The organism is Rhodoferax ferrireducens, assembly GCF_049302455.1.
In the GTDB taxonomy this organism is placed as follows: Bacteria; Pseudomonadota; Gammaproteobacteria; order Burkholderiales; family Burkholderiaceae_C; genus Rhodoferax; species Rhodoferax ferrireducens_B.
This window is the reverse complement of the sequence record NZ_JBAQMD010000037.1, coordinates 1-83,814: the sequence shown is the minus strand read 5'-3', so window position 1 is coordinate 83,814 and position 83,814 is coordinate 1. Positions and strand designations below refer to the sequence as shown.

Genomic DNA, 83,814 nt, shown 5'->3' with positions numbered 1-83,814 from the left:
AGCGGCCAAGGCACTTGCTCTGAAATCTGGCGATGACACGCAGTGGATATGGCGCACGAATGAATCGATGCCGGAATTGCCAGCCCGAGCGCGTCCATAACGCACAGGTGGATTCGCCGGCGTCGGGTGGCGCTGTGCCGTAGGTAGTACATCAGCCGATGGCGAAACATCGCTTCTTTCGCGCTGCTTGTTTCTGGTGCGTTTCCTGTGCATCCGTGAACATCATGCTGCTTCGGTTGCCAATGCAACCCCAACCAACCCGACCGCACTTTATGTATCACCAACAGCTAAGCGAGATATGTTTCGAAGAGACCTACACCGTGCCAATCGATCAGACGGCACGTTCACTGTTCACCCGTTTACCGCATGGGAAACACTATGCCGAGACGCTCATCGAGTGTCTGGCCACCGGGTACCTGATCGCGGTTGTCGAGTCAATTTGCATCCGGGAGATGCAGCTGCAGATCGATCCTTCGGCGGAGGTGGTTGTCGGTCGAACCATTCACCTTGAGCATTGTGGCCCGATACCGCCCGGCGCAACGATTCGTCTGCAGGGCTGGGTAGAACGGCTGGGCCAGCGTAGCGCCACGTTTTGCATCAGGGCTTACGACGACCATGAACTCGTTTGCGATGGCAAGGTGACGTTGGTGGCGGCAGACCGTGCATCGATGGAGTCAAAAATTGCGACCAAGGTAAACGATCTTCTGAAGATTGACGTCGTTTCATAGAGGCAGAACAGCCCGGGAGCAGGTGTCTACTTACGAATCGATGAATTGGGCGCTGCTTGCGCCCCACCACGTCAGACAAGCCGGTTGACACAGCCGTTTTGCACGAGAGCATGAATCAGCGAATTCTTTCGCGATTCATGAAGGAGTGCATCCATGTCGAATGCAGTGGTCAAGGTCAATGGCAGCCAGGCTACGCTGCCCACCGTGCTCGGGCAAGGCCTGGCACGGATTCCTACCGGCGGAAAAATCCGCGCCGGTATTAAAGTTCTGACGGCAAAGGCGGCCGCACACCCCGATGCCCGCGCTATTTACGAGCGGGGCATGGCGGAGGGCGAATCGTTTATCCAAATTGAACAGGCGCTTGCCGCAGCACTGCCCCAGCTGAAAGCCCCGCTCATCCCCAAGAACGTGTCCTGGTTCACGGTTCGTGGCCAGGACTTTTCTAACCCAGAGATCGCCCGCCAGATTCTGGAGGCTCACAGCGAAGACCGAGGTGATGGCATCAAACGCCTCTACCGTTTTCCGGTGGTATTTCCCTCCGACTTTTGGCAGGTGGTAATGCCCCACGAACTGGCGGCCTGGGGTGCGGCAGAGAAGCGCTACTGGTCTGAATACTCGCCGGATGGCCGTGTGCGCTACTGCAAGCAGCACGCGTCCGTGCCGTTTGATGACACTGGCAAGCGGGTGATTCGTCTGTTTGGCGGGCGCAAGACGATGTTGCGTGAGCAGAACGGTGGTTTGTGTGACCCGGAATCCTGTAGTGAATACCAACTTCGCCAGTGCAACCTGACCGGGCGTTTCCTCTTTTTCATCCCGGGCATCCGCTCGATCAGCGCCTTCGAGTTGCATACGAACAGCTTTTACGCCATGAACATGGCGATCCAGAAGTTCGAGACCATCAGCTTCCTGCGCGGAGGGCGTATCTCGGGTTTTCTGGATAGCCAGCGCACGCCGTTTTATTTGACCAAGAAGCTGATGGAGGTGGCGCGTATCGACGAACAGGGCAGAGCGGTGCGGGTGCCGCAATGGATCATTGATCTGGAAGCCCCCGTCGATGTGACGGCGTTGATACGCCACAACGAGGATGAAGGTGCTGTCATCGTGCAGGCTCGGCAGGCGGTTCAGGTGCTGGAAGGTGCCAAGGGTCTGGAAGACGGCGCTGCAGTTGCCAATCAGATGTCCCCAGCAACAGAGCCAGCCGATAGCCAACCCGATGACAAGGTAGATTGGAAAGATATCGCCGTGAAAGGGCCGACGTTCGAACAGGTCAGTGATCGGGCCAAGTCGTATGGCATCGATCGGACCCAGTACGAAGCCTACGCTAACCAGCGCTGGGGCCCTGGCTGGCGCTTGAATGCTTTCGGTCGCCAACGCGCTTATGACGAGCTGGAGCGTTATCGGAACGACCCGAAGGGCTATCTCGACAAGATCGACTGCGCGATACGGGGGCGGGCGTGAGCGGGCAGGAGTCCGTCAAGACCGCGTTTGGCTCCGAGCACGCCCTTGATGATTTGGAAATCAAGGGGAAGCTGTTGAAGCCTTCACATATTTACCAGACACCCGTTCAGGAGTTCGCCATGATCCGTATTGCCCAGTTTTCTGATCTTCACTACAGCGCCAAGAATCTGGTCGAGGCTGACCGGTGCTTTCGCCATGCAGTGGACCGCGCCATCGCTTTGAAGGTCGACGCTGCCGTCGTGTCCGGCGACTCGACGGACCATGCGCTGGACCTGCATTCACCCGCAGTGGAGCGCTTGGCGCGCAACATCCGGCGTCTGGCTGACCATTGCCCGGTGCTGATGCTGCAGGGCACGTTCTCGCATGAACCGCCAGGCGCCCTGTCTATGTTCCGGCTGTTGGGTGGACGCTACCCGGTGCACGTCGCCGACCGGATCGGTCAGGTGGGGCTCACGGCTGACGGGCGTTGGGTGGCGTCGGAAGACTGGCAGTTCATAGTCCTGCCTATTGGGTTGCGGGCCTTGTTTTCTTGCGTGCCAACGGTGAACAAGGCGGCTGTGGCGGCCACCGTGGGTGCCAGCTCAGCGGCAGAAGCTGTGGGGGAGCATCTTGCCCTGCTGCTTCGTGGGTTCGCAGCCAGCAACCAGGCGGCACGTGCACAGGGCCTGCCCACCATCGGGGTGTCGCACGGTACGGTGTTTGGTTGCATTTCAGAGCATGGCGTGCCCATGGCAGGCTTTGACCACGAATTCACAACCGGCGCGCTGTTTGCCGCAGAGGCTCAAGCCTTCATGCTGGGCCACATTCACCGGCATCAGGCCTGGGAGAACAAGACTGCGGCGTTTGAGGGCAGGGCGGGACATCAGTGCATCGCCTATCCCGGCTCCATCGGGCGCTTTCATTACGGCGAGGAGGGTGAGAAGGGCTTCCTGGTATGGGACATCGGCGCGGGCGAGGTGCGCTTCACGCTGGAGCCCACGCCGGCGCGCCGTACCCTTGACATCGTGTTTGAAGGCAAGCCCGATCTGGCCGGGCTGCGTGAAGCAGTCGAGCGGGAAGACATTGCCGGGGCCTTCGTTCGGGTGCGCTGGACCGTGGCCGACGAGGATCGGCACGAAGTGGACCGCACGGCGATGCAGGCACTGTTGGCGGGCGCAGCGGAAGTCAAGCTCGAAGGACGCATCGTGCCGGTGGTGCGCACACGGGCGGCGGGAATCTCCCAACTTGCCAGCCTCGCGGACAAGGTGCGGGTTTGGGCCACATCTACTGAAGCGAAGCCCCAGCCGCTGCTCGATTGCCTTCAGGTGCTGGCAAGTCAGACGCCAGAAGCGATTGCCGAGCGAATCCTGTGCTGGACTGCGGTGCCCGCAGCGGAAGTCATGACGGAGTTGTCATTGACCGAAGACGCAGAAGCGGAGTCCGCACTGTTGTTCTGACGGGGCCACCCAAGGCGCGAATGGACTTGAACAAAGCCCATCGTGCGCGAGACTGGTTCCATCCTCTATATGGAGCACGATCATGCAAGTACTTTCACTGACCCTCAAGGGGTTTCGGGGCATCCACGATGTTTTGGGGCGTGATGAACTGAGCCTGGACTTCGAACGGTTGGCCGATGGCGCCGAGCTGGTCGCCATCGCTTGCGCCAATGGGCGGGGCAAGACCACCGTTATGGACAATATGCATCCCTTATGTTGATTTTGGTGTGTCAACACAGGACATCTGTCACCTGTGGGCCGACTCAGAATTGCACCGACACATGCTGCGCATGCGAACCGTAACTTCCCTCCTCAGTGTCTTGGTTGCCCGCTCAAGCCGCCTTGAGGTACATGTCGATGTGCATGGAGGTGAAGGGGCACACCACGCCGCCACTTTCGGTACGTTCTACCAGGCCTAGTTCAGCCAGCGTCAGCACGTCCTCATGCACGCGCTTCACATCGCGCCCCACTGCACGGGCCAGTTCCCGCACCGATAGTTCACCCTTACCCTGACAAGCCCGGACAATCTCCCAGCGCTTCTCAGAAAGCTGACCGAAGAAGTGACCAGGGCTCTCAAAGTTTAAGACTTCGCCTTGATAGGTATCGGCCTTGGCTAACTGCCCCGACGCGCGCAAAGCAGCTTGCCAGTCCGATTGCATGGTGATGGTGAGGTAACGATTCATCATGGTGCTCTCCGGGCGGCGACTGCCGCAATAAAGTCTTCAACCAACTGATCTACACCGACAAAGGCGTACGGAAACTCCTGTCCGTCGAGATGACAGTGGTCACCTTTGCCACGCTCATTGTCAAAGCCAACAACGCGCACGCCATTCAGGGCATACACCGCCCGGTATTTGTAGCCATGCTCTGTGGGCGGCACCGGCGCAGGAACCTTCCAGACCACCAGTTCAATCACCCCGCCTTCGGGTGTGATGTTCTTGAACTTGGTAATCAATCGCGCTTGCATGTTGGCAATTATGCCAACAACAGGGCCGATGGTCAATACTTCGAGGGATGCAAGGGAGCCAGTTGGCCCAGGGGTAGGGCGTGCAAGTCTTTATTGGTCAATTTATCGGCCGGCCGACGCCTTGTGCAGCTCCGTTCAATGACGAGCGCCCACTTTCCGTCAATACCTCTGGCTGTTGAGGGCCCCTTGCAGATTTTTGCCGAGGTCACGCCTCGACCCGGCGCAGTCCGAGGCCCCCGATTCCGCCATCATTGGACTTGATAAAACCGCTGCCCATGAGATTCTGATCGGACCTTCACTTTTAAGGCCAACCATGCAACCTCTCTCACTCACCCTCAAGGGCTTTCGCGGCATCCGCGATGGCCTGGGTCTCGATGAACTCACGCTGGACTTTGAACGCTTGGCTGACGGCGCCGAATTGATCGCCATCGCCGGTGCAAACGGAAGCGGAAAAACCACGATCATGGACAACCTCTCGCCGTTTGCCACGCTGCCGAGCCGCGCAGCGATGGCGGGGTCGGGTGGTTTCTCCTACTACGACCATGTTTATCTACCCGAAAACGAGAAAGACCTGACCTGGGCGCACGAAGGCCGCAGCTACCGTTCGCAGGTGGTCATTCGGCTCAACGGCCGACGCAAGACCGAAGCCTTCCTGCACGTGCTCGACGACAGCGGACGCTGGCAGCCAATGCGCCTCGACGACGGCACGGTGTCCGATGGCAAGGTGGAGACCTATACGCGCTGCGTAGAAAACGTCTGCGGTAGCGCCGAGACGTTCTTCACTTCCGTGTTCTCGGCCCAAGGCAAGCGGCAGCTCAACACTTACCGGAACGCCGAAATCAAGACCTTGCTCGCCGACCTGCTCGGACAGGAGGAAATCCGTGCCCTGGGACAGAAAGCGTCGGAGACGGCTCGGCTGCTCAAGGCCGGTCTCATGGCAATCCGACAGGAAATGGCCGGATTGGACGTGGAGGGTGAGCAGCTGAGCGCCGAACAGTATCGGCTCGGCAGCGCGGCTGACCGGGTCACCCAGGGGCTGGCGGTGCGCCTGGAGGCGCAGCACGTGCTCGATACCGCCCAAGCAAGACATGCGCAGTTGATGGCCGGGCGCGAGCAATCGCGGGCCACCGAGGCGCGTCGCGTTCAACTGGTGGCCGAGCGCCAATCCGTGGCCGACGTTGGCTCGCAGACCGAAAGCGCGCTCAAGGCGCAGGACAAGGGAGAGGGCCTGCGTCTCGAACGGCTGGATCAGCGCATTGCCGACCGCGTGCAGCAAGAGCGTACCCGGCGTCAGTCTCTGGCGCAATCGCGGCGGCGATGTCTGGAAATACTCGCCGGGGCCGACGCGGTGCGGCGTGCGGGCAAGCGCCTGCCGTTGGCCGAGCGGGTGCTGTCCCTGCGCAGCGTGCGCACCGGTGCGTGCCGCCTGCAAGCGCAACGGCTGACACAGAGCCAGGGGACTGAGCGCCTGATCCAACAGAAGGTGTCCAGCATCGAGCGGGATGCGGGCCAGGCCGTACTCAAGGCCGACGAGCTTGTCCATCGGTTCGGACTGACCGGGGAGGTGCCTTGTGCTGGAACCGATTTGCAGGGCCGGTGCCGGTTGCTCGGCGATGCGCACGAGGCGCAGGCTCTGGTTCCCAGCGCCCGGGCCCAGATCGTCCACCTGACCCAGGAGAAGGCGCAGGCGCAACGCGACCTGGCCGCTGTCCGCCGACAGAGCGAGGCGCTGATGGGGGCACCACGGGCATTGGCATGGGCCGAGCACCTCGAAGCCATTGCGCGAGACCGCGTTACCCGTCTGTCCGTGCTGGTCGCGAAGGCCGGAGAGTGTGCACAGGCGCAGATGACGTTGGCCGATATTGCACAGGAACTGGCTGCGCTGGGGCACAGCGACGTAGCAGCCAACGGCGCCGAGACATCTGAGGAACGGACCGAACGCCAGCAGATTGCTGCGTCGCGGCGAGCGATTGCGGAACAGTCGGAGCGGCAAGTTCGGCAATCGAGTGCGGCGCTGGCTCGCCTGGATGACGCCCTTGCGGCGCTGCCGACAGCGTATGACGAGCAACGGCTGGTCCAGGCCGCGAAATCATTGTCGGATGCCCGCGCTGAGGTGGCTTCAACCGAACAGTCACACCTGGCGGCCGTGCGGGACGCGCAGAATCTGGAAGCACTGTTGCAGCAGTCGGTCGCACTGGCCACCCGGCGAGAAAAGGTCGATGCGCGCAGGGCCCATGTTGAAAGCGAACTGGGCAACTGGAACCTCTTCGCGCGCTGCATGAGCAACGACGGCTTGATCGCGCTGGCGATCGATGACGCCGGCCCAGCGCTGTCGGTACTGGCCAACGACCTGCTGCTGGCGTGCTATGGGCCGCGCTTTACGGTGTCCATCCACACCCTGCTGGAAACTGCCAAGGGCGAACAGAAGGAAGGCTTCGACATTGTGGTACACGATGGAGAGACCGACGACAGCAAGAGCGTGGGCCTGATGAGCGGCGGCGAACGCACGTTCGTGGAGGTCTGCCTGACTCGCGCGATCGCACTGTACCTGGCGCAGAACACGGGGCGGCGGTATACGACGCTGTTCTCGGACGAGGCGGATGGCGCGCTCGATCCAGAGCGCAAGCGCATGTTCATGGCGATGAAACGCGAGGTATTGCGCCTGGGTGGCTACGAACGCGAGTTCTTTGTCTCGCAGACGCCGCAACTGACGGCGATGGCGGATGCTGTGATCGATCTGGATACGTTGAAAGTCGGGGCCCGGGAGTCAGGATGTGTCGCCGCTGCAGTCTGAACCATTCCGGGCCTACGCGGGTCAACCGATACCCGCGCGTGTTGTGCTTCCCGTCTGTGTCGCCATCGGAGCGGTCTGTGCTGAATCGAGATCACCTGCGGTTTGATGTTGCGATGCACTTGGGCGATCTCGCGTTCACGTCGCTTCAGCTGCATCCGGCTTTCCTGCCAAGCGCGAAGTAGTGGTCGACCAGCGCAGTCAGGATTTGACAGGCTCCCAAGTCGTCGATCAGCGCATCTGATACCGGGCGACACCGGTCTCATCCAGCTCGGCTTTTGCCTCGCCTCGATGCAGTAGATAGTTCAAACAGGCCAGGCTCTCGCCCGTGGCCAGGTTCAACAGGCTGCCGTCGGTCTCGCCGATACTGCGCCCAAACAGGGCGGCAAACACATCGATCGCGCGCCTGGGTTCTTTCAGGGTGTGGCGCAAACGGTCCAGTGTGCGCTCCTGCGATGCTGCCAGGTAGTGCAGCCGGGCGTGCAGGCCGCGAAAACAGTCGTTGTGAGATGGCAAGACAAGCACATCGTCGGGCACCTCGCGTTTGATCTTGGCCAATGACTCCAGCCACGCACGCATGGGGTTGGCGTCCGGTTCGGTGGGGTGGACGGATACATTGGAGGAGATGCGGGGCAACACCTGGTCACCCGAGATCAATAATTTCAGATCGACGCAGTACAGGCAGGCGTGCTCGGGCGAATGACCGGTGCCAACGATAACGCGCCAGGTGTTGGCGCCGATCCTGATCTCTTCGCCATCCTGGATGCGCCGATAGCTGTTAGGCAAGGCATGGATATATTTGCCAAAGTTACCAAAGCGGGCCTGGTAGTTTTCTATGGCACTGCTGCTCCAGCCAGCACTGTGGTAGAACGTGACACCATCCTCGGGCGCCTCGCGGCCCGTGTCGGCAGTTAACACGCGGCAGTTCAGGTATTCCAGCTGGGTCATCCACAGACGGCAGTTGAATTTTCGCGTCAGCCAGCCTGCCATTCCGATATGGTCTGGATGCATGTGGGTGCCAAAAACTCGCGTCAAAGGGCGCTGTTCGTTTGCATTGGCAAATAAATCGCGCCATGCCGCCACGGTTTCGTCGGTACGCATGCCGGTGTCAACCACGGCCCAGCCATCGTCGTCTTCGAGCCCCCAGACATTGATGTGATTGAGCGCCATGGGCAGTGGCATGCGCATCCAGACCACGCCGGGCGCGATCGCGATCACTTTGCCAGCTTCAGGCGGCGATGCGAATGGATAAATGAGTGTCGGCTTCTCAAGCCTGTCGCGTTGAAGCGAGATGTCAGTCATAGGCGGCGACTTTCGCAAGAATCTATCAGAAGGGCAATAGTACCTGTGTTGGTACGTCAGTGTCCTTGCATCCATTGCGAAGGGGGCAGTGGTGGTTCAGCGAGTGCGCTCCCGCAGGAGAGAAGCGGTCCAATGCCTTGGGTGACTCGGCATAACGAGTGTTTGACGCGGACAGTGGCCTGTATCTGGTCCTAAACTCTGGGCGGCGCTATGCCACGCTATTCTCTGATGAGTCCGATGGACCATTGGATTCTGAGCGCAAACGCATGTTCATGGCGATGAAACGGGAAGTCTTGCGTCTGGGCGGCTATTAACGGGAGTTTTTTGTTTCACAGACGCCAGAGCTGACGGCCATGGCCGATGTGGTGATTGACCTGGATGCGCAGATCAAGTCAGCGCATGCGGCGCAATGCCTGACCGTTTGATGCGACATCCCAACTTCAGGCTTGGTTTCACTTTTGGCAAAATACGCACAAAGAATTTATCAGCACATCGCGATGACAAGGGAGCCTGTTTGACACCTGAACGATTTCACACCCATTCCATGGGGCCGGATGAAGCGGCCCTGCGCGCTGCATTCCTCCACTGCAGCGCGCTGATGCAACAGCGCAATAGCGCGAACATGGGTTTGGCCGTCCACAACAAAAGCAATCTGGACGGCGTTGTGCGCACCGTCTTTGGCGACAGCGTGGTCAAGGTGCTGGACCGGGACAATAAACTGGACCTGAAAGGGATCACGATCCACCTGCTGACCGAGAAAATCCAACTCCGCAAGCTGGAAGGTCCGGTCGTGGCTGCCTTCGTTGACCCCCACAAGCTGGACAAGATCGTGTCCAGCGCAGGGGTTACCGACATTGTTTTTGTGCCATGGGCGGCGGAAGAGCTTCCGATCTATTTGGCAGAGCATCCTTTGTCGCAGGAGATTTTTCGCACGCCACCACTCGACGAACCGGTACCCACCATGGTGTGACTCGATGACGAGTGGCTTGTCGGGCATTGCTCTGTTATTGCGCTACTGAAAAATCCGCGGCTCTATCGTTTCTCCCCGCATGAACGCAATGTAGGCGCAGGCCTTGCCCATGTCCTTGAACCGGGCAATCACTTCATTGAGATGAAGGACGGCCCAGGGGAGTTCAGATACGTTTGATGGCTGCAAACTGAGCTCTGGCTCCCGGTAGGCAGGGTGACGGTACAGCGTCCGCCCCGACTTCCAGTCGATGATATGCAGCACGCATGCCGTGAGGACGGCACCGCCGCCCGACTCGCCTTCTTCTACCAGCAGAGGGACTTTGAGACTACCGCCTGAGCGGCCAATCTTGCCGACCACGTCATATTCATTCAACCACGGTTCTCCAGTGAGGGTGTTGCCCAACACGAGCCGCACTTTATCGCCTGTCCGACGCCGAGATTCAAGGACGGCAGCAGCTTTGGGATCCGTTCCCGGGTCAAAGTAGGTCTGACGGGTCAGGGCTGAGCGGGACCACGCCGAAACCGCATCCTCGTACTTCTTGTACCCGGCGAGCGCCGCGTAATCGTTCGGGGTGAAGAACAAGTCGGCTCGGTTCAGGCGCTGCGCAATCTGATTCGCATGATCGCGGGCATTGTCGAAACCAAAGCAGCTGTAGCCATAGTCGGTGGCGATCACGTACAGTTTCTGCTCGGTGTTGAGGGTAACCTGCTGGGTCGAACGTTCCTTTCCCAGCAGGATGTTGTCAGTTTGCATATCTTGCTCCAAAAGAAACAGGGCGTCGGCCTTACAGCGCGACGCCCTGAGTGACTTGAGACCACCTTGTGGTGGCCGATAAGATTCATCCGGCCAGCAGCACCTCGGGTGGCTGGTTAATGTGGTGTCGGACCATGCGGTTGCCGACATGGAACAACTGGTCCAGGTACACGGCTTCCAACAAGCTGTCGGGTACCTCGATGCCCAGTTCAATCAGCTTGTCCGACACCGTGTTGATGTCGGTCCAGTCGCGTTGGGGTTCATGGAGACTGCTGTAGAGGACACATTCCTCCGCTGCTGCGCGAGCGTCTTCATGACACAGCACCTGCAGGAAAAGATCGTTCAGCGGTCGGTCATAGCCGGCGATCACCACGACTTCGTCGCCTTGGTAGCGCGTGCGGACAGAATGCTGACTCACAACGCCTCTCCTGGGATGCCGAAGACCGGAAGCCCATCAATGACGGCCGAATCGGCATCGAACTTCAGCCAGACGATACCGGCCCGTTCCGCCACTTCAAAGACGGCCGCCAAGTCGGCTTCCGTCGGGATGTCGTAGCGCGGCGAACCGACATAGACAAAGCCGCCATGTGCGGTGGGGTAGGCGTTGACCGAGAGGTCGTTGCCCATCAACTTTAGGCGTGTGGCTGGCGTCAGGTGCGTACTCGACAGTGCCGCCAGGGGCTCGGCCTGCTGGCGCAAGCTGGTGACAGTGGATTCATCCATGGGGGACTCCTTGGGGTTGGGGTGATGGGCTCGCTGCACGGCGGGCACGGGACGAACGGCTGAAGTCCATGCCGCAGGCGCGGCAGCGAAACCAGCGCAATGGGCCGAGTTGGCCCAGCAAGGCCCCGAAGTCCAAACAGACGGGGCAATGGGGTGGTGTAGATGCAGGCATCGTTTCTCCTTCATGACATTGAAGGACTCACTAACCCCGCGAGGCTGGTGAGCCCCTCGGGGTAAGAATTCCTTGACGGACACTCAGGTCAAGGCGTCAGATCAGACCGCGTTCGGAAAAACTGAGTACCGTGCCGCCCGCCACAATCATGTGATCGACCACGCGCACGTCCACCAGGCTCAGCGCCTGCTTCAGCGTCTGTGTTAGGAACTCATCTGCGCGACTGGGCTCCGCATGGCCGCTGGGATGATTGTGCGCAACGACCACGGCAGCGGCGTTGCGGGAAATCGCACCCTTGACCAATTCCCTCGGATAAACGCTGGTCTGAGTCAAAGTGCCTCGGAACAGTTCGACGGCCTCGATCAACTGGAGTTGGGCGGTCAGGTACAGCACCAGAAACACTTCGTGCTCCAGGTTCGCACAGTGCAGGCATAACCAATCCCGCAGCACCTGTGGCGTACCCATGACCGGACCAGTGCACATCTGCGCTTGCAGGTCACGTAAGAGCAATTCGCGGGCCACACCGAGTTTGCGGCTGACTACAGAATCGTTGGCAGCTACCCCTTGGTAGGCTGATTCACTATCACCCACATGGGGTGTGGTTGCAATGTAATCCCTGACCGTTGGCGCGAGCAACTCGCGAACCAGGTCGGCACGGGACAGAAAGGATGGATTCAAGGCGTTCTCCTCTATGGTTAAACAGAAAAGCGGAAACGCCGATCCCGAAGGGAACAAGGTTCCCGCTCGGGATGCGCATGCCAGGGCATGCGCGGTTGGTAAGGCAGGTGTCGACTGCGACGCCGGCAAAGACCGGATGAGCACCCCACGATGGAGTGCACAGAGATCACCTGCAGAGTCTGGCGCAGTGATGGGCGGGGTTCAAGGATGGCCGCCACTACACCACCGGTAAATGTCACCAAAGCCGGAGAGATTTGGGTGGTGTGTTCCGGGGGGCGACTGACTGTCATCGGATGCGTTGCATGGGCGCGACGGGTTGTTCCAGATGGGGCGCAACTCGCAGTGGCGTGACACTGACCTGTGACTGTGGTCGCGGTGGAAATATCTTTATAGCCCACCCCGTAAAACCAGAGACATGCGCGTCAGATTCGGCCAAGATACCCGAAAAACCCATTGAATGGGGTATGACCATGATTCGACTCAACGACCAGATTCGCCTGACCCGCAAGGAAATTGAAGTGTTTACCAAGATCACCGATATCGAACCGGTGGACATTCGCACCTTGGGCGACCTGGAGGCCTATGTCGCACGGTGCAAAGCGCATTACTGGGGTGTTTCGGAGCAAACGGAGTTTGTCCACTGGCTGATTGACCGGGAATACCGGCAGTGCCGCCAGGTCGCATAGCGATGGTGGCTGGGTGGTGTTGCCAGTCCGCGCTCATCGCAATTCAGTATCAAAGATGAGCCTGCCCCACCCCGAAGGGCAAGGCAGGTTCCACGGGGCGTAGCAGGGATACGCCGGGTACGGGACACTTTCAGGCGGCCTTGAGCATCAGGCCGAACAGCTGTTCAATGCGCGAAGCATCGCCCAGTTGCATTGCCTGGCAGACTTTTTTGACGATCGGATCCACCGAAACGTCAACGACATCAGCCGCTTCAACGGTTGCCAGCGCGGCACCCGTTGGCGTCAGCACTTTGAGGGCACCTCTGCCGTTGGTCCAACTGGCTTCGATCGCATGTCCGCGATGGGCATCCAGGCGATCAAGAACCAACTGGACGCCAGCGTCGAAGGCCTCCAGCGTCACGACGTCTTCCAGATCACCGCACGCACGGCTATAGAAATGGACCTTGTACGCCACAGGCGCCAGCGCCTGAATGTCATCAAGACGCAAGTCTGGCATCAGAAAGACAGGCGTCTCAGTCGCACTCACAGGTGCCACCGTCTGGTCTTGTGCAAGGCGGTCCAGTTTCAGCAACAGGGCGTCAGCGTGGTTACGGTCTTGCAGCACGAGCAGGGTGCGCATGGCGAGGATCTCCTGCGTCATGAGTCGCAATTCCTGGACGATGGCGCGTTCAGCGCGTGCCTCGATGGCACGCAGGGTATCAGCAATGGATGTCATGGATGAATTCCTTTCAAAAGGGATGCCGCCAAGCCCCAAGGCAAGTCGACGGGATGGGCTGACGTGCAGCCCACAGGTGTTGACAAATCAGGCCGCCTTGCGGGCAGCCGGGGAAGGGGCCGAATCACTGGCCTGCGCGGTCGCAGCAGCAGGTTCTGCCGGCTCGCCCGTTCTCTGTTGACGGAAGTCCGCCTGCGCCGTGGCAAAGGTGGGCTCTTGGGTCAACTGCCTGGCTTTGGCCATGGCAGGCTCTTTGCCGACATCTCTGCCGGTCTCGGGCAGGCACTCGACGACGATGTCGCCGCTCTGGCGCAGACTTCGACGCCATGCGTTCGGCCATTGGACGAACAGCTGCGTGAACAGCCCACCGCAAAACCAGCGTACGAACATCCCAATCCGTTTGTTGCGCGCCTGTCGGACCTTGTGCGTGCGCAAGGATTCCTTGCAGCACAGGTACAAAGCCAGATGGGAGCGCTTCATGTCGGGATCGGAATCCAGTTGGGCCAGCACTTCGGTAGCGAGGGCAAGGTCGTTGCCAACACGCTTGTAAAAACTGACCCAGGCTCTTTCTTCCTCGTGCTCGATGCTGGGGCGCTTCGTGCGAGGATGGGGTTTCTCAAGGGACATGGTGTTTCTCCAGATGAAAGAGGGAACACCTTTTCCCCGGCGGGGAGACGGTGGACTCCCCGAGGGCTTGCGAAGATACATGCCACTGATAAGCTCAGTGACAAACAGGAAAGGCCCACACCATGTTTCGTGCAGGCAGCGCGGTAAGGTTCACGCCCAACGAAGTCGAGGACTACCGATCACTCGGTATCGACTTCGCAGGGACGCGAACACAGGACGACATCGAACAGGCGCTGGGCCGGTGGGCCCAGACGCTGTCCGACGAACGTCCTGATCTGCTGGACAAGATCGTCCTGGAGATGGCGAAGGCCAAGGGCGTGCGACTGCCCGCATCGCTGGACCTAGTGGTCAGCGACTTGCCTTCTGCCGGTTCTCCCGGGCAATCCTGATCCAACGGTCGGCGATTTGGTCCAGGTAGACCAGATCGTCGGGCTCAATCTCCCCAGCCTTCCTCAGCCGAGCGATCACTTCCTTGACCAGTTGTGGGTCATCCTTGGCGAGTTGAATCGCCATGGCGGCTACGCGCTTGCGGTAAAGACTGGCCAGCATGGTCAGACTGCCGAAGCACAGGCTTCTACAACCGATGCGTTCTGTTCGGAAACAGACCGGTACGGTTTCAACAATGCGGCCACCACTGGCTTGCGAACCGCGAGCATCCGGGCAAGGCCGGATCCTCCCAGTAGCACGCCAATGGGGCGCGTTTCTCTTTTCACAGGGACTGCGAACATGGTGCTCTCCTTCAGGGTCAGAAGGGGAACACCCATCCCCGGCGGGGAACTTGGAGTTCCCCGTTCGGGAATGCTCGGGCCATAGATGGCCGAGCAGCTTGGTGGCGACACCTTTCGGTATGCCATGAAAACGAAAACCCCCGGTTCTTTCGAACGGGAGCCTTCTATCGATGCCGAACTGCAATGACATGCAAGATGTCACCGCGCACGGCATTGCATGCCGTCAAGCCCGAGGGTTTAACGGCAAGCACAGTGGTCAGCCTGGGGCTGAACGGATCACGAAGCCATGCGCATAAAGCGTATGGCCTGACCAGGCGAAAGCCCGGACTCTTTCAAAGGCAGGTAACGACTGCGACGCCAGTCATACTGGACTTCAGGAGGACAGGAATCCTCTGATGAAGGCTGTGCAGGCTCGATGCCCACGGATAGCCCTAGCAGTGTGGCTCGGGAGGTGGCGAGTGATCAAGGATGTGCCGCAACAGGCAGGGCGATACCACCCCGAAGCGCCCGCAACATCGGGTGTTTTTGGGTGGTGCATGACAAGCTCGGCAGATCAATTGATGAGCCGCTTTTTGCGACAGCATCGTTTTCGGGGAGTTCGATCAGGTTCTGTTGTCTCTGTGGAAAACATGGACCCCGACTCAAGATGGTCACGCGCAAATGGGTGGATAACTCCCAGACGGTCTGTTCACCCAATGTGGATGGGCCGCGGCAACCAGATTGCGGTACACGCAAAAGAAAAGGCCCCGCGGGCCTTTCGTATTGGGCGACAGAGCCGCGTATCCAAATTACTTCTTCGCAGCCGGTTTTGCCTTCTTGGCCGGGGCAGCCGCTTTAGCAGCGGGCTTTGCCTTGGGCGCCACAGGTGCTGCAACAGCAGGCGCAACCTTCAGTGCAGTGCGCTGATCACGCAGGGTGTTGATTTCAGCTGCGATCTTGTTTTTACGCTCGGTCAGCTTGGCGATGTTTGCCGTCAGTTTGGCAATGGCCTTGGCTGTCTTGGACACAGGGGCCTTCGCAGCGGGTTTTGGCGCCTTCGCGGGAGCCGTTACCTTCTTTGTTGTCGTCGCAGCCTTGGGAGCCACTTTCTTCGCAGTTGCCATTTGTATTCCTATTTTGTTATCTGGCGAATCTATTTTTGCCAGGCAAGTATTGTCCTCAATATTTTGATGCTCTGGAATTTACGGGTCGTCTATGGAGACTGACATGGATTCAATCCAGCTGGTAGATAGTCTTTGCATTGGCCGACAGGAAGATTCAACTGTTCAAGCTCAGGCGGTTCGTGGCGACGGGTCTGCTTTCGCAAACGCATGAGGATCCGGGCTGGTTGACGCGGCAATTCCGGGAAATGAACATCCGCGATGTGGACGACGGGTGATAGGCTAGACCTTGACAAGGGATGCCTTTTAAGATATCTTAAAGATATCCAAAACAAGGAGATTCCATAATGAACACCCGTGCCGCTGCCGACCAGATCGCCTTCCGCTACCGTACCGTCGACAGCGCCACGGGCGTGACGCGCGAAACCGCAAAACGGGTGGCGGAACGCCTGGGCGTTGATGAGACTCAGGCTATCCACATTGCACTGCACACAATGGCCGTCAAGCTGCTGCCGCAGTATGAGGCGGATGAGGGGCCGCTGACTGCCGCCCAAGTTCGTCAAATCAAGAAGCGTGTCCCGCAGGGCAAAAAGCGTTCGGTACGCTCCAGCCTGTTTGAGGCCGAGTTGGCATGATGCCTCAGTGGTGGGGCGAACCTACTGCTGGCGAAATTGTTTGGTGCCACTTTCCCGACGATGTCAACCCGCGCCCGAAGCCACGGCCAGCGCTGATTCTGGCGGTATTTGATGACGATGCGCCGCAGTTTCACGTTCGAGTTGCCTACGGTACCAGCCAACGCACGACTACCCTGCACCGAGGCGAATTCGCCATCCTGCGTGACCGCAATCTGGCGGCTTATGAGGCAGCGGGTCTCAGCTTTGACACCAAGTTCGATTTAAAGCAAGCGCTCGATCTGCCGTACACGACAGAGTGGTTCTCGGTGCCGCCTGCGGCACCACATGGCCAGACGCCCAAGCTTGGCACCTTGCATCCTTCGCTGGTGCGCGCTGTGCAAGCCGCATTTCAGGCGGCCAACGGGTGAGTCAGGGGGGCTGACGGTCGGCATTGGTTGATCGCTGTCGAAAGTTTTGCAGCTCGTTCTCTGGGCATGCCCAATTTACGGGCAGGCCAGTCGTACCATTGCCAGACGCGGGTTGTCGGCTTGCCGGGACCTGCTTGTCCACAGCCTCTGTGGATAAACAAGCACAAAAAAAGACCCCCATCGCTTTTCAGCCATGGGGGTCAACTTGATCAAGCTGCCTGTCGCACCTCTTCGGCATCAACCTTCGCGCTGCCCGCTTCATCCTTGTCCAGATCAAGCTGCTTGAGCAGCTCTCGCTGACGGGCGAGCAGATTCACCAGACGGCCTTCGTGTTCAAAGGTCCGAGCCAGCTCCAGCCGGATGTCTTCCAGCCGCTTGCGCCGCACCTCCAATTGCACAACTGCATCGGTGTGGTGCTTGACCACCGATTCCAGCGCCGCCATCAGTGCGGCCACGAGGGCGGGCCCTGTTTGGTACGGTTCGGCGTTGTACAGGCAATGGCCTGACAGGTACAGGTTGGGCACTTCCTCGCCGCGTGCCGCAAGGATGCCCAGGTCAAATCCGCCAAACCGGCCGACCACCCGTTCAATCATCCGGGTGCCGGTACGAACCTCTTCTTTCGCTGTTTTTACCAAGCCCCGCAGGACTTCCCCTACGGCATCCGGTCCGGTGACGGGGCGACCCGCCAGTTCGAGGCCAATACCCTGCATGGTTTGCGGCTCAACCCGCTCCACGTCCTGGGCATACAGCGCAATCTTTTTCTCCAGCGCTTCGATCATCATCGGCAACCGGCCCACTTCGCTTTCGTTGGCATAGCGCTGATTGCGCCATACCGAGAAGAGCGTCGAGAGTTTGGCCACTTCCGCATCTACCCCAGCTTTTTCGATGACAAGTGGATTGCCGGACGCCAGGGCTTTCACCTCGGCATACGACAGCGTCGCCAGTTCCACGTCCTCCAGTGAGCGGATACCCTTGTCGCCCTTCATCACCTGGGCAATAAAGCGCGCCTTGGTCTCCAGCGTCTGCCACAGGTAGGCATCGAAGCTTTGTTCCGTCACGTACCTGAATATCTCCACCTCCTCACACTCGTTGCCCTGACGCAGGATGCGCCCCTCTCTTTGCTCGACGTCACAGGGACGCCAGGGCGCATCGAGGTGGTGCAGGGCGCACAGCCGGGTCTGCACGTTGGTGCCGACTCCCATCTTCGCCGTCGATCCGAGCAGCACCCGGACTCGTCCGTCGCGCACCGCCTTGAACAGCGTGGCCTTCTGGATGTCGGTGTCGGCATCGTGCACGAAGGCGATGTCCTTGTCAGGCAGACCTGCTTCGATCAGCCTTTGCCGCAAATCGTCATAGACGCTGAACCCTTTGTCCCCCTTGGGCGATGACAGATCGCAAAACACCATCTGGGCACCGCGGAAGTCCGTACTCCTGCGCCAGATGTCCATCACCTCACCTACGCAGGCGGCCACCTTGCCCTTGGTATCAAACTTGGCCAGCGGTGCCACCAGCCGGAAATCTAGCGCAGCCTTGCGGCCGTCCGTGGTGATTGCCAGCATGTTGTCATCCTGCGGTTTCACGTGTCCGCTGCGGATGGCCTCCGCCCGCAGCACCAGCGTTTCCACAAAGGCCTTGAGTGCCTGGCTGGCCGGGCAGGCCACGATGCGTGCTTTGCCCCCGCGTAATGGCGGGACTGGCAAGTTCAGCATTTCCGCCGTGCGGATGTCGGCCACTTCACCAAACACCGCCATCAACTCGGGCACATTGATGAACCGTGCAAACCGCGTGTGCATGCGGTATCCACTGCCATCCGGTGCAATCTCCAGCGCCGTGACGCTCTCGCCGAACGTGGCGGCCCAGGCATCGAACTGCTGCAAGCCCAGTTCCTCCAGGCGATTGGGCTGCAGGTAGCGCATCATGGTATGGATCTCCGCCATGGTGTTGGCCACCGGTGTCGCCGTTGCGAACACCACTCCGCGCTGCACATGCCCATGGATTTGCATGGTGTAACGGGTCTTCAGGAACAGATCGAATGCCCGTTCCGAGCTGGTCAGGGGCAAACCCGCGACCCGCGTCATCTTGGTGAACCGGTACAGGTTCTTATGTAAATGCGCCTCGTCCACGAACAGGCAGTCAATGCCCAGCAGTTCCCAGGTGAGCAGGTCATCCTTCTTCTGGTCCGCCAGCAGCCGTTCCAGCCTGGCTGCCCAGTTCTTCTTCATTGCCTCCAGTTGCTTGACGATCCGGTTGGACTTGTCATTGCTCTTTTCTGCGCGTACCGCCATTTCTAACTCATGAATGATCTCCTTGATAAACGTTTCGGTGAATTGCGGCGACATCTTGATGCGCTCAAAGCTTGAGTGCGTGATGACCACTGCGTCCCAATTGCCTGTGGCGATGCGCGACACCAGCTCGCGCCGACGGTCGCCCTCCAGGTCTTCCTTGCTGGCCATCAAGACCGAGGCATTCGGGTAGAGCCGAACGAATTCTGCCGTGTATTGCTGCAACATGTGGTTCGGGACCACATGGCAAGGCTTGGTGACGAAACCCAGCCGACGCAGCTCCATGCTGGCGATCACGCACACCGCCGTCTTGCCGGCGCCGACCACATGGAACAGTCCGGTGTTGCCGGACTGCACGATGCGCCAGACGGAATCCAACTGGTGCGGGTGCAGCACGAAGCATCGGGAGAACCCCGGCAGCTTCAGGTGGGAGCCATCGAACTGCCGTGGCCGGGTGGCGTTGAACAGGTCGTTGTAAATCCGGCACAGCTTTTCTCGCCGCACCGTGTCCTCAAAGGCCCAGCCCGCAAAGCGGTCTTTGATCAGGCCCAGTTTCTCGCGTGCGGCCAGCGTTTCATCAGAGTTGACGACATACCTGTCCGTCTCGGGGTCCGGGTCGCGTACCGTGGGCACCTGCACGTTCAGTGCGCATTGCACCAGTTCGATGCCGTTCATGCGCGAGGTGCCAAACTCCTGCGTCACCTTCACATTCTGGCGCGCTGTCCAGTCGTTGTAGCGTACCGACCAGGCTCCGGCCTCGGCCGAATAGCTGACCTGGCAGTCCTTGAGCTCCAGAACTTCCTGGACGAAAGCCTCGACGTCCATGGCGGGAATCCAGACCGCGCCCAGGCGGGGTTCGATGGACGCTGGCGGCAGGTCTTCGGGTTGCACCTGTTCCAGCGCGTCGATATTGCGCCGGTAGGCGCTGCCCGACATCACAGCCTGCTTGAGCTTGGCCTTCACGTTGCCCGACAGGTAGTCGTCGGCGGTTTTCCAATCGCTATCCGCTGGGTCAAGAAAGACCTGTCCGGCCTCGGCCAGCGCCTGCAGCACAGCATCTTCGGGCGCGGCCAGCAATCCGGCCATGTAGGCGGGATCAACCCGGCCACGCCATTGGATGGACGCCGCCAGCGCCTCGGTCGGTTCCCCCGCCGTGGTTGGCTCCACTACCCGTGTCAACGTACGCCGTGTGAACAGCGCCGCTTTCTTGGCGGTGTCCGACTCTTCGTCGTAGTGCTCCAGCGACAGCAGCAGCGGGTAGTCCGGGTCGCGCCGGAACGCCAGCGCATTGGCCCGGGTGCTCAGGCAACCGTATTTCGTGATGAAGCGGTCGTAAGTGCCGTTGAGCAAAGCCCGCAGATGACCCAGTCGCCCGTCCTTACTTTCGGACAACTGGGCATCCAGCAGCGAACGAGCGTAGTCCCGGATCGCGCACATGCCGGTGATCCGGCCTCGCTGTGTGGCGTTGAGTCGCTCATGGACGTCCGTCATCTCACTGCCTTCGACCCGATGTACCCGCCCTTGGTGGAGGCGGTAACTGCCGGGGCGGGCACCGGATTCAGCCGGCACGACGACCCGTAGCGCCACCGGTTTTCTAATCTGTGGCGCGTAGACATCAGAAGGGAGCAGGGCGATGCGTTCCGGCAAGGTGGTTTCCAAGTCACCGTCGAACACCGCGACCGGCACTTCGTCGTAGCCGTTGCTCTCCTGTCGGATTCGGCCGATGCAGAATTCCGGGTGCTTGGCATACCAGGCATTGATCTGCAGGTATCTCTGGTAGCACTGCGGGTCGCGCAGTGCCTCGGGTACTACATTGAGGTCCAGCCAGGTGTCGTCGACTGTCTCGGCCCGCTGCCGCTTACGCAGGAACAGAATGTCGGTCTGCACTTCCGTGGACGCAATGCCTGCGAAGGCACCCCGTGGGAGCCGGATTGCACCGAGCAACTGGGCTTGCGAACCCAGGTAGCGGCGCACGCTGTCATCTTGTGCATCCAGCGTGTAACTGGTGGTGATCAGGCACACCAGTCCGCCGGGCCGAACCAGATCCAGCGCCCTGCCAAAGAAGTAGTTGTGGATGCTGAAACGGGCGTAGGGCCGGTTGCTCACGTCGGCGACTTGGTATTTGCCGAACGGTACATTGCCGATCACCAGGTCAAACCAGTTGTCAGCCAGGGCGGTTTTCTCGAAGGGAGAAATCCGCACGTCCACGCCACCCGGTGCATACAGTGCGTGCAGCATGCGACCGGACAACTGGTCGATTTCTACCGCCGTGACACTGCTTTGCTCGGCGATGGCCGTTGGCATCGCGCCAATGAAATGGCCAATGCCCGCAGCGGGCTCCAGAATGCGCCCGCCACTGAAACCAAAGCGCTGCACGGCCTGCCATATTGCCTCGATCACATGGACTTCGGTGTAGTGGCTGTTGTTGACCGAGGCTCGGGCGGATTCGGATTCATCCGGGGTCAGTAGTTCGCTCAATTGACGCGCACGTTTGGCCCAAGCTGTGTCGTCAGCTTCCAAGTTGAAGCTGGCGGGTAACCCACCCCAGCCGGTGTAGCGCAGCAGGGTGCTGCGTTCGTCCGGGGTAGCCGGGCGATCCTCGGCGTCAATTTGTCGTAGTCCCTTGATGGCGGCCAGGTTGGCCTCGAACTTGGTGACGCTGCCGCCCAGATTGTGCAAGTCGGCGCGGATCAACTGTGGCCACAAATTGCGGATTGCCGTTTCTGCGGTGCCGCTGACTACACGCCAGTTGACACGCTGACGGGCGGGTTCGACCGACTCATCAGCAGAACTTTCCTCCATTGAAGAGGCCAGTTCAGACGTCGGCGGCTCGGTATCGATGAAAAGAGCTGCGGGCTCGGATGGCTCCGGATTGAACCCGGGTAACCATAGGGACGGCGCGGTATAGCGTGCCATGGGTGTGTTCTCCAAAAAATATGGGGAACACAGCCACCCACTGGGAGACGTGCTCCCCGGGTGGGAATGAATGAGAGGGGCAGAAATGCCCCCCCGTGTGTGAACGCGAGCACGCCGGGCTTCCGGAGAAGCGGGCGGGCTCAATGTGCTAAGAAGGAAAGAAATGGTCGACCGTCGGACGACGGCGGACGAAGGACTCAAGTGGGGTAAGAACCCAGGTGCGAATGACCGCGGCAGGGTACAGTGCCAACAGGGAAGGCGGGTAACGACCGCAACGCCTGAGCTGACCCAGGAACGCTCCGACGAGCGCGCTTTGGCCGAGGCCAAGGTGCGGGATCAGTGTGCCATTGCCAGACGGTGGGCGCACGCACTTCTACGAGTTTTCAGGTGCAATGCCGGAAAAAGCAGATCGATTTCTGGTGGTAAACGCATGGGTCAAAATTCAGCGGCACCCTGCGGTGCAGGTCGCAAGCCCGGCGGAGTCTCTGCCGGTTCAGGGGTGGTGTCAGTTCACCCTGTTAGAGCAGGTGTCGGGCCTGTAACAAGGCCTCAATCCGTCGTACATAGGCGAATCACTGAATCTGTCGAACGGAGCCAAGGCGCATGGAGGAATTTCTGTGTCAACAAAAGAACCTCTGCATACGCATTGGGGGGCAAGAGCCTTTGCGGGAATGGCCTGTGTTACTGCGGTCTATTGTGATTAGCCCAACGATCTGGAAGGTGGATCGGAAGGGTGACCGTGATTCAACTCAAGTGCAAATTGACCAGTTGAAGCAGGGTCTGAGGCAGGGTCTGGCTTGGCTCCGCAACGAGCCGTTCGGTCGGCCCGTTGTTCCAGCGTAGCTCACCTTTAGTATCGTCGAACCATAGCACCGCTTCTTTGAAGGTGCGATGTTGTCGCGGGGACGCGACCATTTCCACGAACTGCAGCGTGGTGACTGTCGCTGCCTCGATCCACAGCCATTGGTAAACCGTGGCTTTGGTCGCGAGCGCGGATTGGTCGAGCCGTTTTATTTCCGCAAGATACCCTTGTGGTGCGGAAAACAGGAACAGGACTTCGTACAGCGGCGGCATGGGCAGGGCGGCGGTGGTGCGGAGCAATGCGGAATTCAGGCTGAATTTTGTGACGCGATTTCCCGCGCAACATGCAGCGATGCTATCGCACTGAAGGGCTTGAAGAACGCGCAGCGCATGAGATTCTGAAGGCATGGACAGCACGTCGCTGGTCCCTTTTTAACCCTTCAGGAGTCTCCATGAAATTCTCGAAAGCCGAAATCGAAGCCGTCATCGAAGCATCGCCCCGCACCACCATCCCCTTCAACAAGCTGATCCTGTCGGAAACTTACCAGGCCCGCTCGGCTGGCAGCACGTCGAAGATGAGCATTGCCGAACTGGCGGCATCCATCAAGGAAAGTAATGTCCTGCAAAACCTGATCGTGGTGAAGGGCGCACGCGGTCTGTTCGAGGTTTGTGCAGGTGGTCGCCGCCTTGAGGCGCTAACCCTGCTGGTTGCCAATAGTGACATTCCAGACAACTATCCCGTGCCTGTGCTGATGGTGCCTGCCGACAAGGCACTGATCGCCAGCTTGGCGGAGAACTGCTTCCATATCCCGCTCCATCCCGCCGAGGAATACACCGCCTTTGCCAAGTTGACGGCCCAGGGTAAGTCGGTCGAAGACGTTGCCGCCGCCTTCGGTGTCACACCTCTGGTGGTCAAACGCCGCATGAAGCTGGCCACGGTCTCTCCCCAATTGATGGCTCAGTTCCGGGCCGACAAGATCGGTCTGGACTGCTTGATGGTGCTGGCTTCGGTGGACGACCACCACAAGCAGGAACAGACCTGGTCTGGTGTGCCGACCTGGAATCGCCGTCCCGACTACCTGCGCCAATTGCTTACACAGGGCGAGATTGAGTCTGACAGCGACCCCGTCGCCCGGTACGTGACTGTCAAGGCTTACGAGAAAGCCGGTGGCACCCTGCGCCGCGACCTGTTCAGCGACGACGACAAGAAAGCCTACCTGCTGGATGCAGCACTGCTGGAGAAGCTGGCCACCGACAAACTGCAGAAAAAGGCGAAGCAGGTCGCCGCTGATGGCTGGAAATGGGTCGATGTCCGTGTCCGCTACAACTACGACGAGTTTGTCAAGTACGGCGCACTACGAAAAACCCGGCGCGAGCCCTCCGGACAGGAAGCCGCCAGCCTCTTGGAATTTGAAACCCGACTGGCTGCGTTGAACGACCAGATGGAGGCACTGGCCGAAGCAGAATCGGATGAAAGCGATGAAAATGGCGAATACGACAAGCTCGAAACCGAGTCCGAGAGCTTGCAGGCCCAGATCAAGGCACTGGAAGACACCTTCAACGTCTGGCCTGCTGACCTGATGGTCCAGGCTGGATGCGTGGTCTTCGTTGGCAACGATGGCACAGTGGCCCTCAAGTGCGGTTTGGTTCGTCCCGAAGACCGCAGCGACATGGCGCAGGCGGCGCGGCTGGCAGGCGAGGGCGCTGATGATGAATCGCTGGTGTCACTGCCTTCACCCAAGACCCGCCCAGTCCATTCCGACAAGCTGATGCGCCGTCTCACCGCCCACCGGGTGGCCGCAGTCCAGGCCGAACTGATTGACCGCCCCGACGTGGCGTTGGCCGCGATCACTGCCCATTTGGCCGTGAAACTGCTGGTCGACGGTTTCCGCCGCCATTACGGCAGCGACGATGTTTTGACGATGAGCGCCACCAACACCCATGCAAGTCTGCCGTCCGAAGCTGATGACATGAAGACCAGCGCAGCATGGCAGAAGATGGACACCGAGCGCGCAGCCTGGGCGGCTCGACTGCCGGAATCGGTAGATGCAATCTTTCCGTGGGTGCTGGCGCAGGAGCCCATCACTGTGCAGCAATTGCTGACCTTCCTCATTGCTTCGACCGTCACCGGTGTCTACGGTGTGGAGCGCAGCAAGCAGAGCACCGATGCGCTGGCTGTTGCATTGGGACTGGACATGAGCAAGTGGTGGTCGGCCACCGGCCCATCGTATTTCAACCACGTGTCCAAGGGCCGCATTTTGGAGGTCGTGACCGAAGCCGTCGATGCCAATGCCGCCAGTCCGCTGGACACACTCAAGAAGGATGCAGCCGTGACAGGCGCCGAACAGACCGTGGCGGGTACGGGCTGGTTGCCCACCGTGCTACGGGTCGGGATGTCTGAGAAGGTCAACCCGTCTGGAGATAGCGACGAACCGCCTGTGGCAATTGGCGAAGAGCATGTGGAACCGGACGGCGCAACACAGTGGGCGCAGGAGCCCGCGTTGGCCGGGTAACCAGAAGTCGGCAGTCAGCAACCCTGCGGAGGTTTGCCCAGGCGGACTGACACGGGGAGCGTGTCAGACCATGAGTTTTGAACTGTTGCAACGGAGGTTTCAAATCATGCAGAGAAAGTGGAACGTGCACGTGATCCGGGAAGGCCGGTCGCAGTACATCGGCGAGGTGAGCGAATCCAGCGAGGAAATGGCGCGTTGCGCGGCGCTGTCCCGGTTCGGTGTTGGCGCGGACGAGATCGACACCGGGGAGTCTCCGCCGCGCTGCGTGGCGATCTACCCCGATGACGACTTCGAGGTGTCGCCCGCAGCATAGGGCGATAACCACAATAGCCGTAGTGCGTCATAAGTGCAAAAATAGTGCATAATTTGACTGATAATCGTATAGGAAGAAAGTATGTTCCCTGCAACCCTTCAGGTTTCTCCTGCCTTGAGTCACGGTTTCGATGGCTTCATTGATTTCCTGCGTGACCAGGAAGCGGGGGCGTCTACGCTGTCGCCGAAGCGATTCGGCGACGTGTTGAGCATCGACATCCAGACGCTTGCCACCCAGGCACACGTCCATCGCAACACCATCAGCCGGGCACCGGCATCGGAGAGCGTGCAGAAATTTCTGCGCGAGGCGCTGCGCGTAATGCGCGCGGCCCATGACCTGTCCGGCGACGTCACCCGCGCCATCTTTTGGTATCGCAACGAGCCCTTGCCCCCGTTTGGCTACAAGACAGCAGAGCAACTGGTATCGGAAGGGCGCACTGAGGATGTTCTGCGCTATGTGGAGTCGCTTGAAGCGGGTGCCGCAGGATAAAGCTGACCGCGTTGGCCGACGTCACGGCTTACCGGATGCCTGTGCCCCGATGGGCCGTTGCACCAACCAGCGGGGCGGGGGCGGCCAAGCATGGCGGGAGGGCCAACCGACCCGGCGTGGAGGCACTCTATCTGGCAATGGAGACGGAAACGGCCGTTCGCGAATACCAGCAGGTTTCCACGCTGCTGCCTCCGGGCACGTTGACGAGTTACCGACTGACGGCAGCGCCGGTGGTCGATTTCTGACCTGCTTTCAAACACTGACGTCTTGAAAAGTGTCAGAAATAAGAAGATAATTCTACCAATTAAGAGTCATCGCCATGCAAACCCTCGCCAAACAAGTACTGGAGCACGCCTCCCGGTTGCCGGAAGGCACGCCTTTGGCCGCCAAAGAACTGCTGCACCTGGGCAGTCGAGCTGCGGTGGACCAAGTGCTGTCGCGTCTTGTGGGTCGCGGTACTCTGCTGCGCGCAGGCCGAGGCATCTATGTCCTGCCCGTCGAGAGTCGCTTCGGCACCCGTGCGCCTTCAACTGTCAAGATGGTTGAGGGTCTGGTAAGCCAGCGCGGGGAAACTATCGTGTCTCACGGCGCTGCCGCTGCCAATGCGCTGGGCTTGACCACGCAGGTGCCAATGCGGGCGGTATATCTCACATCCGGGCGCAGCCGCCAGTTGAAGCTGGGCGCACAAATGGTCGAGTTCCGGCACGCGCCGATCTGGCAATTGATCTTTCCAGGTCGAGCTGCCGGTGATGTGGTGCGAGCATTGGCCTGGTTGGGGCCAGAAAAAACCGCTGAGGCGATTCGGAAGTTGCGTTCCAAATTGCCATCGTCCGAGTTGGAAGAGGTCGCCTCGGCACGCGCCCGCCTGCCAACCTGGATGGCCCAAGAGGTCAGTGCTCTGGTGGCCCATGGTTGAGTTTTTCCAACTCTCCTCCGCAGAACGCCTGGAAGCGCTGAATACGGCAGCCAACACATCCGGCATTCCGCCGCACTTGCTGGAAAAAGACATCTGGGTGATTTGGACATTGCAACACCTCTTCACTGGCCCTTACGCGCAGCATCTCGTTTTCAAGGGCGGTACATCCCTGTCAAAAGCCTACGGTGTTGTCCGTCGCTTCTCCGAAGACGTGGACTTGACCTATGACATCAGGGCCATCGCAAGTGATTTGATGGGCGACACGGGTTCGCCGTTGCCGGCCAGCAAGAGCCAGGAAAAGAAATGGAGCAAAGAAATCCGTGCGCGCCTGGCAAGCTGGGTTGATGCCGAGATCGTGCCCCGGCTCAAGCAAGACCTTGCGTTGCAAAGTTTACCGGCAGTGGTACGGGCCGAGGGCGACAAAGTTTTTGTTGATTACGAACCGTTGACCAAAGGGACGGGCTATGTCCCACCGTCTGTCATGCTGGAATTCGGTGCCCGCTCCACGGGTGAGCCCAGTGAGCTACGCACCATCCGCTGTGACGCGGCCAAGCATCTACAAGGAGTCGAGTTCCCCACTGCAACGCCACAGGTCATGCGGGCTGAGCGAACCTTTTGGGAAAAGGCCACGGCTATTCACGTCTTTTGCGCCCAGGGTGAGTTCCGTGGCGGTGACCGCTTCGCGCGTCACTGGCATGACGTGACCCGGCTTGATGCTGCCGGTTTCGCGAATGCCGCCATCGCGGACAAGGCACTCGCTCAAGCAGTTGCCGATCACAAGAGTATGTTCTTCGCAGAGAAGAACCCCAAAGGCGATGTCATCGACTATCACGCGGCCGTCTCCGGTGGGCTCCAACTCGTACCGGGTGACGGGGCGTTGGCCAAATTGGCCGCTGATTATCAGCATATGGTCGATGATGGTTTATTCCTTGATGACGTCGAACCTTTCGAGGGTTTACTGGCGCGATGCCGAGTCATCCAGCAGAAGGCCAACGCAACCTGATCACCGGAATAGAACGCCATCCGAAAAGACCGCCACTTTATTCTTGCGGATGTGAATTGGTTTCTTTTCTGGCCGCTGATCTACCAGCGCCCTGTTGATTGACCGACGCAGCTCCCAGATACGCCCCCGAAGCTCGAATCCGCGCATGTCCTGCCAGTTCGGACACGGCCCGTCTCGCCGCCAGGTCCAGATCTGGCGGCAGCGGCCCACCGCCTCGCACCGGCGGCGGTTGACCCGTCTGGTCGCCGAAGAACTGGATCAAGACTTCATGGCGTAGGCCGTGTGCCGTCACGCCCAGTTCCCGAAACGTGATCCCGAATTTCTCCAATACGTAGTCAAAGCGCCGCAGGTTCTGTTTCAGATCATTGGCAGGGTCCCCCAAATAGGCATCCCGGTTGCATACCAGGCCTTGGGCGAGATCGACCGCCGCCAACCGGGCAGGGCTGTCCAAAGGTATAAAGCGAACCCGCCCGCCCTTGCCCTTGATCCTCACATACCGATCCGCTGCCTTGCTGTCGATGGGTAGTCCCGTTTCGCGGAAAGGCAAGACGTGCTCAAAGGGCCGGAACTGGATGGACTCCTTGCGTCGCAGCCCCATGGCATTGATCAATCGCAGCGAAGCGCCGACATACCGGTCGTAGGCGCAGACCCGCTCAATGAGTTCCTCAATATCGATTCCGGCGGCAGACCAGCTCTTGTCCCGCTGCGCATATTCATGCCGCTGGTATTCCTCCAAGCTCAGGCCGTAATGCGCTGGCCCCCGCACAAAGCCATGCTTGCCCATCCACATGCCCAAGCCGCGTAGGAAACTCAGGTAGGTTTGAATCGTGGCAGGGGCCAGATGCTCTTTTTGCCAGACTTGCACCATCGCATGAATGTGTTTCTGTCCCAGGTTGCGTGGATCGGGAATCGTGTTGAACCCTGCTTTGGCTTTCAGGTCACGAAAGAACCGCCGAAGGAACTGGGCGCGTTCATAGCGCGTCTTGTGGGAAACGGTTTTCTCCAGCGAGGTGTGCAGGGTGTTGAAGAGTTCCAGCAGTACCTCCAGCACTTTGAGTGGTGGCGCCTTGCCAGGCTGGTAACACGCGAGAATTTCTTCGGTGGTCTTGCCGGCCCACTGTAGGCGGCGCACGGGTTGACTGGCTGCCATGCGGCCAGGACTTACCGAGCCTTGAGGTCGGCGAAGAGAAGTTTCAAAAGAAGGTCTGTTTTTCATGGCGTTATGTTCCAGGGTCGACCGCTCGCCGCCCGAACGGCCAGCCGGTATTGAAAATTGCGTGGAATCCCAAGGGGGTCGCCTGTCGGGCGGATTCCGTCGCCCAGCAGGTCAGTGGTCAAAAACTCGGGCGCCGCACCCGACCACCGATGTGCGGCACCTACCCAAGGTTTTGCCAGCCAGCGCTTCTGCGCTGGCCAGCTCGGTCTTCCTTAAAAATGAAACATGTGATCCGTCCCACCTGTGCATTTCTACAACCATGGGGTTGGCGATGCCCACCCACCTCAAGGGCGGCAAAGGGCATCCGTGACAAGGTCAGGCCTTGCACGTACTGATGGATCAGTTCTGGATTCGTAGCGCCATCCACTCGCATGGGTCCACCCCTGACCGAAAGTCCAGGGCGGTGCCGAGTTTGCGAGCGGGAACGCGCGGGGAGCCTAAAGAGGCAAACACAACCGCGCGCTGCGTAAAACGCGTGCTCAAAGGATGGCGGGAACAGGGGTGCGGCATCAGGTGCCGACCGGGTGCTCGAAAACCGTGGCGCGTTTCAGGGAACGCCCAGCGAAAAGTGCTGGCAAGGCCACAAGGGGTTCCACTACGAAAAACCACGAGGCCATCACCTCAGGGGGCGATGGCTAATTCCGGTTCAAGGACCGGAGTTTGGGGCAGGTAACGACTGCGACGCCTTGCGCTCCTCGATGGAGCAGGGCCAGGACGGCCCTCGGGAACCTGTAGTTGACGCCGACCCAGAGGAAGAGTCAAGCAGGCGTGCCGGAAATGGTGTCGATTTCTCGGTGGTTTTGGGTGGCGATTGAACGACCGGGATGTGCCCGTGAGCCGAGTTTATTGTCCCGAAGGGATTGAAAGTGAGGCTGCATGCGGGCTTGACAAGGGAAATTGCTGCCTCTGGTCCCGGACGGGACCTTGACCGGGTTGATGACCGGTTCGCAGGCCCGGGCCGCAGAAAGAGCACAAATCGGTGTGATCCAGCAAATCACGCCCTTGACAGCTCGGTTTGCGGTGAGACCGTGGTTCGACACGCAGGGCTCATTCAAGCGTCTGACGAAATGGTCTCGTTTCCGTGCGACCTGACATGGCTGTATTCAGACCCAGGCCAGACCTGATCCCGAAATCGGGCGGTTTGAAGGGGGTTTCTGCGTGGATTGACGGTGTCGGGCCACCGATGCTGATCGCCTTGAAACCTGCATTGGAGTCTTTTTATGGAACTGATTATTCGAGCCGTGGATGTTGGCTATGGCAACACCAAGTACGTCACCGGTGTCACTGGTGATGAAATCCGCTGCGCCAGCTTCCCGTCGCTGGCCTATCCCTTTCCCCGCGACCCATCCACCACCCTGGGGGCGGATCGGCGCAAGACCGTCGCCATTCCGATTGGCGGCATGTTCTACGAGGTAGGCCCCGACGTGATGCTGGCCGCCGATGCCTTTCGTGCCACGCAGATACACGACAACTTTATTGACACCCCGGAATACCTGGCCCTGGCACGTGGGGCACTGCGCATGATGAAGGTTGGCACCATTGACCTGCTGGTGGTGGGTCTGCCAGTGGCCATGTTTGCCTTGAAGAAGGCCGCGCTGGAAAAGTTGATGACTGGCACCCACGACGTGGGCAATGGCAAGAATGTGCTGGTGCGCAAGGCGCTGGCCATGGCCCAGCCCAATGGGGCATTGATCGACTATGCCTCGCAGCACGACAAGGTGGTGGCGATGGAGAACGAGCACAGCCTGGTGATTGACCCCGGCTCGCGCACCTTCGACTGGCTGGTGGCGCGCGGCATGAAACTGTCCTACAAGCGCAGCCATTCGGTCAACCGTGGGGTGTCGGACATCCTGCAGGTGATTGCGGATGACATCAGCGCGGAGATTGGTCGGCCCTACAACCAGTTGGACGCCATCGATCTTGCCTTGCGCACCAACAAGAATCTGACGATCTTCCAGCGGACTTACAGCCTGGCACGCATGAAGCCCGTGGTGGAAAGTGTCACCAAGCAGGCGGTGGGGGCCATGATGCGCCGCATCGGGGAGTTTTACGACGTCCAACATGTCATTCTGGTCGGCGGGGGTGCTTTTCTTTTCAAGAAGGCGGTGAAGGAGGCGTTCGCGACGCACCAGATTCTGGAAGTCAAGGAACCGATGTTCTCCAACCTGCGGGGTTACCAGATTGCGGGGACGAACTATGCCGCCACCGCAATGCAGACGTCGTCACACCTGCCGCGCGCAGTGCGGTCAGAAGGAGAGGGCGCATGACGCAGAGGACAGACCCCAATACCGAGCCGGTGCGGTTGCTGTTTGAGATGACACGCGAGGACAACCCGCGCCTGTATGACGACCTGATCCGGTTCAACAAGGGGACGAAGCGGGTGAACCGTTTGCGTTTTCTGGCTCATGAGGGGCTGTTGGCACAGAACTGGATGCTGGTGCCGGCGGCAGGTGGCATATCTCAGTCGCCTGGGGCGGCACAGCCTGCTTCTATGAGTGTGAACCCGATCGCAGCGGGGCACATGGTCCAGGCATTCGATGTGCCGACCCTCGGTGGGGAGGACTGATCGTGGACGGGCTGAAAAAGCATGCGCATCAGAAGGTGACGGTCAGCGCCTCGGAGCTGGCACAGATGGGTGTGTGCGAACGCTTGGTGGTGTTCGAGCATCAATACGGAAAACGACGAACTGCGGAGCAGCAGAGGGCAGCCATGCGTGGCCTGCAGGCGCATGCGCGGTTCTATCGAGAGCGGCACGGGGACTTGGCCTGCCGGGGACGCTATTTTTTGGGGCGCTTCAGATATTGGGCCAGAAAGCTTCAGCGAGCCCGGTACCGTTTGATCCGGTATGTGGCACGATGGCTTCAGGCCAGGGAATCGCGCGATGGGCCTTGAAACTGTTGCCGTTGTGTGGTTTGTTGCGTTTGTTGTCGTCTGGTGGCACTTGTGGCCGCGTCGTCCTGAGGAAGCGCTACCGCTGAAATTGCGTGGTACCCGCCTGGTCTATGCGGAGCGTCTATTTCGTTCGCTTGGGCCGGTGTCGATCACGGCCAAGGTGGACAGGGCCTACCGCAATGCGAAAGGAGCGTTGGTACTGGTTGAACTGAAGACGCGGAAGGCGAATCGGGCGTATCGGTCAGATGTCATTGAGTTGTCGGCCCAGCGCGTGGCGTTGATGGCACAGATGGGCGAGAGTGTTGCGGACCATGCCTATGTCTTGACGGAGCGACCGGATGGCCGCCGATGGGGATGCCATCGAGTGAGGCTCATGGAGCCTGTCGATCTGATCGCTCTGGTTGAGAGGCGGGAAAAACTGCTTGCTGGAAAGGTCGAACCTCAGCCCACCTGCGCACCGGGGATGTGTCAGAAATGTGCGTTCGTTCGGCCATGTGATCCGCCTTGGCGGTGAATTTCCCACGATTCGCCTGATCGACTAGGAAAGAAGTGGGGGTAGGGTTTCCTATGTGCCCGTCTTGCGTCGGATTCCAACAACGTTAAATGCCTTCCCTCGGCTGGTTGCCGCGAGCAGCGTAGCCCACCGGGTCAGGGCTTCCTTGCGTTCATCGAAGTAGTCGTACTGGTTGTACACCCCCTCAACGTCGCGTACTTTGTGGTTCAGGGCCCGCTCAGCGACAAAGCGATCCACGCCCAAAGCAGCCATGTGGGTGCGCGCGGTTCTGCGCATGTCGTGGACGGTGAAATGCTCGATATCGTCAAGGGACAACCGTTTGAGCGCCACATTCAATGTATCCGGGCTGATATGTTCAAACCGATTCTTCCTGGGCACGCCTGCCTTCATGTGAATGAGCCGACGGGCGGGGAAAAGGTGATGATGTCCACAGGAAAACACTTTGAGCTCCCTCAGCCATTCCACGACTGGTGGGGCAAGGGGGATGTCGATAGCGGCACTTGTCTTGGTCCGAGAGGGGCATAGCAGCCAGACACCCCGATCAAGGTCAAATTCTGACCATTTAGCCGATAGCAACTCCATCTTTCGGACGCACAGAGCGAGAAGCAGCCACGTGGCCAATTCATTGAGGCGGCCGAAGTTTTGGGTTTCACGCATGGCTGCAGCGAGCGCTGCAAGTTCCTCGCGGTTGAGCCATCTACTGCGTGATTTTTCGGTCCCGCCTGCATCTGAAATTTCGAAGCCGTATGCGGGATTGGAGTCAATCCACTTACGCTTCACGGCAAAGTGGAACATGCGAAACAAATACCGCAGCGCGTCGTTTGCGACCGTGGGGGCTCCGCCCGCCACGATTTTGGTCAATACGCCATCAATATGGACCGGACGAACTTCCTCCACGGGCAGCTTTCCGATAGCCGGTTTGATATGTCGACGGATAACACGCTCAACAACTTGCGGGTGCTTGTATTTTCCTTGGATGTGCCGTTCGAACCAGATATTGGCGAGGCCTTCGACGTTATGCATGTCGATGGCCTTGAGCCGTTCTTGGCGCTTGATCGCACTTACATCTTGGCCTTGTTGAAGCAAGGCTCGATCCTTGCGGGCCAAATCTCTGGCGTCTTTCAGCGAAATATCAGGATAGCGCCCCAGCACTTTCTCCCTTTCGCGTCCTCCGAATCGATAACGCAGGATCCAGGAGGCTTTTCCCTGTTGGGAACCTGCCTCAGAAGCGACGAAGGTCAGGCCATCGCCTACCCCTCGATCAACCGGCCCGGCGTTGAGCCAAGCCCTCAAATTTTTGTCAGTAGCATTCTTCGTAAACCCAGTCATGGCGCGGCCTCCAGAGGAATCTGTGGGGTAAATAATCGGGAAATCGTCGAAAAATGCCTGTTCGGACATTTACCCCACGATTTACCCCACAAATCACCCCACACAAACGATGCGCTACGTTGAGACTGCTTGCTACCTCTTGAGACGACTTTCCATTGAAAATCAATGACTTAGGTGGTTGTTTTGGGGTGGTAAGACACCCCAAGAAACCTTACTCTATGTTCTGCACCTGCTCACGCATTTGCTCGATCAACACTTTCATGTCCACCGAAATATGGGTCAACTCCAGCGCGGCCGATTTGGAGCCCAGCGTGTTGGCTTCGCGGTGCAACTCCTGAATCAGGAAGTCGAGTCGTTTGCCCAGTTCGCCACCTTTTTTGATCAGGCGTTCAATTTCATCAAGGTGCGACTGGATGCGGGTGATTTCTTCGGCCACGTCAATGCGGATGGCAAAAGCGGTGGCTTCTGTCAGGGCCCGGTCCCGCGCAGCTTCCGGTAGCGTGCTGCCGTCGGTCAAGGCCATGGCCTCCTGCCAGCGATCCAGAAAGCGTTGGCGCTGCTGCGCCACCAATTGCGGCACCAGTGGCACGGCAAGTGCTGCCAGCGAGCGGATCTGGCCAAGACGATCGAGCAGCATGGTGGCGAGTCGCGCGCCCTCGCGCTGGCGGGCACTGAGCATTTCTTCCAGCGCCTGGCGGGCCAGTGTCAGAATGGTTTCGCTCCAGTCACAGTTGGCACCGAGTTCGCCGGCGGCCAATCGGATGACGTCCGCCACGCTCAAGGGCGCGGCGTTCGGCAACCAGGCTTTGACGTTATCTTGCACCGCGTTGAGACGCTGCAGCAGCCGTGGCGTGGGATCCACCACGCTACTCTGGAGGTTGCTTTCAATGGCGGCGCGTACTTCGACCTTGCCGCGCTTGAGTCGGCTGACAAGCAGTTCGCGTAGCACCGGTTCATACTGCCGGAGCTCTTCGGGCAACTTGAACGACAGGTCCAGAAAGCGGCTGTTGACGGAACGGATTTCCAGTCCGAGATGACTGGGCGGCGCGCTTTTGGACTCGGTCTCGGAACTGGGGCGGTCGCTGCTGTGTTGGGCACTGGCATAACCAGTCATGCTGTAAACTGACATCTTGACTCTTTGATCAATGAAAGTGCAAGAATAACCCGGTTCCTGCCAGCCCCGTCGGAGTTCGTTCAATAAATATGTCAAAGGTCAGACCCGCACCCTTAGCGCCCAATACCCTGATCGGTGGTTACCGCGTTGTCCGCAAAGTTGCGGCGGGCGGTTTTGGCGTGGTCTATCTGGCCGAAGATGGCGAGGGACAGCAAGTCGCGATCAAGGAGTACCTGCCGTCGGCGCTGGCGACCCGCGTGGCGGGTGAATTGCTGCCGCAGGTGCAGCCGGAAAAGTTGTCCCTGTACCGGCTTGGCCTCAAGAGCTTCTTTGAAGAAGGCCGCTCGCTGGCGCAGATATCACATCCCTCCGTGGTGAGCGTGCTGAATTTTTTCAGGGAGAACGAAACCGTTTACATGGTGATGAATTACCTGGAGGGCGCGTCGCTGCAGGATTTCATCGTCACGGCGCGAGACCTCAAGCAGGCCAAAGTGTTCCGGGAGTCGACCATTCGGTCCCTGTTTGACGAAATTCTGCGTGGTTTGCGCATTGTTCATCAGCACAAGATGCTGCACCTGGATATCAAGCCAGCCAATGTTTTTATCACGGATGACAATAAGTCCGTGCTGATTGATTTTGGTGCGGCGCGTGAAGTGTTGAGCAAAGAGGGCAATTTCGTCCGCCCCATGTACACCCCCGGCTTTGCCGCCCCTGAAATGTACCGGCGCGATGCCGCCATGGGGCCTTGGACCGACATTTACGCCATTGGTGCCTGTATTTATGCCTGCATGCTGGGTTACCCACCCAATGAGGCGCCGCAACGGCTTGAAAAAGACCGCATTGCCATGGCGCTCACGCGTATGCGCGGTGTTTACTCTGACAACCTGATTGAGATCGTGGAGTGGTGCATGTCGCTCGATCCGCTGTCGCGGCCGCAGTCGGTGTTTGCTCTGCAAAAAGAGCTGAGCCGCGCCGGTGAGCGTCGCTATACCAGGCTCAGTGTGACTGAAAAAGTTCGACTTCAATTCGACACCATGGTGTCAGATACGAAAAAGAGTGTCCAGAAAGCGACCCGTTTTGGCGCGAAAATCAAATGAAATTTTCCATTTTTCAGATCAGCCGCAAAGGCTCGCGGGAAAAAAACGAAGATCGCATGGGCTATTGCTACACGCGCGAATCGGGCATTTTTTTTCTTGCTGACGGTATGGGGGGCCACCCGCAGGGGGAAGTCGCGGCGCAGCTGGCGTTGCAGACCATCGCGGCCATGTACCAGAAAGAGGCGCAGCCGAAAATCGTTGATATTGCTGCGTTTTTGACCTCTGCGGTGTTGACGGCGCATCGCCAGATTTTGCAGCATGCCATTCAAAACGGCATGCTCGATACGCCGCGCACCACGGCGGTGGTGGCATTGGTGCAGGATGGGGCCGTGAGTTGGATTCATTGCGGTGACTCCCGGCTCTATCTGGTGCGCCGGGGCGAACTGTTGGTGCGAACCCGCGATCACTCGTTTCTCGAGCAGCAGCGGGCCACTGCAGCAGGTAAAAAACCGGCGGAGCGCATCAACCGCAACGTCCTGTTTACCTGCCTGGGTTCGCCAACCAAGCCGGTGTTTGACATCGCCGGACCCGTTGCCCTGCAACAGGGCGACAAGCTGATGTTGTGCTCGGACGGCTTGTGGGACCGACTCAGCGAGGCCGACATTGTTGACTGTCTGGCGCATAAACCAGTCAGTGAAGCAGTCCCGCAGCTGGTGGAAAGCGCACTGCGCACGGCCGGCGATAAAAGCGATAACGTGACGTGTATCGCGCTTGAGTGGGAAATGCCCGATGGGTTTGAATCAACCCGGGGCAGTATTTCAACTGACACGCTCAGTGATGGATTTTTTGCCTCAACGTTTCAGGCCGACACGCTGGACGCGGCGCTGGAAGACCTGGACGATGCCGCCATTGAGCGCTCCATCGCTGAAATTAACGAAGCCATTCGCCGTTCGGCGCTTAAAAAGAGCGCCTAGGCTCACCATTTCACTATGCATCAATTTTTGCGAGTCGGCGCACGCGCTGCCAACCAGTTGCGAGCGGTCAAAATTCAGCGCGGCTATACCATGCACGCCGAAGGTTCGGTGCTGATCGAGTTCGGCAACACCAAAGTGTTGTGTACGGCCTCGGTGGAAGAAAAAGTGCCAGCTCACAAAAAAGGCAGTGGCCAGGGCTGGGTAACAGCGGAATACGGCATGCTGCCGCGTGCCACCCACAGCCGCAACGAGCGCGAGGCGGCGCGTGGCAAGCAAAGCGGGCGCACGCAGGAAATTCAGCGTCTCATTGGTCGCGCTCTGCGCTCGGTGTTTGACCTGAGTCTGCTCGGTGAGCGCACGATTCACCTCGACTGCGATGTCTTGCAGGCCGACGGCGGCACCCGCACGGCGGCCATCACCGGTGCGTTTGTGGCGGCGCAGGACGCGGTCACTCAGTTGCTGACGCAAGGCAAGCTGAAGCTGTCGCCGATTCGCGACCATGTGGCCGCCATCTCGGTTGGCATCGTCGACGGCACGCCCTTGCTTGATCTGGAATACACCGAGGACTCAGCCTGTGACACGGACATGAACGTGGTGATGACGGGGGCCGGTCAATTTGTGGAAGTGCAGGGCACGGCCGAGGGCGCGGCATTTTCGCGCCAGGAGATGGATGCCTTGCTGGCGCTGGCCGAACAAGGCATCAGCGATCTGGTTGCATTGCAAAAGATTTCACTATTAAATAAATAGCTAACTATCCATATTTCACGGGGGCTTCAGCCCTATTTAATGAAAATTGTTTTAGCATCCAACAACCGCGGCAAATTGGCCGAGCTGCGCGCCATGTTGGCTCCTCTCGGGTTTGAGTTGATCAGCCAAGGCGAGCTCGGTATTCCCGAGGCGCCTGAGCCGTATCACACCTTTGTCGAAAACGCGCTGGCCAAGGCGCGTCATGCCAGCGCGCACAGCGGCTTGCCCGCGCTGGCCGACGATGCCGGCCTGTGTGTTGATGCCTTTGGGGGTTTGCCGGGGGTGCAAACGGCCTTCTACGCCACCCGGTTTGGCTATGAAAAAGGCGACGACAACAACGTGCGCGCCCTGCTGGAACAAATGCGCGATGTCGACAACCGGCGTGCCGCGCTGGTGAGCACGCTGGTGGCGGTGCGCTCGGAGCAAGACCCGGAGCCTTTGATTGCCGTTGGCCGCGTGGTGGGTGAGATTGCTCGCGCGCCGGTGGGCAGCAACGGTTTTGGTTTTGATCCGGTGATGTTGATCCCCGAATTCGGCCAGACCTTTGCCCAATTGCCGGTCGAGGTCAAGAACGCCAACAGCCACCGGGGCCGGGCCGCCCGCGCCATGCTGGCGCTGATGCGCGAGCGCTGGCTGTAAGGCATGGTGGACTGCGCATGATTCCTGTTGTTTGCGCCACTGAGGCAACTTCGGCGCCGCATGACATCGGGCACTACCTGCGCCCCGGCACCTTACAGTTGGCCGCCCTGCCGCCGCTGTCGCTTTATGTGCATCTGCCCTGGTGTTTGAAGAAGTGCCCTTATTGCGACTTCAACTCGCACGAGATGCGCGCCGCCGAGCTGCCCGAGCAGCGCTACCTGGCGGCCCTGATGGCCGACCTGGAGGCCGCCTTGCCTTTGACTTGGGGCCGCACGGTGCACAGCATTTTTATCGGTGGCGGCACGCCCAGCCTGTTTTCACCCGAGGCCATCGACCGCTTGCTGAGCGGCATCCGGGCGCGGCTGCGGCTGGAGGCGGGTTGCGAAATCACGCTGGAAGCCAATCCGGGTACCTTTGAGAAAGATCGCTTTCGGGCCTTTCGCGGCGCGGGCGTGACCCGCTTGTCGGTTGGGGTGCAGAGCTTTAACGACTCATTCTTGAAGACCCTGGGGCGGGTGCATGACAGCGCGCAAGCGCTCGCCGCTGTGGAAGAAGCGGCGCAGGCGTTTGACACTTTCAACCTGGACCTCATGTACGCGCTGCCAGGGCAAACGCTGGCCGACGTCAAGCAAGACATGGCGCGTGCGCTGTCGTTTGCGCCGCCGCATATTTCGATTTATCAGCTCACCATCGAGCCCAACACCTACTTTGCGAAGTATCCACCGCCGCTGCCTGAAGACGATACAGCCTACGACATGCTGGACCTCATCACCGACATGACGGGCGCAGCAGGCCTGCAGCGCTATGAAGTGTCGGCCTATGCCGCTCCCGGCCACCGCTGCTTTCACAACCTCAACTACTGGCAGTTTGGCGACTACCTGGGCCTCGGAGCAGGCGCGCACAGCAAGCTCAGTTTTGCGCACCGGGTGGTGCGCCAGGTGCGGTTTCGCGAGCCCGGGCGCTACATGGAACAAGCCTTGGCGGGCCATTGTCTGGCGCAGGACGAAGAGGTCAGCCGGGCCGATTTGCCGTTTGAGTTCATGTTGAATGCCTTGCGTTTGAAAGACGGCTTCGCCCTGCAACTGTTCTCAGAGCGCACGGGTCTGGCGATCACCGCCATTCAAGCGGCGCTGGAGCAGGCGGAGGCGCAGGGTTTGATCGTGCGCGACCTGGCCCGCGTCACGCCCAGTGTGCGCGGTTTTGATTTTTTGAGTGACTTGCAGTCGCTGTTTCTTCCCAAGCACCGTTGACCCCTGGCAGGCTATAGTCGGCCCGAATAAAACAAGGGGCAGACCATGTTCTCAATCTATGGTGTGGCAGGGCAATTGTTTCGTGGTTCCATGGAACAACTGCGCCAGGTGGGCGGTGTTGGTGCCATCGCGCGTTCCAACACCATTAAGGCCGTGGGACGTGATGGGAGCGACCCGGCCGCTGAAGCCGCTTATGCCGCTCTGGCGCAGCAAGCGGCCCCGAGCGACGGGGCCCATCGCAGCGCCCTGGCGGCCTATGCTGAGAGTCAAAAGGGGGTGACTCAGCCGCGCCAGCCCCTGAAGCTGGTCGATGCCTTGATGAGCCGGACTGTGATTACCCTGCTTGATACCGCCACTGTGCAGGAAGCCTGGCAGACGCTGGCCCAGCAGGGTGTGGGCCAGGCCCCGGTGCTGAATGCGGCCGGCACCCTGGTGGGACTGTTGTCGCGTGCTGATTTGCTGCGGCCTGAGCGCCTGCCCACACCCGACAGTCATGCCCTGGTGTGGCGCGCGCTGCTGGCGCAAAGTGTGCTGGACATCATGTGGACCCCAGTGCCCAGCGTGGCCCCGGACACCGACATTCGCCGGGTGGCGCGCGTGTTGCTCGATACCGGCCTGCCAGGCTTGCCGGTGGTGGATGAGCAGGGTCTGGTCATTGGTTTTGTGTCGCGCTCGGATATTTTGCGGGCGGTAGTGACGGATCCACCACTTGACCTGTGGGGCTGAGGCCTGGGGCGGGTTGGTCAACCGGGCCGGGTGGGCCGGAGCGGCACGGCCTCAGCAGGGTGATGTCGCCATCGGACGCCAGCCAGTCCGACATCGGGCGACACTGGCCATGGGTACACCAGTCGTAGTCCGCCGTGTAAATGGATCGTGTCAGCCGCAGCTCAAGCGGGCGCCGAATTTGTGGCGTGTATTCGTACCAGCCGTCGCGCAATCGGGCGTCCGGTGGTGGTTCCATGCCAGCGGCCGAGCCGCGCACCCGCGCCTGCAGCGCCTGCAGCACCGGGGTTTGAGTCGGCTCAGCGCCTTCCACCACGGCATAGTCTTCCTCCCAGCGCACTTTCTCAATCGAGTGCATCCAGGCCAGTGTGAAGCGTTCCACCGGGATGAAAACCGTCTGCGGTGACGCGCCGCCCAGTGTGGCAGCCAATGTCAGGCAGACGCCCAGGATCATGCGCGGTGGTGGTTCAATTTGGCGTGGCGGGGGCGGGGCGGCCAGACTGCCCGCGTACACGACGGCTGCGCCAGATATGCCACAAGATGAACAGCGCAATCAGGCTCAGCCCCGTCTCATCGGTAAAAGGCAGGGCCACCACCAGCAAGCTCGCTGCCAGAATCGCCACGATGCGCTCGATCCAGTTCAGCGGCGTGATCAAAAAGCCAACCGCGCCAGCGCCCCACATGGCGACTGCGACCAAGGCTTTGAACACGATCCAGGTGGTGTCTAACCAGTCGCCACCTTGCAGCATCAGCGCCGGGCTATAGACCGCCATGAACGGCACAATGAATCCGGCAATCGCTATTCGCATCGCCTGGATGCTGATCTTCAAGCCGCTCTCGCGCGCAATCGGTGCCGCCGCAAACGCCGCCAGCGCCACAGGAGGTGTCAGGTCGGCCATGATGCCAAAGTAAAAAACAAACATATGGGACACGATCAGCGGGACACCTAGTTTGAGCAACACCGGTGCTGCCAGCGAGCTGGTGATGATGTAGTTGGGAATGGTCGGAATGCCCATGCCCAGCACCAGGCAAATCACCATGGTGAGCAGCAATGCCAAAAACAGGCTGCTCTCGCCCACGGCGATGATGCGTCCACCCAGTTCAGCGGCCACCCCGGTCAGGTTGATGACGCCGATGATCACGCCGACCAGCGCACAGGCAATCGCCACCGGTAGCGCATGGCGCGCGCCATCCACCAGCGCACGTACCGCGAGTTTGCGCGCATCACCGCCGGTGCGGCGAATGAAAGTCAGCGTTAACAGCAGGGCGACGATGACAAAAAAAGTTCCCACGCCAAACTGGAAGAAGCCGGCACAGGCGAAGCCCAGCAGAATCCAGAAGAGGGCGCGCCGGGCCAGACTTCTGACGCCGTTGAGTGAGGCCGCGCCAAAGATCAGCACCACGGTCAGGGCCAGCCCCACGGTGCCGGAAAACAAGGGCGTGTAGCCCGAGAAAAGCAAAGTCACCAGACCCACCAGCGGTAGCAGCAAGTACCAGCGCAGGCGCACCGCCGTCCAGGGGTTGGGGCATTCATCCTTGGGCAGGCCGAGCAGCCCCTTGCGGCCGGCTTCCAGGTGCACCATCCAGAACGCGGTGACAAAGTACAGAATGGCTGGAATCAGCGCCGCCCGCACGATGGCGATGTAGGGCACGTTGATGGTCTCGGCCATGATGAAAGCCACGGCGCCCATGACCGGCGGCATGATCTGCCCGCCCATGCTCGAGGTCGCCTCGACACCGCCGGCAAAGGCCGAGCTGTAGCCAAAGCGCTTCATCAGTGGAATGGTGAACTGGCCGGTGGTGACCACGTTGGCCACGCCCGAGCCGTTGATGGTGCCCATCAGGCCTGACGAGATCACCGACACCTTGGCCGGCCCCCCCCGCGTGTGGCCCACCATGCCCATGGCAAAGTCATTGAAGAGGTCGATCATCCCGGCCTGTTCTAGAAAAGCACCAAACAGGATGAAGAGAAAAATATAGGATGACGACACATAGGTCGGCGTGCCGTAAATGCCTTCAGTCCCGAAACCGAGGGTGCTGACGACTTGGTCGAGTCCGAAACCGCGGTGTGCCAGCACGCCGGGCAGGTGTTCACCGAATAGGGCGTACAGCAAAAAAGTGCCGCAAATCACGGGCAGACCCCAACCCATGACACGCCGGGCCGCTTCAAACACCAGGGTAATGGTCACGACGCCAATCACCCAATCCATTGGGATCAGCTCACCAGCGCGCTGCGTCAGGTCGGCCTCGAAGTACCAGTGGTACAGGCTGAAGACAAAGCCGGTCAGGCCCAGCAACCAGCCCAGCGCCCGCCAAAGAGCCCCATTTTTCCCCTGGCCGCCAAAGGGTGGGAACAAAGCAAAGACCATCAGCAGCACAAAGCCAACATGCACTGTTCGCACCACCTGGCTCGACAGCGGGCTGAAGGCCGCCGTGAGGAGCTGAAAGCTGGAAAAGAAGATCGCCACCCAGAAAATGGCGCCGTGAAGCTCGCTGCGCTGGCCGTCGTTGCTGTCGCTCATAAAACCTCGAGTCAATCGGAAAAATTACGATGACAGGCCGGGCAGTTGTCTGCCTGGCCTGTCCGGGATCGCCCTGATGGTGGTTAGCAGATCACTTGATCAGGCCAACTTCCTTGTAGTAGCGCGCGGCACCGGGGTGCAGGGGGACCGGCATGCCCTTGATGGCGTTCTCGCGCTTGATCGACTTGGCAGCGTTGTGCGCGGCGTAGAGCGTGTCGAGGTTTCCGTACATCGCTTTGGTCATCTGATAGGCCAGTTCATCGGACACGCCAGAGTGCGTCACCAAAAAGTTGGGGATGGCGGCGGTAGGCACATCGGTGGTCTGTCCGGTATAGGTGTTGGCCGGGATCATGACGCTCTGGTAGGCAGCGTCACCGACTTTGGCAACCACATCAGCGGGCACCGAGACGACAACGATCTTGACCGAGGTCGCCAGGTCGCGGATGGAGGCCACGCCCAATCCAGCCGACTGCAGCGTGGCGTCAAGCTGGCGGTTTTTCATCAGTTCGACAGACTCGCCAAACGGCAGATATTCCACCTTGGACAGGTCGCTGTAACTCAGGCCGGCGGCCTTCAGAATCGCACGCGCGTTGAGTTCGGTGCCCGACTTGGCGGCGCCAACCGATACCCGTTTACCTTTCAGGTCGGCCAGCGTTTTGATACCGGAGTCGGCACTGGCGATGATCTGGATGTAGTTGTTGTAGGTGGCCGAGAGACCGCGCAGCTTGTCGAGTTTGGTCTTGAAGCCGGCCTCTTCCTTGCCTTGCCAGGCGTCTGACACCGAGTCGCCCAGTGACAGCGCCAATTCACCCCGGCCGGCCTGCAGCAGGTTGAGGTTTTCAGCAGAGGCTTTGGTGACCTGCGCGGTGGAGCGCACATTGGGAATGGCTTTGACAAAAATCTGCGACAGAGATACCCCCAGCGGGTAGTAGACGCCGCTTTGACCGCCGGTCAGCACGTTGATGAATTGCGCCTGCTGCGCCAGGCCAGCACTGCTGGCAATGGCGGCGCCAAGGCCCAGGGCAAGACCGAGTTTGTGGATAAAACGCATGGAACTGTCTCCTTGTGATCAGGGTTAAAGAGTTTTTGTCAGACTGCCTTACAGAATACAACAAATAGACCTTGAATGATCAGCCGGGGAGTGCCAATGTTTAAGGGTTTTCCCGCGCCTGGGTGCCCTGCCGGACGTGTGATGTGCCAACGAGGATTCCGTCGGAACGAGAATGTCTGAACTTATTGAAGTTCCTGCAGGCGTCTGGTTTGCCGTTCTGTCAAACGGGTGATGTCGGCCATATCAGAGTTTGACAGCTGTAACCCGGGCTTTCTCAGCGTCGCGCAGGCAATGACACCGCGTTGGGCCATGATGTGTTTTCTCACCGCCAGGCCGATGCCGGGCTGTTGCTCATAACGTGCCAGCGGCAGATAGGCGTCGAAAATATCGTGCGCCTTTTCGATCTCACCGGCCGCATGGGCCGTGATGACATCGACCATCATCTCTGGATAGGCAAAGCCGGTCATGGCGCCGTCGGCGCCGCGCGTCAACTCTTCCGGCAAGAACAGTCCGCCGCCGTTGCCCGTCAGGATAGCCACACGCCTTGCATCGCCCCGATCGCTCGCAGCACGAATCGCCGACAACTTGGCCAGGCCAGGAGCATCTTCATGCTTGAGCATCACACAGGTGGGTGAATTTTTGATGATGCGCAAAATCACGCCGGTTGACATCTGCACGCCAGTGGAGACCGGATGATCCTGCAGAACCCAGGGTACGTCACTGCCAAGCGTCTCGTTGACCATGTCAAAGTAGGCCACGATTTGATCATCGGTGCGCACTGAAGCAGGGGGCGCAATCATGACGCCTGAGGCACCCAGCGCCATCACGCTCTGCGTTAATTCACGCATGGGCGCAAATCCTGCGGATGATGCCCCTACCACGACCGGGACACGGCCATTCACACGCTGCAGCACCTGTTGGGTGAACAGCTTTGATTCTTCAGCGGTTAACTTGGTTGCTTCTCCGAGAATGCCCAGAATGGTCAGGCCCGATGCGCCCTTTGCCAGATAAAAATCGACCATCCGATCCGTGCTTGCCAGGTCGAGCGCACCGTTCTCTGCAAACGGGGTGATGGCAATCAAATAAGCGCCCTTGGCGCTTGCAGCTAATTTATTCATGCTTTCACTTTTGACGCTTCATAACGGGCCTTTGCCGCGGCATTCGGGGGGTAAAGTCCCGGCAAGGCCGCCCCATTTTCGACCTCGTTCATGATCCATGATTCAAGGCGTTCTTGCTCGACAGACAAGGCCACCACCTCTTCCAGCAGAGCCGCCGGAATGAGCACCGCGCCATCTGAATCAACCACGATGACATCGTTAGGAAAAACGGCGACGCCACCGCAGGCAATCGGTTCCTGCCAACTCACGAACGTCAGGGCTGCCACCGACGGCGGCGCCGCCGTGCCTGCGCACCAGACCGGAAATCCGCTCGCGAGCACACCCACCAAGTCGCGCACCACGCCGTCGGTGACAAGAGCTGCAACGCCCCGTTTGCTCATCCGCGTACACAGGATGTCACCGAAAATGCCGGCATCCGTCACGCCCATGGCATCGACCACGGCAATACAGCCGGCGGGCATGGCTTCGATGGCCGCCCGTGTCGAGATGGGTGAAGACCAGGATTCCGGCGTGGCCAGATCTTCGCGTGCAGGGACGAAGCGCAAGGTGAAGGCCCGTCCAACGCGACGCGGTTGATCGCTTTTGATCGGCATGGTGCCTTTGAGCCAGACATGACGAAGGCCTTTTTTCAGGAGCACTGTCGTCAGGGTCGCCGTTGTGACATTGGACAGCGTGCGGATGAGGTCTGCGTCCAGGGGGAGTGTTTCTGTGGTCATGGTTTACCTCGTTTTGCCGTGTGGGTATCAGATGCTGGAAATCAGTCCGCCATCCACGCGTAACGTAGACCCCGTCATATAGGACGAGCGCGTGCTGGCCAGGAAGGTCACGACATCGGCATATTCTTCCGGGTTGCCGTAGCGGCCCATGGGGATGGCGCTGGTGCTTTCTGCACAGACTTGCGACACGGCGCGTCCTTCTCTTTTCGCTTTGGCTTCATCGAGAAACTTGATGCGCTCGGTTGCAATTCTGCCGGGCAAGATAATGTTGCAGGTAATGCCGTCCTGCGCCACTTCGCGTGCCAGCGTCTTGGACCAGCCGACCAGGGACAAACGCAGCGCATTGGAGATCGCCAGATTCGGGATGGGGGTAACCACGCCGGAAGACGTGCTGGTGATGATCCGTCCCCACTTCTTGACACGCATACCCGGCAGCACACGATCCGTGATGGCCAGCACCGACAACACCATGCTCTGAAAACTGCGAGTCCACAGGGCTGCGTCCTGACCAAACGCCGTGGTGGGCGGTGGGCCACCCGTATTGTTGATCAGTACATCCACGCTACCAAACCGGCTTTCAATTTCCAGCATGCGCGCATCCACCACCGACAGGTCGCCAATATCCCACAGCAGGGGGAGTGCGGTGCCGCCCGCTTTTTGCACCGACTCAACGGTGCGCATGAGCGACTCTTCATTGATATCGGCAACCGCGATGTTGGCCCCTTCGCGTGCCAATGAGCTGGCAATGGCACACCCCAATCCGCCACCTGCGCCAAGCACCAGTGCAGTCTTACCTGCTAATCCCATATCCATAAACAGTCTCCATGTTGATTGCATTGGCGAAAGACGCCTCAAGGGTGGAATTTCTTCAATCCAAAAATGCTAGCGCGAGTGTGGGGGTTTCGGAAAGATAGGTAAAGACCGCTATCATCCTTTCAGGAAGCAGTTTTTCTACGTTATGGACACCTTATTTCTTGAAACTTTGATTGCGGTTGTTAACAGTGGCACGCTGGTTGACGCTGCGCGTCAAATGAACGTGACGCCGGGGGCCGTGGCGCAACGCTTGCAGACGCTGGAGGCCGAGATGGGAGCCAAGCTTGTCATGCGAGCCGGACGCACGGTGCGCCCGACCGAAGCCGGTGCAAAACTTGCCTTGCGGGCCCGAAGTGTTTTAAGAGATTTCAACGACCTGCGTTTTGTGGTCGACCACGAAAATCTCTCTGGTGAACTCAGGATTGGCGCCATCGCAACCGCCCTGACCGGGATGATTCCGCACATTCTCGGACGACTGGTCAGATTACATTCAAAAATTGAAGTTTTCATCGAGCCCGGTTCCTCGGAACGTCTGTATCGACGTGTTCACAATGGCGATCTGGATGCCGCCATCATTGTCAAGCCGGGGTTTCCCATTCCGAAAGTGCTGGACTGGGTCAATCTGAGAAAAGAGCCATTGATCGTCATCGCCTCGACCACGACCACGCAAGACGACCCCCATGCTCTTTTAATGAGTCACCCCTTTATCAGCTACGACAAAAATCAATGGGGCGGTTACCTGGCGGAACGCTATTTGCAGCAGGCAGGCTTGGCCCCGAAAGTCCGGTTTGAACTGGATGCGCTGGACGCGATTGCCGTCATGGTGGATCAGAATTTAGGCGTGTCTTTGATCCCGGACTGGGCCCCGCCGTGGCCACAAGGTCTCTCGCTAAAAAAAATTCCGCTTTCACGACCCCACCAAAACCGGGAGATCGGCTTGATCTGGAACCAGGGGTCTTCTCGCATTCGGCTGGTCGATGCTTTTCAAAAAGAGGCAATGCGTCACGCACAAGCTGGATAGAACGCTGCGGGCAAAGGGATTCACGCTGAACTGGCTTGGCCGGCTCAGCGCCGGGTTGGCAGGCGCCGCCGCTACTCGGGCGCTCAGACCTTCAGGCTTTGCGCCACATGGTCGGCAATGGCCAGCGCGGCGGTGAGTCCGGGCGATTCGATGCCAAACAGATTGACCAGGCCCGGGATGCCATGCCGGGTGTGATCGTCAATTCGGAAATCTGCGGCCGGTGCGCCCTGCGCCGCCAGTTTGGGCCGGATGCCGACATAGTCGGGCTGCAAAGTGCCCGCGTCCACACCCGGCCAGTAATGGCGGATCTGTTTTTGAAAGGTGGCCAGCCTAGCTGGGTCCACGGCGTAGTCAATTCTTGATACCCATTGCACATCCGGGCCAAAGCGTGGTCGTCCGCCCAAGTCCAGCGTGAGATGGATGCCCAGTCCCCCAGCTTCAGGCATCGGATAAATCAGATGCGAAAAGTTCGCCCGTCCGCTGAATGAAAAATAGTTGCCCTTGGCATAAAACAAAGGGGGAATGCTGGCTGCGGGCAGGCCGACCAGGCGCGCGGCCACCTGCTGCGCCTGCAGGCCGGCGCAATTGATGACGCTGCGGGCCAGCAGGGGCTCAATGGCGCCCTCGACGCGCAGGACGATGCCGTCGGACGTGATCTCGCCACCCTCAACGGCCGACTGAAAGGCGAACAAGGCACCGGCCTGCTCGGCATCGGCTTGCAGTTGCAGCATGAAGGCATGGCTGTCAATGATGCCGGTGCTGGGTGACAGCAGCGCAGCCAGACAAAAAATATCGGGCTCCATGGTCTTGACCTGCGCGGCCGTCAAGCTCTGCAGATCAAACACCCCATTGGCATCGGCCTTTTCCCGCAAGGCTTGCAGCGCGCTTAACTGCCCGGCATCGGTTGCCACAATGAGTTTGCCGCAGCGCCGATAGGGAATGGCGCGGCTTTCGCAATAGGCGTAGAGCGACTGCCTGCCCCGCACGCACAGGGTTGCCTTCAAGGAGTTGGGTGGGTAGTAAATGCCGGCATGAATCACCTCGCTGTTGCGGGAACTGGTGCCGGTGCCGATGCTGTGGGCAGCCTCCAGCACCATCACCTCGCGCCCGTCCTGCGCCAGGCGGCGCGCCACCGCCAGGCCCACCACGCCGGCACCGATCACGACGCAGTCAACGCGTTCCATGCGCGGGCTGTTCCGGCGGATATATGGAGGACGCCAGTGCCTTGAACGATAGCGTCAATCCAAGCCGCTTCGAGGCGGCCAGCAGGTGCGCGCGCGCCGCTTCGCGCGCTACGTTCGGATCAGCGGCGACGATGGCCGCCAGAATCAAGCGGTGCTCCTGTTGCGCGGGCGATGGCCCGACCGCGCGCTGCGCCGAGTTTTCCCACGCCAGGCGCCGGGTTTCAAGCAACTGGTGCGCCAGAAAGTCAACAAAACCCGAGAAATACGGGTTGCCGGTGGCAATTGCGATGGCCCGGTGAAAGGCAAGGTCGGCCACACCGGCGGCCGCAAAATCGCCCGCGCTGCGATCCATGTCATCCAGCGCGCAGCGCATGGCCAGCAAATCGTTCGGGGTGCGCCGCAGCGCCGCGAGTTCGGCCGCTGCACATTCGGCCCAATAACGCAACTCAAAGACGTGCTGAAAATTGATATCTCGCCCACCCGCCTGGCTGCTGTCCGCCAGCCGGTAGGCGTTGCCCACCGGGTTGTCTGACACATAGGCCCCCGACCCTTTGCGCGTCACCAGAATCTGATCGACCTTGAGCCGGGCAATGGCCTCCCGGATGACCGGGCGGCTGACCTTGAAGTTGTCGGCCAGCGTTTGCTCGGCCGGCAACCGTGTGTTGGCTGGATAGACCCCTGACTGAATCTCGGTCTGTAGTTTGTGTACGACCCGCTCCACAAGAGAAGAGGGCCGCTCCAGCGGATCGATCATCAAGGCTCCAATTTATCTGTAAGGCTGCATGACAAATTATAGCCAGATGGATTTTGACCAGCGCTATTTCGAGTGTTGGAACGGGCTAGAAAGGGTAACGCTCACGCATGCTGCGGGCGTTCAGCAGCACGCCCGTCATCAGCGTGAACAAGGCGACGGAAGCCAGAATAATGGCGGCAGCCGTCCAGGGCCGGTCGATTTGCTGCCGAAACTGGACCAGTGAAACGGCTGTGCCCAGCCAGCTCGCGGTTGCGCAATAGGCCGCGAGCTGCAACAAAAAAAGACTCCAGCGGCTTTTGTAAAAAAACAGCAGGGGTGTGGCCAAACACAGGCCAAGCACAAGGAAGTTGCCCATCCTGAAGAAATGAGCCCCCATGAGGGAGGCGGCGATGACGTAGAGGCTGATGCGCAGGGTCATTTGTAATCAATCCGGAATAAGCGATATTTTTGCGGGATATTGGGCTTTGCAGCCGGCTTCCTCTTAACGCTTCACATCAACCACAACTCGACCGCGCACTTTGCCGTCCAGTAATTCTGTTGCCACGGCGATGGCTTGCGAAAGCCCTATTTCACGGGTGATGGCTTCGAGCCTGGTGATGTCGAGGTCGCGGGTGAGCCGCTGCCACGCTTCTTGACGAACCTTGAGCGGGGCCATGACGCTGTCGATGCCATACAGGGTCACGCCGCGCAGGATGAAGGGCGCCACCGTGGCCGGGAAATCCATGCCACCCGCAAGTCCGCAAGCGGCTACCGCACCGCGGTATTGGGTGGTGGCGCAGGCATTGGCCAGCGTATGGCTCCCGACGGTATCAATCACCCCTGCCCAGCGCTCCTTGCCGATGGGCTTGCCGGGTGCTGAGAGTTCGCTGCGATCGATGACCTGGCTTGCGCCCAGCGCCTTGAGGTAATCGGCCTCGGCGCTGCGCCCCGTTGACGCGACAACCGTGTAGCCCAACTTGGCAAGCAAGGCGACGGCGACGCTGCCCACACCACCGTTGGCGCCGGTGACGAGAATCTCACCATCGGACGGCTCGATGCCATGCTTTTCCAGTGCCAGGACGCAAAGCATGGCGGTATAGCCGGCGGTGCCGATGGCCATGGCCTGGCGTGTTGTGAAGCTGTTCGGCAGAGCAAGCAGCCACTCGCCCTTGACGCGCGCTACTTCAGCCAGACCCCCGCAGTGGGTTTCGCCCACACCCCAGCCGTTCAGTATGACCTTGTCGCCCGCCTGCCAGGCTGCGTTGGTGCTTTCAAGCACGGTACCCGCGAAATCGATGCCTGGGACCATGGGAAAGCGACGAACCACCGGTGATTTTCCGGTGATCGCCAGCGCGTCCTTGTAATTGAGCGTTGACCACTCGACCTGGATCGTGACATCGCCGGCAGGCAGCACGGCCTCGTCGATGGTCTGAAGCGCGGCCTTGTAGCCGGCATCGTCCTTGGTGATGAGAATTCCTTTGAACATGTTATTTCCCCGGCTGTAAAAAATGAAACATTCGCTTGTAGTTTATGGCACGAACGCGCAAGCGCAAGAGCAGCGACGCCCGATAATCACAACTCAAATAGCCGGAGAATCGAAATGAGACGAGTTGTCGATGCAGTGGGAAAAATCGTGGTCGTCATCACCGTTCTGATGTGCTCCGGGTGTGCAGTCGTGGCCGTTGCCGATGCGGTCGTGACGGTGGCTGCAACCGTCGTGACGACCGGTGTCCAGGCGACCGGCGCGGTGATTGGCGCCGTGATTCCGGATTAAAAGGTCTGGATCACTTGACCCTCGTGTCATGACGGGAACGCGGCACGGCTTAAGCAAACACCCCTGCCGTGTCCTGCATCCGCTCTGATACCTCACCCAGATGGTGCAGGCTGTCGCCAAACGTCATTTCCAGTTGGGTCAGTTTCTTGAAGTAATGGCTCACGATGTATTCGTCGGTGACGCCAATGCCGCCGTGCAGTTGCACCGCCTGCTGGCCAACAAAACGCATGGAGTTGCCCAATTGGTACTTGGCACGCGCCATTGCGGCACGGCGCTCGGGCGCGGGGGCATTGAGTTTGAGCGCGGCATAAAAACTCATGGACCGTGCCAGCTCGAGCTGCATTTTCATGTCCGCAGCGCGGTGCCGCAGCGCCTGGAAGCTGGCGATGGCCACGCCAAACTGCTTGCGCGTGTTCATGTACTCGGCGGTGATCGCCAGCGTTTTGTCCATCACGCCAACTGCTTCGGCACAGGCGCTAGCAATGCCGATGTCCACCGCGTGCTCCAGCGCGCTCAAGCCGTCCAGCGTGATCAGCGTGGCGGGGGCATTTTGCAGCCTCACTTCGGCCGCCCGGCTGCCGTCCTGGGTGCCGTAGCCTTGGGTGCTGACGCCGCTGGCGCTGCGCTCCACCAGAAACAAGGCCAAATGGCCGTCGAGCAGGGCAGGCACCATGAAGGCGTCGGCTTGATCACCTGCTGGAACTATACTTTTGGTAGCTGTCAGCGTATATCCGACGGGGGCTGGAGCCGCTTTTGCCTCACAGATATCGAGGCGGTAGCGAGCGGCGCGTTCCTGGTACGCCAGCACCACCAGCGCTTCGCCGCTGGCTATTTTTGGCAGCCAGGCGGATTTGACGGCCTGCGGTGCGTAGCCGCTGAGCACGCCGCCCGCGATCAGGCTCTGGTTGAGGGGCTCCAGCACGACGCCGCGCCCGAGCTCTTCCATCACCACCATGCCCTCGACCGGGCCCATGCCCATGCCGTCATATTGCTCCGGGATGTACAGGCCGCACAGGCCCAGCTCGGCTATTTCACGCAATGCGTCGCGTGAAAAGCCACCGGCCTTGACGGTGGTACGGCGGCGCTCAAAGCTGTAGCCCTTGTCAACCCATTTGCGCACGGCGTCGCGTAATTGTTCCTGGTCGTCTGTGAAATCGAAATCCATGTTGGTCACCTGTCTTGTTTTGGAGTTCCGCGGCTTCAGCCGAGAACGGTCTGGGCCACGATCGTGCGCTGCACTTCATTGCTGCCGCCGTAAATGGTGGTCTTGCGCAGGTTGAAGTAGGAGGAAGCCAGCGGCGCGCACCAGGCGGCCGCACCGGGATAGTCGCCTTGCCAGCCGGCTTCCATTGCCTCCTGGATCAGGGGCAGTGCATAGGGGCCAGCGGCGAGCATCATCAGCTCGCTGTAGCGCTGCTGAATCTCGCTGCCGCGTATCTTCAAGAGGCCTGCAATGTCGAGCGAGTTCTTGCCCGACTTCTCTGCCGCCAGCACGCGCAGCACCAGCATTTCGAGCGCCACCACGTCCACTTCAAGCTTGGCGATTTCGTCGCGAAAGCGCACGTCGTTGTAGACGCCTTCGGCCTTGGCAACGCGTTTGAGGCGTTCCAGCTCGCGCTTGGTGCGGTTCACGTCGGCGATGTTGGTGCGCTCATGCGAGAGCAGGTGTTTCGCGTAGGTCCAGCCCTTGTTTTCTTCACCGATCAGGTTCTCCACCGGCACTTCGACGTTGTCGAAAAAGACCTCGTTGACTTCCGGCTCGCCGTCGAGCAGCACCACCGGGCGCACGGTGACGCCGGGGGACTTCATGTCGATCAGCAGGAAGCTGATGCCGGTTTGCGGTTTGCCTTCATTGCTGGTGCGCACCAGGCAGAAAATCCATTCGCCGTACTGGCCCAGCGTGGTCCAGGCCTTCTGGCCGTTGACGATGTATTTGTTGCCCTGACGCTCGGCTTTGGTCTTGACCGATGCCAAGTCGGAGCCCGCGCCGGGCTCGCTGTAGCCCTGGCTCCACCACACCTCGCCACTGGCAATGCCGGGCAAAAAGCGCTGCTGCTGCTCCGGCGTGCCAAACGCCATGATGACTGGCGCCACCATCACCGGGCCAAACGGCAGCACGCGCGGCGCACCGGCCAGGGCACATTCTTCTTCAAACAAGTGCTTCTGGATCGAACTCCAGCCGGGGCCGCCAAAGGACTTGGGCCAAGCGTGACCGAGCCAGCCCTTTTTGCCCAGAATCTTGCCCCAACGTTGCAGGTCGTCACGGCTCAGGCGCAGGGCGTTGTGCACCTTGTGTGAAATATCAGTGGGCAGGTTCGCGCGCACCCAGGTGCGTATGTCTTCACGAAACTGCTGCTCTTCAGGGGTAAAGGCCAAATCCATAGGGGAGTCTCCAAATAAGCCGTATTCTTGGTTCCGACATAACTTGAGTACAAGTTAGTCTTCACCGAAATCGGGTTTTAGCACGATCGTTCGATTTGACCTGTCCAGGTGGTGACACGTCGAGTTCAGCACACAATTTTCTCAAATTTCCGCTGCCATCGACCATCTGTTCCGAGCGACGCCTGTACTTGCCTGGTTGCTGGAATCTTGACAATACGCAAGGCTCGCAAGGACTGGCTTGAGCACAGTGGGTATTTCCCGCGATCCTGTCCCTGCGTGACATTAATGCACAGAGGGCGCGATTCGGATATTTTGTGTGCATGACGTGCATGCCGTTGCATTGAACATTTGGAGACCGCATTTGGATACCGCGCTCAACCGCAATCAAAACCATCTGCTCGCTGCCTTGTCGGCGGTCGAGTTCGCGCGCATTGCGCCGGAACTGGAGTTGGTTGCGATGTTGCAGGGTGAAGTTCTTTATGAATCCGGGCAAGCCCTGCGGCATGTCTATTTCCCGACAAGTGCCATCGTGTCCCTGAACTGCGTGACCGAGAGCGGCGCAACGGCCGATATTGCTTGGGTGGGCTGTGAGGGCGTTATTGGCACTACGCTTGTCATGGGCAGCCATGCCACCCCGACAGCGGCCGTCGTCTGTGTCGGCGGCTATGGCTACCGACTGAAGGAGCAAGTGCTGATGCAGGAACTCCGTCGCACCGGCGGGCGCCGTGCCGGGGTGATGCAGCACTTGTTGCTGCGCTACACCCAGGCGCTGATGACGCAGCTATCCCAAACGGCGGTCTGCAATCGGCATCATTCGGTGGAGCAGCAACTGTGTCGCTGGCTGCTGTCAACGCTCGACCGTTTGCCCTCAAATGAATTGACCATGACGCATGAACATATCGCCTGCATGCTCGGTGTGCGCCGTGAAGGCATCACCGAGGCCGCCGGGCATTTGCAGCAAGCGGGTCTCATTCGTTATTACCGCGGCCATATCACCGTGCTTGACCGCGCGGGCTTGGAGACCCGCGTGTGTGAATGCTATGCGGTGGTCAAAAAGGAGCATCAGCGTTTGCTGCACGATGTAGGCGAGCGCGCGGAACTTTTTCCCAGCCAGCCGCCGCAAATCTTTCACCTGGCGTCAGGCTTTGCCTAGACCGGTTCAGGAGGAGAAACGCCCAACTCGGCGCACAGCTTTTGCACCGTTTCACGCAAGTTGGCCAGTTCCAACTCGAGTCGTTCCAGGCGTTCTGCGGTGTTGCCGGGCAGGCCTTCAGACGAGCGGCCAAGCCCGGTTTGCGTCGCATCCACCGGGCCGCACAGCAGGTGCGCCCAGCGTTGCTCCCGAGTGCCGGGTCCACGCGCCAGTTTGACCACCAGCGGGCCCCCTTTTTCAGCGGCGCGGTCTTGCAACTCTTCCAGAAAGCCCTCGACCGAGGAAATGTCGGCGAATTTGTACCAGCGTTCGGTGTTCAGGCGCAGTTCCCCCGCCGTTTGCGGGCCGCGCAGCATCAACAGTCCCAGCAGCACGGCGGCCTGTTCGTAGACCCCGATACCGCGTTGAAAGTTGTGTTCAAAGCGTGTGGTGCGCGAGCCACTGCTTTCGCGCACCAGATGGGCCTCTTTCAGCGTGTTCAGGGCACCGGCCACGTCGGCCTCACTGAGCTCCATCAGCGGCTCGCGGCTGGACTTCTGGTTGCAGCCCAGCAGCAGCGTGTTGAGCGTGAGCGGGTAGCTGTCAGGCACGGTGCGGGCTTTTTCCATCAGGGTGCCGAGCACCCGCGCCTCGATCGGGGTCAGAACAGGCGAGGGCGTTGAGGGGGCGAGGGGGGTGATCAAGGGGGAAGGGGTCAAGGTCATAATTCGGGCCGATATGAAAAACATCGTTATTTTGATCTCAGGCAGCGGCTCCAACATGGCCGCCATCGTAAAGACAGCGCAGCGCGAGGGTTGGCAGGACAAGTTTGGGGCCCGGGTGGCGGCCGTTATCAGCAACAAGGCCTCGGCCGGGGGACTGGCTTTTGCGCGTGAACACGGTATTGCCACCGAGGTGCTGGAGCACCAGGCTTTTGCTTCGCGTGAGGCGTTTGACGCGGCATTGGTCCAAATCATTGACCGCTTTGACGCGCCAGAGCAGCCCGCGCTGGTGGTGCTGGCGGGCTTTATGCGCATTCTCACGCCCGCATTTGTGGGTCGCTATACCGGGCGCTTGCTCAACATCCACCCGTCGCTGCTGCCGGCCTTTGCGGGTTTGCACACCTATCAGCGCGCGCTGGATGCGGGCTGCAAGGTGGTCGGGGCCACCGTGCATCAGGTCACCGCGGAACTCGATCACGGCCCGATCCTGGCGCAAGCCGCGGTGCCGGTGCTGCCGGGTGATACGGCAGACAGGCTGGCGGGCCGTGTGCTCACCCAGGAGCATCTCATTTATCCGCGTGCGATTGCAGATTTGCTGCAAAAAAGATAGCTATATACGTATATTTAACGGGGGCTGCAGCCAAATTTGTCATAAATTTGTTGCTCAGGTCGCCGTGCGGATGGCGCTTTTGTTCACCGACGCCTGACGCAAGAACGCCGCAGTGTGGAATCACACTGCGGCGCTGTTTTTGGTGGGCCTCCCGTGAGTCGAACACGGCACCAACGGATTATGCTTACCAACTACGACTTTCGTCGCCCCTTTCGGGTTTGTGGTCTGGACTGTCTCTTGTCTTTACGACCTGCCCGTACAGTCTCTACACGTTCTCTCCCAAAGAAGAGCTTCGCTCGGGATTGCCACGGTAATTGTTCACCAGAGGTTTCCCCGACTTTGAGCAGTTCTACCAAGGGGCAGAGTTAACTTGCGCCTAGGCAACCCAATCTGTTTGTTCCACTCTCAGTGACTGAGGCTGAGGAAAAAACCACTTTAAGTCCGCTGCTCTAACCAACATGAGCTAGAGGCCCGAAGCGCAGATTGTAAGGGCCTACTTGTGGTAGCTCAGGGCGTTGCTGACCAATTTCGACGTAATGTCCACAATCTGGATCATGCGGTCGTAGGCCATGCGTGTTGGCCCAATGACGCCCAGGGTGCCGACGACCTGGCCGTCCACTTCGTACGGTGCGCTGACGATGGACAGATCCTCGAAGGGGACCACCTGGCTTTCGCCGCCGATGAAGATGCGCACCCCCTCGGCCTGACCGGCAATATCGAGCAAGCGCATGAGCTGCGCTTTTTGTTCAAACAGATCAAATGCGCGGCGCAGGTGACCCATGTCATTGGAAAAATCAGTCACTGCCAGCAGGTTTCGCTCGCCCGAAATAACCACTTCGTCCTGCGTTTCCGACATAGCCTCGGAACTGACCGCCACGGCCGCCTGCATCAGGCTGGCAATTTCCGAGCGAAGTGATTCCACCTCGTTTTTCAATCGCTCTCGAACCTGCTCTATGGCCAGCCCGACGTAATGACTGTTCAGGTAGTTGGCGGCTTCAACCAATTGCGCCTGTGAATAGTCCGTCTCGGTGAAAATCACCCGGTTTTGCACGTCACCCTCGGGCGAGACGATGATGACCAGCAGGCGCCGCTCGGACAAGCGCAAGAATTCAATGTGGCGAAACACGGAGGAGCGGCGCGGTGCGATGACCACGCCGACAAACTGGGACAGGCTTGACAGCAGGTTGGCTGCGTTGGAAATCACTTTTTGCGGCTGATCGGGCGCCAGGACGTGGGCCGCGAACTGCTCCTGGCGCACCGTCAGCATGGTGTCGACAAACAGGCGGTAGCCGCGCGCCGTCGGAATACGTCCGGCCGAGGTGTGCGGACTGACAATCAAGCCCAAATCTTCCAGATCAGACATCACATTGCGGATGGTGGCAGGTGACAGTTCCAGCCCCGAGGCTTTCGAGAGCGTGCGCGAACCCACTGGTTGCCCATCGGCGATATAGCGCTCAACCAGCGCTTTCAATAACAACTTGGCACGGTCATCGAGCATGGGGGCATTTTAGTGATGTAATTTGCCAATGAAATCAAAATTCCGGCACGTGGCGCTGATAGGTAAATACCAGACGGTGGCATCGGGCGCATCAGGCGCGTCCTCGCGTCGGGTGCTGGAAGACATTGCCCATTTTTTGGGTGCACAGGGTTGCGAGGTGGTTTTTGAGCACGACACCGCACACAACATGGGCATTTCCGGCTACCCGGTACTGAATGTCGACGCCATCGGCGCGAAATGTGATCTTGGCTTGGTGGTGGGCGGCGACGGCACCATGCTGGGCATTGGCCGCCAACTCGCCAGGTTTGGCGTGCCCCTGATTGGCATCAACCAGGGGCGGCTGGGGTTCATCACAGACATCCCGCTGAACGGTTACGCATCCACGCTGGCGCCGATGCTGCGCGGTGAGTTCGAAGAAGATCATCGCAGCCTGATGCACGCCAGGGTGATGCGTGACGGGCGCTGTGTTTATGACGCCCTGGCCATGAACGATGTGGTGGTGAATCGGGCCGCTACCTCCGGGATGGTCGAGTTGCGGGTTGAAGTGGATGGCCACTTTGTGGCGAATCAGCGCGCCGACGGCCTGATCATTGCCACACCGACCGGCTCCACCGCCTATTCGCTGTCAGCCGGCGGGCCGCTGCTGCACCCTTCCATTCCGGGCTGGGTTCTGGTGCCCATTGCGCCACATACCTTGTCAAATAGGCCCATAGTCCTTGCCAACATTACAGAGATTGCTATAGAAATAATATCGGGACGGGATGCCAGCGCCAGTTTTGACACGCAATCGCTGGCCTCGCTGCTGCGAGGGGACCGCATCGTGGTGACACGCTCCGAACACAATGTGCGCTTTTTGCACCCCAGAGGCTGGTCCTACTTTGACACCCTGCGCCAAAAATTGCACTGGAATGAAGGAGTGGCCTGACTGTGAGTCTCAAACGTATTGTCTTGCGTGATTTTGTGATTGTTCGCGAGCTCGACCTCGATCTGGCTGACGGTTTCACCGTTCTCACCGGCGAAACCGGTGCCGGCAAGTCGATCCTGATTGACGCGCTGCAGTTGGTCACCGGCGGCCGGGCCGATGTTGGGGTGATCCGCGAAGGCACGAATCGCACCGATGTCAGCGCCGAGTTCGACGCGACGGCTGACCTGGCGCTTTGGCTTGAAACTGCGGGCTTTGAAATCGGTGACAGCCTCTTGTTGCGACGTACCGTGGACGCCCAGGGTAAAAGCCGCGCCTGGATCAACGGCAGCCCGGCCACGGCCACCCAGTTGCGGGCGGTGGGAGAGCAACTGCTTGATATTCATGGGCAGCACGCCTGGCAAAGTCTGACCCGACCGGAGGCTGTACGGGGCTTGCTGGACGCCTACGCCCAGGTTTCATCTGCCGCCCTGGCAACTCTGTGGCAACGGTGGCGTCAAGCGCAGACCGATCTGGCGCAAGCCCATGGCGCGCAAGAGTCGTTAGAGCGTGAGCGCGAGCGACTGGCGTGGCAAATTGGTGAAGTCGAAAAGCTGGCGCCGCAGCCGCACGAGTGGATTGAGCTCAACACAGAACACGGCCGACTGTCCCATGCGCAAGCCCTGTTGGATGCTGCCCAAGGCGCCTTGCAGACGCTGGGTTCTGACGATGACGGCGGCGCTCTGGTGGCGCTGCATGACGCCTGCCAGTTGCTGCAACAGCAGGAGCACCTTGAGCCCTATTTCAAAGGGCTGACGGAGGTTTTGACCTCAAGTCTGGCACAGGTGGAAGACACGGTTCATTGCCTGCGGGGCTACCTGCGCAAGACCGAGCTTGACCCCCAGCGCCTGGGCGAACTCGATGAGCGCATGGCCTTGTGGCTGTCCTTGGCCAGACGCTACCGCAGAGACCCGGCGGAGTTGCCTGATTTGCTGCTGTCCTGGAAACAGGAACTGCAAAAGCTCGATGCTGCCGGCGATTTGGCCGGGCTGGAAGCCGCGTGCGAGGCGGCTCTGGGCGCCTATATGCAGCAGGCCCGGCAGCTCTCCAAGGCGCGCGCTAAAGCCGCTCCGCGGCTGGCCGCAGCCATCACCCAGGCTATGCAGGGCCTGGGTATGCAAGGGGGCCGGTTCGAAGTGGCACTGCAAGCTTCTGCTCAGCCGACGCAAAGTGGCCTGGAAGAGGTCAGCTTTCTGGTGGCCGGGCATGCGGGCAGTACGCCCCGACCGGTCAACAAAGTGGCTTCTGGCGGTGAGCTGTCCCGTATGGCGCTGGCGATCGCGGTCACGACCAGCCGGCTTGGCACCGCACAGACGCTTATTTTTGACGAGGTGGACGCTGGCGTGGGTGGCGCTGTGGCCGAGACCGTCGGTCGCCTCATGCAGCAATTGGGTGTTGACCGGCAGGTGCTGGCGGTGACCCATCTGCCTCAGGTCGCTGCCTGTGCGGACCACCATTGGGTGGTGGCCAAACAATTGCAGGGCAAGTCGACGATGAGTTCAGTCCTTGCTGTGCAGGGTGAACAACGGGTGGCAGAAGTGGCGCGCATGTTGGGTGGCGAGCGCCTGTCAGGCACGACGCTGGCGCACGCCAGGGAAATGCTGCAAACAGGGGAATCATTCGATGAAGTCCGAAGCCGATAATTTGCAGATTGTCCTGATTACCGGCATGTCGGGCTCGGGCAAGTCGGTGGCACTGCACGCGTTGGAAGACGCTGGCTTTTTTTGTGTCGATAACTTGCCGCCCGAACTTTTTTTGCCATTCGTTGCGTTGCAGAAGATGCATCAAACCAAACGGGTCGCCATTGCGATGGACGTTCGCACGGCTTCGTCGCTGCCCTTGGTACCCGAGCAGCTTGCGACCCTGCGGGCGCAGGGTGTCATGGTCAAGTCCTTGTTTCTGGATGCCACAACCGGAACGCTGGTGCGACGTTATTCGGAAACCCGGCGCAAGCACCCGCTGTCACAGGCCACCTCCGATCACTCCCCGCTCGACCAGCGGCGCGCACTGGTGGACGCCATTGAGCTCGAGCGTGAACTGCTGGCTGATCTGCGGGAAAACGCTCACGTCATCGACACCAGCATCATCAGGCCGTCGAAGTTGCAGGGCTACGTCAAGTCACTGATCTCCACGACTGGTGAGCAATTGACACTGGTGTTCGAGTCTTTCGCCTTCAAGCGCGGTATTCCGGGTGATGCCGACTATGTGTTCGATGTGCGCATGTTGCCGAACCCGCACTACGAGCCCGAGTTGCGCCAGCTGACCGGGCGGGACATGCCAGTGGCTGACTTTTTGAAGGAGCAGGCAGACGTCGCGCTCATGCTGGAGCACATTCAGAAGTTCTTGAACCAATGGCTTGGCGCACTGGCACGGGACCACCGAAGCTACGTCACGGTAGCCATTGGCTGCACCGGTGGCCAGCACCGTTCGGTCTACCTCGTAGAAAAATTGGCGGAGCTGTTTGGCGACCAGTGGATGACTTTGATTCGGCACCGGGAACTTGAAGTCAGCCCGTTAACCCTGGAGTAGCAATTTTTTAACGGGGGCCGGCAAGCCCAAGCGCGGCCACTCATCTGCGCTCATCCACCGCCCCTGCGACGACGCCAGGGCAGAGCCCGGCATTTGCACCTGAACCGGATGCAGATACAGGTCCTTGTGAGTCAAGACATGGACAAAAGAAGGCGTGTCATGCAATGCGGTGCGATAACGCTCGGGAACCGCCGCCTCCAGGGCCTCGCGCTGGTCGAACCATGGCAAGCAGTAAAGCCCCGCCCAGACCCCAGGGGTCGGCCGCTGGCTCAGCCACACGCAGTCATCTTCGCCTTGAGCCCATAACAACCAGATCGCCTGTGAACTGCGCTTGAGTTTGCGCGTCTTCACCGGGTAGGACTCGGGCCGACCCAGACCCCGCGCCACACAAGACCGGGCCAGCGGGCAGACTGCGCAGTCTGGTTTTTTGGCGGTACAAACCGTGGCACCCAAGTCCATCAATCCCTGCGTGTAGCGCGGCATGGCATGCGTCAGGTCGCGTAGCGGCAACATTCGCGACGCCTCATCCCAAAGCCGTCGCTCGTTGGCCACTGACGCCAGGTCGCTGTCAAAGCCCAGCACGCGCGTGAGCACGCGCTTGACGTTGCCATCCAGAATGGCCACCCGTTCACCAAAGCACAAGGATGCAATGGCTGCGGCCGTCGAGCGACCAATACCCGGCAGTGTTTGAAGCAACTGGGCCGTTTGGGGGAAAAAGCCACCATGCAATCTCATGACCGCCCCGGCGCACAAATGGAGGTTGCGGGCGCGGGTGTAATAGCCCAGGCCACTCCATAAACCCAAGACGTCATCAAGCGCTGCTGCGGCCAGCGATTCAACGCTCGGGAATCGTTCCAGAAAGCGGGGGAAATAATCCAGCACGGTCGCCACCTGCGTCTGTTGCAGCATGATTTCAGACAACCAGACCCGGTACGGATCGCGGGTGTTCTGCCATGGCAAATCATGGCGGCCATGGGTCTTTTGCCAGCGCACCACCTGAGTGGCGAAATCCGTTACCACGCTTTCATTCAAGCTTGTCAAACCAGCTCAATGACATCACTTGCATCAGCGACATCAGTCACCGCGCACCGAGCCGGGTCGGTCGCCGTCATCAGATAGCCGGTTAGCTCTGACAGTTTGGTGTTGAGTTGATTCAAGTTGTTTTTTTGCGCCTGAATTTCATCAATGCGCTCACCGAGTCCACCGGAGGCCTGTTGAATTCGATCAATTGCTTCCAGTCGCCGATTGAAGTTGCGCCGCCGCTCGCGTAACTGAACATCGAGTTGGGCCGCCGCCGCTTTGCTCCACAACTCAAGGTCTCCCAACGCCGTTTCATGGATGGTGCGCAGACGGTTGGACAGGGCACGCACCAGTCGATCTGCAAATTCAGGCTGCGCCAGCCTGAACGTGTTGCCAAGACTCAAGTACTGGAGATGGCTGCGTTCCACCAGATCAAGATCGTGCAGATAACCGTCCAAGGCAGGTTCGGTTGGCGCCTGCAATGAAAACCCGTATTCGCCGTTCAATTGTCGAAACGTTGCTGCCAGCATGACCTGGATTTCAGCGCTGATGGATTGCACTTGCCGCAGGTTGTTGCGCAGCCGCTCAAAGGTGTCGCCATAGGCGCGTTTGACGCCCAGCTTGATGCCCTTTTGTTGCAATACCTGGGTGAGCTGGGCCATTTCTTTCTTGAGTGCTGTCGGCCCCAGAAGACTGAATACTTCACGCAGCAGTTTCAGGTGGACCGAACGTACCGCATGAATTTTCGCGCCGCCCAGATCAAACTCGGTTTGCTCCTGCGAAATGCGGGACCGCATGTTTTTGATCACGGCTGAGTTTTTGCCCTGCAGACCCTCAAGCTCCATCAGTTGCTCTGTCAGGTCACGTCTGCGCATGTGAATAACGCGGCCTGTTTCGGCCTGTAAATCTGAAATACCGCTGAAGATGGCTGAACCCAACATTTTCTGCCGTTGCCCCATGATGCCCCGGCTAAGCGCATCTTCAAGCGTGGATAGACAGCTGAGTTCCAGCAAAGCCGAATCGTCTGTCACCTTGGCCACCAAGCCCTTTTGCGCGGACACCGGGATCACCTGCTGCCTGGGGATGCCCAATATTTCGGCGGTTGAAGCCTGCTGGCGCTCAATCTGCGCCTGCACCTGAGCGGGTGAACTCAGGGCGTCCCACAAAGTGTCTATCTTGTTGAGAACCACCAGCCGCGAACTTGCATCGATCGAATCATCCACCAGGTGCTCACGCCAGATGGCAAGGTCCGACTTGGTGACGCCGGTGTCTGCGCCCAGAATAAAAACGACGGCATGGGCCTGTGGAATCAGGCTGACCGTCAGTTCAGGTTCGGCGCCGATGGCGTTAAGGCCTGGCGTGTCCAGAATCACCAGGCCCTGTTTCAATAAAGGATGCGCAATATTGATCAAGGCATGCCGCCATTTGGGGACTTCCACCAGGCCTTGCGCATTGACCGTCGGATTGTCTTCGGGCGTCTCGGTCTGCCAAAAACCAAGCGCTGTGGCTTCGGTCGGTGTCACATGACGGGTTTCCGCCACCTTCTCAAGAGCCTCCGCAAGCTGCTTTGGATCATGCACGTTCAGATCAATGCGCGTCCATTTCTCGGGCACCATGCGCCATTCCATCAAGGCTTGCGGTTGCAGGCGTGTCTCAATCGGCAGCAGACGCAGACAGGGTGGAACGTCCGCGTCATAACTCATCTCGGTCGGGCACATCGTGGTTCGCCCGGCGCTGGCGGGCATGATGCGCCGGCCGTAGCCGGCAAAAAAAATGGCGTTGATCAACTCGGATTTGCCGCGCGAGAACTCGCCCACAAACGCGACCATGACTTTGTCGACGCGCACCTGGGCTTCCAGGCGGCGCAAGCGCTCTTCCACGGCCGCGTCGAGTAGTTCGTGGTCGTTCAGCCACTCGGCCAATAGCTTCAGGCGCAGGGCAAACTCACGCCGCCACGTGCCGTGCAAATCAAATTGTTCGTTGAATGAAGTTGCCAAATTGCCTCCGCGCAATGTTTCAATATAGCACCGAGCGGCGCTTCAACGCCTAGGCTTTCTGGCAATGAGGGCAGTAAAACGTCGACCGCTGACCCTGTCGGAAGGATTTGATGGGCGTTGCGCAGACCCGGCAGGGCTGACCTTGTCGGGCATAAACCATGGCTTCCAGCTGAAAATGTCCGTTCTCGCCCTTTGCGCTGGAAAAGTCCCGCAGGGTGCTGCCGCCCTTTGCCACCGCGCGCGCCAGCACATCCCGGATCGCTGCGTGCAGTCTGGCGCTGCGCGGCCGGCTCAGTCGGGCAGCGCTCAGGGTTGGTCGAATGCCGGCCATAAACAGGGCTTCTGACGCGTAAATATTGCCCACGCCCACCACCGTATCACCCGCCAGCAATACCTGCTTGATCGCCGCTCTGCGGCGCTTCAATTCGTCATGAAAGCGGTCAACATCAAAATCGTCAGACAAAGGCTCCATGCCAAGTTTGCCCAAAAGTTTGTGGGCTTCGGGCGCGTCCTCACCCATTGCGTAAACCACCGCCCCAAACCGGCGGGGGTCAGTGAGTCGCAGCGTGCCAAGAGTGGTTGCCATCTCAAAATGGTCATGGACGCCAGCGGGGGGCAATTGCCTGGCAAAACTCAAGCTGCCGGACATGCCCAAGTGCACAAGCAGCAAGCCTTGATCAAGATCAATCAACAAGTACTTGCCACGTCTGCGCACTGTCTGCACGGATCGCCCCGCCAACTGGGCGGGAGAGCATCCCAACGGCCAGCGCAACGGTTTGCCGATGCGCACGGAAATGACTTTTGCGCCTGCTATTTCGAAGGCAAAACTCAACCGTGTGACTTCAACCTCAGGCAATTCGGGCATGGCAAAGAAATTTGGGTGGCATGGATTATTATCATCTTATGATGCCTTTTCACCGTTTCCGTCGTTTCCCCGTGCTGCTCGCCCTCGTTTGCGCGTTGAGTGTGAATGCACAAACGCAGTCTGGAAAAGCGGCTGAGTCCACGACTTCAGCGCTCAGCAGCGAGCTCTTTTATCAATTGTTGTTGGGGGAACTCAATGCCCGCGGCGGTGAACCCGGCGCCGCTTACTCGCTGATCCTTGATGCGGCGCGAAAAACGAATGATCCAAAACTCTACCAACGTGCTGTTGACATCGCATTGCAGGCACGCTCGGGCGACTCGGCGTTGCTGGCCGCGCGTGCCTGGAAACAAGCGCAGCCCGCATCACGCGAGGCCAATCGCTACGTCCTGCAAATATTGATTGGTCTGAACCGTATTGGCGAGACACTGGAGCCGCTCAAGAGCGAGGTTGCAACAAGCGATGCCAAAGAGCGGGTCAGCACCATCTTGGGTCTTGCACGCTACTTTGCCCGCGCGGCCGATAAGAAACTGGCCGCCAGCACGGTTGAGCAAGCGCTGGCCGGTTACTTGAACGCGCCAGGGACCGGCGCTGCTGCCTGGAGCGTTATCGGACGCATGCGCCTTGATGCCGATGACGCCAGCGGCGCATTGAGCGCGGCGCGCAAGGCCCAGGCGCTGGATGCCAAATCAGAGCATCCCGTCTTGCTGGCCTTGGCCATGATGGGTGCCAAAGTGCCGCAAGCTGAAGCCCTTGTGACTAAATACCTCGAAGGTAAACCGCGGCCCGAGCTGCGAATGTTGTATGTGCGCGTCTTGCTGGACGCGCAGCGCTATGCTGAGGCGACAACGCAGCTGCAGCTTGTGACTTCTGAAAAACCTGACTATGCCGAGGCATGGCTGATACGAGGCGTACTCGAATTACAGGAGGGCCATCCCGCCGTGGCCGAACGCTCACTGCAGCAATTTGTGGATCGGACATTGGCCCAGCGCAATGAAACACCGCGCCCGCAAGCGCAGCGTGGTTTGACTCAGGCTTATCTTTCCTTGGCCCAAATTGCCGAGCAAAGAAAGGATTTTGTTCAGGCCGATGTGTGGCTACAACGCATTGACAGCCAAGAAGACCGGCTCAATGCCCAACTGCGCCGGGCCGCGCTCCTGGCGCGGCAGGGCAAGCTGGAAGACGCGCGCCAACTGATTCGCAGCCAACCCGAGGTGTCTCCTGCAGACGGTCGGCTAAAAATAAGTGCCGAAGCACAACTGTTGCGTGACAGCAAGCAGTACCCGGCCGCCTATGAACTTCTGGCCCAGGCTGTTTCGACCAACCCCGGGGATTTCGACCTCACTTATGACCTGGCCATGGTGGCCGAAAAGCTGGGCAAGCTCGACGAGATGGAACAGCTGCTGCGCAGTGTCATCGCGGGCAAACCCGACGATCCCCATGCCTACAACGCATTAGGCTACTCACTGGCAGAGCGAAGCATTCGCTTGGTCGAGGCCAAACAGCTCGTTTTGAAGGCGCTGGACTATGCGCCAGGTGACCCCTTCATTAGCGACAGTCTGGGCTGGGTTGAATTCCGCAGTGGCAACTTGGCCGAGGCTCAACGCATTCTGGAGACCGCATTCAAAGCCCGCCCGGATGCAGAAATTGCAGCTCATTTGGGTGAGGTCTTGTGGAACCTGGGTCAGCGCGATCAGGCGCTGAGCACCTGGAAGCAGGGCTTGGAAATCAACGCCGAAAATGAAACCCTGCTTGAAACACTGAAACGCCTGCGCGTGACCTTGTGATGCGGCGTGGAATAACTGGTTTTGCGGCTGTTTTTTTTGCTATTGTGTTTATAGCAGGTTGTGCAGTCCCGGCGGGGGGCAGCACCACAAATCAGTCTGAGCGTTCAATTTGGCGCGGGCGGCTGGCGGTTCGGGTCGAGTCCGATCAGGCACAGTCTCAGCCCCAGGCTTTTGCTGCCGCGTTTGAGCTGACTGGCAACGCCCAGGCCGGTGAGTTGACGCTGTACACGCCTCTGGGTACGACCGCCGCGGCGCTCTCCTGGTCGGCCCAAACGGCCTTTATGCGCACCAATGGCGACATTCGCTCTTTTGCATCGCTGGACGCCTTGATCCAGCAGGCAGTCGGCGCCGAGATACCCGTAGCGGCGCTCTTTGCCTGGCTGGCGGGAGACAACATGAGTGTGGCGGGTTGGAGTGCCGACCTGTCGCAACTGGCTAATGGCCGGGTCACCGCCCGGCGTACAGAGCCCGCGCCCGTGACGGAACTGCGTCTGGTGCTTGAAAAGTGAAGTCACTCTACGATATTTGCGCCCCGGCCAAGCTGAACCTGTTTTTGCACATCACAGGCAGGAGAAGCGATGGCTATCATTTGCTGCAATCGGTCTTCATGCTGATTGATTGGTGCGACACACTGCATTTTGACCTGCGTGCCGATGGACAAATCAGCCGAGAGGATCTTGCGACGCCCTTGCCGCCTGATGACCTTGTTGTGCGCGCTGCGCGGGCTCTGAAGGCTGCCAGCAGCAGCCCCTTAGGCGTTCATATCGGGATCGAAAAATGCATTCCCGCGCAAGCGGGCATGGGCGGTGGATCTTCCGATGCGGCATCGACCCTGTTGGCATTGAACTGTCTGTGGCGGCTCAACTTTTCACTCGAAAAGCTAATCAGCATCGGGCTGCAACTGGGTGCCGATGTCCCGTTTTTTCTGGGTGGTCACAACGCCTGGGTTGAAGGAATCGGTGAGAAAATGGACCCTGTTGTACTGCCCTCAGGTCGCTTTTTGGTGGTCAAGCCCGTAGAGGGACTCGAAACAAGATTAATTTTCTCGGATCCGGCTCTTAAAAGGGACAGTGAAACAGCTATAATTTCAGGCTTCGCTGCAAATGCATTCGGTTTTGGTCGTAACGACCTGCAGAGTGTTGCCCAAAGACTTTGTCCCGGCGTGACCCAGGCCCTTGAGTGGCTTGCATCGCATGGACTCAGTGGTCGGATGACAGGCTCTGGAAGCGCGGTGTTTGCACAAACGTTGCAAGATGTTGATCTGAGAGGCGCTCCAAGCGGTTTTCAGGTCAGGTTATGTAACAGTTTGGATGTTCATCCCTTGGTGGGTTGGGCAGTCAGCGACAGGTTGTCGGTTGGGAGCGCTTAGCTGCCAACCCGTGTAGGGGAGTCGCCAAGTTGGTTAAGGCACTGGATTTTGATTCCAGCATGCGAAGGTTCGAATCCTTCTTCCCCTGCCAAATATTTTGTTGTATGGGCCGGCCGCCGGACGTACTGACGCAAACGCTACTCAATCGCTGGAATACTCATGCAGGCTCCCCATACCCCTGATTTCATGGTTTTTACCGGCAATGCCAATCCGGCTTTGGCAGAGGACATTGCCAGCTACCTCAATATTTCACTGGGAGCGGCGACGGTTGGTAGATTCTCGGACGGTGAAGTCACCGTCGAAATCAATCAAAACGTGCGGGCCAGGGATGTTTTTGTGGTGCAGTCCACTTGCGCTCCGACCAACGATAACCTGATGGAATTGCTCATCATGGTGGACGCACTCAAGCGCGCATCGGCAGAACGCATCAGTGCCGTGATCCCCTATTTCGGCTATGCGCGGCAAGACCGTCGCCCACGCTCCAGCCGTGTCCCGATTACGGCCAAGGTCGTCGCCAACATGCTGCAGACTGTCGGTGTGGCCCGTGTTCTGACCATGGATTTGCATGCGGACCAGATTCAGGGCTTTTTTGATATTCCGGTCGACAATATTTTTGCGTCCCCCGTTTTGCTGGGCGATCTGCGTCAGAAGAACTATGAAGACCTGATTGTGGTGTCACCCGATGTGGGGGGTGTGGTGCGCGCACGCGCCCTGGCCAAGCAGCTCGATTGCGACCTCGCCATCATCGACAAACGTCGTCCCCGAGCCAATGTGAGCGAAGTGATGCACGTGATTGGAGAGATTGATGGCCGCAACTGCGTCATCATGGATGACATGATCGACACTGCTGGCACCCTGGTCAAAGCGGCTGAGGTTTTGAAAGAACGCGGCGCAAAAAAAGTTTATGCCTACTGCACGCACCCTATTTTTTCGGGTCCCGCCATAGAGCGCATCACCAATGGCGATGCGCTTGATGAAGTGGTGGTCACGAACACCATCCCTTTGAGTCAGACGGCATCCGCCTGCGGAAAAATTAGGCAACTGAGTGTCGCGCCGCTGATCGCCGAGACGATCCAGCGTATTGCCAAAGGCGATTCAGTCATGAGTTTGTTCTCGGATCAGGATAACCTCTTTTGAGGTTTCTGCAGAGCTTCATAAGAGGTTTCGCAGAGTCTTTCTGATTTGGGCAAAAGTGGGCTCAAGCACAAAACATGATGTGTATTGAGCTTTTTTAAATCGGAGTCACACTGGTCGCGGTGGACTCCTCCTGGAGTAGAAACTATGAAATTCGTCGCTTTTGAGCGCGCCAAGCAGGGTACGGGTGCGAGCCGCCGTCTCCGCATCACCGGTCGCACACCGGGTATTGTTTATGGTGGTGGCGCTGAGCCACAGCAGATCGAGATCGATCACAATGCCCTCTGGCATGCCCTGAAAAAAGAGGCATTCCACGCCGCCGTTCTGGATATGGAGCTGGACGGAAAAGACAATAAGGTTTTGCTGCGTGACGTGCAAATGCACCCGTTCAAGCAGCTCATCCTGCACGTTGACTTCCAGCGCGTTGATGCCAGTACCCGACTGCACATGAAAGTGCCATTGCACTACAGCGGCGATGAAAACTCGCCTGCCGTCAAGACCGAAGGCTGCATTGCCAATCACGTGATCACCGAAATCGAAGTGTTGTGCCTGCCGACTGATCTGCCTGAATTCATCGCTGTGGATTTGAGTGGCCTGAAAAAAGGTGCCTCTCTGCACTTGGCCGATGTCGCACTGCCCAAGGGCGTGACCGCCGTAACACACGGCAACAAAAACCCGGTTCTGGTATCGGTGGTGGTTATTGGTGCCGCAGAAGCGCCGGTCGCCGAAGCTGGCGCGGCACCAGTTGCTGCTGCTGCGCCCGCGGCAGCTGGCAAGGCAGCGCCTGCAGCTAAAGCGCCTGCAGCCAAAGCACCAGCAGCCAAGAAGAAGTAACGCTTGAAGCGTTGGCACAGCGCAACCTGCCACGCAGGTCGCGCTGTGTTGCATCAATGGCAATGACTAGCTGCCAACTGCCCATCAATGGCCCACTCGTGGGCCATTTTGTTTTTTTGCGCTTACCCTGATAATTTGGACATGATCAAACTCTTTGTTGGTCTTGGCAACCCCGGCCCCGAATACGAATTCACCCGTCACAACGCGGGCTTTTGGTGGCTGGACGCGGTCGCCCGCGAGCTCAAGGCAAGTCTGGCGATGGACAAAACTTACCATGGCCTGGTAGCGCGAGTCACCGTCAACGGGCAAGCGGTCTGGCTGCTCAAACCGCAAACCTTCATGAACCTGAGCGGTAAATCGGTCGCCGCACTGGCCCGTTTTTTCAAAATTGAGCCCCAGGAAATACTGGTGGCGCACGACGAACTGGATATCGTGCCCGGCGAGGCCAAGCTCAAGCTTGGAGGCAGCCATGCCGGCCACAATGGTTTGCGCGACATTCACGCTCAACTGGGTACTGACGACTATTGGCGCTTGCGCCTGGGTGTGGGGCATCCGGGCGTCAAGTCGGAAGTTATCAACTGGGTGTTGAAAAAACCCTCGCTGGATCACCGACTGGCGATGGATCAGTGCATCGCCCGCGCCATCACAGCCCTGCCGCACCTGTTGGCTGGCGACATGGACAAAGCCACGCTGCTGATACACACCAGCAAGCCGCCCAGACCGAAGCCGCCCAGGCCTGAAAATACAGTGCCTGCAGTGCCGTAAATCCAGACACGCTTTTATCCCATCCAACCGGAGCTGCACCATGCCAGGCCACACGTTAATTGCTATGTTTATCATAGCTTCTTGCGCTTTATCGACGGGGGCTAGCGCTCAAAAAGTCTATAAGTGTGGCAATGTCTACAGCCAGACGCCCTGTATCGGTGGGGACCTTATCGATCCTGCGGACCCGCGCACTTCTGCCCAGAAAGATCAAACCGATCTGGCCATTGGTCGTGATGCTCGTCTTGCTGACGCGATGGAGAAGGCCCGGCTGGCGCAAGAGAAAAAAGACCTGGCTGCGAACACACCGGCGAAAAAGTCGTTGGAAAAGCCAGCAAGCGCCAAGACCCCAAAAAAGCTCAGTACCCAGCAGGCGAAACTGAAGAAGAAGAAAGAAAAAGAGTCTGACTATTTTGTCGCGCAGCTTCCGGGCGACAAAAAGAAAAAATCGACGCTCAAAAAGAGCACGCCGGAAAAGGACGTGAACAAGATCTGACGCCGGCTCCGTTGATGGCGTCGCTCAAAGGACGACGGGCTTCTTCACCTCAAGCTGCAGCCGCCGGTATTTCTGCCACAGTGTTTCCCGGTCTTCCACAAACTGCGGATCAATCGGTATGCAGGCCACCGGGCAGACCTGCACGCATTGGGGTTCGTCAAAATGCCCGACACATTCGGTGCATTTATGCGGATCAATCTGGTAAATTTCGACGCCCAGATAAATGGCCTCGTTGGGGCACTCCGGCTCGCACACGTCGCAGTTGATGCATTCGTCAGTGATGATCAAAGCCATGGCTGGACATCCGTTGCAGGGTCAAAGGTATTCGGATTAACTAACATGGTTCTAATTATCGATGCTGCCACACCAGGCGGCTCCAAGTCCCTACTGGCATCAGGCCCACAATCGAACAACCGGATAGGGTCAGTGTGCGGCACTCGCCAGCCACCGCGGCTTTCGGTAAGCGGCCCCCTCACGACGCTGCGAGAGTGGGGCGCTTGTGGCGCAGCCAGAGCTTCTCGATCTCGACCGCGATGAAGACCACAGCGGACGCCGCGAGACATAACATCAGCTCCACCGGACTCAGGGCCTGTGTCTTGAAAATCGGGTTCAGCACCGGCACGTAAATCGTGGCCATTTGCAGCACGAAAGTCAGCAGCACAGCGCCGAGAAGCGGCCGGTTCGAACCCAGGCCCAGGCGCCACAGTGACTCGGTCTCCGAGCGGATCGCCAGCACATGCGCCATTTGCCCCAGCGTCAACACGGTAAACACCATGGTCTGCCAGTGCGCATGGCCGGTGGACATCGCCCAGGCCTGCACCAGCAGACATAAACCACCGATCAGCAAACCAACCCACAAAATGTGCTGCCACAGGCCGTTTGCGAACAGGCTCTCCTGCGGCGCGCGTGGCGGGCGCTGCATGATGCCGCGCTCCGCTGGCTCGGCCGCCAGCGCCAGGCCCGGCAGGCCGTCTGTCACCAGGTTGACCCAGAGGATGTGAATGGGCAGCAGCGGGATGGGCAAGCCCAGCATTGGGGCCAAAAAGATGGTCCAGATTTCGCCCGAATTGCCGGTCATGGCATAGCGGACAAATTTCCGGATGTTGTCGTAAATGCGCCTGCCTTCCCGCACGGCGGCGACGATGGTGGCAAAGTTGTCGTCCAGCAGGACCAGGCTCGCCGCCTCGCGCGCCACATCGGTGCCGCCACGGCCCATCGCCACACCGATATCGGCCCGCTTGAGGGCCGGTGCGTCGTTCACGCCGTCGCCAGTCATGGCGACAAATTCACCGCGCGCCTGTAAGGCTTCGACGATGCGAATCTTCTGCGCCGGATCGACCCGTGCGTAGACCCGCACGGAAGCCACGCGCTCGCGCAACGCTGCTTCATCGATGGAAGCCAGCTCAAGCCCGGTCAGCACCTCGGCGTAGCCATCCACGACGATGCCCAGACGCCGCGCAATCGCCAGCGCCGTGGCCGGGTGGTCGCCCGTGATCATCACCGGCGTGATGCCTGCCGTTTGGCAGTCGCGCACGGCGAGCGCCGCCTCCGGGCGCGGCGGATCGATCAAGCCCACCAGCCCGATCAGGCTCAGGCCGGACTCCACCGACTCGACTTCACCGGGCGCGGGCAGCGTCGCATGCGTGCGGCGCGCCAGTGCCAGCACGCGCAAGCCCCGGGCCGCCATGGCCTCGGCGGTCGCCAGCATGGCCTCTTGTTGCAGCGGCACCGCACCCTGTACACGCCATTGCGTGCTGCACAGGGGAATCACCGATTCGGGCGCACCCTTGGTGTAGGCCAAAAAGCCTGTCTCCGATCGATGCACGGTGCTCATGCGCTTGCGTTCCGAGTCGAACGGCAGTTCCTGCACCCGTTCAAACTGGTGCTCCAGTTTGGCCTTGTCGAGCCCGGCCTCCAGCGCCACTTGCGTGAGCGCCGTTTCGGTCGGATCGCCCTGCCACAGCCCATCGCGGTTGCGGTTGGCGTCGTTGCACAAGGCTGCCGCACGCAACAGCTCCAGATGGAGCGGCCCGGCAAGCTCGCGACCCGGGGCGCCGCTTCCCGGCACCCACTCCTGCCCATCGGCCAGCAGCAGTTCGGCGTGCATGCGGTTCTGCGTCAGGGTGCCGGTCTTGTCTGAGCAGATGAAGGTGACCGAACCCAGCGTCTCGACCGAAGGCAAACGGCGGATCAGGGCATTGAGCGACACCATGCGACGCGCGCCCAGCGCCAGCAGCACCGTCACCACTGCAGGCAAGGCCTCGGGAATGGCGGCCACGGCCAGGCTCACGGCGGTCAGGATCATCAGCACCGGCGCCTCACCGCGCATCACCCCGACCAGAAAAATCACCCCGCAGATGGCGATGACCGCCAGCGCCAGCCGTTTGCCAAATGCCGCCAGGCGCAGCTGCAGCGGTGTGCTGCGGTCGGTGTCGCGGTCCAGCAGCCCGGCCACCTTGCCCAGCTCGGTTGCCATGCCGGTGGCGACCACCAGACCGCGTCCGCGCCCGTGGGTGGCCGTGGTGCCCTTGAAGGCCATGTTGAGACGGTCGCCCAGCGAATGTGCGACCCCATTCAATGTGGAGGTGTGTTTTGCCACTGTGACCGACTCGCCGGTCAGGGCTGATTCGTCCACCTTGAGTTGCGCAATCTCGATCAAGCGCAGATCCGCCGGCACCTGGTTGCCGGCCTCCAGCAACACAATATCACCGGGCACCAATTCACTGGCCGGGACCACCTGCGCCTGCCCACTGCGCAAGACGGTGGCCTGGGTGGCGGCCAGTTGCTGGAGTGCCGCCATGGCCCTGTCAGCCCGCCACGCCTGCACAAATCCGATGGCGGCATTGAGCAGCACAATCACCAGAATCGCCAGCGTATCAACCAGATCGCCGATGACGCCCGAGATCACCGCGGCGGCGATCAGTACCAGTACCATGAAATCCTTGAACTGGTCAAGGAACTGAGCCCAAAGACTGCGCCCCGGCCGCCCCTGGATTTCGTTCGGGCCGTGCTGTTGCGCACGGCGGCTAGCCTCGTCTTCATGCAGGCCATGCGCCGGGTCTACCCCGTGCCGGCGGGCTAGCTCCTGGGCATCATGCAGGTGCCAGCTATCCTTGGTAACCGGGGGTTCGTCCTGCGCCATCGTGACTTCAATGCGGGCTCAACCCCTGTCATTGAACCTCATCAAGGTCAGCCTCATCAACATCCGGCGCTTGCGCCGCCTTGACAATCATGACCGGCACATTCGCGGCGTGCAGCACTTCATTGGATACCGATCCCAGCAAGGCACTGCGCAAGGGACTCATGCCGCTGGCACCCATCACCACCAGATCGCATCCAAACCGCTCCAGAATATCAATCAGGGTATGGGCTGGATCACCTGAGGCCACTTCAGACTCATAGGGAATGTTGGCCTCCTGCAGTAGCGCCTCGGCTGCCGCCAGCGTATGAGCGCCAGCCGCGGCGCTGACCTCTTCAATCACTTGTGGATCGTGCGCAACCATCAACTCATACAAAGTGGCGGACTCCTGAACATTGGCCAGCACCATGCTGCTCTCCAGGCCTTCTTGCGCCATGCGGATGGCAAAGCGAACAGCGTCCAACGCGACAGTGGAGCCATCCACGGGCAATAATATTTTCATTTTTTTCTCCGGTTTGAGTTCGGGTTCTTGAAGACTGAGGTTTAAATGGTCCAAGCGTGGAAAGCGCGCTTGAACCCTGCTGCCACAGGGGGTCAATATACGCCAGTCATTGCCAACGGCTCTGACCTCAGGGCTGGGCCAGACTGCGAACTTTTTCGATCAAACGTTGATTCACGCTGGCTGACACAAATTTGTCCACCTCACCCCCGAGCGCGGCGATTTCACGCACAAAGGTGCTGGAGATGAATTGATATCTGTCGCTCGGTGTCAAAAAAACAGTTTCTACATCAGGCATCAGGCTGCGGTTCATGCCCGCGAGCTGGAATTCGTAGTCAAAGTCGGTCACGGCGCGCAGGCCGCGCACCATGGCCTTGGCACCTTGTGACACCACAAAATCGCGCAGCAATCCTGAAAAACTCTCCACCTGCACCTTCGGGTAGTGCTTCACCGCCTCACGCGTCATGGCCATGCGCTCCTCCAACGAAAACAGCGCTTTTTTGTGATGCCCCGCTGCGACCGCCACGATGACGCGGTCAAACAACTGCGTTGCGCGCCGCACCACATCTTCGTGGCCCAGGGTGATCGGGTCAAAAGTGCCGGGGTAAACAGCAATCACGTCGTTGGCCATTATTTGCCTGTCAATTGGGTGAAGAAAGAGTTCAGTGGCTCAATGGGGCTTGGCTGATGAACATTATGCAGTGCCGCTCAAGCGTCTAACCCGATGCGCTTGAGCAGATGGGCGTGAACAGCACCGGCTTTGAGGTGCCGGTGCACTTGCAGCCCGGCGCTCTCAAGTTGCGCGTCTGTCCATGGAATTGGGGCCTCCAAGTACACAAAACCACCTGCTGCCACGGCGCGGCCTGCTGCTTGCAGCGCCGCTTCAAACAGCACGGAGTCAAAGGGTGGATCCAGGAACACGGCGTCCATGCTGGCTGGGTCCAAGTGTTTGAGGGCCGCCAAGCCATCACCTCGCACAATCTGCGTTGTGCTGGCTTGCAGTTGGATCTGAACGCGCTTGAGCTGGGCCACCAGGGCGGTGTCCTGTTCCACCAGCAACACTTCTTTGGCGCCACGGGACGCGGCTTCGAAACCGAGCGCACCGGTACCGGCAAACGCATCGATACAGCGCCAACCGGTCAGGTCCTGACCCAGCCAGTTGAACAGGGTCTCACGCACGCGGTCGGGTGTCGGGCGCAGGCCCGGATGTTCGACCACGGCGAGCTTGGTGCGCTTCCAGAGACCACCGATGATGCGCACCTCATGTGTCTGCGGGCTGCGGGGCCGGATGGGCCGCGCCGGTTTCTGTGGCGCTACGGATTTGTCTTGTTTCATCAGGGAGCTTGAGTAAGGAGAAAATTCTTGTGCCATGGTAGCGCGTCCACTAGCTGTCTATTTCACTTGATTCGTGATTTGATGCCCGCAGGTCGCCAATTTTGGCATCCGCTGCCGCAGTTGTCCCGTCCGAACGGCTTGGCACGATCGAGGCCGATTTGTGCGCAATTTGGCTCGCTTTGGAGCCGTACTCGTGTGAAAACACCCAAGTGAACTCAGCCCCGAGCAGAAAAATTTGCGCCGAGAAATAGACCCACACCAACAGCAGCACCAAGGACCCTGCAGCACCAAAACTGGACGCCACGCCGGTCTTTCCCAGATACAGACCAATCAAAAACTTGCCAATTTCGAACAACAACGACGTTACCGCTGCGCCAATCCACACATCCCGCCAGGCGATGCTGGCGCGCGGCATCAGCTTGTAAATCATCGCAAACAGTAAAGTTGAAATGGCAAAAGAGACGCCGAATGTGAGCAGATGAAGCACGGTTTCCCAGCCCTGGAAAAGCCCATCACTCCATTTGCCCAAGGCGGCGATCACGGCACTGACCACCAGCGAGACCAGCAGAAGAAACACCAAGCCCAATACCAGGCCGAACGACAGCAGGCGCGTGCGCAGCAGGGTCCAGAGACCGTTCCCTTTCACGGAGGCGGGAACGCGCCAGATGCGGTCAAGGGCGCTTTGCAATTCGGCGAATACCGTGGTGGCTCCAACGAGCAGCGTCACGAGACTGACCAGCGCTGCCAGCAAATCCTGCGCCGGTTCCCTGGCGCTCTTGAGCAGCCCCTGTACCGCGACGGCACCTTCCCAACCAATGATGCCCTGGATCTGCGCCACAATTTCACCGCGGGCCGCTTCCGCGCCAAAAAACAGGCCGGCCACAGCGATCACGATGATGAGCAGCGGGGCCATCGAAAACAGCGTGTAGTAGGCCAGCGCGGCGCCCATGCTCGGGGCATAGTCGTTGATCCACGCCGCTACCGATTTATTGATCAAACTCCAGATTTGTTTGAGATACATGTCGGGCATTTGATGTTGTGAAGATTTACCCGCTAAAAATGGAACGCATCAATCGGCATTTGACTCTGGGCGTGCTGATTAACCCTCATTTGCCAGCGTTCACCCCACCCAGCACCACCGTCACCATCCTGTCTGGCTGCAGCTTGCGCTGAAATGCGGCCCTGATGTCTTTGGCCGTGACCTTCGCCACCTGCTGCGTCCAGGTTTCCAGGTAGCCCAGCGGGAGCCCATTCCAGGCGATGTTGGCAACGTTGTCGAGCAATTTTCGGTTGCTGTCGATGCGCAGGGCAAAGCCACCGATCAGGTTGTCTTTGGCGGCTTTGAGTTCGGCCTCGGTCGGGCCGCGGGCGACAAAATTGGCGAGCACGTCGCGAGACACCTGCACCGCCTGCCCGGCCTGGTCGGGCCGGGTTTGCAGGCCCAGCGTAAACGCACCGGCATGCAAGCCGGGGGCAAAGTAGCTGTACACACTGTAGCTCAAACCCCGCTTTTCGCGGACCTCGTTCGTCAAGCGCGAGACAAAGCCGCCACCGCCCAAAATGTAGTTGCCCACCGTCAGCGCAAAGTAATCGGGATCATTGCGCTTGAAACCGGGTTGTCCGATGAGCACATGGGCCTGCGCCGAGTCGAATGAAATCTGTTTGACGACAGGTTGGTCCAGCGGCACCACCTCCGCCAAGGGCGGCAGCGCCGGGCAGGCGGCGTCCGCGGTGGGCAGGCGCGCCAACAACTGCGTCACCAACGCTTCGGCCTGTGCCCGGTTGACCGCTCCCACCAGCGTCACCTTGGCCCGGCATGGGGCAATCAGGCGGGCATGCAGTGACTTCATATCCGACACGTCGATGCGCGCCAAGGTGGCCTCTGTCATCTCAAAGCCATAGGGGTGTGGGCCGTAAACTGCCGCCGCGAAGGCGCGATTTGCCAGCGTTGCCGGGCGGGTATTGGCTTCCTTGATGGCGGCGTTCAGGGTTTCACGCTCACGCTGCCAGATCGCCTCGGGGAAGGCGGGCTCACCGAGTTGGCGGGCCGCGAGTTGCACCGCTTGGGCCAGCAACTCCGGGTAGGTGAGCGAGCGCAGCGAAAAACTCATGCGGTCGCGGCTGGCACCGGCGTGGAACGAGGCACCCAGGTCCGCCCAGGCTTCACTCAAGGCATTCTCGTCCAGGGCGGGTTCGGTGGCGCCAGCACCCGCTGCATTGCCCGGACCTGCCAGTACCCCCTTGCCGGTCATGCCGGCGCTGACGCTGGCCAGCCCGGCCTGGTCGGCCGGGTCGCGCCGACTGCCGGCGTCAAAGTCGATTTGCACATCCAGCATCGGAATGCCGTGGCTCTGCACCAGGTAGATTTGCGCGCCGGAGGCTTGCGTCCAATGTTCAATGGGAATGCCGGCCTGCACCGGATTTATAAGAAATAGAGCTGTAGCCCCCATCCATGCTGCCCACGCAGCTATTTTTTTTATAGTAATCATGAGGTGTGCTTTGATCGGTGTCAGGTGCTTCATCAATGCCGGGCGCCCGCTGGGGGCGTGCGCCGGGTGCGGGTTTTGTCCAACGGCTGCGGCAATAGCACGGCCACGGTCAACTGGTCATCGCCAAAATAGCGCTGTGCCACGTCCTTGACCTGTTCCGCGGTGACCGCACGCAAGCGCTCGATCAAAAGCGCGTCCGCGTCCAGCGGCAGCCCCTGTACCCAGTTGCTGCCCAGCTCCTGCGCCTGGTTGAAGACCGAATCGAGCTTGTAAACCTCGCTCGCCACCCATTGGGTCTTGACGCGCGCCAGCTCCGCCTCAAGCACACCGTCGCGCGCTACGCGCGCCACTTGCGCGCGTAGCGCGAGCTCGACTTGCTCGGCCGTCTTGCCATTCGAGGGCACGCCTACCAGCGAGAACAACTGCGGCCCACGACCCCACAGGCCGTTGTCGGCGCCGACGCTGTCAGCGACACGACCTTCGCCCTGGGTCAAGGCGCGCTCCAGCCGGGCACCGCTGTAGCCGTCCAGCACGGCGGCGAGCACGGTGAGCGCCAGCGCGTCAGCGTTCTCTTTTTTCGCATCCAAAGACTTCAGGCTCGGCACCTTGAATGCCAAACTCACATACGCTTGTTCAGCGGGTGCTTTGAACGCCAGGCGTTTGAGGCCGGCCTGTTCAGGTTCCTGCTGCGGCTTGCGCTCTGGCACGGCCCGTGCGGGCAAAACACCATAGTATTTTTCAGCCAGTCGATGCACCTGCGCTACGTCCACATCACCGGCCACGACCACCGCCGCGTTGGCCGGCACATACCAGCGTCGGTAAAACGCCCGTGCATCCGCTGGCGTCAAGGCCTCCAGGTCGCTCATCCAGCCGACAACGGGCCGCCGGTAGGGCGATGCAACAAAAACAGCCGCGTTGAGCGCTTCATGCAACAGGGCGCGCGGCTTGTCTTCGGTGCGCAGGCGGCGCTCTTCCTTGACCACTTCCAGCTCTTTTTTGAATTCACCGTCAGGCCACTGGTTATGGGCAAAGCGGTCGGCCTCCAGCTTCATCACTTCTTCCAGCCGCGCGGCGGGAATCTGCTGGTAAAAGCCGGTGTAATCCTTGGTGGTAAAAGCATTCTCGCGCCCGCCCAGGGCCGCGACCCGGCGCGAGAACTTACCGGCGGGCACGGTCGGTGTACCTTTGAACATCATGTGCTCCAGCACATGCGCCACGCCGGAGGTGCCGTTCACCTCGTCCATGGCACCCACCCGCACCCACAGCATGTGGACGGCAGTGGGCGCGCGTCGATCGGGTTTGACGATGACGGTCAAGCCGTTGGCCAGGGTGAATTGTTCCACCGGGCTCGGGGTTTGCGCGTGAGCCGTCAGGCCGCCCAAAAGCAACAGGCCGTACCAGGGCAAGCGTTGCCACACAGCACGCGGCCGGGGACTGGAGGGTTCATGCACGCGTGGTCGAACTGACAGTTGCGCCCAAGACGTGACGACTGCGCGGAGCGAAAAGCGGGAAAAATACTGGTATATCAAGCGCATGGGCGCAGGGGAGGTGAGTCGTTTCATAGAATGCTGTGATTCTAAGAAGTTGCCAAATGTTCAGTTTTTTCAAAAAGAAACCTCCGCCTGCCCCTGTATTGCCAAAATCGCCCGAGCTTGCGACCGCGCCAGCGACCGCGGCAGCCGCCACACCCGGTGCTTCGTTGATTGGCAGCGCGCTGGTCACGCCGATCGACATTCCTGTTGCGCCCAGCGTGCCGCCAGAGCGGCAGAAGTGGCTGGAGAAGCTCAAAGCTGGCCTGGGCAAGACGGCCAACAGCATCTCCGGCGTTTTTAGCGGCACCCGGATTGACGAGGCGCTCTACGAAGAGCTTGAAGGCGCGCTGCTGATGGCCGATACGGGTGTCGCGGCCACCCAGTACCTGCTTGATGATTTGCGGCGCAAGGTCAAGGACAGTGGCATTACCCACCCGGTGGCCCTGAAAAACATTTTGGTGGCAAGCCTCACCGAATTGCTGCTGCCACTGGAAAAGCCGCTGGTCATCGGGCAGCACAAGCCCACCGTCATCATGGTCACTGGTGTCAACGGTGCGGGCAAAACCACCTCGATTGGCAAGCTCACCCAGCACCTGGCGATGCACGGCGCCAGTGTGTTGCTGGCCGCTGCGGATACTTTCCGGGCGGCCGCGCGTGAGCAACTGGGCGTTTGGGCGACGCGAGCGGGCATCAGCACCGACACGCCCGACCACAGCGTGGAGATCATCAGCCAGCAGGGCGGTGACCCGGCGGCCGTGAGCTTTGATGCGGTCAGCGCTGGCAAAGCGCGTGCTAAGGACGTGGTTTTGGTCGACACCGCTGGACGCCTGCCAACCCAGTTGCACCTGATGGAAGAATTGCGAAAGATCAAGCGCGTGGTGCAAAAAGCCGACGCTACGGCACCGCATGAAATCCTGCTGGTGATCGACGGCAACACCGGTCAAAACGCCTTGACGCAAGTGAAGGCATTTGACGAGGCGCTGGGCCTGACGGGCCTGATCGTTACCAAGCTGGATGGCACCGCCAAGGGCGGCGTGCTGGCCGCCATTGCGCGCGAGCGGCCGGTGCCGGTGTACTTCATCGGCGTGGGCGAGCAGCTTGAAGACCTTGAGACGTTTAATGCCCGTGAGTTTGCGCAGGCACTGTTGGCGTGACGACATAGGCTTTTTGCCATGTGCTTATCGGCAGTAACCCTCTAGGTGGGCCGCTTCAACCCGCTAAACTGCGCGCATGTCACAACTCGTTGATAAGTTAGCCGACCTGACCGGCCTTCGGGATCGTGATGCGCTCGACCTCGCCCTGGTCAGTGCCATCCATGACTTGTTGCAGCCGCAGACTGCAGCGATCTACCGCGTTGTGGGTGAAGCCGGCAATGAGCGCTGGCTGACCACCGCCCAGATTAAGGCTGATCAACGGGTGCCCACATTTGACTCGGCCTGGTCCGATTTGCTCACCCTGCCACGTTTGGCCGAGTACCCGCTGCGCCAGCAGGCCGGCGTCGGCAAACTGGTGATGCGGTCAAGGCTATATCCCGGCATCACGGTATTTCCGGTGAGCGGCAACCCGGGCGCTATTGGCGTGCTTGAAGTTGCCACCCATGAGCCGCTGTCTGAGGAACTGAGCCGATTGGTCAGTGGTGTGCTGCGCCTGTACCTCAATTTTCAGAGCCTGCTCGACTATGGCGAGCGCGATGCACTGACTGAACTGCTCAACCGCAAGACCTTTGATGGCGCTTTCCTCAAGGCAACGCTGGCGCAACACGTCGCCGTCGACAGCGTGCCCGACAAGCGGCGCGACACCAGCTGCAGCGGAAGCTTCTGGCTGGCGATGATTGACATTGACCATTTCAAGCATGTCAATGACAACTTCGGACACCTCATCGGCGACGAAGTGCTGCTGCTGCTGGCACGCCTGATGCGCGTCAGTTTTCGCTTTCACGACCAGCTCTACCGTTTTGGGGGGGAAGAGTTTGTGGTGCTGATGCGCTGCAATGGCGAGGCCGAGGCGGCTGCCGCGCTGGAGCGGCTCAGAACCAACACCGAAAATTACCTGTTTCCCCAGGTTGGCACCATCACCATCAGCATCGGTTTTTCTGAAATCAAAACCGGCGACACCCCCAGTGGCGCTTTTGAGCGCGCCGACAAGGCGGTTTACTATGCCAAGGAGCATGGCCGCAACCAGGTGTGCAGCCATGCAGCCCTGATTGCCAGTGGTGCGCTGGTGGAGCAGGCCGCTAACGTCGGCGACATGGAATTATTCTGATTAGATATGACAAATACCCTGCTTCCCCGCATAGAAATTGAATCGGCCCCGCAGCCCACGGCTGCCGTCATCTGGCTGCACGGTCTGGGCGCCGATGGCAATGACTTTGCTGGCCTGGTGCCCGAGTTGGACCTGCGCGCCTGCCCACCGATCCGTTTTGTCTTTCCACACGCGCCCTCTATGCCGGTGACCCTCAACGGCGGCTATGTCATGCCGGCCTGGTATGACATTCGCGGCACCGATCTGGTGAGCCGTCAGGACGTGGCCGGCATCCAGAAGTCCGCGCTGGCAATTGCCGCACTGATCGAGCACGAGGCGGCACGCGGCATCCCGTACCAGCGCATTGTGCTGGCGGGCTTCTCGCAGGGCAGCGCCATGGCGCTACACACCGGTTTGCGCTTCAAGCAGCGGCTGGCAGGCCTGATGGCGCTGTCGGGCTACCTGCCGCTGGCAGATACCTTTGCCGCCGAGCGCAGCGCCGCCAATGCCTGCACGCCCATCTTCATGGCGCACGGCAGCCAGGACCCGGTGGTGGCGCCGGTCCGGGGAGAAGCCTCGCGCGATCTGCTGCTCAGCCTGGGTTACCCGGTGCAATGGCACAGCTACCCGATGCCGCACAGTGTGCATCCGCGCGAAGTGGCCGACATCTCGCTTTTCCTGGCCGACGTGCTGGGCTGAGGATGGTCTGAAAGAGTCTTGTGTTGTTTTTGCCTGCCGCTAACATAGCGCACAGAGTTCAATTTACAGGAGCGCGTCATGCCAGTGGTCGTGGTTGCCAATCCAAAAGGCGGCGTGGGCAAGTCCACTCTGGCCACACATATTGCAGAGAGTCTTTTGCCTGGCGGTCGCGGGCTAAAGAGCTGAATCAAAACTGGGGCGGCCGTTCCGCGAACGGTAGGCAAAAGATCCCGTTGGACTAAGCCGCCACTCGAGACGGTGGCGTGCTAT

Annotated in this window: 84 protein-coding genes, 1 tRNA gene and 2 pseudogenes; 45 read left to right on the top strand and 42 right to left on the bottom strand. The window is 59.7% G+C overall.

From position 1 onward, the window contains the following. Positions 1–272: 272 nt before the first annotated feature. From WA157_RS06750 to WA157_RS06735, 4 genes are all read left to right on the top strand, one after another. A complete protein-coding gene (locus WA157_RS06750; RefSeq protein ID WP_422620223.1) occupies positions 273–728 on the top strand; it encodes a thioesterase family protein in 456 nt (151 codons plus the stop codon). A gap of 153 nt (positions 729–881) precedes the next feature. After that, a complete protein-coding gene (locus WA157_RS06745; protein ID WP_422620222.1) occupies positions 882–2,186 on the top strand; it encodes a hypothetical protein in 1,305 nt (434 codons plus the stop codon). A 119-nt stretch (positions 2,187–2,305) separates the two neighbouring features. Continuing rightward, positions 2,306–3,622 (top strand): metallophosphoesterase family protein, encoded by a 1,317-nt coding sequence (locus WA157_RS06740; RefSeq protein ID WP_422620221.1) that lies wholly within the window; start codon positions 2,306–2,308, stop codon positions 3,620–3,622. A gap of 82 nt (positions 3,623–3,704) precedes the next feature. Beyond that, a complete protein-coding gene (locus WA157_RS06735; protein ID WP_422620220.1) occupies positions 3,705–3,881 on the top strand; it encodes a hypothetical protein in 177 nt (58 codons plus the stop codon). Between the two features lie 112 nt (positions 3,882–3,993). On the opposite strand, the gene WA157_RS06730 is transcribed toward WA157_RS06735, so the two are convergent. Both WA157_RS06730 and WA157_RS06725 read right to left on the bottom strand, forming a co-directional pair. After that, positions 3,994–4,347: a hypothetical protein gene (locus tag WA157_RS06730; RefSeq protein ID WP_296161688.1), complete on the bottom strand. Its 354-nt coding sequence runs from the start codon at positions 4,345–4,347 to the stop codon at positions 3,994–3,996. Beyond that, a complete protein-coding gene (locus WA157_RS06725) occupies positions 4,344–4,628 on the bottom strand; it encodes a toxin-antitoxin system TumE family protein (protein WP_296161690.1) in 285 nt (94 codons plus the stop codon). Before WA157_RS06725 ends, WA157_RS06730 begins: the two co-directional genes overlap by 4 nt. Before the next feature lie 313 nt (positions 4,629–4,941). On the opposite strand from WA157_RS06725, the gene WA157_RS06720 reads away from it, so the two are divergent. Continuing rightward, complete coding sequence (locus WA157_RS06720) at positions 4,942–7,422, top strand: AAA family ATPase (protein ID WP_309373100.1); 2,481 nt, start codon at positions 4,942–4,944, stop codon at positions 7,420–7,422. A gap of 228 nt (positions 7,423–7,650) precedes the next feature. On the opposite strand, the gene WA157_RS06715 is transcribed toward WA157_RS06720, so the two are convergent. Beyond that, positions 7,651–8,721 (bottom strand): MBL fold metallo-hydrolase, encoded by a 1,071-nt coding sequence (locus WA157_RS06715; protein WP_422620219.1) that lies wholly within the window; start codon positions 8,719–8,721, stop codon positions 7,651–7,653. Between the two features lie 153 nt (positions 8,722–8,874). Between WA157_RS06715 and WA157_RS06710 the strand changes: the two are divergent. After that, a pseudogene (locus WA157_RS06710) lies at positions 8,875–9,146 on the top strand (hypothetical protein); the annotation flags it as partial. Positions 9,147–9,235: 89 nt separating this feature from the next. Then, entirely contained in the window at positions 9,236–9,691 is a 456-nt protein-coding gene (locus WA157_RS06705) for a hypothetical protein (protein ID WP_422620218.1), read from the top strand. Positions 9,692–9,733: 42 nt separating this feature from the next. On the opposite strand, the gene WA157_RS06700 is transcribed toward WA157_RS06705, so the two are convergent. The 4 genes from WA157_RS06700 to WA157_RS06685 all read right to left on the bottom strand — a co-directional run bounded on the left by WA157_RS06700 (position 9,734) and on the right by WA157_RS06685 (position 12,017). Then, positions 9,734–10,444 carry a hypothetical protein gene (locus tag WA157_RS06700; RefSeq protein ID WP_422620217.1) on the bottom strand — a complete coding sequence of 237 codons (711 nt, stop codon included), beginning with the start codon at positions 10,442–10,444 and terminating at the stop codon, positions 9,734–9,736. A gap of 85 nt (positions 10,445–10,529) precedes the next feature. After that, positions 10,530–10,862, bottom strand: coding sequence for a hypothetical protein (locus WA157_RS06695; RefSeq protein ID WP_422620216.1), 333 nt, complete (start codon positions 10,860–10,862; stop codon positions 10,530–10,532). Continuing rightward, positions 10,859–11,167 (bottom strand): hypothetical protein, encoded by a 309-nt coding sequence (locus tag WA157_RS06690; protein WP_296161699.1) that lies wholly within the window; start codon positions 11,165–11,167, stop codon positions 10,859–10,861. Before WA157_RS06690 ends, WA157_RS06695 begins: the two co-directional genes overlap by 4 nt. Positions 11,168–11,435: 268 nt before the next feature. Then, the gene (locus WA157_RS06685) at positions 11,436–12,017 is read right to left on the bottom strand and encodes a JAB domain-containing protein (protein ID WP_405048359.1); all 582 of its coding nucleotides are present in this window, start codon (positions 12,015–12,017) and stop codon (positions 11,436–11,438) included. Positions 12,018–12,487: 470 nt separating this feature from the next. Between WA157_RS06685 and WA157_RS06680 the strand changes: the two genes are divergently transcribed. Continuing rightward, a complete protein-coding gene (locus tag WA157_RS06680; protein WP_422620215.1) occupies positions 12,488–12,703 on the top strand; it encodes a hypothetical protein in 216 nt (71 codons plus the stop codon). A 130-nt stretch (positions 12,704–12,833) separates the two neighbouring features. On the opposite strand, the gene WA157_RS06675 is transcribed toward WA157_RS06680, so the two are convergent. Further along, entirely contained in the window at positions 12,834–13,418 is a 585-nt protein-coding gene (locus tag WA157_RS06675) for a hypothetical protein (RefSeq protein WP_296161702.1), read from the bottom strand. An 87-nt stretch (positions 13,419–13,505) separates the two neighbouring features. Beyond that, on the bottom strand, positions 13,506–14,045 hold the full coding sequence (locus WA157_RS06670; protein ID WP_296161703.1) for a hypothetical protein: 540 nt from the start codon (positions 14,043–14,045) through the stop codon (positions 13,506–13,508). A gap of 122 nt (positions 14,046–14,167) precedes the next feature. Here WA157_RS06670 and WA157_RS06665 point away from each other — a divergent pair, with 122 nt between their 5' ends. Beyond that, complete coding sequence (locus tag WA157_RS06665; RefSeq protein WP_296161704.1) at positions 14,168–14,434, top strand: hypothetical protein; 267 nt, start codon at positions 14,168–14,170, stop codon at positions 14,432–14,434. Here WA157_RS06665 and WA157_RS06660 read toward each other — a convergent pair. The 3 genes from WA157_RS06660 to WA157_RS06650 form a co-directional block, all read right to left on the bottom strand. Continuing rightward, positions 14,394–14,594, bottom strand: a complete 201-nt coding sequence (locus WA157_RS06660) for a hypothetical protein (RefSeq protein ID WP_296161705.1) — start codon at positions 14,592–14,594, stop codon at positions 14,394–14,396. The two genes, WA157_RS06665 and WA157_RS06660, sit on opposite strands and share 41 nt — an antisense overlap. A 2-nt stretch (positions 14,595–14,596) precedes the next feature. Beyond that, the gene (locus WA157_RS06655; protein WP_296161706.1) at positions 14,597–14,773 is read right to left on the bottom strand and encodes a hypothetical protein; all 177 of its coding nucleotides are present in this window, start codon (positions 14,771–14,773) and stop codon (positions 14,597–14,599) included. Positions 14,774–15,561: 788 nt separating this feature from the next. Further along, positions 15,562–15,876 carry a histone protein gene (locus tag WA157_RS06650; RefSeq protein WP_422620214.1) on the bottom strand — a complete coding sequence of 105 codons (315 nt, stop codon included), beginning with the start codon at positions 15,874–15,876 and terminating at the stop codon, positions 15,562–15,564. A 344-nt stretch (positions 15,877–16,220) separates the two neighbouring features. Between WA157_RS06650 and WA157_RS06645 the strand changes: the two genes are divergently transcribed. Both WA157_RS06645 and WA157_RS06640 read left to right on the top strand, forming a co-directional pair. Next, positions 16,221–16,508, top strand: a complete 288-nt coding sequence (locus tag WA157_RS06645; protein WP_422620213.1) for a hypothetical protein — start codon at positions 16,221–16,223, stop codon at positions 16,506–16,508. After that, positions 16,505–16,915 (top strand): hypothetical protein, encoded by a 411-nt coding sequence (locus tag WA157_RS06640; protein ID WP_422620212.1) that lies wholly within the window; start codon positions 16,505–16,507, stop codon positions 16,913–16,915. The genes WA157_RS06645 and WA157_RS06640 overlap by 4 nt, the downstream gene beginning before the upstream one ends. Before the next feature lie 209 nt (positions 16,916–17,124). On the opposite strand, the gene WA157_RS06635 is transcribed toward WA157_RS06640, so the two are convergent. Together WA157_RS06635 and WA157_RS06630 are read right to left on the bottom strand one after the other, a co-directional pair. Further along, positions 17,125–22,113: an Eco57I restriction-modification methylase domain-containing protein gene (locus WA157_RS06635; protein ID WP_422620211.1), complete on the bottom strand. Its 4,989-nt coding sequence runs from the start codon at positions 22,111–22,113 to the stop codon at positions 17,125–17,127. A 744-nt stretch (positions 22,114–22,857) separates the two neighbouring features. After that, positions 22,858–23,331 (bottom strand): hypothetical protein, encoded by a 474-nt coding sequence (locus WA157_RS06630; RefSeq protein ID WP_422620210.1) that lies wholly within the window; start codon positions 23,329–23,331, stop codon positions 22,858–22,860. 35 nt (positions 23,332–23,366) lie between these two features. Between WA157_RS06630 and WA157_RS06625 the strand changes: the two genes are divergently transcribed. The 6 genes from WA157_RS06625 (at position 23,367) to WA157_RS06600 (ending at position 28,148) form a co-directional block, all read left to right on the top strand. After that, positions 23,367–25,427, top strand: coding sequence for a ParB/RepB/Spo0J family partition protein (locus WA157_RS06625; RefSeq protein ID WP_296161727.1), 2,061 nt, complete (start codon positions 23,367–23,369; stop codon positions 25,425–25,427). A gap of 70 nt (positions 25,428–25,497) precedes the next feature. After that, entirely contained in the window at positions 25,498–25,740 is a 243-nt protein-coding gene (locus tag WA157_RS06620) for a hypothetical protein (protein WP_422620209.1), read from the top strand. Between the two features lie 81 nt (positions 25,741–25,821). Then, a complete protein-coding gene (locus WA157_RS06615; protein ID WP_296161729.1) occupies positions 25,822–26,229 on the top strand; it encodes a DUF2384 domain-containing protein in 408 nt (135 codons plus the stop codon). Between the two features lie 35 nt (positions 26,230–26,264). After that, positions 26,265–26,474 carry an RES domain-containing protein gene (locus WA157_RS06610; RefSeq protein ID WP_422620224.1) on the top strand — a complete coding sequence of 70 codons (210 nt, stop codon included), beginning with the start codon at positions 26,265–26,267 and terminating at the stop codon, positions 26,472–26,474. Positions 26,475–26,548: 74 nt separating this feature from the next. Continuing rightward, positions 26,549–27,145: a DUF6088 family protein gene (locus WA157_RS06605; RefSeq protein WP_296161730.1), complete on the top strand. Its 597-nt coding sequence runs from the start codon at positions 26,549–26,551 to the stop codon at positions 27,143–27,145. Further along, positions 27,138–28,148: a nucleotidyl transferase AbiEii/AbiGii toxin family protein gene (locus WA157_RS06600; RefSeq protein ID WP_422620208.1), complete on the top strand. Its 1,011-nt coding sequence runs from the start codon at positions 27,138–27,140 to the stop codon at positions 28,146–28,148. The genes WA157_RS06605 and WA157_RS06600 overlap by 8 nt, the downstream gene beginning before the upstream one ends. Before the next feature lie 37 nt (positions 28,149–28,185). On the opposite strand, the gene WA157_RS06595 is transcribed toward WA157_RS06600, so the two are convergent. Then, the gene (locus WA157_RS06595) at positions 28,186–29,298 is read right to left on the bottom strand and encodes a phage integrase N-terminal domain-containing protein (RefSeq protein WP_296161873.1); all 1,113 of its coding nucleotides are present in this window, start codon (positions 29,296–29,298) and stop codon (positions 28,186–28,188) included. Positions 29,299–30,584: 1,286 nt separating this feature from the next. Here WA157_RS06595 and WA157_RS06590 point away from each other — a divergent pair. The 3 genes from WA157_RS06590 to WA157_RS06580 all read left to right on the top strand — a co-directional run bounded on the left by WA157_RS06590 (position 30,585) and on the right by WA157_RS06580 (position 32,770). Further along, entirely contained in the window at positions 30,585–31,631 is a 1,047-nt protein-coding gene (locus WA157_RS06590; protein ID WP_422620207.1) for a PRTRC system protein D, read from the top strand. Further along, positions 31,628–31,930 (top strand): hypothetical protein, encoded by a 303-nt coding sequence (locus WA157_RS06585; protein ID WP_422620206.1) that lies wholly within the window; start codon positions 31,628–31,630, stop codon positions 31,928–31,930. Before WA157_RS06590 ends, WA157_RS06585 begins: the two co-directional genes overlap by 4 nt. A 315-nt stretch (positions 31,931–32,245) precedes the next feature. Continuing rightward, complete coding sequence (locus WA157_RS06580; RefSeq protein WP_422620205.1) at positions 32,246–32,770, top strand: hypothetical protein; 525 nt, start codon at positions 32,246–32,248, stop codon at positions 32,768–32,770. 51 nt (positions 32,771–32,821) lie between these two features. Here WA157_RS06580 and WA157_RS06575 read toward each other — a convergent pair whose 3' ends face one another. Next, a complete protein-coding gene (locus WA157_RS06575) occupies positions 32,822–34,099 on the bottom strand; it encodes a tyrosine-type recombinase/integrase (protein ID WP_422620204.1) in 1,278 nt (425 codons plus the stop codon). Positions 34,100–34,310: 211 nt separating this feature from the next. After that, positions 34,311–35,228, bottom strand: coding sequence for a YicC/YloC family endoribonuclease (locus WA157_RS06570; RefSeq protein ID WP_422620203.1), 918 nt, complete (start codon positions 35,226–35,228; stop codon positions 34,311–34,313). Between the two features lie 74 nt (positions 35,229–35,302). Between WA157_RS06570 and WA157_RS06565 the strand changes: the two genes are divergently transcribed. The 6 genes from WA157_RS06565 to WA157_RS06540 are packed head-to-tail and all read left to right on the top strand — an operon-like array spanning position 35,303 to position 40,586. Next, entirely contained in the window at positions 35,303–36,310 is a 1,008-nt protein-coding gene (locus tag WA157_RS06565) for a serine/threonine protein kinase (protein WP_422620202.1), read from the top strand. Then, complete coding sequence (locus tag WA157_RS06560; RefSeq protein WP_422620201.1) at positions 36,307–37,224, top strand: PP2C family protein-serine/threonine phosphatase; 918 nt, start codon at positions 36,307–36,309, stop codon at positions 37,222–37,224. Before WA157_RS06565 ends, WA157_RS06560 begins: the two co-directional genes overlap by 4 nt. A 15-nt stretch (positions 37,225–37,239) precedes the next feature. Next, the gene (rph, locus tag WA157_RS06555; RefSeq protein ID WP_422620200.1) at positions 37,240–37,971 is read left to right on the top strand and encodes a ribonuclease PH; all 732 of its coding nucleotides are present in this window, start codon (positions 37,240–37,242) and stop codon (positions 37,969–37,971) included. Between the two features lie 39 nt (positions 37,972–38,010). Further along, positions 38,011–38,610 carry an RdgB/HAM1 family non-canonical purine NTP pyrophosphatase gene (gene rdgB, locus WA157_RS06550; protein WP_422620199.1) on the top strand — a complete coding sequence of 200 codons (600 nt, stop codon included), beginning with the start codon at positions 38,011–38,013 and terminating at the stop codon, positions 38,608–38,610. Positions 38,611–38,627: 17 nt separating this feature from the next. Further along, entirely contained in the window at positions 38,628–39,860 is a 1,233-nt protein-coding gene (gene hemW / locus WA157_RS06545) for a radical SAM family heme chaperone HemW (protein ID WP_422620198.1), read from the top strand. Between the two features lie 45 nt (positions 39,861–39,905). Next, positions 39,906–40,586: an HPP family protein gene (locus WA157_RS06540; protein ID WP_422620197.1), complete on the top strand. Its 681-nt coding sequence runs from the start codon at positions 39,906–39,908 to the stop codon at positions 40,584–40,586. Here WA157_RS06540 and WA157_RS06535 read toward each other — a convergent pair. The 6 genes from WA157_RS06535 to WA157_RS06510 form a co-directional block, all read right to left on the bottom strand. After that, positions 40,513–41,037 (bottom strand): DUF1850 domain-containing protein, encoded by a 525-nt coding sequence (locus tag WA157_RS06535; protein WP_422620196.1) that lies wholly within the window; start codon positions 41,035–41,037, stop codon positions 40,513–40,515. The genes WA157_RS06540 and WA157_RS06535 overlap by 74 nt on opposite strands. A 13-nt stretch (positions 41,038–41,050) precedes the next feature. Beyond that, complete coding sequence (locus WA157_RS06530) at positions 41,051–43,105, bottom strand: TRAP transporter permease (protein WP_422620195.1); 2,055 nt, start codon at positions 43,103–43,105, stop codon at positions 41,051–41,053. Between the two features lie 91 nt (positions 43,106–43,196). Continuing rightward, entirely contained in the window at positions 43,197–44,156 is a 960-nt protein-coding gene (locus WA157_RS06525) for a TAXI family TRAP transporter solute-binding subunit (RefSeq protein ID WP_422620194.1), read from the bottom strand. 182 nt (positions 44,157–44,338) lie between these two features. Then, positions 44,339–45,274, bottom strand: a complete 936-nt coding sequence (locus WA157_RS06520; protein ID WP_422620193.1) for a dihydrodipicolinate synthase family protein — start codon at positions 45,272–45,274, stop codon at positions 44,339–44,341. Further along, positions 45,271–45,990, bottom strand: coding sequence for a ribonuclease activity regulator RraA (locus WA157_RS06515; protein ID WP_422620192.1), 720 nt, complete (start codon positions 45,988–45,990; stop codon positions 45,271–45,273). The genes WA157_RS06520 and WA157_RS06515 overlap by 4 nt, the downstream gene beginning before the upstream one ends. Positions 45,991–46,017: 27 nt before the next feature. Further along, positions 46,018–46,803 (bottom strand): SDR family oxidoreductase, encoded by a 786-nt coding sequence (locus tag WA157_RS06510; protein ID WP_422620191.1) that lies wholly within the window; start codon positions 46,801–46,803, stop codon positions 46,018–46,020. Positions 46,804–46,948: 145 nt separating this feature from the next. Between WA157_RS06510 and WA157_RS06505 the strand changes: the two genes are divergently transcribed. Beyond that, entirely contained in the window at positions 46,949–47,824 is an 876-nt protein-coding gene (locus WA157_RS06505) for a LysR substrate-binding domain-containing protein (RefSeq protein WP_422620190.1), read from the top strand. 83 nt (positions 47,825–47,907) lie between these two features. Here WA157_RS06505 and WA157_RS06500 read toward each other — a convergent pair whose 3' ends face one another. The 4 genes from WA157_RS06500 to WA157_RS06485 form a co-directional block, all read right to left on the bottom strand. Further along, a complete protein-coding gene (locus WA157_RS06500; RefSeq protein ID WP_422620189.1) occupies positions 47,908–49,008 on the bottom strand; it encodes an NAD(P)/FAD-dependent oxidoreductase in 1,101 nt (366 codons plus the stop codon). Continuing rightward, on the bottom strand, positions 48,995–49,762 hold the full coding sequence (locus WA157_RS06495) for a FadR/GntR family transcriptional regulator (RefSeq protein ID WP_422620188.1): 768 nt from the start codon (positions 49,760–49,762) through the stop codon (positions 48,995–48,997). Before WA157_RS06495 ends, WA157_RS06500 begins: the two co-directional genes overlap by 14 nt. 85 nt (positions 49,763–49,847) lie before the next feature. After that, complete coding sequence (locus WA157_RS06490; RefSeq protein WP_422620187.1) at positions 49,848–50,180, bottom strand: hypothetical protein; 333 nt, start codon at positions 50,178–50,180, stop codon at positions 49,848–49,850. A gap of 63 nt (positions 50,181–50,243) precedes the next feature. Continuing rightward, positions 50,244–51,227 carry an MDR family oxidoreductase gene (locus WA157_RS06485; protein ID WP_422620186.1) on the bottom strand — a complete coding sequence of 328 codons (984 nt, stop codon included), beginning with the start codon at positions 51,225–51,227 and terminating at the stop codon, positions 50,244–50,246. Positions 51,228–51,341: 114 nt separating this feature from the next. On the opposite strand from WA157_RS06485, the gene WA157_RS06480 reads away from it, so the two are divergent. Further along, positions 51,342–51,515, top strand: coding sequence for a hypothetical protein (locus WA157_RS06480; protein ID WP_422620185.1), 174 nt, complete (start codon positions 51,342–51,344; stop codon positions 51,513–51,515). A gap of 49 nt (positions 51,516–51,564) precedes the next feature. Here WA157_RS06480 and WA157_RS06475 read toward each other — a convergent pair whose 3' ends face one another. Further along, positions 51,565–52,680, bottom strand: a complete 1,116-nt coding sequence (locus WA157_RS06475) for an acyl-CoA dehydrogenase family protein (RefSeq protein WP_422620184.1) — start codon at positions 52,678–52,680, stop codon at positions 51,565–51,567. A gap of 35 nt (positions 52,681–52,715) precedes the next feature. Next, on the bottom strand, positions 52,716–53,897 hold the full coding sequence (locus WA157_RS06470; RefSeq protein ID WP_422620183.1) for an acyl-CoA dehydrogenase family protein: 1,182 nt from the start codon (positions 53,895–53,897) through the stop codon (positions 52,716–52,718). 361 nt (positions 53,898–54,258) lie between these two features. On the opposite strand from WA157_RS06470, the gene WA157_RS06465 reads away from it, so the two are divergent. Then, positions 54,259–55,050, top strand: coding sequence for a Crp/Fnr family transcriptional regulator (locus tag WA157_RS06465; protein ID WP_422620182.1), 792 nt, complete (start codon positions 54,259–54,261; stop codon positions 55,048–55,050). On the opposite strand, the gene WA157_RS06460 is transcribed toward WA157_RS06465, so the two are convergent. Then, complete coding sequence (locus tag WA157_RS06460) at positions 55,047–55,754, bottom strand: YceH family protein (RefSeq protein WP_422620181.1); 708 nt, start codon at positions 55,752–55,754, stop codon at positions 55,047–55,049. The two genes, WA157_RS06465 and WA157_RS06460, sit on opposite strands and share 4 nt — an antisense overlap. A gap of 13 nt (positions 55,755–55,767) precedes the next feature. Between WA157_RS06460 and purN the strand changes: the two genes are divergently transcribed. Further along, positions 55,768–56,361 carry a phosphoribosylglycinamide formyltransferase gene (gene purN / locus WA157_RS06455; protein ID WP_422620180.1) on the top strand — a complete coding sequence of 198 codons (594 nt, stop codon included), beginning with the start codon at positions 55,768–55,770 and terminating at the stop codon, positions 56,359–56,361. A gap of 493 nt (positions 56,362–56,854) precedes the next feature. Here the strand turns inward: purN and hrcA are convergent, their stop codons facing one another. Further along, the gene (gene hrcA, locus WA157_RS06450) at positions 56,855–57,859 is read right to left on the bottom strand and encodes a heat-inducible transcriptional repressor HrcA (protein WP_301082186.1); all 1,005 of its coding nucleotides are present in this window, start codon (positions 57,857–57,859) and stop codon (positions 56,855–56,857) included. Positions 57,860–57,887: 28 nt separating this feature from the next. On the opposite strand from hrcA, the gene WA157_RS06445 reads away from it, so the two are divergent. From WA157_RS06445 to rapZ, 3 genes are read left to right on the top strand one after another with little or no spacing between them, the layout of a single operon-like run. Further along, the gene (locus WA157_RS06445) at positions 57,888–58,784 is read left to right on the top strand and encodes an NAD kinase (RefSeq protein WP_422620179.1); all 897 of its coding nucleotides are present in this window, start codon (positions 57,888–57,890) and stop codon (positions 58,782–58,784) included. 2 nt (positions 58,785–58,786) lie between these two features. Continuing rightward, positions 58,787–60,463 (top strand): DNA repair protein RecN, encoded by a 1,677-nt coding sequence (gene recN, locus WA157_RS06440; RefSeq protein ID WP_422620178.1) that lies wholly within the window; start codon positions 58,787–58,789, stop codon positions 60,461–60,463. Further along, positions 60,444–61,349, top strand: coding sequence for an RNase adapter RapZ (rapZ, locus tag WA157_RS06435; protein WP_422620177.1), 906 nt, complete (start codon positions 60,444–60,446; stop codon positions 61,347–61,349). Before recN ends, rapZ begins: the two co-directional genes overlap by 20 nt. Here the strand turns inward: rapZ and mutY are convergent. From mutY to mutM, 3 genes are read right to left on the bottom strand one after another with little or no spacing between them, the layout of a single operon-like run. After that, positions 61,335–62,369, bottom strand: coding sequence for an A/G-specific adenine glycosylase (mutY, locus tag WA157_RS06430; RefSeq protein ID WP_422620176.1), 1,035 nt, complete (start codon positions 62,367–62,369; stop codon positions 61,335–61,337). The two genes, rapZ and mutY, sit on opposite strands and share 15 nt — an antisense overlap. A 17-nt stretch (positions 62,370–62,386) precedes the next feature. Beyond that, entirely contained in the window at positions 62,387–64,366 is a 1,980-nt protein-coding gene (locus tag WA157_RS06425; protein ID WP_422620175.1) for a dynamin family protein, read from the bottom strand. A 49-nt stretch (positions 64,367–64,415) separates the two neighbouring features. Beyond that, complete coding sequence (gene mutM, locus WA157_RS06420) at positions 64,416–65,231, bottom strand: bifunctional DNA-formamidopyrimidine glycosylase/DNA-(apurinic or apyrimidinic site) lyase (protein ID WP_422620174.1); 816 nt, start codon at positions 65,229–65,231, stop codon at positions 64,416–64,418. Positions 65,232–65,251: 20 nt separating this feature from the next. Between mutM and WA157_RS06415 the strand changes: the two genes are divergently transcribed. The 8 genes from WA157_RS06415 to WA157_RS06380 all read left to right on the top strand — a co-directional run bounded on the left by WA157_RS06415 (position 65,252) and on the right by WA157_RS06380 (position 71,610). Continuing rightward, entirely contained in the window at positions 65,252–67,015 is a 1,764-nt protein-coding gene (locus WA157_RS06415; RefSeq protein WP_422620173.1) for a tetratricopeptide repeat protein, read from the top strand. After that, a complete protein-coding gene (locus WA157_RS06410) occupies positions 67,015–67,524 on the top strand; it encodes a lipoprotein insertase outer membrane protein LolB (protein ID WP_422620172.1) in 510 nt (169 codons plus the stop codon). The genes WA157_RS06415 and WA157_RS06410 overlap by 1 nt, the downstream gene beginning before the upstream one ends. Continuing rightward, positions 67,521–68,384: a 4-(cytidine 5'-diphospho)-2-C-methyl-D-erythritol kinase gene (gene ispE, locus WA157_RS06405; RefSeq protein WP_422620171.1), complete on the top strand. Its 864-nt coding sequence runs from the start codon at positions 67,521–67,523 to the stop codon at positions 68,382–68,384. The genes WA157_RS06410 and ispE overlap by 4 nt, the downstream gene beginning before the upstream one ends. Positions 68,385–68,398: 14 nt before the next feature. Further along, positions 68,399–68,475 (top strand) — tRNA-Gln (locus tag WA157_RS06400). Between the two features lie 68 nt (positions 68,476–68,543). Further along, the gene (locus tag WA157_RS06395; protein ID WP_422620170.1) at positions 68,544–69,521 is read left to right on the top strand and encodes a ribose-phosphate pyrophosphokinase; all 978 of its coding nucleotides are present in this window, start codon (positions 68,544–68,546) and stop codon (positions 69,519–69,521) included. 144 nt (positions 69,522–69,665) lie between these two features. Then, positions 69,666–70,352 (top strand): 50S ribosomal protein L25/general stress protein Ctc, encoded by a 687-nt coding sequence (locus tag WA157_RS06390; protein ID WP_422620169.1) that lies wholly within the window; start codon positions 69,666–69,668, stop codon positions 70,350–70,352. Positions 70,353–70,493: 141 nt separating this feature from the next. Further along, positions 70,494–71,117 carry an aminoacyl-tRNA hydrolase gene (gene pth / locus WA157_RS06385; RefSeq protein ID WP_422620168.1) on the top strand — a complete coding sequence of 208 codons (624 nt, stop codon included), beginning with the start codon at positions 70,494–70,496 and terminating at the stop codon, positions 71,115–71,117. Positions 71,118–71,157: 40 nt separating this feature from the next. Then, entirely contained in the window at positions 71,158–71,610 is a 453-nt protein-coding gene (locus WA157_RS06380; protein WP_422620167.1) for a hypothetical protein, read from the top strand. A gap of 24 nt (positions 71,611–71,634) precedes the next feature. Here WA157_RS06380 and WA157_RS06375 read toward each other — a convergent pair whose 3' ends face one another. The 8 genes from WA157_RS06375 to WA157_RS06340 form a co-directional block, all read right to left on the bottom strand. Beyond that, positions 71,635–71,904 (bottom strand): YfhL family 4Fe-4S dicluster ferredoxin, encoded by a 270-nt coding sequence (locus WA157_RS06375; RefSeq protein WP_318667588.1) that lies wholly within the window; start codon positions 71,902–71,904, stop codon positions 71,635–71,637. 178 nt (positions 71,905–72,082) lie between these two features. Continuing rightward, positions 72,083–74,752 (bottom strand): cation-translocating P-type ATPase, encoded by a 2,670-nt coding sequence (locus tag WA157_RS06370; RefSeq protein ID WP_422620166.1) that lies wholly within the window; start codon positions 74,750–74,752, stop codon positions 72,083–72,085. Between the two features lie 28 nt (positions 74,753–74,780). Then, positions 74,781–75,251 carry a universal stress protein gene (locus WA157_RS06365; RefSeq protein ID WP_422620165.1) on the bottom strand — a complete coding sequence of 157 codons (471 nt, stop codon included), beginning with the start codon at positions 75,249–75,251 and terminating at the stop codon, positions 74,781–74,783. Between the two features lie 127 nt (positions 75,252–75,378). Then, on the bottom strand, positions 75,379–75,879 hold the full coding sequence (coaD, locus tag WA157_RS06360) for a pantetheine-phosphate adenylyltransferase (RefSeq protein ID WP_422620164.1): 501 nt from the start codon (positions 75,877–75,879) through the stop codon (positions 75,379–75,381). Positions 75,880–75,956: 77 nt separating this feature from the next. Continuing rightward, positions 75,957–76,583 (bottom strand): 16S rRNA (guanine(966)-N(2))-methyltransferase RsmD, encoded by a 627-nt coding sequence (gene rsmD, locus WA157_RS06355; RefSeq protein ID WP_422620163.1) that lies wholly within the window; start codon positions 76,581–76,583, stop codon positions 75,957–75,959. 49 nt (positions 76,584–76,632) lie between these two features. Continuing rightward, complete coding sequence (locus WA157_RS06350) at positions 76,633–77,613, bottom strand: YihY/virulence factor BrkB family protein (protein ID WP_422620162.1); 981 nt, start codon at positions 77,611–77,613, stop codon at positions 76,633–76,635. A 76-nt stretch (positions 77,614–77,689) separates the two neighbouring features. Continuing rightward, a complete protein-coding gene (locus WA157_RS06345; RefSeq protein ID WP_422620161.1) occupies positions 77,690–79,072 on the bottom strand; it encodes a M16 family metallopeptidase in 1,383 nt (460 codons plus the stop codon). A gap of 32 nt (positions 79,073–79,104) precedes the next feature. After that, positions 79,105–80,634 carry a M16 family metallopeptidase gene (locus tag WA157_RS06340; protein ID WP_422620160.1) on the bottom strand — a complete coding sequence of 510 codons (1,530 nt, stop codon included), beginning with the start codon at positions 80,632–80,634 and terminating at the stop codon, positions 79,105–79,107. Positions 80,635–80,663: 29 nt separating this feature from the next. Here WA157_RS06340 and ftsY point away from each other — a divergent pair, with 29 nt between their 5' ends. The 4 genes and pseudogenes from ftsY to WA157_RS06320 form a co-directional block, all read left to right on the top strand. Further along, positions 80,664–81,758 (top strand): signal recognition particle-docking protein FtsY, encoded by a 1,095-nt coding sequence (gene ftsY / locus WA157_RS06335; RefSeq protein WP_422620159.1) that lies wholly within the window; start codon positions 80,664–80,666, stop codon positions 81,756–81,758. 76 nt (positions 81,759–81,834) lie between these two features. After that, complete coding sequence (locus WA157_RS06330; RefSeq protein ID WP_422620158.1) at positions 81,835–82,866, top strand: GGDEF domain-containing protein; 1,032 nt, start codon at positions 81,835–81,837, stop codon at positions 82,864–82,866. 6 nt (positions 82,867–82,872) lie between these two features. Next, on the top strand, positions 82,873–83,544 hold the full coding sequence (locus WA157_RS06325; protein ID WP_422620157.1) for an alpha/beta hydrolase: 672 nt from the start codon (positions 82,873–82,875) through the stop codon (positions 83,542–83,544). A gap of 78 nt (positions 83,545–83,622) precedes the next feature. Next, a pseudogene (locus WA157_RS06320) lies at positions 83,623–83,712 on the top strand (ParA family protein); the annotation flags it as partial. Positions 83,713–83,814: the final 102 nt, after the last annotated feature.

Bases quoted from the DNA above. Each gene is read 5' to 3' on its own strand.
- WA157_RS06750 (WP_422620223.1), top strand. From the start codon at position 273: ATGTATCACCAACAGCTAAGCGAGATATGTTTCGAAGAGACCTACACC.
- WA157_RS06745 (WP_422620222.1), top strand. From the start codon at position 882: ATGTCGAATGCAGTGGTCAAGGTCAATGGCAGCCAGGCTACGCTGCCC.
- WA157_RS06740 (WP_422620221.1), top strand. From the start codon at position 2,306: ATGATCCGTATTGCCCAGTTTTCTGATCTTCACTACAGCGCCAAGAAT.
- WA157_RS06735 (WP_422620220.1), top strand. From the start codon at position 3,705: ATGCAAGTACTTTCACTGACCCTCAAGGGGTTTCGGGGCATCCACGAT.
- WA157_RS06730 (WP_296161688.1), bottom strand. From the start codon at position 4,347: ATGATGAATCGTTACCTCACCATCACCATGCAATCGGACTGGCAAGCT.
- WA157_RS06725 (WP_296161690.1), bottom strand. From the start codon at position 4,628: ATGCAAGCGCGATTGATTACCAAGTTCAAGAACATCACACCCGAAGGC.
- WA157_RS06720 (WP_309373100.1), top strand. From the start codon at position 4,942: ATGCAACCTCTCTCACTCACCCTCAAGGGCTTTCGCGGCATCCGCGAT.
- WA157_RS06715 (WP_422620219.1), bottom strand. From the start codon at position 8,721: ATGACTGACATCTCGCTTCAACGCGACAGGCTTGAGAAGCCGACACTC.
- WA157_RS06700 (WP_422620217.1), bottom strand. From the start codon at position 10,444: ATGCAAACTGACAACATCCTGCTGGGAAAGGAACGTTCGACCCAGCAG.
- WA157_RS06690 (WP_296161699.1), bottom strand. From the start codon at position 11,167: ATGGATGAATCCACTGTCACCAGCTTGCGCCAGCAGGCCGAGCCCCTG.
- WA157_RS06680 (WP_422620215.1), top strand. From the start codon at position 12,488: ATGATTCGACTCAACGACCAGATTCGCCTGACCCGCAAGGAAATTGAA.
- WA157_RS06675 (WP_296161702.1), bottom strand. From the start codon at position 13,418: ATGACATCCATTGCTGATACCCTGCGTGCCATCGAGGCACGCGCTGAA.
- WA157_RS06670 (WP_296161703.1), bottom strand. From the start codon at position 14,045: ATGTCCCTTGAGAAACCCCATCCTCGCACGAAGCGCCCCAGCATCGAG.
- WA157_RS06665 (WP_296161704.1), top strand. From the start codon at position 14,168: ATGTTTCGTGCAGGCAGCGCGGTAAGGTTCACGCCCAACGAAGTCGAG.
- WA157_RS06660 (WP_296161705.1), bottom strand. From the start codon at position 14,594: ATGCTGGCCAGTCTTTACCGCAAGCGCGTAGCCGCCATGGCGATTCAA.
- WA157_RS06655 (WP_296161706.1), bottom strand. From the start codon at position 14,773: ATGTTCGCAGTCCCTGTGAAAAGAGAAACGCGCCCCATTGGCGTGCTA.
- WA157_RS06650 (WP_422620214.1), bottom strand. From the start codon at position 15,876: ATGGCAACTGCGAAGAAAGTGGCTCCCAAGGCTGCGACGACAACAAAG.
- WA157_RS06645 (WP_422620213.1), top strand. From the start codon at position 16,221: ATGAACACCCGTGCCGCTGCCGACCAGATCGCCTTCCGCTACCGTACC.
- WA157_RS06640 (WP_422620212.1), top strand. From the start codon at position 16,505: ATGATGCCTCAGTGGTGGGGCGAACCTACTGCTGGCGAAATTGTTTGG.
- WA157_RS06635 (WP_422620211.1), bottom strand. From the start codon at position 22,113: ATGGCACGCTATACCGCGCCGTCCCTATGGTTACCCGGGTTCAATCCG.
- WA157_RS06625 (WP_296161727.1), top strand. From the start codon at position 23,367: ATGAAATTCTCGAAAGCCGAAATCGAAGCCGTCATCGAAGCATCGCCC.
- WA157_RS06620 (WP_422620209.1), top strand. From the start codon at position 25,498: ATGAGTTTTGAACTGTTGCAACGGAGGTTTCAAATCATGCAGAGAAAG.
- WA157_RS06615 (WP_296161729.1), top strand. From the start codon at position 25,822: ATGTTCCCTGCAACCCTTCAGGTTTCTCCTGCCTTGAGTCACGGTTTC.
- WA157_RS06610 (WP_422620224.1), top strand. From the start codon at position 26,265: ATGCCTGTGCCCCGATGGGCCGTTGCACCAACCAGCGGGGCGGGGGCG.
- WA157_RS06605 (WP_296161730.1), top strand. From the start codon at position 26,549: ATGCAAACCCTCGCCAAACAAGTACTGGAGCACGCCTCCCGGTTGCCG.
- WA157_RS06600 (WP_422620208.1), top strand. From the start codon at position 27,138: ATGGTTGAGTTTTTCCAACTCTCCTCCGCAGAACGCCTGGAAGCGCTG.
- WA157_RS06595 (WP_296161873.1), bottom strand. From the start codon at position 29,298: ATGGCAGCCAGTCAACCCGTGCGCCGCCTACAGTGGGCCGGCAAGACC.
- WA157_RS06590 (WP_422620207.1), top strand. From the start codon at position 30,585: ATGGAACTGATTATTCGAGCCGTGGATGTTGGCTATGGCAACACCAAG.
- WA157_RS06585 (WP_422620206.1), top strand. From the start codon at position 31,628: ATGACGCAGAGGACAGACCCCAATACCGAGCCGGTGCGGTTGCTGTTT.
- WA157_RS06580 (WP_422620205.1), top strand. From the start codon at position 32,246: ATGGGCCTTGAAACTGTTGCCGTTGTGTGGTTTGTTGCGTTTGTTGTC.
- WA157_RS06575 (WP_422620204.1), bottom strand. From the start codon at position 34,099: ATGACTGGGTTTACGAAGAATGCTACTGACAAAAATTTGAGGGCTTGG.
- WA157_RS06570 (WP_422620203.1), bottom strand. From the start codon at position 35,228: ATGTCAGTTTACAGCATGACTGGTTATGCCAGTGCCCAACACAGCAGC.
- WA157_RS06565 (WP_422620202.1), top strand. From the start codon at position 35,303: ATGTCAAAGGTCAGACCCGCACCCTTAGCGCCCAATACCCTGATCGGT.
- WA157_RS06560 (WP_422620201.1), top strand. From the start codon at position 36,307: ATGAAATTTTCCATTTTTCAGATCAGCCGCAAAGGCTCGCGGGAAAAA.
- rph (WP_422620200.1), top strand. From the start codon at position 37,240: ATGCATCAATTTTTGCGAGTCGGCGCACGCGCTGCCAACCAGTTGCGA.
- rdgB (WP_422620199.1), top strand. From the start codon at position 38,011: ATGAAAATTGTTTTAGCATCCAACAACCGCGGCAAATTGGCCGAGCTG.
- hemW (WP_422620198.1), top strand. From the start codon at position 38,628: ATGATTCCTGTTGTTTGCGCCACTGAGGCAACTTCGGCGCCGCATGAC.
- WA157_RS06540 (WP_422620197.1), top strand. From the start codon at position 39,906: ATGTTCTCAATCTATGGTGTGGCAGGGCAATTGTTTCGTGGTTCCATG.
- WA157_RS06535 (WP_422620196.1), bottom strand. From the start codon at position 41,037: ATGATCCTGGGCGTCTGCCTGACATTGGCTGCCACACTGGGCGGCGCG.
- WA157_RS06530 (WP_422620195.1), bottom strand. From the start codon at position 43,105: ATGAGCGACAGCAACGACGGCCAGCGCAGCGAGCTTCACGGCGCCATT.
- WA157_RS06525 (WP_422620194.1), bottom strand. From the start codon at position 44,156: ATGCGTTTTATCCACAAACTCGGTCTTGCCCTGGGCCTTGGCGCCGCC.
- WA157_RS06520 (WP_422620193.1), bottom strand. From the start codon at position 45,274: ATGAATAAATTAGCTGCAAGCGCCAAGGGCGCTTATTTGATTGCCATC.
- WA157_RS06515 (WP_422620192.1), bottom strand. From the start codon at position 45,990: ATGACCACAGAAACACTCCCCCTGGACGCAGACCTCATCCGCACGCTG.
- WA157_RS06510 (WP_422620191.1), bottom strand. From the start codon at position 46,803: ATGGATATGGGATTAGCAGGTAAGACTGCACTGGTGCTTGGCGCAGGT.
- WA157_RS06505 (WP_422620190.1), top strand. From the start codon at position 46,949: ATGGACACCTTATTTCTTGAAACTTTGATTGCGGTTGTTAACAGTGGC.
- WA157_RS06500 (WP_422620189.1), bottom strand. From the start codon at position 49,008: ATGGAACGCGTTGACTGCGTCGTGATCGGTGCCGGCGTGGTGGGCCTG.
- WA157_RS06495 (WP_422620188.1), bottom strand. From the start codon at position 49,762: ATGATCGATCCGCTGGAGCGGCCCTCTTCTCTTGTGGAGCGGGTCGTA.
- WA157_RS06490 (WP_422620187.1), bottom strand. From the start codon at position 50,180: ATGACCCTGCGCATCAGCCTCTACGTCATCGCCGCCTCCCTCATGGGG.
- WA157_RS06485 (WP_422620186.1), bottom strand. From the start codon at position 51,227: ATGTTCAAAGGAATTCTCATCACCAAGGACGATGCCGGCTACAAGGCC.
- WA157_RS06480 (WP_422620185.1), top strand. From the start codon at position 51,342: ATGAGACGAGTTGTCGATGCAGTGGGAAAAATCGTGGTCGTCATCACC.
- WA157_RS06475 (WP_422620184.1), bottom strand. From the start codon at position 52,680: ATGGATTTCGATTTCACAGACGACCAGGAACAATTACGCGACGCCGTG.
- WA157_RS06470 (WP_422620183.1), bottom strand. From the start codon at position 53,897: ATGGATTTGGCCTTTACCCCTGAAGAGCAGCAGTTTCGTGAAGACATA.
- WA157_RS06460 (WP_422620181.1), bottom strand. From the start codon at position 55,754: ATGACCTTGACCCCTTCCCCCTTGATCACCCCCCTCGCCCCCTCAACG.
- purN (WP_422620180.1), top strand. From the start codon at position 55,768: ATGAAAAACATCGTTATTTTGATCTCAGGCAGCGGCTCCAACATGGCC.
- hrcA (WP_301082186.1), bottom strand. From the start codon at position 57,859: ATGCTCGATGACCGTGCCAAGTTGTTATTGAAAGCGCTGGTTGAGCGC.
- WA157_RS06445 (WP_422620179.1), top strand. From the start codon at position 57,888: ATGAAATCAAAATTCCGGCACGTGGCGCTGATAGGTAAATACCAGACG.
- rapZ (WP_422620177.1), top strand. From the start codon at position 60,444: ATGAAGTCCGAAGCCGATAATTTGCAGATTGTCCTGATTACCGGCATG.
- mutM (WP_422620174.1), bottom strand. From the start codon at position 65,231: ATGCCCGAATTGCCTGAGGTTGAAGTCACACGGTTGAGTTTTGCCTTC.
- WA157_RS06415 (WP_422620173.1), top strand. From the start codon at position 65,252: ATGGATTATTATCATCTTATGATGCCTTTTCACCGTTTCCGTCGTTTC.
- WA157_RS06410 (WP_422620172.1), top strand. From the start codon at position 67,015: ATGCGGCGTGGAATAACTGGTTTTGCGGCTGTTTTTTTTGCTATTGTG.
- WA157_RS06395 (WP_422620170.1), top strand. From the start codon at position 68,544: ATGCAGGCTCCCCATACCCCTGATTTCATGGTTTTTACCGGCAATGCC.
- WA157_RS06390 (WP_422620169.1), top strand. From the start codon at position 69,666: ATGAAATTCGTCGCTTTTGAGCGCGCCAAGCAGGGTACGGGTGCGAGC.
- pth (WP_422620168.1), top strand. From the start codon at position 70,494: ATGATCAAACTCTTTGTTGGTCTTGGCAACCCCGGCCCCGAATACGAA.
- WA157_RS06380 (WP_422620167.1), top strand. From the start codon at position 71,158: ATGCCAGGCCACACGTTAATTGCTATGTTTATCATAGCTTCTTGCGCT.
- WA157_RS06375 (WP_318667588.1), bottom strand. From the start codon at position 71,904: ATGGCTTTGATCATCACTGACGAATGCATCAACTGCGACGTGTGCGAG.
- WA157_RS06370 (WP_422620166.1), bottom strand. From the start codon at position 74,752: ATGGCGCAGGACGAACCCCCGGTTACCAAGGATAGCTGGCACCTGCAT.
- WA157_RS06365 (WP_422620165.1), bottom strand. From the start codon at position 75,251: ATGAAAATATTATTGCCCGTGGATGGCTCCACTGTCGCGTTGGACGCT.
- coaD (WP_422620164.1), bottom strand. From the start codon at position 75,879: ATGGCCAACGACGTGATTGCTGTTTACCCCGGCACTTTTGACCCGATC.
- rsmD (WP_422620163.1), bottom strand. From the start codon at position 76,583: ATGAAACAAGACAAATCCGTAGCGCCACAGAAACCGGCGCGGCCCATC.
- WA157_RS06350 (WP_422620162.1), bottom strand. From the start codon at position 77,613: ATGCCCGACATGTATCTCAAACAAATCTGGAGTTTGATCAATAAATCG.
- WA157_RS06345 (WP_422620161.1), bottom strand. From the start codon at position 79,072: ATGATTACTATAAAAAAAATAGCTGCGTGGGCAGCATGGATGGGGGCT.
- WA157_RS06340 (WP_422620160.1), bottom strand. From the start codon at position 80,634: ATGAAACGACTCACCTCCCCTGCGCCCATGCGCTTGATATACCAGTAT.
- ftsY (WP_422620159.1), top strand. From the start codon at position 80,664: ATGTTCAGTTTTTTCAAAAAGAAACCTCCGCCTGCCCCTGTATTGCCA.
- WA157_RS06330 (WP_422620158.1), top strand. From the start codon at position 81,835: ATGTCACAACTCGTTGATAAGTTAGCCGACCTGACCGGCCTTCGGGAT.
- WA157_RS06325 (WP_422620157.1), top strand. From the start codon at position 82,873: ATGACAAATACCCTGCTTCCCCGCATAGAAATTGAATCGGCCCCGCAG.